Raw genomic sequence first — 115,343 nt, 5'->3', positions numbered from 1 at the left:
TTCCAGCAACATTTTTTCTTTCAATGCCAGGTAACGGTCTATGATAGCAGTAATAGTAGGGGCGGTTTCTACATAGGCCGACATGTCCAGGAAACAATCAGCTATCATCCGCTCCACAACTGCTACATATATGGATTCCTTGTCAGAAAAATAATAATACAAAGAGCCTTTGGATATTTCCAGGTCCCTCGCTATCTCCTCCATGGTAGTTTTAGACAAGCCAAACCGCTTGAAGCGCTTCAATGCCGCTTCCAGAATCATGATACGTTTCTGGTCCTGTTCTGCCATAAGGTGTAGGTTGGTCGCAAATTCAAAATTGACTGTCTGACTATTTTGTTTTGCGGGTCAAATGTACAACCAAAAGTTATTTCACCAAATTTTTTTGTTAAGAAATTGTTACGTACTCTTAGCGCATGATATCAAAATGCACAGAAATGCCGGATAAACATGTTTCGTTAACAAAAACGTTGGCAATACTTTAAACAAATCAAAAAGGGAACTCCCTAAAAATTGAAAATTTAAAATTACCGGGAATGGATATACGTAGCCGGCCGTTTAGGAATGCGACAGTTTATGTACCAGGTCGCGTTGTCTCCGTTCTGTAATTTCCAGTATCACGCCGCTTTTCAGCACTACTTTACTGGACGAGGCTTCTAAATGACTCACATTGGCCAACTGTATCATCTGGCTATTATTGACCTGGTAAAAACGTAGGGTGGCAAACAGGTCGGCATAGTAACGGAAAGACTGGATAGCCGTGATATTTGTTCCATTGTTCAGGTAAAACAGGCAGTTGTCGCCCTGTGCTTCCAGGTATTCGATAGCCGGAAACTGTATAGTATAGGCCTCTCCGTTAGTGGCGGGAATCAATAACTTCCAGGCCACTGGTTTACTGTTGTTAAAATTCTCCAGCAATACGCGGTACCGGTCTTTCGGATCGCCGGCATTAATACGGGCGCTCGTCAGCGCCACCGCCTGCAACAAGCTTTCTTTGTCAATAGGCTTCAGGATCAGCTCTACATCGCTGAAACGGATCACGTGGAGGAACTTCTTTTCAAACGCCGTCACAAATACGGCTTCGAACGGGATGTCCGGCAGGGTACCTGAAAGTACGTCAAACCCCGTTCCATCAGGCATCTCCAGGTCAAGGAATACCAGGTTGGGGCGATGCTTTTTGATTTTTTCGATGCCATCGGCACAGTCAGACGCTGTGTCGGCAATGGTAATCCCGGGGCAATATTTCTCCAGCATCAATGCAATAATGTCCCGGCTGTTCCTCTCATCATCTATAATAATAGCCTTTATCATATAAGTAACATTAACGGATACACTGAATTATAACTGAGGGATCAGTATTTTAACTGTCGTGCCGCTATCTGAATCATCATCAGATGATCTATCAATAATTTCTATATGGATTTCGGTGTTATACATTTTATTCAGCAGTTCCGCTCTGTTCTGGCTGATTTCCATACCCGACGACTGGTGGTGTTTGGGCAGCATACGCAGGGATTTGGAACGCGCAATGCCGATACCATTGTCGGCAATAATACATTCCAGCATATCCGAAGCTACCTGGTTAAAATAGATAGATAGCTGCCCGGTTGGCTGCTTGGGATTTGTCATACCATGTTTTACGGCATTTTCCACATAAGGCTGCAACAGCATGGCAGGGATTTCCAATTCCGCCGTGGCGATCACCGGATCTACCACAATTTCGTATTCCATCCTGTTCTCAAAACGCATTTTCTCCAATCCCAGGTAGGTATTGAGATAAGTAATTTCATCGGCCAGGGATATGAAGTTACGCCGGGAGAAATCGAGTGTTTTGCGGATCAGGTAAGAAAAATCCGACAGGTATTTCTGCGCATACTCATAATCACGCTGCATGACAAACAGCTGTATGGAGTTGAGGCAGTTAAAAATGAAGTGTGGATTTATCTGCGCGCGGATGGCTTTTAACTCAATCTCCGTCAGCTTTTTGTCGTATTCTGTTTCCAGTTGTATCTTTCGTTGTTCTTCCAGTTCCTGTTTTTTACGCAATATTTCCGTAGTCTGTTCTTTTACCAGTTCCTCCAGTTGCTCATTGAGCTTATGTTGCAGCTCTTTGTTTTTATTTAACTGCTTGATCAGCAGCTCCTGGGTACGCGTGCGTTCCAGGTGCACCAGCTTGTTCCGGTAACTGAGGCCTGCCAGGAAAAACATGGCCTGTAGCAGAACGCCGCCAATCAACAGCATCGTAGGAGCCGCGAGTTCTCCCAGGGCGCTGAGTAATCCCAATGGCCGTACATGCATAAGAAAAGAGCCAAAACAGGCCAGGTACAGGCAAACGGAGCCATAGAGGAAGAACCTAACCAGCGGATGGTGCCGGGAACGTCTGGCCAACGCTACAAACACCGCCAGCAAAGGAATCAGCGTCAAAAAGTATACGTAACTGTAAATGATCGTGGGTAAATGATATTGTTCCTCCAGGATACAATACATACAGAAAATGATCAATCCTCCTACAATAGCGGCCACCCAGGTAAATACCCGTTCCATAAATGGATACCGCTCCGTAAGGTTCAGGAAGGCGTTTCCAAACAGCAAGTACATCAGGTAAAAGCAAAATAATAAACCGGGGATATCCCAATAGTATTTCAGCATGGGCCAGCGGTGGAAGAAAGAGAGCTGATATGGTTTGCTTTCCAGACGCAGGGCAAAAAAGAGGATAAGCCCCAAAACATAGGCGGCAAAGTAGATATATGATTTATCGGGGAGTTGTATATAATTAATAATAGAGATACTGAAGAATACCATCAGCATACCCAATAGTACCTGTATCACAACGGCCTCTTTGCGGTAGATATCCAGCTGCTGGTCGCGGAAGATGGCATAGCCTTCCGTGCTGAAAAGGAATGGCATCAAGGCATTTTCGTTATAGGATTTATTGATGATGTGCAGGTAAAAGGTACGTACTTCCCCGGGAGGGACCTGCACATTAAAGGCATAATGGTGCCACCGCTCTACACCGCCATTGTCCAGCATTAACCCGGTTTGCATCAATAGCTGGGGGGAACTGCCCGGGGCCTGGCTATACCAGTACATGAAGTCATGCCACCCGGAAAAAAGCCGGTAGGACAGGGGCTTATTGTATTGATTTTTTACGGTCAGTTTCAGCCAGCAGTTGTTTACCTGTCCGTTGTTTTTGGGATAATTATGAAATACGGCTTCATCATGGTGAAAGGTAAGCCGGCTGACTTGTGCAATGGTCAGTTGTTGCTGCTCGTCGGAAATAATATTGATATAAGGCCTCAGATCCATACTTGCCGGAGCAAATGTGGCATCAGTGATCAATGTATCTATGGGCGTACGATCGACGTTGGCAAAGGATTCTGCAGTGTAAGAGTACAACAGCAGCATTAAAATAATGCGCTTCACAAAGTGTCTTATATATAGTTAGTTATAGCAATTTATCAATGGCGCTGGCTAATGCTTCATCTTTGGCGGTGATAACATCCCCTGCATCATGTGTGCTCAGATATATTTCCACTTTGTTATAAACGTTATGCCAGTTCGGGTGATGGTCCATTTTTTCAGCTACCATCGCCACTTTGGTCATAAATGCAAACGCATCCCGAAAATCTTTGAATTCAAATGCCCGGTAAAGCTGTTTGTTTCTTTCTTCCCACATAAATCAGGGGTTTAAAAGGTAAAACAAGGGGTCTTTCTTCGAATCTGGTTAAATATTATCAGGTGTTATTGTGTAGTGCCCGTCTTAAAAAATAAGGTTCATCTTGTTTTTGATCTCCTTGATGTCCAGTAAAGATACTAATTGTACGAGCGGAACAATGCGTAATTCTTCCAATAATTTTTTTACATCATGGGGTTGGTAATAATCGCCCTTGATCATCCAGAGAAAATGGATCTGTTTGAGCTCCGGCAGGAGGAATTCTGCCTGGCAGTGATTGTTGTAAAAGTAGTGTGCTACCGAGTTGGTGGGTTCAAGGAACTCAAGTACAGGAAAATGAAAAGACCTGCTTCTCTTGGAGAGCGTGATCTCCAGGTTATTGTTTACCCGGAAATTAGTGTGTAACTGGCGGTTAATATGCCAGCACAACTGGTAATCTCTCGCAGAAGATGCAATCCCGATCAAGTGGGTATTTTCAAAGAAATCCTCCACTAATTGCTCCTGGTCCAGCTTTAACTTGAGTATTGTCATATAGAAAAGTAACGGTACATCCGGTCAGGGTATTGAAAAAATCTACTTTTTCTTTTTGCGGCTTTTTCCCCAAGGATTAGCAGGATCCCAAAAAATGGTTTTAAAATCCTGCACTTTATCCGCTTTTACCACTACGCCCTCCTGTTCGAGCAACTCCTGCATCAGTGTGGGAGTGGCAAAGTGGCTTCTGCCGCTGAGTTCTCCTTTACTGTTGACGACCCGGTGAGCGGGAACGGCCGGTTTGGCGCTGCCGGCTGCATTCATCGCCCAGCCAACCATACGGCCGGTCAACTTCAACCCCGAGGCATCCGCAATGGCGCCATAGGAGGTGACCCGGCCGCGTGGGATGGTGCGGGCTATTTTAAATACTGTTTTAAAGAAAGAATCCGATTCACCGGTTTTTTTCTCCTTTTTTTCCTTCTTCCCGTCTACAGGCAAGGAGGGCAGCTCTTTTGGGTTCAGGTACTTTTTCATAATCAAAAGGACAGTGTTTGCAGCCATTACCACAACAATACCCACGGTCTAAATGGAACTTTTCAGTAAATACCATATAGCCCTCGGCGTTATAATAGAAGTCAATCTTCTCCACCAACGGTTGCTTCATCTGACGGCAGTTTTATGCTTTGCCAGTTCAGCGGAGCAGCAGGCAATTGGAATTTCAGATAACGGATGGTTCTGCCATCTGCCAGGTGCATGCCTTCATAATAGGTCTGTATTTTCAATAATGGCGGCACTTCCGGCAGAGCATATACATCAGCAATATCTTCTATCAGGGTACATCCCGCCGCGCTGATCACTTCTTGTGTGAAAGCATACAGCTGGGGGGAGTCTGTTTTCAGGTTAATGGTAGCACCTGGCGCCAGCAGTGGCTGAAACAGCTGCAGGAACTTAGGGTGCGTTAACCTTTTCTTTGATTTGGATTGACGGAGGAAGGGATCCGGAAAGGTAATCCAGATGTCCTTAATTTCTCCCGGCGCAAAATAGTTGTTGAGTTTGTCGATCTGGGTGCGTAAGAAGGCGGCATTGGGAAGCGGCTCTTCCAGGGCTGTTTTGGCGCCCCTCCAGATACGGTTGCCTTTCAGGTCTACTCCAATAAAGTTCTGATCCGGAAACAGCCGGGCCATGCCCAGGGTATAGTCTCCTTTGCCACAGGCCAGTTCTAATGTAACAGGGTGGTTGTTTTTAAAGAATTCATTCCATTTTCCCTGCATACCTTCCGGGTAAATCAATACGTTGGGGAAGGTTTCAATTTCAGCAAATCGTTGTAATTTTTTTTGTCCCATTTGCGGCAAAAATAAGAAAAACCAGAAAGCTGAAGGCGGAAAGCAAAAAGCTATTGACGCGATTGCAAGAAGATATTAAATAATATCAATTCGCTTTGATCAATCATCTCAATAGCTTTTTGCTTTCCGCCTTCAGCTTTTTGCTCAAAAAAAAAGCCCGTAAGCATAATTACTTACGAGCTCTTTAAACCAATTAAGCTGTAGGAGGAGGAGTCGAACCTCCACGGGGCAGTTAGCCATAGCACAAATAAGATTAGTGGTCAACCCAATTATACTACGTTTATCCTGTGATCCCCACCCCCGAGACAAGAGGGCATGTCTGCCAATTTCATCATCCCACAGTATGTTTTTATCATTACCTGCTATTGCTTGGCGTTAGCCGTTTGTGTAATGATTATGATGCAAATCTAAAGAGAAGGGTAGTTTCTTGCAAATTTTTTAAGAGAAATTTTGGAATTTTCGATATTTTTTAAATATTTGCATATAACTTTAATACATTCAAAAACAAATTGTAAAAATGAGCCACAATTTGAATATTGACAAACTCGATTTGCAGATTATCAGCGAGATGATGTCTAATGCTGAGATCTCTTACGCCGACCTGGGGAAGAAATTGTTCGTTTCCGGCGGGACTATCCACGTGAGAATGAAGAAATTACAAGAACTGGGTGTAGTTAAAGGTACTAAATTACATGTAGATTTAAAAATGATTGGCTACGATGTAATTGCTTTTATCGGTATTTATTTGGAAAAAAGCTCCATGTACGACACGGTAGCCAAAGAATTAAGGAAAATCCCCGAAATGGTACGTCTTAATTATACGACAGGTAGTTACAGCATGTTTGCTGAAATTATCTGTAAAGACATTACCCAGCTTCGCCGTATCCTCCATGACGAATTACAGAAAATAAAAGGTATCGAAAGAACTGAAACCCTGATTTCCCTGGAAGAAAGCTTTTACAGAACAATCAACGTAGTGGAATAGTGGAGGGCCAGCATGGAACCTTTCACGTTTAATCGTTAAATTCCATTATGGTTACACCAGAAATCGCCGAGAAAATCCGACAGCTGGAGGAAAAGTATGCCGCTATGGGCCAGAACCTGTCGGCTTACCTGGATGGCTTACTGTACGCGGACTACCTTACCTATTGGGATTATATTCAGCTGGATGTGTTGCTCAACCTGCAACACCCGCGCACGCCAATTCCTGATGAAAGAATTTTCATCATTTATCACCAGATCACGGAATTGTATTTTAAATTATCGTTGCAGGCCATCGAACAGGTAGCGCTGGCACCCGCTCTGTCGGCTGAAATATTTATTACCCAACTCAAACGGATTAACAACTATTTCCATAGCCTTATCAGCTCATTTGAAATAATGGTAGATGGGATGGATAAGGAACAGTTCCTGCAATTCCGCATGGCACTACTCCCTGCCAGCGGCTTTCAGAGCGGCCAGTTCCGGATGATAGAAATAGGCTCTACCCGGTTAATCAACCTGGTATATGAACCTATGCGTCCTCCATTAAAGGAAGCGCCCCTGAAAGAGGTGCTGGAGCATATTTATTGGCGTAGCGGTGCCACGGAACTGGCTTCCGGTAAGAAAACACTTACCCTGCGGCAGTTTGAGCTGAAATATATGGATGATTTTCTCCAGATGGCTACCCAATACGAGCACTGTCACCTGGAAGCCCGCTACCAGCAGCTTTCTTCCGCCGATCAGGCCACCGTGGCGCCCTTATTAAAGGAATATGATCTGAATGTCAATGTACGCTGGCCTCTGGTACATTATAAATCAGCCGTAAGATATCTCCACAAAACCCCGGAAGACATTGCTGCTACAGGTGGTACCAACTGGCAACAATACCTGCCGCCGAAAAATAAACGCATCGTCTTTTTCCCCGAACTATGGACGGAAGCGGACCTCGATAACTGGGGAAAGCTAGCCATGGGCCACCACTGATAACATTTTAAATATTTTGGGTCGTAAACCGCCTGATATAATAGGCCAGTAAGGGTACGTCTGCCTTTTCCAGCGGATGCGCCGTGTCGGGCAATACTGTGAATTGGGCCAGTGGTAAGGCTTTATATACTTCAATGGTTTCCTGGAAGGATACCATATTATCGCGGTCGCCCATCATCAGCATGCAGGGAGTCACGATCTGCGCATAATCATGGGGCTTCAGTAATGCCTGGTGTCCCAGTTCTTCTATCAGCTGGGCCGTACGGGATACCACCGTTTTCCAGTTGCCTGCCGTATGCCGTTCGGCCAGCAGCTTGGCAAAAGCAGGCACCTTTTCTTCAATTACTGCCGGGTCCAGCTGTTTTACTTCCTTTCCGGCAGTAGCTTCATTCCAGTTATACTTGGTGGCAAGTGTAATAACACGGCCAATTTTTTCGGGATAATGCCTGGCCAGGTACATGGCTACATACCCGCCCATGCTATATCCGAAAACATGTACAAAGTCGAGGTCCTTGTTTTCCAGGTAGGATAATACTTCTGCGGCAAATACCTGTATACTGAATCCCTGCTCGGAAAAGGGCACATCACCATGGCCGCTGAAGTTGAGCTGATGTACCTCGTAATGTTCGGATAACCCGGCAGCTAATGGCTGAAATTGAGAGGTAGCGCCCAATGCGCCGTGTAAAAAAAGTATGGGGAGCTTATTTGTTTGCATTGACTAAAACTAGCAAACATTTTTTAAGAAGCAAAAAGCGGCTGGCTTTCACTGGTATCATCTGGCCAGGTAAGCGCCATCAATGGGATAGTAGCCGCCGGTGACAAAGGACGACTGAGGACTGCTCAGCCATAATACCATTTCCGCTACCTCTTCCGGCTGGCCTAACCTGCCTATTGGATGTAACCCTACGAGGGCCTGCATTTGCTCCTGGCTCAGGTGTTTGGTTAATAAGGGCGTTTCTATAAAGCCAGGCCCTACAGCGTTGACCCGGATGCCTTTGGCTGAATATTCTACCGCTGCTGCCTGTGTAAGCCCTACCACTCCATGTTTGGCGGCTACATATGCACAGGAACCCGCAAAGCCAACGGCGCCCAGGATGGAGGCCATATTGACAATTACGCCACCTCCGGCTTTTTCCATGGCGGGCAACTGGTAACGCATGCCGTAAAAAACGCCATTGAGATTGATGTTGATAACTTTTTGCCATTCTTCCAGTGGATACTCACCCGTGGGAGCTGCCGCGCCGCCAATGCCGGCATTGTTGCAGGCAATGTCCAGCTGTTTAAACTCCGACAGGGTTTGGGCTACCAGTTGCTCACAGTCGCCGGGATTACTACTATCTGATTTTACGAAGATAGCTTTGCCACCCGCCTGCTGAATGGCTTTGGCAACTGCTTCTCCGCCCTTTTCATCGATGTCGCTGATCACTACGCTCGCCCCATTCCTGGCATAAAGTTCCGCCACACATTTACCAATCCCCGAACCGGCGCCTGTTACCAGTGCTACCTTGTTTTTCAGTACTTCCATAACAAACATTTTTGCTCTTATAAACAATACCGGCCGATGAAATGTTCCTCATATTTTTTTATTATGTTTGCATAGATGTTGCCGATTAATTTTCTTCACTTAAGATGTCCCATCATCAAATCATGTTTTTTTAAATACTAGTAATGGAATACAATACCACGCGTAATTACCTGATAATGAAGGAGTATGGCAGGAATATCCAGAAAATGGTGGAATACCTGGGAACCATAGAAGACGACGAGGAGCGTCAGCGTAATGCTATGGCCGTGATAGAGCTTATGGGTACGCTGAACCCGCATTTACGGAATGTGGAGGACTTCAGGCATAAATTATGGGACCATATCTTTAATATATCCGGTTTCACCCTGAAAGTAGAATCACCTTACCCGATTCCTACTATCGAAAAGTTGAGAGCTAGGCCAGATAGACTGCCTTACCCAAAAAAATATCCCAGGAACCGTCACTTCGGAAAAAACCTGGAAATGATCATAGATAAAGCCGTACATGAGGAAAACCCTGAAATGAAAGAAGGATTTACCCAGTGTATCGGTAATTATATGAAACTGGCTTACACTAACTGGCACAAGGAAAGTGTACATGATGATGCTATTAAGGCCGAATTGCTGGCCATCACAAATGGTCAGCTGGAATACCACCCGGGTCATACCAGCGGTGCTGCGGCTGCTCCTGCTAACTTCCCTGGTGGCAGCGGAAATGTAGCCGGTGGCGGTGAACAGTTCCGTTCCAGCAACAAACGTAAAAATTTCCAGCAGAATAAATTCAAAAGCAGCAACAGCGGCGGAAATAAGAGCGGAGGAAATAATAATAAGCACAATAACAAATACAACAAAAACAGGAACAAGTGAGTAGTGCTTTTGAAGTAAGAGGCGGCAACCGCTTAAAGGGAGAAATTATACCCCAGGGTGCCAAAAACGAAGCTTTACAAATCATCAGTGCCGTGATGCTAACCCCCGAAAAGGTTACTATCACTAATATTCCCGATATAGTAGATGTAAATCTGCTGATAGAGTTGCTAGGAGATGCAGGTGTAAAAATAAACCGTATAAGTCGCGATACCTGCGAGTTTCAGGCCGATAAGGTAGATCTGAAATACCTGGAGAGTCCCGAATTTAAAAAGAAATCCGGTCGTCTCCGTGGTTCTGTAATGATTGCAGGACCGTTGCTGGCGAGGTTTGGACGTGCTTTCATTCCCAAACCCGGTGGCGATAAAATAGGCCGTCGCCGGCTCGATACCCATATTATTGGTTTTGAAAAGCTGGGAGCCCGGTTTGTATATGATGCCGACGACAACTACTTCCGCCTGGAAACAGCAGGAGGATTGAAAGGCACTTATATGCTCCTCGATGAACCCAGCGTAACAGGTACCGCTAACATTGTAATGGCGGCTGTAATGGCGGAAGGAACTACCACTATTTATAACGCGGCCTGTGAGCCTTATCTGCAGCAGCTTTGCAAAATGCTGAACCGCATGGGCGCCCGTATCAGCGGAGTTGGATCCAATTTGCTCACCATTGAAGGGGTAACACAACTGGGTGGCTGTGAACACAGTATGCTGCCGGATATGATAGAAATCGGCTCCTTTATAGGGTTGGCGGCGATGACGCAGAGCGAAATCACCATCAAAAACGCCGGTATCGAACACCTGGGCATCATCCCGGAAAAATTCCGGCAACTCGGTATCCAGATGGAGGTTCGTGGCAATGATATCTACATTCCTTCACAGGATTCCTACGAAATACAAACTTTCCTGGATGGATCTATACTCACTATTTCCGACCATCCATGGCCCGGCTTTACACCCGATCTGCTCAGTATTGTACTGGTAGTAGCTACACAGGCAAAGGGTAGTGTGATGATCCACCAGAAGATGTTCGAAAGTCGCCTGTTCTTTGTCGACAAGCTAATAGACATGGGTGCACAGATTGTGTTGTGTGATCCTCACCGGGCAGTAGTGATTGGCCTGGGCCGTCAGCACCCGCTACGCGGTATTACCATGTCGTCTCCCGACATTCGTGCAGGGGTATCTTTGCTTATTGCCGCCCTCAGCGCAGAAGGAAAGAGTACTATTCAGAATATAGACCAGATAGACCGCGGTTACCAGTATATTGATGAGAGATTGAGAAAACTGGGCGCGGATATTAAACGAGTATAAAAGCAGCACGCTATTTAAGCCATCATAGTAGCAGCAGCTATTTACAAAACCCAAATACCAGCAAAACTTTTTACTGGTTTTTGGGTTTTGCATTTGGCATAGTCAGCTACAACTACTTTATCATTACTAATGGAAAAAAAAATCATCATCGTTACCGCTCCCTCTGGTGCCGGTAAAACCACCATCGTTAAAAAGTTACTGGCTAACCTGCCAATACTGGCTTTTTCTATTTCGGCCAGTACCCGCACGCCAAGGGCCAATGAAATAAACGGAAAGGATTACTATTTTATGTCTGCAGATGAATTTCATCAGCATATAGACAACCACGCTTTTGCGGAATACGAAATGGTATACGCCGGTAAATATTATGGCACCCTCAAAAGTGAGCTGGAACGTATCTGGAGTAATGAGCAGATCCCCATGGTGGATATTGATGTGAAAGGCGCCTTATCAATTAAGGAGAAGTACCATGAGAATGCGTTGACCATTTTCATACAACCGCCATCGTTAGAGGCACTACGGGTGCGGCTCAGCGAGCGTGGTACCGAAACGCAGGCTTCCCTGGAGGAGCGTTTGGCCAAAGCGCGCTATGAGTTGTCCTTCTCCCATGAATTTGACCAGATTGTGGTGAATGATGAACTGGAAAAAGCATATGAAGAGGTAAAAAAGCTGGTGACAGATTTTTTAAATATAAAATAGCGGTTTGATCGTTGGTTTTCCTAATTCCTTATTTTTGTTAGGATGGACGGATACACAATTATTATTTTAGTTTTTCTCGTACTGCTGGCGGGTTTTTTTTCTGGTATAGAAGCCGCCTTCGCCAATGTGAATAAATTGAGCATTGAGCTGAAAAAGAAGCAGGGACGGGCTACTGGTAAGATATTGGCCAGTCTGAATGAAAACCCCAGTCGTTTCCTGGCAACCAGCCTGGTGGGATTTACCATTACCGTAGTGATCTATGGCATTATGGTGGCGGGCGTCTTTCAGCCTGCCTGGGATTCCTTCATGGGCAAATCTGAAGCTGCCGGCCTGCAGCCATTCGTTATTTTCATTGAGGTAATACTAGCCAGCCTGATCATGCTTTTCCTGGGTTTTTTTATTCCCAGGGCTATATTCAGGTCCAGGCCGGAAGCATTACTCAGCTTTTTTGCATTGCCCATTTCATTGATTGCGAAACCGCTCTATGTAATAGGTAATGTACTCGTGTCCATATCTGAGTGGATGCTGAAATACCTGTTTAACGTAAGATTGCTGGAAAACGGGGAATCCTTTACCCGTGTAGATGTAGAGCATTTTGTCAGGCAGTCGCAACAGCACTTTGGTGAAAACAACCAGGACCTGAATACGGAGCTGTTCGAAAATGCATTATCCCTGGCACATGTAAAAATCCGTGGCTGCCTTATTCCCCGCAAGGAGATTGAAGCCATGGAAATTCATCGTCCTATTGGTGATGCCCGGAAAAAATTTATGGATACCAAGCTCTCAAAGATTATCATCTATGAAGGCTCTATCGATAATATCCTCGGTTATATTCACCAGTTAGATATGTTCAAGAATCCAAAGGACATCAATTCCATTATTCATCCTATACTGGCCGTGCCCGAAACAATGAGCGCTATCGACCTGTTGAGTAAATTCAATAAGGAGCGTAGAAGCATTGCGTGGGTAGTGGATGAATTTGGCGGAACAGCAGGGATTGTTACGATTGAAGATGTATTGGAAGAAATATTCGGCGATATAAAGGACGAACACGATGAGGAAGAGTTTGTAGAGAAGCAGATTGCTGAGAAAGAATATATTTTTTCAGGCAGATTGGAGCTCGATTACTTGAATGAAAGGTATGGTTTGGATTTCCCGGAAGACGAAAGTGAAACGCTATCAGGGTATATTATCAACCATCACGAAACCATTCCGAAGATTAAAGAACGCATCATTATCGATGACTATGAGTTTGATATTCTGAATGTTACAGATACCCGGATCGAAATGGTGAAGATGAAAATGTTAGTGTAGGGGTTACCGTGAATCAGGCTGACTTATCAGATATTAATATGATATAATTATTTATTTAATACTAATATTAACGAGTCAATAACAAATTAGCTAAAACGTTTTTAAAAAAAGTAGTAGGAATTTAACACGGATTGTATACATTTGCTCCAGATGATGTAACACAATGATTTGATTTTTGTTAAAAGGTTGTAAAAAAAGTGTTCCAACATTGATAATAAAATAATTCTTGTTATTTTTGTATTACAAAATAAAACGCAACCAGAGATTCTTACTTATACTGAACGCTTGCCATCAATTGGGTAAGTAGTTTAACTGGAAGCTAAAGACATTCTCGAATTCAACTTTTTTGGGGTTAACAAACAATGGATGAAAGGCCGGCTCTTGATTCTTCTCGGGCTGGCTCTTTTTTTTTACCTGCTTTTCCCTCTGTTTTCCCTTTGCCTTCTTCCCTTTATTTTTTCTCTCACATTTTACCCGATCAATTACTTAAAGCAGCATTAAAATGCCAGCGCTACTCTAATTTGTAGTATCCAACCGCTATATTTGTGATCCTTAATAGCAAACAGTTTTCAATATCGTTCGATCATATAAAGTATGTTAAAGAAATTTTTCTCAAGTAATGAGGACAAGGCAGAGATGTCTTTTTTCGACCACCTGGAAGATTTAAGGTGGCACCTCGTCAGATCGGCTTTGGCACTCGTGGCATTCAGCATATTTGGCTTCGTTTATACCCAGGAAATTATTGACAACGTTATTTTCGGGCCTACCAACGCTGACTTCCCTTCCTATATCGCCTTGTGCAAGCTGGGACACTGGGTAGGACTGGGCAATCAGCTCTGTATTACGCCCGTAAAGGTGACATTCCTGAACTATAAAATGGTAGGACAGATTATGTTGCAGTTCAGAATGGCGTTTATTATCGGTTTTGTTTGCGCCTTTCCATACATCTTCTGGGAATTCTGGCGTTTCGTAAAACCAGCGTTAAAAGAAAGGGAATTGAGGGGCGCCAGGGGAGTGATCTTCTGGGTATCATTCCAGTTCTTCCTGGGTATCGCTTTTGCCTATTTTCTGATGGCGCCGTTTACCATTAACTTCCTGGCTTCCTATACCGTAACAACAAAAGCTGTTAACCAGTTTTTTATAGATGATTACATGGACCTGATGACGCAGATTGTGTTGGGTATGGGATTACTGTTTGAATTGCCGGTGCTGGTGTTTTTCCTCACTAAAATTGGCATTCTTACCCCGGACTTTCTGCGGGCTTACAGACGCCATGCTATTGTGGTAATCCTGATCCTGGCAGCCATTATCACCCCGCCCGACCTGGTAGATCAGCTGATCGTATTTGCGCCTTTATACTGTCTGTATGAAATCAGTATCTTTATATCCAAAAAGGCGATGAGAGATCGTGAGGATAAACTGGCTAAAACAGAGGTGGAAGAGTGGTCTTAATTATCTATAACTGTAAACAAAGTAACTGAAATGGAAAATACTATATTTAATCTTGCTCTGCCTGTGGCAATTGGCTCAGATCACGCAGGGTTTGAGTATAAAGAAGAGATAATTTCTTTCCTTGAATCCAAAGGTCTGCAGGTAAAAGATTATGGTACCTATTCTAAAGATTCTGTGGATTACCCCGACTATGCACACCCGGTAGCTACTGCGGTGGAAAGAGAACAGGCGGCATTTGGTATCCTGGTTTGCGGCAGTGCCAATGGTGTAGCTATCACTGCCAACAAGCATCAGGGCATCAGGGCAGCTATATGCTGGGGAGAAGAACTCGCGAGGCTCGCACGCTCTCATAACAATGCCAATGTGCTGTGTATACCCGCCCGTTTTGTAGATATTCCGGTAGCTACACAAATGGTGGAAGTATTTATGGGTACCTCTTTCGAAGGTGGCCGCCACCAGGACAGGGTACGCAAAATGGCCTGCCTGTAATGGTTTAACACCATATATCATTTTTTACTGTAACGAATACACGAAAATGTAGTAATATTAAAGAGCCGGCTTCCAACCGGCTCTTTTTATTTAGTATCCAGGTGATTGTTCAATAAAATCGTGCCTCATGAGGGTTGCAGCTACTGTTATTTGCTTATTCCTTTTCGCTACTGTGCGGGCGCAGGTAGAAACCACTCCTGCTCCGGTAGAGAATCCCATCGCAGAAAAATATGGTCAAACCATTACTGCGGAAAAGCTCAGTAAGCAGCTGCATATTATTGCAGGTCCAGGCATGGAAGGGCGGGAAACCACCACAGCGGGGCAGGAAAGAGCAGCAGCGTATATAGCTGGTCAATTTGCTGCTGCAGGGCTTAAACCAGGCGCTAATGGCCAGTGGCAGCAGTACTATCCTTTATATTCCGATAGCCTGGTAAATAGCAGTATTACCGTCCGGAATAACACCTTTTTATATGGGCAGGACTTTCTTTCCGATCTCCGCGCCGGGGAGAACCAGGATATTAACATCTCCCAGATAATATATGCGGATCAGGGAATTGTGACGGGTGAATACAATGACTATCATAACCTGGATGTAAGAGGGCAGGTAGTGATGATCCGGGAAATGGTAAAACGCGGCGCGTACCGGGATAAAGGCAACCTGGACGAACGTGTTGCAGCGGCTAAAGCCAGGGGAGCGGTAGCAATACTGGTGATTTCTCCGTCTGCCGGCCGTTACCGGTCATTGAATCAACAGAAGATCCGCATGACAGGGCTTTATGCTCAGAAAGATACGACCGCTCATCCCAATGTGTATTTCATAACGCCCACGCTTGCTGCTGCCATTATTGGCGTAGATAGTAACGATCGCCTGTTGGAGGAGATAGATAAGGGCCTTAAGGTGCCTTCCCTGATCAAAACATCGGTACGTATTGTATTTGATAAAGCCGCCACTATCTTCCAGCCATCCAATGTACTGGCTTACCTGGAGGGTACCGATAAAAAAGAGGAGCTGGTTTTCGTGACAGCGCATTACGATCACCTGGGCAAACAGGGCGACGAGATCTTTTACGGCGCCGACGACGACGGCTCCGGCACCTGCGCAGTACTGGAGATAGCCGCCGCCTTCGCCCGGGCTAAGCAAGCCGGTCACGGCCCGCGCAGAAGTATGGTGTTTATGACTGTTTCCGGCGAAGAAAAAGGTCTCCTCGGATCGCAGTACTACACCGAACATCCCATCTACCCGTTGCAGCAAACAGTTACCGATCTGAATATCGACATGATAGGGCGCATAGATCCGGCACATGAAAAAGATACCAATTACCTGTATATTATTGGCGATAATAAGCTCAGTTCGGCCTTACGCCCTATTAATGAACGGGCTAACAATACCTACACCCATTTAAAACTGGATTATAAATACAATGATCCTAATGATCCTGAGGGCTTCTATTACCGGTCGGATCACTATATGTTTGCACAACACCGTATTCCCATCATTTTTTACTTCAATGGTACGCATGCCGATTACCATGCGCCTACCGATACGGTAGACAAAATCAACTATGACCTGCTCGCCAAACGGGCACAGTTGGTTTTTTATACCGCCTGGGATATTGCTAACCGCGAACACCGGTTGGTAGTAGACCGTCATGAAAGATAGCTTTATTATAGCTGAGCTCCCTATATGCTGGCTGCTGTATTGACTTACAGGGCAAGGAAAAACGTTTTTGTTTTTTTTAACAAAATTTTTTAAATTGTGTGTAGAGCAATCATTATTTAATGCATTGGTCTTTTTTGATTTGCATAAAAGGAATGTTGGGATTTGCAAGTGAGCATATCAGACCATTTTTTTTGAGAGTCGGGCCCCCATCGAATTTTTTAAACTGTTGTTGTTCAATTCGGTATTTATAGAATCAAGCGGATACTATTGCTGGTAGGGTGTTGTTATGCGATGTTCTGCTATCTGTAACCAATAAACTTACCAGTATGAGGACATGTGCCGCCTTTATTTCAGAACACTACTACTCCATAAGGCAGCCATGTGTAATGATGAGACACCGATGTTGTTGCAAAAACACTTAAATACATGCATTACTAAAACTTTGTTATTATTTCCTGGTTGTTCAACATCTTGAAACGGAAAGTGCTTATTGCGCACAATTGATAAACCCTGCCATTTAACAGCTACTATCGTGAAACCTTAAACCGTGAATGCATGCCTGACTTTTATAACACTTATTGGTGGATTTTTTTGTTAAGAGGGATTTTTGCTTTGATATTGGGGATACTGGCAATAGGTTGGCCTGGTGCCACTTTTGCTACATTGATTGTCTTTTTCGGTGCATATCTTTTCATCGGTGGATTATTTGCAATAGTGGGAGCGATCGCGGCGCGCAAGACAAATGAAAATTGGAGCATATTCTTATTTTCGGGATTGCTGGGTGTAATATTAGGCTTCCTCACTTTTTATAATCCGTTTGCGACGGGAGCAGCACTTATCTACCTGGTGGCATTTGGAGCCATGGTGGCCGGTTTGTTTGAGTTAATTATTGCTATTAGGCTGAGGAAGGTGATTACAGGAGAAGGATGGTATATAACAGGAGGTTTGCTGACAATTTTTTTTGGACTGCTGTTGGTGGCAAACCCAGTAGCTGCCGCTGTAACGCTTACCTGGGTGTTTGGTATTTATGCGGTGATTACAGGAATAATGCTGATTTTATTGTCGTTCCGGCTTCGTAGTAGCAGGCGTTGAACAATACAGAAATAGAAGATCTAATACTCTGTTTACGATTTAAAATACCCCATATGCAAACTTATTTTTTAACTAAAACTATTCCTCATGATCACCGCCACACCTGATTAAGGCACCTGTTTTGCTGTTTCAGGGTGTTGATACCGCCCTGTGAATAAAGCGCCACAGGTGCCGGTAGCAAACCGGAGGGAGCCCGATGTTTACCAGGCTGCCTTATGTTGTCTCCCCCGCCGTTTAACGGCTGTTACTGTAGTAATTGTGAATCACTTAAAGTTAACCGTTATGTCATCCACCGAATTCAATAGTTTATTACTTGGAAATGCCGATTTTCTGCGGCCCTACGCAGTTACCTTGACAAAAGATTCGGAATCTGCCAAGGACCTTTACCAGGAAACACTGTTCCGCGCGTTATCTAATCGCGACAAATATCTGGCTGGCACTAACATACGCGCCTGGCTCTACACCATTATGCGGAACATTTTTATAAATAACTACCGCCGCGGTAACCGGCAATACCGGTTGCTTGATAATGCGGTAGGCGATTACCTGTTGAGCCACCAGCCCTCCGCTATCGGAAATTTCGCAGAGTCCGATCTACGGGTGAAAGATGTACAGATGGCGGTGTATAACTTGCCTGTAATCTTCAAACAGCCTTTCCTGCTGTACTTCGAAGGTTACAAGTATTATGAAATTGCTGCGATCCTCAATGAACCCCTCGGAACAGTAAAAAGCCGGATTCATTTTGCCCGTAAAATGCTGAAAACGCGTATTACCAGGCATTAATGGCCGTAAGCGGCAGGATGAATAAACCCATTCAGGCTTTTGGATAACAGAAGTCTGCCAACCCTCAACAATACCATGATTAGCACTGCTAATGGGGCTATGAACAATCCTAGTAAGCCTAAACAATTCTTATGTTGTACCCATGTCTGAATTCCCTTCAGGTAAGCGCCGTATCTGTTGCACGCCGGTTTGCAGATTTCTGTTACCTGTTTTCAATACGCTCCAGGCAATAAGCACAATTCTTTGTTAAATAATCGGTTCCCGGGGAGAATAATATACAAACTACCGGTTTTAAACCGTTACTTAGCGAACAAATCAATCATCTGCAGCTTTCCTACTATTACTGTACGCCGGCTCAACAATGCTTATTATGCCAAGAGTTACTTTCAACAACAAGAATGCTTTATTTTTCCCGGCGCTAAAATCTGCCGTGGAAGAGCATTTCAAATCTAACAACATTGCAAAAACAGGAAACTGGAAGCTATATCTTAAAACGGCCATTCTCATTCCCGTGGCAATTGCCCTGTATTTAATCGTCTTGTTCGTTCCCATGTCTGGCCTGCTTGCGCTGACTTTCTGCGCCATCCTGGGCTTTGTACTCGCCAGTATTGGGTTTAATGTTATGCACGACGCTTGTCATGGCAGCTATTCTACCAATAGCTGGGTGAACGATACTTTTGGTCTTACCCTCAATGCCCTGGGGGGCAACGCCTTCATCTGGAAACAGAAACACAATATTATTCATCATACTTACACGAATGTAGATGGCCTGGACGACGATATCGCGAAAAGCCCGCTGATGCGGCAATGCAGCTCCCAGAAATGGGTGCCCATGCATCGTATTCAACACTTGTATGTGGTATTGATATATGCTATTTCGTCCTTCGCGTGGGTATTTATTATGGATTTTGTGAAATACCTGGGGCGTAAAGTCTACAAAACACCCCTGCAACCCATGAAAATAACTGATCATATGACGTTCTGGCTGAGTAAAGTTTTGTATGTGGGCTTTTATATTGTATTGCCTATCGTGCTCCTGGGCTGGAAAGCCTGGGCGGCCGGATTTGCAGTTATGCATGCAGTAATGGGTTTTACGCTCGCGATTGTATTCCAATTGGCGCATGTAGTGGAAGAAACTGAATTTGAAGCGGTAGGAGATGATGCTAAAGTTATTGAAAACGAATGGGCTATTCACCAGATAAAGACCACTTCCAATTTTGCCCCGGATCATAAAATGATTTCCTGGTTTTTAGGGGGGCTGAACTACCAGGTAGAGCATCACCTTTTTCCTCGGATCAGCCATGTACATTACCCGGCGCTCAGTAAAATTGTAGCGGCCAAATGTGCAGAACACAATTTGCCCTATAATTGTATCCCTACTATGCAAGGGGCAGTAGTGTCTCATTTCCGTTTTATGAAAGCATTAGGTGCAAAGCCATAGATATTGACCAGTAACGGTCACCAGGAAACAGCGAAGAACAAATAACCAATTGTTCTTCGCTGTTTTTGTGAAAAGTTAACATCGATACGTGAAAACCCCATTTATCAGTTTATTCCTTAGCTCCTTTTTCGTACTTTTACACCCTTCTGAAATACGTATCTTTCTACATATATAAAATATAAACAGCAGTCGTGATGAAGGCAAACTATTTAGACGAGCTTAACGAACAACAGCGGGAAGCAGTAATACATATCAACGGCCCTTTGATGATTGTAGCAGGCGCCGGTTCGGGAAAAACCAAGGTGCTTACCACCCGGATTGCACACCTGATGCGGAATGGAGTGGATGCGTTTAATATTTTGTCACTCACCTTTACCAATAAGGCTGCCCGCGAAATGAAAGAGCGTGTGGAAAAGATTTTAGGTGGCAGCGAAGCCCGTAATCTTTACATCGGTACCTTTCACTCGGTATTTGCCCGCCTCCTGCGTGGAGAGGCCCACCGGCTTGGTTATCCCAGCGATTTTACCATTTATGATACAGACGACGCCAAAAGCGTAATCAAAACAATTATCAACGAGCTAAATCTCGATGATAAACACTATAAGCCCAGCTTCGTTTATAACCGTATTTCCGCTGCCAAAAACAGCCTGATGGCACCGGAAGAATACCTGATGGATAACCTGGTGCAAACCGAAGATATGCGCGCCAACCGGCCCCTGATCGGTAAAATTTATGATATGTACGCCAAACGTACTTTCAAGAATGGTGCGATGGACTTTGACGACCTGTTGTTTAAAATGTATGTACTGCTCAAATCCTTCCCGGAAGTACTGCATAAATACCAGCACAAGTTTAAATATATCATGATTGACGAGTACCAGGATACCAACCCTGCACAGTATGAAATCATCAAATTACTGGGTGCTGTCAATGAAAATATTTGTGTGGTGGGAGATGATGCTCAAAGTATCTACTCCTTCCGCGGTGCTACTATTCAGAATATCCTCCAGTTCGAAAAAGACTATGACGATGTGAAAGTGGTAAAACTGGAACAGAATTACCGTAGTACCAAGTCCATCCTGAATGTGGCCAATGAAGTGATTGCCCACAATAAAGGACAGATCGAGAAAAATCTCTGGACAGATAACACGGAAGGCGATACCATTAAGCTGGTACGCACCATGACAGATAACGAGGAAGGTAAATTTGTGGCAGATACTATTGCAGAACAAAAGTTGCGGAATCATTACGACAACCGCGATTTTGTAATCCTGTACCGTACCAATGCCCAGAGCCGTTCCTTCGAGGAAAGCTTGCGCCGTAAAGCCATCCCATACCGCATTTTCGGTGGCTTGTCTTTCTACCAGCGTAAAGAAATCAAGGATTTCGTGGCCTATCTCCGTATTACGATGAATACCCGTGATGAGGAAAGTTTAAAGCGGATAATTAATTACCCGGTACGTGGAATAGGTAAAACAACGATCGAAAAAACCATCGTGCTGAGTAATGAGCATAACATTACTATGTGGGAAGTGCTGGAAAGAGCCCGTGAATTTGGGTTCAAAGGCGGTACAGTAGAGGCAATTGAGGCTTTTGTGGTAATGATTAAGAGCTTCCAGGCATTGCTGACCACGCATAATGCCTACGACGTGGCGGTGACCGTGGGCAAATCGACCAACCTGGTAAAAGAACTTTTTAACGATAAAACTACGGAGGGGCTTGCCCGTTATGAAAACGTGCAGGAACTCCTGAACTCTATCAAGGAATTTACCGAAACCCCTGATGAGGAAGGCGAACTGCTGGATAAGAGCATGGGCTCCTACCTGCAGCAAATTACCCTGCTGACCGATGCGGACCAGGGTAATGATGAAGACAGCGATGTGGTGAAACTGATGACCATTCACGCCGCCAAAGGGCTGGAGTTCCCGGTAGTATTTACTGTAGGACTGGAAGAAACCCTGTTTCCCAGTGGAATGTCTATCAATACCCGGGAGGAACTGGAAGAAGAAAGGCGTTTGTTTTATGTAGCCATCACCCGTGCCAAGGCGCGTTTGTGGCTTACTTATGCCAACAGCCGTTACCGCTTCGGTAACCTGGTACAGAATGAGCCGAGCCGCTTCCTGGAAGAGATGCCGGAGAAATTTATAGACCGCAGTTATGCCGGTGGAGGCAGTGTACGTAATGCTTTTGGCGGTGGTAACACTTCCGGTTGGAGCAATAGCGGCAATATGTTTGATCGCATGCAACGGAAAACGCCTGGCCAGCAACAGCAGCAGCCGGTACAGAAGCCAGCGCCCAAGCCTACTTTTTCCGGAGCTACCACCCATGTGCCTTCCGCCGATTTTGCCCCGGATGATCCGGCTGGTATGGTGCCCGGTATGCAGGTAGAGCACCAGAAGTTTGGCTTTGGTACCATCACTGCTATGGAAGGCGCGCCGAACAACAGGATTGCTACGATCCTGTTCCCTAAAGGAGGTGGCGAAAAGAAAATTATGCTGAATTATGCCAAGCTGAGAATTGTGAAATAATGGCGTAAGGCGGGTTAATTACATTTAAAGCTAACAGCTACATGCTATCAGCCATATTAAAACTCCGGCAGTTTTGTGCTTACCAGGAGAGAAGTCACCAGGAAACCAGGTATAAATGCCTGGAACTGGGGCTAAGAGGAGAGGAGGTAGAAGAAGCTATCGCGGAGCTGGTAGCCGAAAACTTCCTCAACGAAGAGCGGTTTGCCAGGGCCTATGCAGGCGGAAAGTTTCGCATCAAGCAGTGGGGCCGGAAGAAAATCCAGATGGAGCTAAAGCAGAAGCAGGTATCGGCTTATTGCATTAAGAAAGGAATGGAGGAGATAGATCCAGATGATTATGCCGCCGTACTGTTAAAACTCGCGGATAAGAAATACCAGTCGCTCCGCAATGAAACAGCCATGAAACGCCGGTATAAAACTATGCAATACCTGTTGCAAAGAGGTTTCGAATCGGAATTAATCCAGGATGCACTTGAACAAATCGCAAAGAACGACGCTTAATAGGGCAATAATTTGAAAAGTTTCTAACCAGCCACGACTTAATTTTGTGATCACAATAACCGATAATGTCAGATCTGAAAGTAACACTTATACAGTCGCAATTGCACTGGGAAGATAAGGAAGCCAACTTGCGCATGTTTGATGAAAAAATCGACAGCATTACCGAAAGAACGGAAGTGGTTTTTTTACCGGAAATGTTTAGCACCGGGTTCAGCATGAAGTCCGCGCAGCTTGCTGAAACGATGGACGGAACAGCTGTTCAGTGGATGAAACGAAAGGCGGCTGAGAAGAATATTATCATTACTGGTAGTTTAATTATCGAAGAACACGGTGAATACCTGAACCGCCTGATCTGGATGTTGCCCAACGGTACCTACGGTACTTATGATAAACGCCACCTGTTTGGATATGCCGGTGAAAATGAACATTATACCCCTGGCAACAAACGCCTGATTGCACAGGTAAAGGGGTGGAAAATTAACCTGAATATCTGTTATGATATGCGTTTCCCGGTATGGGCCCGCAATACGATACAGGCCGATACCAATGAAGCTGCTTACGACCTGCTGGTATATGTAGCTAACTGGCCGGAAAGGCGTAAAACAGCCTGGACCACCCTACTGCAAGCAAGAGCTATTGAAAATCAATGCTTTGCTATTGGTGTGAATCGGGTAGGTAATGATGGAAACAATATCTATCACAGTGGTGAAACCAGCCTGATAGATCCAATGGGAGAAATTATTTACCGCAAATCGCACGACGAAGATGTATTTACGTATACCCTTCAACGTGAGCGGCTGGATGAAGTGAGGAAAAATATCCCCTTCCTGAAAGACGCAGACGCATTCACGATTTTACCGAAAGGATAACCCGGCCTCGGCTAAAATGAAATATATGTTATTACAGGCAGTCCATCACATCGCTATTATTTGTGCTGATTACAACCGTAGTAAAGTCTTTTATACCGATGTGCTGGGCCTGCAGGTAATCCGGGAAGTATACCGGGAAGAACGGGACTCCTGGAAGCTGGATTTGGCACTGGGTAACCAGTACATTATCGAATTATTTTCCTTCCCCGACCCTCCTCCGCGGGTAAGCCGCCCGGAGGCCTGTGGCCTGCGACACCTGGCCTTTGCCGTGGCGGATATCGCTGCTGCCGTACAACAACTACAACAAAAAGGGGTGACTACAGAACCCGTTCGCATTGACCCGCATACCCAACAACGTTTTACATTTTTTACAGACCCTGATGGGCTGCCTTTAGAGTTATATGAAGTTGTTTCACACCTGTAAATGATATTGTATGTCTGTTACCTTTGTCAACGCCAGGATCTTTACTGGCGAAGAAATACTGGATAATCACGTACTAACCACCCACCAGGGAAAGATAACGGCCATAGTGCCTGCATCGGAATACCGGGCCAGCGGCCATGAAACCGACTTGCAGGGAGCCTTGCTGGCGCCGGCTTTCATTGACTTACAGATATATGGTGGAAATGGAGAGGTGTTTTCCATGTACCCGTCCGTCGCTTCGCTCGCTGGTACCGTGGCTTATAGCCGCGCTGGTGGCGCTGCATGGATTATGCCAACGGTAGCAACTATTGGCCCTGAAATCATGCTGGAAGCTATGAGAGCGGTAAGGGCCTATTGGCAGCAGGAAGGAGCGGGTGTGCTGGGGCTGCACCTGGAAGGACCATTTATTAACCCGGCCAAGAAAGGCGCCCACCTGGAACAGTATATTCATTCGCCTACCCAGGAAGACATTAACTGGATCCTGGATAACGGCCGGGATGTAGTGAAGATCATTACCCTGGCGCCGGAATGCTGTGATCCGGAGCTGGTAAGACAACTTGAAGCAGCGGGTATCGTGGTATTTGCAGGGCATAGCAATGCTACTTACAACCAGGCCTATACTGCTTTCGATAATGGTATCCATCATGCTACCCACCTTTTTAATGCCATGTCACCACTGGAAAGCCGGGCTCCAGGCATTGTAGGTGCTATTTACGATCATCCCCAGGTATGCGCCAGTATCGTGGCTGATGGCATACATGTTGATTTTGCATCTATCCGTATCAGCAAAAAGATGATGAAGGAACGCTTGTTCCTGATTACCGATGCGGTAGAGGAAAACAGGGCTGGCGGCTACATATATATCCGGGAGAAGGATCGTTTTGTAAGTGCTACCGGAGTGCTGTCAGGTTCATGTCTGACAATGACCCAGGCCGTGCGCAACTGTGTAGAGAAAGTAGGCATTCCGCTTGAAGAAGCCCTGAGAATGGGATCGCTGTACCCGGCAAGGGCAATTGGCCGGGAACAGGCGCTTGGACGCCTTGCTGTGGGCTATGATGCGGCCCTGGTAGCCATCCACTCCAACTGGAGTACAACAGTATACTGTTAATAGCCCTATCTTCGCAGGATTAATCATACTGTATATCCACATGAGTGCACTATCTCAGTTTTTTAAAAAAGACCAGTATAAAAATCTGTTCCTGCTTTCCTGGCTGATCTTAGGCTTGTTACAGGCCTGCTTCTCGGAGCTGTGGGATGATGAGGCATACTATTGGGTGTATTCGCGTCACCTGGATTGGGGGTATTTTGATCACCCGCCTATGATTGCGCTACTGATCAAGATAGGCTATGGCATCTTTCATAATGAGCTGGGGGTGAGGTTGCTGATCGTAATTGTGAATACACTCACGTTGTGGATTACCGCCAGGCTCATTGCTTCAAAGGATAATAAGCTGTTTTACCTGCTGATAGGCGCCATGGGCGCCATGCAGATTGGTGGGATACTGGCGGTGCCGGATGTACCGTTAATCTTTTTTGCGGCTGTTTACTTCTGGGTATACCGTAATTTTGTGAATGAACAAACCTGGAAGAATACCCTGTTACTGGGTGTTTCCATGGCGTTGATGTTTTATAGTAAATACCATGGTGTATTACTGGTGTTTTTTACCTTCTTGTCGAATATCAACCTTATCAAAGTTTTCAAGTTCTATGTAGCAGTGATCATTACAACGATCCTGTTTTTTCCGCATATCTACTGGCAGTATACCCATGGTTTCCCGTCACTGCAATATCACCTGGTAGAACGGAATGCCTCTTCCTATGACATCAGTTATACGCTCGATTACCTGGGAGGGCAACTGTTGTTGTTCGGGCCTTTGCTGGGATGGCTGATCCTGTATTATGCTTTCCGGAGTCCTATTCAGAACTCATTTGAGCGGGCGCTGAAGTTCTGTGTGATTGGTGTACTGGCGTTTTTTCTGCTCAGCACATTCAAGGGAAGGGTAGAGGCCAACTGGACGGTGATGCTGTTTACACCAACGGTGATCCTGGCCCACCAGGCGATTGTAAGAAAAGGTTGGTCGCAGAAATGGTTGTTATATACTTTGCCGGTTACGCTGTTGCTGGTATTGGTTACCCGGGTGTACATGATCTGGGACTTTATGCCGGGTGTAGAAATCAGGCCGGAGATTCATCATAACAAGGAGTGGACTTCGCAGGTGGCGGCCCGCGCACAGGGGCGCCCGGTAGTTTTTTTGAACAGCTACCAACTGCCCTCTAAGTATATGTTTTATACGGGGCAGTTGTCTTACAGCCTCAATAGCCGTTATTCCCGTCGTAGCCAGTATAATTTCTGGGATACGGAAATACAGCTGTGGGGAAAGCCTGCTATGATAGTATTTGACCCCGGATCAGGGATTCCTGTTACAGATAGTGTACGTACCATTTATGGTGTGTGGGACTATGATATAGTGCCTGCTTATTATTCCTATTCGCTGATACAGTTAAAGCCGGCATTGAAGCAGATCAAAGCTAAGCGGGGAGAGCATATTAACGTGATGTTGCAGCCTAATAATGATTATCATCAGCCCATCCGGCTGGATCGCACCAACGAGCCGGTGTTAGGATATGGTTTTACCACTAAAGATGAAGATTTACCACCGGTTAAATCGCCTATGACGCTGGAAAGGGCGGTGTTGCGCCGCCTGATAAACCTGGAGGTGGTGATGCCGGATAAGCCGGGACATTACCAACTGAAGTTTTCTGTGTTTGCAGGAGATCTGCCTCCTACTCATAATAGTCCCGTGATACCGGTAACAGTAGAGCAATAAACAGATAAGGCGCACCGTCGGTGCGCCTTATCTGTTTATTGTGCTGATGTAAACTTACTGTTTAAAAGCATTCCAGCCCTGGGATACCAATTTAAATTTGTTACCGCCTTTGGTGTGGATATGTGCTCCTTCTGAGATATCGGCCATATAGCCTATTACGCTGATTTGCTCATTGAGTACAATTTTATCGTAGTCCTGTTGTTTCATGGTGAACAACAGCTCATAGTCTTCTCCACCACTCAATGCACAGGCAGTGGGATCGAGGCCAAATTTCATGGCTATCTCCTTGCTTTCCTGGGCAATGGGAATTTTTTCTTCATAGAGCACTACACCCAGGTTGCTTTGTTTGGCAATGTGGAGTATTTCGGAGCTGAGCCCGTCGCTTACATCCATCATGGCAGTAGGTATAATTTCTTCCTGCTGAAGGAACTCAATGATATCTTTACGGGCTTCCGGTTTCAGCTGCCGGCCTATGATATACGTCTGGCCTTCGAGGTCGGGCTTTACATCGGGGCTTTCGAGGTAAATCTTTTTCTCTCTTTCAAGGAGGGTGAGGCCCAGGTAGGCGGCGCCAAGGTCGCCGGTTACACAGAGCAGGTCGCCTTTTTGGGCAGTAGATCTTTTTACAAACTGGTCGGGTGTTACTTCTCCGATAGCCGTTACGCTGATGATAAATCCTTTCTGAGAGTTGCTGGTGTCGCCACCTACCAGGTCTACGCCATATTTTTCGCAGGCGGCATATACGCCTTCATAGAATTCGTTGAGCGCTTCCAGGGAAAAACGGTTAGAGAAGGCAATGCTGATGGTAATCTGGGTAGGGATGGCATTCATGGCGTAAATGTCCGACAGGTTTACCACTACCGATTTATAGCCCAGGTGTTTCAGCGGGGTATACATGAGGTCGAAGTGAATGCCTTCTACCAGCATGTCGGTGCTGATCACGGTTTGTTTACCGAAATGGTCAATTACGGCGGCATCATCGCCTACACCCAATACGGTGCTGGCATTTTGTATTTCTATGTTCCTGGTGAGGTAGTCTATTAAGCCAAACTCGCCCAGGTCTTGTATTTCAGTTCTTTCCTGTTCCATTATTTTCCGTTAACAAGATCTTGTAATGCACTATGGATAAGGCCATTGGTGGCCAGTAATTCTTTTTGATAGGGAGAGTACCGGTTGCCGGAGTAGTCGGTTACCTTTCCGCCTGCTTCTTCCACGATGAGAAAGCCGGCAGCAGCGTCCCAGGCTTGCAGGTGATGTTCATAAAACCCGTCAAACCTACCACAAGCTACCCAACAGAGGTCTATGGCTGCGGAACCCAAACGGCGTACCGGGATGCCTTGTTTGATGATGCGTTCAAAAACCACCGCAGGATTGTTGGTACCTTCCTCCCACTTATAGGGAAAACCGGTTACCAGGCACGATTTTGCCACCTCGGTTTTGGTGGAAACATGAATAGGTTTATTGTTCAGGGTTGCGCCTTTGCCTTTTTCCGCCACAAACAATTCGTTCATGAAAGGGTTATACACCGCGCCCAGTATCATTTCCCCATCCTGTTCCACGCCTATCGATACGCAACAAATGGGTATACCATTGGCATAATTGACAGTTCCGTCGATAGGATCAATGATCCATTTAGTGGACGAGCTGGTCTTTATCTCCCCAACTTCTTCACTCAAGATAAAATGATCTGGATAATTTTCCCTGATAGTAGCGATGATGGCTGTTTCAGATTTTTTATCCACCTCTGTTACGAGGTCGTTCACCGTACTTTTACTGCTCACCTCGAAAGGACCGTCGAAATATTGTTGCAGTATTTTTCCGCTGGCTTCAGTAGCTTTGAGTAAAGTAGTTTTTAACATGCCGCAAAGGTAATTACGAATTGCGAATTATGAATTGCGAATTATAGCCTACATCTTCGTTATATTTTGTATGTATAGACAACTTATTAATAACACATAAACTGTAATTCTAAATTATCAGACCCGTAATATTCAATATTCCACTTATTTTTGTAGTTCATTTTAAAGAGAGGGAAAGTTAATGGCCATCATAGGTAATCTTATTTCCAGGTCACTACGCATCAGGAAGAAGTTCACGTTTAAATTAGGAACACCTCGCCAATACCAGTTGCAGGTGCTGCATCGTTTGCTGGAGAAGGCTAAGGAGACAGAGTTTGGTCGCCACTACCAGTTTCAGGATATTCTGGACAGTCCCAATTTCATAGGGCAATACCGTGAAAAGATACCTGTGCATAACTATTCCAAAATGCATAAGGAATGGTGGTATCGCTGCCTGGAAGGTGAAGCCAACGTAAGCTGGCCCGAGAAAATTAAATATTTCGCCCTGAGTTCAGGTACTTCTGAATCGGCGAGCAAGCATATACCGGTTACCAAGGCCATGCTGAAAACCGTGAAGAAAGTAGGGGTAAAGCAGCTGTATTCCATGGCTAACTTCAATATACCGCCCCGGTCCTTCGAAAAAGGGATCCTGATGCTGGGCGGTACTACTTCGCTATTTGAGAAGGGCGACTATTATGAAGGGGATATGAGTGGCATCCAGGCTAAGAATATCCCGAAGTGGTTTCGCCGTTTCTATAAACCCGGAGGTAAAATATCACGTAAACCCAACTGGGAACAGCGGATTAAACTGATTGTACGCAAGGCCAGGGAGTGGGATGTAGGTACTGTTTGCGGCGTACCAGCCTGGGTACAAATCGTATTGGAGGAAATTATTAAATACCATGGCGTAAAGAATATCCACGAAATATGGCCCAACCTGGCTGTATATATTCATGGAGGGGTATCTTTCGAACCTTACCGCGATAGTTTCCAAAAACTGCTCGGAAAGCCTATTGCGTTTATTGAAACGTATATGGCGTCGGAAGGATCTTTCGGATTCCAGGCCCGTCCCGGTACCCGGGGTATTAAGCTGGTGCTGAACGCCGGTATCTTCTTCGAATTCATTCCTTTTAATGAAGAAAATTTTGATGGGGAAGGAGAGGTGAAGCCCAATCCCAAGTCATACATGGTCAACGAGGTAGTGGAAGATGTGGAGTATGCGGTGATGCTGTCGACCTGTGCCGGCGCCTGGCGCTACCTGATTGGAGACGTGGTGAAGTTTACTTCCGTGAAAGAACATGAAATTGTGATTGTAGGCCGTACCAAACAGTTCCTCAGCCTTTGTGGGGAGCACATGAGTATCGACAACATGAACAAGGCGATAGACAATGTTCAGAAGAAAATGGGTATCAACATCAGGGAGTTTACTGTAGCCGGTTTCCCTTATGAGAACCTGTTTGCGCATCGCTGGTATATTGGTACGGATACCCCGGGAGTAGATGCCGAAAAAGTACGGGAAATCATTGATCAAACCCTCAGCGAGGTGAATGATGATTATGCCGTAGAACGTTCTGCCGCCCTGAAAGAAGTATTTGTAGAAATACTGCCGAATGATGTATTCATAGATTACCTCCGTTGTAAGGGTAAAGAAGGCGCCATGAATAAGTTTCCACGCGTAATGAAAGGTGAGAAACTGAAAGACTGGGAGAATTTCCTGGTAGGCAAAACCGTTAAGAACTAAGTAGCACCTGTGATTCGGAAATTATAAGCATGATAGCATCAATTGTAGCGGGACTGGGACTGGGATTATTTCTTTCTTTATCGGTGGGCCCGGTAATTTTCGCGATTATAAAGTACAGTATTAATAATGGCTTTAAGGCAGGTATCAGCTTTGCGCTGGGCGTGTCTTTCAGCGATATCATGTTTGTATTGACCGGCAACCTCGCCGCCTCTTTTATTACCGGACTGGAAGAATATAAAAGAACGATAGGTACCTGTGGCGGTTTTTTATTGATAGGCATGGGCATCTACGGGTTGTTGTTCAAAAAGGTGAAGATCAGCACAGGCGATGAAAAGCCGGAGATGTTCCGGACCCACGACTATCTTAAGATATGGCTCGCAGGGTTTCTGATGAACACGCTGAACCCGGGAGTGATCATTTTCTGGCTGGGTGTGTGTGTGGCCAACAGCGCCACCAGCGTAGGACACCGGCTCGTGATGTACGCCGTATGTTTAAGCCTGGTGTTATCGGCCGATATCCTTAAAGTATTTGTTTCTGATAAAATCCGTCATAAGCTTACCCTCACCAACGTAGAATGGCTGAATCGCATTGCCGGCGTAAGTATGATCATCTTTGGGGTGGTGTTGCTTTACGAAGTGCTGTTTAATGTAGGGAACTTAGGGCATTAAATTTTTTTAAAAACGAGAAAGCCTTCTGTATTACACGGAAGGCTTTCTCGTTTTTATAAGGTAAGGCTATTATGCTTTAATCGTCCAGGTTTCATTACCAGCCAGCAGCTTATCCAGGTCACCAGGGCCTTTCTTGGCTACGGCGTCGGTCAACTGGAACTGCATGATGTCTTCGTAAGTAGGACGGAAAGCCTGGTAGAAAACACCAAACGGCCTCGGTAAGTGTCCTTCTATACGGGTATCATCGAACATGCGGGTGAGCAGTTGCGCCTTATAGAAATCATTTTCATCGTGTATCCACAGATCGCTTTCAGAGAAATCGGCTCCCAGCTCCACCACTACCGGTTTCAGACCATCCAGGCGGATGCCCTTGTTTTTGGTGGCGCCAAATACCAGCGGTTTACCTTGTTCTACAAAGATAGTTTCATCGGCTTTGGTGCTCTTTTCGGTGAAGGCTTCAAAGGCGCCATCGTTAAAGATGTTACAGTTTTGGTAGATTTCCAGGAAGGAAGCGCCTTTATGCGCATGGCTGCGTTTCAGCATTTCCTGTAAGTGCTTGGGATCACGGTCCATACTGCGGGCAATAAAAGTGGCATCCGCACCCAGGGCCAGGGCCAGGGGATTGAACGGATGATCGATACTACCCATGGGGGTAGATTTGGTCACTTTATTTTCTTCAGAAGTAGGAGAATACTGTCCTTTTGTTAAACCATAAATCTGGTTGTTGAACAGCATTACGTTTACATCAAAGTTGCGACGCAGCAGGTGAATGGTATGGTTACCGCCAATAGACAGGCCATCGCCATCACCGGTTACAATCCATACGCTCAGTTCAGGGCGGGTAGCTTTCAAACCGGAAGCAACGGCGGTAGCACGACCATGGATCGAGTGCATACCATAAGTATTCATATAGTACGGAAAACGCGAGGAACATCCGATACCGGAAACAATCACAATATTTTCGCGGGGAACCCCCAGCGTAGGCATAATCGTTTGTACCTGTTTAAGTATAGAGTAGTCGCCGCAGCCAGGGCACCAGCGTACTTCCTGGTCCGTTGCAAAGTCTTTTGCCGTGAGGGCTGCCTGCGGAGCTATAGTTGCTGTTGACATTAGTTTGATTTATATATTAGATAGTCTGTAAAGTTACGATAGATACCTGTAAATTAAGGTCACTGGGCCTGTAATTCCTCCCAATATTCTGCCGCCCGGCGGGTATGAGGAATCACGATAGTGCCCCCTACAATGTTGGCTACCGCAAAGATTTCATACATCTCGTCTGTGGTAACGCCTTGCTCATGCGCTTTTCCCAGGTGGTATTTGATACAATCATCACAACGGAGCACCATAGATGCTACCAGTCCCAGCATCTCCTTTGTTTTGGTACTCAGTGCCCCTTCTGCATAGGTATTGGTGTCCAGGTTAAAAAGACGGTTGATCACTTTATTCTGTTTGCCCAATATTACCTCATTCATTTTAGCGCGGTAGTCGTTAAACTCCTGAATCGCATTCGCCATATAACTGCTGTTTATGATATTATCAAGATCTTTTCACACAATAAAGCTATGAAAGGATTTACAAATATAGATTAATCTACTGACTGAGTAGACTATTTCAGCTATAACCTGTATTTATGGATCATAACCAAAAGTTATGCTGAGATATTTCTCCCTTAAATTAGTCCATAGATATTATAGACTATTCGTATATTCAGTCAATAAACCCTTTTTATCAACAAGCGCCATATTGCTTATGACCAATCATTATATCTGCCTGCTGGCCCTGGTCCTCTGCTGGCCCGGGATTACCCAGGCCCAGGAACAAAGCCAATCGCAGCAACGCCGCCTGGAAGATCGTTTCGATAAACAATTGAGCAGCACTCACATAGGTGAAACAATTCAATCGCTGTCCTCCCAGCCACACCATATTAGCTCCGCCAGGGGGAAAGCCGTAGCAGAAGACATCCTGCAACGCTTTAAAAGCTATGGCTGGGACGCCGAAATAGTTACTTACCAGGTACTGTTTCCCACGCCCAAAGAGCGGGTACTGGAACTGAAAAGTCCTGCTACGTATAAAGCCTTACTAAAAGAACCGGCCCTGAAGGAAGATGCTACCTCCGGGCAGGCGGGGCAGTTACCTACCTACAACGCCTGGAGCGCCGATGGCGACGTAGAAGCCCCGCTGGTATTTGTGAATTATGGACTTCCGGACGATTATGAATACCTGGAACGCACCGGTATCAGCGTAAAAGGTAAAATAGTGATCGCTAAATATGGCCGCTCCTGGCGGGGCAGCAAACCCAAGGTAGCCCAGGAACATGGAGCTATTGGCTGTATCATTTACTCCGATCCCAAAGATGATGGGTATTACGCAGGAGATGTTTATCCCCAAGGCGCATTTAAAAATGAATATGGCGTACAGAGAGGCGCTGTGATGGATATTGTTATCTATCCCGGGGACCCGTTGACACCCAATATTGGCGCTACCGCCAACGCACAGCGGTTGGACCGGCTCCAGGCCCCTAATCTGCTTAAAATACCAGTATTACCGATCAGTTATCATGATGCCACGCCGCTGCTCAAATCCCTGGAAGGGCCTGTGGCGCCGGAAGAATGGCGGGGAGCTTTACCCTTTACCTACCATATTGGCAATGGAAAAGCCATCGTGCACCTGAAGCTGCAATTCGACTGGCAAATACGTCCTTGCCATAATGTAATCGCCAAGCTGAAAGGCAGTGAATTGCCCGACCAATGGGTGATCCGCGGCAATCACCACGATGCCTGGGTCAACGGCGCCGCTGACCCTATCAGCGGGTTGGCCGCCTTGCTGGAAGAAGCCAAGGCAATAGGAGCGCTGCACCGTGAGGGATATACACCCCGGCGCACACTGGTATATTGTGCCTGGGATGGCGAAGAACCAGGACTGCTGGGCTCTACCGAATGGGTGGAAGACCATGCGGCCGAATTGCAGGAAAAAGCAGTGCTATACCTCAATACCGACAACAATGGAAGGGGCTTTTTCAACGCCAGCGGCTCTCATGCACTGGAAACGCTGGTCAACGACGTGGCCCGCGATATCACCGACCCACAAACCAGTGTGAGCATTCTGGCCCGCAAACAGGCGTCAGATGCACTGAAAGCGCCTACTGCCAAACTGAAAAAAGAACGGCTGGCTAAAAAGAACCTGGCCATCGGCGCTATGGGATCGGGCTCTGACTATTCCTCCTTCCTGCAGCACCTGGGCATTCCTTCCTTGGATTATGGCTTTGGGGGAGAAGATGCCGGCGGCGAATACCATTCCATCTACGATTCCTACGACGACTACCGCCGGTTTAAAGATCCCGGCTTTCAATATGGCGTCGCCCTCTCGGAAGCTGCCGGCCATACTGTTTTGCGTGTAGCCGACGCCGTTAACCTGCCTTTCGATTTCCGGCGGTTGTATGAAACAGTGAACGGATATGTGAATGAGCTTACAGAACTGGCAACCGGTATGCGCGAAGCCACTTCCATTGAAAACCAGTTGATCGAAGAGCAGAAATACCAGCTGGTAACAGATACAGCCAAACATCTATTGCCGCCATCGCCCAAAGCAGAAGTGCCATACCTCGATTTTTCGGCCCTGCAAAATGCGCTCGTAGCACTGGATACCACCACGCAGGCGTTGTCTTCCCGGAAAAATCATACGGGCGCCACCTACGACAAAGCGCTATACCAGGCGGAACAACAGCTATTATACGGCAAGGGATTGCCTGCCCGTAGCTGGTATAAACATACTTTGTATGCTCCCGGCTTTTATACGGGTTATGGTGTAAAAACAATTCCAGGTGTAAGAGAAGCAATTGAACAGCGCCGGTGGACAGAAGCCCAGGAACAAATTGCTGTGGTAGCAGCGGCCATCAACCGGTTGACTGTACACTTAAACGGATTATAGCTTTTTATGCAGCGGTGGCCTTACCGGCTAACCGCTGCTTCTTTCAGGTAATCCTTTACACCTTCCACAATTTTGGTAACAATGAATTGCTGGAATGCAGGTTGTAATATCTTTTCCTCATCGCCGGGGTTGCTGAGAAATAACGTTTCAATCAGCGCATCGGGGAACTCTGTAGGATTGTTGAGGATGAAATTAAAGTTGTCGTTATTTCCAAAATCATTTAGTCCCGTTTGCAGCAAACGATCATGGATAGCCGCATTCAGCGGCTCGCAGAAAGGTTGTTTGTAATACGTAGCCGTACCATATACATCTACGGGGTTTACGGAAGAGTTGAAGTGAATGCTCAATAACAAGTCAGGATTAGCCCGGCGGAAAAAAGACAACCGGTCTTCATTGGCCACAAACTTTTCAGTAGTACGCGACATGATCACTGTGGCGCCTTCTCTTTCCAGCAGGTTTTTGAGCTGCAAGGCTATTACCAGGGTCATTTGCTTTTCTACGGTGCCGGTTAGCCCGGTGGCGCCGGGATTGCCGCCGCCATGGCCAGGATCTAACCCAATGACCAGGTTTTTCAACGACAGGTTAGCCGGTACACGTTTAACCTTTACCGTTATACGGTTATTTTCATAGTATACCTGGTATCCCCAGGGGGCATGTTGCAGGGAAATAACCATGCGGCATACATCGTGGGAAGGTTGGCCCCAGGCAACGGAAGTAATTTCTTTCGTGTTCTGCAACAATGTGCTTAATCCTTTTTCAGCATAAGCGCCATGTATGTCTACAATAATTTTTTTGGAAGACACCAGCTGGGTGGAAGTATACGGTAGCTTGTCAGACAAGGCCACGGAAACATAGTCGTATTTGTCGTCTCCCCATATTTTGGGATCGTCTGCAATGCTCACGGACAGCTGTTCCTGGGGGATTTCAGTATCTATCAGGGGTTCGGGTATAAAGGCTGTTTGTTTGGAAGACAGCCTTACTTTGTAATAATCGTCTTGCCTGCCTACAATATGCAACAATACATCTTTGTCGAGGTAGCCAATTTTATCCGGCCCCAGGCGGTCGCCATGCGGACTGGAAGTGAGGTAAGTCATATTATCGATGGTACGGCCGGTGAAGGGGAGCTCATTGTGCATAACGTGGTAGTGGTTGGGACTGGCCAATACGGCTGTTTCTCCATTACGTTTGCGCAGGCGTACCATTATTTTCCCATTCAACAGCGAGTCGCCGGGTTGTATGATATAGGTGCCCGTGTAGTAGCCCGGCACTCCTCCGGTTTGCGAGGCGGGCATTTCCCGGAGTGGGCTGTCATTGAACCAGCTGGCTGTTTCACCGGGGTACCCTTTCATTTTTATCCGCAGGGTATCACCTTCCATTAGTTCCAGGTTGCCGGAAGGAGATATATCTATATAGTCTATACGAAAAATGTTGGTAGCAACGGGCGCTGGTGGCGGGTTGTAATAGAATACTACATTTTTAGTATATGTTTCACCGTTAGGGGCAGTAGTAGTAATGGAAAAACTATTGCGCCCGGTAGCTAATTCATATTTAGTGGCAAAGGTGCCGGTGGAATACACATGTACAGAGTCGCTGTTGATGGTGACGGTACAACCCATGCAGGTCCTGCCGGCGATGAATTGTTTGGCCGTGGTCACATTATTCTGATCCCTTGAAGGCTGGCTAAGACGCAGGGACACCTGGCTGCTGGCTAAGAAGGGGATACAAAGTGCAATAAAAATGGGAGAAAAAAACTTCAACGATAGCATAATAACCTGTCATCAATATCTATGAAAGAGTGTAAAGATAAGCAGGAGAGGGGAATAGGAGAAAAGCTTTTAGCTGCCAGGGTTACTAACAGCTAAAAGCCTGATATGATATTAAAAGCTATATTTATTGTCTGCAATCAGTTTATCCGCAATTCTTCTGCGGGCATCTTTTGCGTTAAATGGTTCTGCTTTGGTAAAGCGTTTGAGGCCTAACAGCATCATACGTTGTTCGTCGCCTTCAGCGAAGGCGTTGATAGCATCCTTACCGGATTTGTTGATACGATCGGCTGCATCGTAAATGAAGGTCCGTACAATGTCGGCCTGGAAAGAAGCGGCGGCTTCGCCTTTGCTGGTGGTAAGTTTGATTAAGCGGAGCAATGCACTTTCGGCTACAAAAGTTTCGATGGCCATATCGGCAATATCCATGAGGATTTCCTGTTCATTTTCCAGCTTCATCATGAGTTTCTGCGCAGCGGCGCCGGCAGCCATGAGGATGGCTTTCTTGAAATTGGCGATCATCTTCTTTTCCTTGCTGAAGGCGGTTTCATCGTCGCTGCCAAAGTCAGGAATACTCATCAGTTCCTTCATCACATTCATGGCCGGTGTCATCAGGTCCAGCTTACCTTTCATGGCGCGTTTCAGGGTCATGTCGAGCGTAAGCAGCCGGTTAATTTCATTGGTACCTTCAAAGATGCGGTTGATGCGGGAATCGCGGTAAGCTTTTGAGATGATATATTCATCGCTGAAGCCGTTGCCACCGTGAATCTGTACGCCTTCATCCACTACAAAGTCCAGCACTTCGGAACCGTTTACCTTGAGAATGGCACATTCTACGGCGTATTCTTCGGCGGCACCCAGCAGTGCTTCGTTAAAAGGTTTGCCGGCAGCCAGCAGTTCTTTTTCTTTCTCATCTATCAGTTGAGCGGTGCGGAACAGGGCTGATTCGGAGGTCCAGGTACGTATAGCCATTTCCGCTAGTTTGTGCTTGATAGCGCCGAAGTTGGCGATCGGTTGTTTAAACTGGGTGCGGGTATTGGCGTATTGTACGGAGGTATTGATACATTTTTTTGCGGCCCCCAGCGCAGCGGCACAGAGTTTCAGGCGGCCGATGTTGAGGATGTTGAAGGCAATCAGGTGACCTTTACCGATTACACCCAGCACATTTTCTGCGGGTACTTTGGCATCCTGGAAATAAATTTGCCGGGTAGAAGAACCCTTGATCCCCATTTTATGTTCTTCGGCGCCCAGGGTAAATCCGGGAGTGCCTTTTTCAACAATAAATGCCGTGAATTTGTCGCCGTCAATTTTAGCAAATACGGTGAACACGTCTGCAAAACCGGAGTTGGTGATCCAGCTTTTCTGTCCATTCAGCACATAGTATTTTCCATCTTCTGTGAGCTTGGCGGTAGTTTTAGCGCCAAGGGCATCAGAGCCGGAATCTGGCTCCGTAAGGGCATAAGCGCCTTTCATTTCACCGGTAGCCAGTTTAGGAATATATTTTTCTTTTTGTTCGTTGGTACCAAAATAAAGGATGGGTAAGGAACCAATACCCGTATGCGCAGCCATGGCAACAGAAAAAGAGTGCCCTGCGCCCAATCCTTCGTTGATAATCGTAGCGGTTACAAAATCTTTACCCAGTCCTCCATATTCTTCGGGGAAGGAAGCTCCCAGCAAGCCTTGTTCACCCGCTTTTTCCAGCAGCGATTGCATTAAACCTTCTTCCTGTTTATCCAGGCGTTCTACAATCGGGGTTACCTCCTTGCTGATGAACTGGTCTGCCATGTCTTTGATCATCAGCTGTTCTTCTGAAAAGTCTTCCGGGGTGAAAACATCCTCCGGAGCGCTTTCCTTTACCAGGAATTCTGCGCCTTTCAGCGCAGTCTTATTTTCAACTGTTGCGTCCATGTTACTGAATTTTTGGTAGTTCTGTAATTTACTGAAAAAAGCATAAAGCTGCGTAGGTTTGATCCGGTTTAGCTAAACATGCTGATGCTATTGATTTTTCACTGAATTTAAATCAATTCACCTACTGAAACCGGCATTGGTTTATTTTTAACAAAAAATAAACTGGTAGAAAGTCATTCAGTGGCTAACTTTCTCCTTTGCGCTTTATTCACTATCATTGTCCCCCTTTTATGTCTGACTTTTATCTCTCATATTTGAAAAGCCAGTTTCACGGTACCTGTGAAGGTACGGGGGAAGCACTATTGATTTGCCTGCATGGCTTTGGGGAAAGCGCCGCACACTTTCAGCCGCTCACAGCTACGCTGGGAGAGCGGTTTACTATCGTAGCGCTGGACATGCCACTGCACGGCAGTACGGAGTGGCGCGAAGAAAGAGCTTTTGAAAAGGAAGACCTGGTAACCATTGTGCGCATGGTATTGCAACAACAGGGGAAAGACAGGTTTTCCCTGATGGGATATAGCATGGGAGGCAGGTTATCACTTTGCCTGGTAGAAAGATTGGCGCCTAAAATAGATTACCTGGTATTGGCTGCTGCAGACGGTTTGCGGAATAATCCCTGGCATATGTTTGTTACACAAACCGGTATAGGCAACCGGATATTCAAATATAATACCTATCATCCCCGTTTATTCTTTACGCTGCTGCATACCTGGCGTAAACTGGGTTTGCTGAATCAGAGTGTATATAAGTTTGCACTGCACAGGATGAATGAACAATCGAAAAGAGCATTGGTGTATAATGTATGGACCAACTTACGGCATATGATGCCGGACAAAAAGAAGTGTAAACAATTATTATCTCAATATAACGTTTTAACGCTGTTGGTCTTCGGAAAATACGATCGTGTTATTCCTCCTGTATTGGGTACCCGCTTTGCGGATGGTTCATTTCCCTCTAAAATATTGATATTAGACAAAGGGCATCAGCTGATATCCGCGCAGCTGGGCCTTATCATCAATAAAAATCTTTAACCTGGATGCAGTTTTTTGTAATTATATTGATTGTGCTGTCGCTTGGCTATGGTGTACTAATGCTGTGGTATAGCCTGGGTTGGAAACGGTTGAAGAAGTTTTCCACAGTAGGGCAAACTGCCGGCCATACTGCCGTAACGGTTATTATTCCCGCCCGGAATGAAGCGGCTAACCTACCGGCTTTACTGGAAGCGCTCCGGCGCCAAACCTATCCAGCCGCTTTACTGGAGGTGATCATCATCGATGATTTTTCTACAGATAATACTGCTGATATCATCCGCAACTTCCCGGCAGAAAATATTCACCTGCTGGAACTAAGGCAATACCTGGATGAGGAGCAACGATTGAATTCCTACAAGAAGAAAGCTATTGAAATCGCCATATCCAAAGCCAGCGGGGATCTTATTGTTACCACAGACGCTGATTGTGTGATGGGACCGCGCTGGATTGACACCATGGTACAATTTTATGAACATCATCTCCCTAAATTTATAGCCGCACCGGTTAGCTTCTACAAAGAGCATAATTTCTTTAAGCGCCTGCAATCGCTCGATTTTATGACCATGCAGGGCATTACCGGAGCTGCCGCGCAACTGGCCTCGGGCACTATGTGTAACGGCGCTAACCTGGCCTACGAGAAGAAAGCGTTTCATGAAGTGGGCGGCTTCGCCGGGATCGACAACATCGCCTCCGGTGATGATATGTTGCTGATGTACAAGATATACAGTGCCTATCCGGATAGCGTAAAATACCTGAAAAGTGAAGATGCCATTGTGCGCACCCTCGCCGTAGATACGCTGAAAGACTTTATGAATCAGCGTATCCGCTGGTCGTCCAAGGCCGATAAATACGAAGACAAACGACTTACCTGGGTATTGCTGCTGGTATACCTGTTTAACCTGGGCCTGTTAATTATGGGAGTAATGGTCTTGTTTTTCCCGGTATGGTGGCCCTGGTTCCTGATAGTGTTATTGTTTAAAATAACGCTGGAGCTGTATTTCCTGTTGCCCGTGGCAAAGTTTTTCAACAAAACGGAATTGTTACTATGGTTTATTCCCGGTCAGGTGTTCCATATTCCTTATATTGTTGTTGCCGGCTGGCTGGGTAAGTTTGGTAGTTATCAGTGGAAAGGCCGTACGGTTAACTAAATACATCGCCTTTTATCAAGTATGCAATCTTCCTGGAAACGATTATACCGCAATAAGGGTGCAGTGGCCGGTTTACTGGTAATAGCCCTGTCGGTGCTCATTAGCGTGCTCGCTTATGCGCTGGCGCCCGATAATACACCGGATGCCAATAGGATGATCCTGGAAATAGAGGGGCAACACCCGGGATTCCGGATTACCATGCTGGCTGTGAAGAAAGAACGGCCGGTGGTTACGGTATCTTTATGGGAACGGCTCTTACACGGACAGGAACCGGATATGACCTGGATCCCGCTGCGTTCCTGGCAGTTTAAAGACAGCGCCATTGTGATACAACGTTATGTAGATGAATCTACCGGAAGAGAAGAGGTATATCCTCTTACTACTGTACTATACGGTAAACCAGTTGCTACGGTGTCATTGGCGGAGTTGCAGGAGGAAGTCCGGAAGATGCGGATTTTTAATGCTACTTATTGGTTGGGGACCGATAAGTTTGGCCGGGACATTTTAAGCCGGCTGTTGGTAGGTACCCGGGTGAGCCTGGGGGTAGGATGTATTGCTGTGGTTATTTCCCTGAGTATAGGCGTGTTATTAGGCGCTGTAGCTGGTTATTTCAAGGGCCGCACCGATGATGTGGTGATGTGGCTGGTAAATGTAGTATGGTCGATGCCTACATTGCTGCTGGTATTTGCGCTTACCCTGGCGTTGGGCAAGGGTTTCTGGCAGGTATTTATTGCCGTGGGGCTAACGATGTGGGTGGGCGTGGCCCGTATTATCCGCGGACAAGTGCTGGCCATCCGGGAGCTGGAGTATGTAGAAGCCGCCAGGGCGCTGGGATATGGCCACGTCCGGATTATTGTAAAACACATATTACCCAATATCCTGGGACCGGTGATGGTGGTAGCTGCGGGCAACTTTGCTACGGCTATCGTGGTAGAGGCGGGACTTAGCTTCCTGGGCGTGGGAGTACAGCCCCCGCAGCCTTCCTGGGGATTGATGATCAAGGAAAACTATAACTTTATCATTACACATAACCCGTTGCTGGCCCTGGCGCCAGGCATTGCGATTATGTTACTGGTATTGGCTTTCAACCTGTTGGGGAATGGTTTGCGCGATGCCATGGATGTACGAAGTAAAATTTGATTTGCATATAAAAAAAAGCTAATTTCAGGCTCCCATATATACTTGAAATATGCTATTGAAAAACTGTTTCCCTGTATTATTAGCTTTTGTTGTGCTGACTTTCGTCTCCTGTAAAAAGAAAAAGAGCGATAATCCTGCTCCTAATGTACAGGAGGAAACACTGGCATTTACCCTTCCCGACATACAACTGGGCAAGTATAATATAGCAATGGACAGCAGTTACGCGCTGAAAGTAAATGTTACCTCCAAAATGCCGGATGCCGGCGTAAAGGTGATGTTGAGCGTGGTTACGGAAACCGGTGCCATTCCTTTAGCCCAGGATCCTGTGCCGGACACTAAAGCACCGCAGTTTACTATCAACCTGCGCCATCTGAAGCCATTGAAAACATACGAGGTAACGGTGTGGTTATCTTCCCTGGGCAACACAGCCAATGTTACCACCCACCAGGTATTTTATATCACAAATAAGTCGGATCAATAGCGGGAATCCCGAAATCCTGCTTCCCGAATCTAAAATTGTGTAGGTTTGCATGCTCGCAGACAAAGGATTCGTTTATGCAAATTGCTGTTAATGCCGCTTGTTTAAGGCAGGACATGCCTGCCGATACCGGGAGAGTGGCTGCTGATATTATACTGGCGATGTGCCGGCAACAGCCGGGGCATCAATTCACTTTCTATTTTGATGGGGAGATGCCACAAGGGTTATCGCTGCCGGCCAATGCCACCACGGTGATATTGCCCCGTAAAGGCAATAAGTCCTGGCATTATTACTGGTGGCTGGAATGGCAGCTGGTGAAGGCGATGAAATCTTCCCGGCCGGATTTTTACCTGGGATTAGACGGAACTGTGCCGCTGCGTAGTAAAATCCCTGCCGGCCTGCTGGTAAGGGACTTGTCGTTTCTTAAAGAAGCGGGTTTACAGCCGGAAGTACAGCAGCGGTCGCTCAAAAACAATATGCGCCAATACCTGGCCAAAGCGCGGTGTGTTAGCGTGGTATCGGCCACTACGAAGGAAGAAGTAGTGCGATATGCCCCGGGCGTGATGGATAGACTGGTGACCCTGGATATAGGCCTGAGTGATGCCTACCGGCCGCTGGAATGGGAGCAACGGGAGGCGGTAAAAAAGGAATTTGCCGGAGGGGCAGAGTATTTCCTGGTAACAGGGAGCGTGCATCCCCGAAATAATATAATGCCGGTGCTGAAAGCATTTTCTGCCTTGAAGAAACGGCAGCGGAGCAATATAAAATTGGTACTGGCAGGGAGTATTACACCGGCAGGTGCGGATATTGCCGCTTCCCTGCAGAGCTATAAATTTCGCCAGGACGTGGTTTGCATAGAAGCAGCCGATGAGGCTATGCTGGCCCGGTTAACAGGGGCGGCTTATGCGCTCGTATATCCGTCGAGGTTTGAGGGACTGGCTTTGCCCATTTATGCGGCACAGCGCTGCGAGGTGCCGGTGATTGCCCTGGATAGCACAGCGGCCCGGGAAGCGGGTGGGGATACGGTATTGTATGCCGATCCGGCCAGCCTGGACGATTTGTCGGAAAAAATGAGCCTCCTGTACAAAGATGAGCAGCTGAGGAGCCGGTTGCTCTCAAAAACACCACCAGTGAAGCTTTCTGCCAGCTGGGAGCAGGCGGCTTTGCAGTGGTGGAATGCCCTGACCAGATAGGAGTTTCTCAAAATGAGGAAGGATGGCTATTTTTGCGCTTTAATTGATAAACATGAGTACAATATCTACTATAAAGATCCAGGTAGGACTGGACGATCAGAAGGTGCCGGAGTCAATAGCCTGGAGTGCTACCGACAATAAGGATGATAGATTAATGAAGGCCAAGGGGATGATCGTGTCCTTCTGGGACCCGGCAGAAAGAGCTGCCCTGCGTATAGACTTGTGGACGAAAGATATGATGGTAGATGAAATGGCTGATTTCTTCTTTCAGACAATGATGACCATGGCAGATACCTATGCAAGGGCTACGCCTTATAAAGATCAGGCCGACGAAATGCGTGCTTTTGCAAAGGATTTCTTTAAGAAATTCCAGGAAAAGCAGGCTGCTGAAGGACAATAATCCATTAAACCTAACCATATGTCATTAGAATTAGATATCAACGCAGGCATTAAGGCTGCGATGCTGGGTAAAAAAGAAGCAGAATTGCGCGCGCTGCGTGCTATTAAAGCGGCCATCCTGGTGGCTAAAACTGCAGAAGGAGCCAGTGCTGAACTGACAGAAGCCGATGAAAGCAAGTTGCTGCAGAAGCTGGCCAAGCAGAGAAAGGATTCCCTCGAAATTTTCCGTGCCCAGAACCGTGAAGACCTGGCTGTAAAAGAGCAGGAAGAGCTGGACGTGATTGAGCGTTTCCTTCCTAAACAGATGAGCGAGGCCGAATTACGTACGGCCATTACTGATATTATTACCTCCACTGGCGCCAGTTCCCCGGCTGATATGGGAAAAGTAATGGGCGTTGCTACCAAACAACTGGCCGGTAAAGCCGATGGAAAGGCTATTTCCGCGCTGGTAAAGGAACTGCTGAGCAAGTAGTAAGGCCGGATTTATAAATATTGGAATTTTTCGCCGGGAGAATTTTTCTCCCGTCAAAAAATTCCAACATTTGTAAATACCCATATTTCTAACATGTCTATAGATATTATTTTTGCTATTATCATGGTGTTTGCCATTTACCGGGGCTACACGCGTGGGTTAATCGTAGCGGTGTTTTCGCTGGTAGCCGTGATGCTGGGATTGGCAGCAGCCCTCAAATTATCGGCGGTAACTGCATTGTATGTACAGCAGCATTGGGATATGCATTCCCGTTGGATACCAGTCATTTGCTTCATCGGTTTGTTCCTGGGGGTAATACTACTGATCCGGCTGGGAGCCGGCATATTGCAGAAGCTGGTGGAAATGGTGATGCTGGGTTGGTTGAATAAATTGGGGGGAATACTATTGTATAGCGTTATATTTATAATAATTTATAGTGTAGTGCTGTGGATGGCCAACCAGGTATATTGGCTAAGCCCCGAAACGAAGCTACAGTCGGTAGTATATCCTTATATTGAGAACGTCGGCCCGTGGGTGTTAGATCACATCGGAGAGGTGATACCGGTTTTTAAGAATATGTTCTCTCAGCTGCAGGCATTTTTCGAGCAGGCAGCGCAGCATATTCAACATGGTTAACTTGTTCCGGGAGTTTTTAGATTAATAAAAAGAATTATTTTAGCGTAAAATTGACTTTCAAGATTTGGCAATGGATTACGAAATCAAAACACAGGGTAAGTTTAATTTTATAGAAGAAGGAGAGGGAGAGCCACTGGTATTATTGCATGGACTTTTTGGTGCTTTGAGCAATTTCTCGCACATGATCGAATATTTCCGGCAGTATAACAAGGTTGTGATTCCGATGTTACCCCTGTATGATTTGAACATCCTGGAAACATCGGTAGGAGGATTAGCCAAATATGTGCACAAGTTTATTGAAGCCAGGGGATACAAAAATGTGCATCTGCTGGGCAATTCACTGGGAGGCCACGTAGCATTGGTGTACCTGCTCAAACATCCTGAAGCACCTGTGAAATCGCTGATCCTGACCGGCAGCTCCGGCTTGTTCGAAAATGGAATGGGCGAAACCTATCCTAAACGCGGGGACTATGAATATATCCGCAAGAAAGCAGAACTTACTTTTTACGATCCGAAAGTCGCTACCAAAGAGCTGGTAGACGAAATGTTCGAAATTGTAAATAACCGCCTGAAAGTGATTAAAATCATCACGCTGGCGAAATCAGCTATCCGTCACAACCTGGGCGATGAACTGCAGGATATTAAGCAACCAACTTTACTGATCTGGGGTATGAATGATACCGTTACACCCCCTATGGTCGGCGAAGAGTTTAAAAAATTGATACCTAATTCTGAACTGCAGTTTATCGACAAATGTGGACATGCACCTATGATGGAAGTCCCTGATGAATTCAACAAAATTTTGCACGCTTTCCTGGAGAAACTGAAGTACCAGCCTGTCAGTTAAACCGGCGCTTTCCTGGCCGCTTCCGACTGTACTGAAATGTGCAGCGTTTTCGCGTACATGTAATTTCTTTTTCTGTTGGCATATTCTTTACTATTATTGTGTAAGAATACACTAACATGATTGCCAGAGAACTCATATCGTCAGTACCTGCTCTGCATCCTTCTGATACAGGAGCAAAGGCGCTGCGTCTGATGAATGAATATCATCTGACGCAACTACCTATGGTAGTGGATAGCAAATACCTGGCCCTGGTGGAGGAAGATGATATCATGGATATCGAAGACCTGGATGTACCCCTGGAATCAATGGAGTACGGTGGCTCCCGTCCGGCTGTCATGGAATATGCTCATCTGTTTGAGGCGCTGAAACTATTCTACGACTTTAAATTATCTGCGCTCCCGGTAGTTACCAAGGAAAGCGAATACCTGGGCATCATCACCAAAGATAACCTGGTTACCGCTTTCGCTGCCTTTAATGCAGTAAAAGAGCCCGGAGGTATCGTTGCCTTTGAAGTGGAGCCCCGCGATTTTGCGCTGAGCGAAATTGCCCGGATCGCCGAATCAAATGACGTAACCCTCCTGAGCGTAAATACCCTTAGCAACCCTGCCACCGGTAAAATGGAAGTGATGCTGAAAACTAACCGGCAGGAATTACAGGGACTGTTGGCTACTTTCGAGCGCTTCAATTATGTGATCAAATACGTTTTTGCGGAAGAGCCGGAAGAAGAACTCCTTAAAAAGAATTACGATCTCCTGATGAACTATATCGGGATGTAGGAGAGCTAAAAGCATAAAGCTAAAAGCACAAAGCTATTGTGTAGAATGATCACAGCGAATTTTAAATATTCGCTAAATTCTTCTACACAATAGCTTTTTGCTTTCCACTTTATCCTTTCGGCTTTTTATTATATTTGACTATTGTCAACGCTTTTAAAAATTTTTACAGGACCTACATGCTGAGATGCTGTTACCGCCTGCTGGCCATGATCTGCCTGTTGGGATTCGTGTTACCCGGAACTGCTGAAGGACAATCTGTACCTGCAAAGGATAGCAGCTACCTGGTAGTGCGTAACATTGTTGTACTGGGAAATAAGAAAACCCGTACCTCCGTTATCGTGCGGGAAATCAGCACGGTGCCCGGAGATACCATCTATTTCCGGGATCTGGGGGAAGTCCTCGAAAGAACACGCAAACAACTACTCAACACCTCCCTTTTCCTCAACGCTACCGCCAATGTGAAAAACTGGGAGGGTAACAATGCCGACCTGGTCTTCGAAGTGTGGGAACGATGGTACACTTTTGCTTTTCCCATTTTTAAGCTGGCCGACCGCAACTTTAACCAGTGGTGGGTGGAAAAAAATCATAGCCTGAGCCGGGTAAACATTGGTCTCAGTGGAACCCAGGGAAATCTTACCGGCCGTAACGACGAGTTAAACGCATCCCTGCAGTTCGGCTATACCCAACGATTTGCCCTCCAGTATAATCTTCCTTACATTGATAAACACTTCCATCATGGGCTTGGTATAATCGCCATCTATAAACGTAACCGCGAGGTAAATGATAGCACCAAAGGCAATAAACAACAGTTTTTCCGCAAGGAAGATTTCCTTCGCCAGATTTACCAGGTGGGGCTCAGTTACAGCTATCGTAAGGCCATTAATACCAGGCACCAGGTGTTTGTGAATTATAATTATGAGAAAGTAGCCGACTCTGTAGCAATCATCAATCCTAATTACCTGGGAAAAGGCCGTACCAGCATAAATTTCCTGGATATCACTTACCGGATGACCTACATCAAAGCGGATAGCTGGGTATACCCCCTTAAAGGAATGAGTGTCCTGGCTGAAGTGGGAAAAAGAGGCATAGGTCCCTGGAATGATATTGACGATATTCATTTCCGGCTAAACGTAGCCAGGTATTGGGAGTTACGCCCTAAAACCTTTGCAGCCCTTGGCTTCCGCGGGATGGCGAAATTTTCAAACGAACAACCATATATCAATCAGCAGGCGTTGGGATATAACGATGACTACCTGAGAGGATTGGAATATTATGTGGTAGATGGTACCAGCTTCGCTATCCTGAAATCAACACTCCGGCAGGAACTATTATCGGTGAAGATAAAACTACCCATCGTACCTAAGAAATTCAGCCAGGTACCCATACGTATTTTTGCCAAAGCGTACGGGGATGCAGGTTATTCTTACAATAAATTTCCAGGCACCAGCTTCCTCAATAATCGTATGCTATATACCGGCGGGCTGGGCATCGACATCGTTTCTTTCTATGATACCTGCCTGCGGATCGAGTATAGCTTTAACCAGTTAGGGCAAAAAGGACTATTTTTACACACAAGCATAGACATGTAGTGCCCAATTGCCCTGATAGCGTTGGTCTGTCAAAAGGCAGGTAACGGGCCGCTGAAAGCTTAATAAATTATGCAGGTAGCACTTTATAGCAGGGGATTTATTACTGAAGACATCGCAAACATCCGCTTATTGCTGGAGGAATTGGAGCGGGCAGAGATTGAAGCAATGATTTATGAGCCGTTTTTCCGGGTATTACAGCAACATGTGCCTTTTGAAACAACCCCGGTACTGTTTTCCTGTGCAGAAGACTTACCAGGAAAAATCGACTTCTTAATGAGTCTGGGTGGCGACGGTACGCTGCTGGACACGGTATGTTATGTGAGGGATACCAATATCCCGGTAATCGGTATTAATTTTGGCCGCCTGGGATTCCTGGCGAGCATCGGTAAAAACGAAATCCATGCACTGGTGCAGGCGCTCCTGAATCGTACCTATGTAGTAGACCAACGTTCGCTGTTGCACCTTGACGCCAATATTCCCTTATTTGGAGAAGTGCCTTATGCCCTGAACGAATTTACAATCCATAAAAAAGATACCTCCGCCATGGTAAAGATCCATACCTACCTCAATGGCGAGTTTCTCAATACTTACTGGGCAGATGGATTGATTGTATCCACTCCAACTGGTTCTACCGGTTATTCGCTGAGCTGCGGTGGCCCCATTGTATTCCCGGATGCTGGTAATTTTGTGATCACGCCAGTGGCACCTCACAACCTCAATGTGCGGCCTATTATCGTGCCCAACGACAATATCATTTCTTTTGAAGTGGAAGGGCGCAGTGACCAGTTTCTTTGTACCCTCGATAGCCGGATGGAAACTATAGACAGTACAGTACAACTGGCGATAAAAAAAGAGCAGTTTAAACTGAGTCTGCTGCGGCTGGATGACAGCAACTTCCTACATACCTTACGTAACAAGCTATTATGGGGTATTGATGCCCGTAATACGATTAAAATATAGAAATATAAATTATATTGCTACATTTACAAATACGTTGTCTGCTGATTGTAATGCAAATTATGCCCCATGAGGACAAGGAGCGTCTCACCAGTTAGCATAATCGTCAGCTATACATTAAATAAATCCGGCATTTTAGCGTTTAAGTAGGACTGATTTATGCTGAAATCTTTTTTATATCCTAAATATCTCCTCTTTTCCCTGCTGGTAGCGGCTGGCAGTTTGTTTGCGGGACGAGCCGCCGCGCAAAATGAGTTACAATACGTAGGGGAACTGGGTTTATCGATCGGAGGGGCCCAATACTTTGGGGACCTGAATACCCGGGGGGCATTAAATAGCATTAAGCCTGCCATCGGGGTTTATTACCGGAAATATATGAACGATTACGTGGGGGTGAGAGCCCATGCCCGTTTTATGCAGCTGGGTTATTCGGATGTGCACAATAAGAACGAATTCCAAAAACTGCGTAACCTCAGTTTCAATACCAATTTATGGGAACTATCGCTGCAGGGAGATTTCAATTTCTTCCGGTTTGAACCCGGTAGTTTATATGAACGTTTTTCTCCATATTTGACCGGGGGCGCCAGTCTTTTTTATTTCAATCCTTACACTTACCTGAACGGGACTAAATATTATTTACAGCCGTTGCGTACGGAGGGACAGGGAAGCGCCCTGTATCCTGAGCGCAAGCCATACAGCCTCGTTTCCTATGCCTGGTTAATTGGGGGCGGTTTTAAGTATAATCTCTCCAAAAAAGTAAATGTGGGGCTGGAAGCGCTGTACCGGTATACCCAAACTGATTACCTGGATGATGTAAGCACCACTTATGCAGGCCCCGGGGCATTTCCAACGCTGCCTAACGGACAACCCTCAGTGGCGGCTCAGTTGCAGGACAGATCCGGCGTTTATGGCGCCCCGATTGGGGTAACAGGCCGCCAGCGGGGTAATAGCCGGGATAAGGACCAGTTTTTGACCATTGAGCTGACCATTAGTATCCTTTTTACCTCTTATCACTGTAAATTTTAATTTACCGGAAAATACTTTCTACAGGCAGCCATTACATCCCTGCCAACTACCCGGAAAGTTCGTTGAATTTGCTAAAATCCCCACTGGTATTGATTTCGCTGTTAAAACTACGTTAAAAGACCTTCTTAGGCTTTGCTAAAAAAGTCATTACTCTATTTTTGTATCTTTGCACCCTTTTAGAATCTGTTATAATCTGTAATAATCTGTTATAATACGCCTGACACAAATGAGTTTGAAGGATAAATTGGACTTGCAACGGTTACCACGCCATATTGCCATTATTATGGATGGAAATGGCCGTTGGGCAAAGGAGCGTGGGCAAGACAGGCTGTACGGGCACCACGAGGGGGTAGAAAGCGTGCGCAACATAGTGGAAACCTGTGCAGAACTTGGAATCGGCTATCTTACGCTGTATGCTTTTTCTACCGAAAACTGGGACCGCCCGGTTTACGAGGTGACTGGTATCATGGAATTGCTCGTAAACACCATCCGGCAGGAGGTGAATACGCTGTCTAAAAATAATATCCGTCTGAGTGTAATTGGCGATATGAACATGCTGCCTCCCCAGGCGCAGCAGGAAATGGAAGAGGCCATCGCCCTTACCAGCCAAAATACTGGCCTCAATCTCATTATGGCTCTTAGCTACAGTGCAAGATGGGAAATCGTGAATGCAGCCAGGAAAATAGCCCTGGATGTGAAAAATGGAGCCCTGGACCCTGCAGCTGTGACGCCTGAGGTATGGGAAAAATATCTCTGTACCACCGGCCTGCCAGACCCTGAATTAATGATTCGTACCAGTGGAGAATGCAGGATCAGTAACTTCTTACTATATCAACTGGCCTATGCGGAGCTGTACTTTACAGACACCCGCTGGCCGGATTTCCGCAATGAACATCTTTACCAGGCCATCTTAAATTACCAAACCAGAGAACGGCGCTTTGGCAAAACAAGCGAACAAATTCAGCAGAATGAAGAAATTATTTCCTAAGGGCCTACTGGCTATAGCATTATGTTGCAGTGCAGGCATACGTGTATCCGCTCAGCAGAAAGATACGGTGCCCCCAACGCAGCCCCCTGCTAATCCGCCGGCAGTTGCTCCCATTAATATGGGTAATCCGCAACAGTACGAAATTGCCGAAATCACCGTTGTAGGTACCCAATACCTGGACAAATCATTACTGCTGTCGCTTTCGGGCCTCAGTGTAGGCGATAAGGTAACCTATCCGGGTGGCGATCAATTTACCAAGGCCATTCAAAGCCTCTGGTCACAACGTTTATTCGCAGATGTGACCATCTACGTAACTAAAATTGAAGACAATAAAATCTGGCTGGAAATCGGGTTAACAGAAATGCCCCGTATGTCCTCCTTCTCCTTCAAAGGAATTAAAAAAGCAGAAGCCGACGATATTACCACCAAAGCTGGTATCCGTAAAGGAACAGTAATTACCCAGGCCCTGAAACAAAATGTAATCGGCGTAGTACATAAATTCTATGCTGATAAAGGGTTTGGTAACGCTACCGTTAGAATAGAAGAAAGAGCAGATAGCTCCACTGTCAACTCCCGCCACGTGGTGTTCAACGTTACCAAAGGGAGTAAGGTACGTACCGAAAATATCAATATCGTAGGTAACTATAACGTAGCCGACAGTAAGATCAAGAAAAGAATGAAAGGTACAAAAGAGCGCTCCCGCTTTACCCTTCATCCGGATATTGAACATGTATATGTGGACTCACTTGCCCAGGACGACGATTTCTGGCAAACCTATGGCTTCCTCCAGCCTACAAGGGCCCTGGAAAAGCTGGATCCCTATTTCCGCTTTAAACTCTTCAGCTCCGCCAAGTTTAATGAAAATAAATACCTGGAAGATAAAGGTAAGGTAGTAAGTCTCTATAACTCTAAAGGTTATCGCGATGCGGTAATCGTAAGAGATACCGTGTATAAAACCCGTTCCCAGAATCTGAATATCGATATGCAGATCTCTGAGGGTAAAAAATATTATTTCGGAGATATCACCTGGAAAGGTAATACCCGTTATTCCGACTCTGTATTAACGCGCCTTCTGGGTATTAAGAAGGGAGATGTGTATAACCTGGAGTTGCTGGAAAAAAGAATCGGTAAACAGATGTCACAGGAAGGCGGCGATATCAGCGGCTACTACATGGACTATGGTTACCTGTTTTTCCAGATCGACCCCGTAGAAATCGGTATCCGTGGCGATACCATCGACTACGAAATCCGTTTGCGTGAAGGTCCGCAGGCCACGATCAAGGAAGTACGCATCGCTGGTAATGAAAAAACCAACGAACACGTTATCCGTCGTGAGTTGCGCACCATTCCCGGTGAAAAATTCAGCCGTACAGACCTGATCCGTTCTAACCGTGAAATTGCCAACCTCGGCTTCTTCAACCCGGAAAAGATCGGTATGAACCCGGTACCAAATGTTCAGGATGGCACAGTGGATATTGACTATACAGTAGAAGAAAAAGCCAACGACCAGCTGGAATTATCGGCCGGTTGGGGTGGATATATCGGTTTAACCGGTACGCTCGGGGTTACGTTTAACAACTTCTCCCTGCGCAATATCTTCCGGAAAGAAACCTGGGATCCGTTACCAAGTGGAGATGGCCAGAAATTATCTGTGCGTGTATCTTCCAATGGTAAGGCCTACCGTTCTTATAACTTCTCTTTCACAGAGCCATGGCTGGGTGGTAAGAAAAGAAACCAGTTTTCTGTGAGCTTCTATAGCAGCTACCAGAATCCATATGCATACAGTAACTATTACAAGCTGCCGGGAGATACCAGCACGTCTGTAGATGGTCACTTTAAGGTATTGGGTGCTTCCGTATCCCTGGGTAAACAATTGAAATGGCCGGATGATTATTTCACCCTGATTTACTCGCTGAACTATCAACAGTACAAACTGAAAAACTATAACTACTTTGGTATTGCCGGATTTGAGAACGGTACTTCCAACAACATTAACGTGAAGCTCACGCTGGCGCGTTCTTCTGTGGATCAGCAGATATTCCCGCGCAGTGGTTCCAACTTTATGTTGTCTGCCCAGTATACGCCACCTTACTCCCTGTTTAATCCTGATAAAGACTACAGCAAGGAACCGGCGTCCAAGCAGTTTAACTTCATTGAGTACCAGAAGTATCGTTTCAATGCAGAATGGTATGTGCCATTGAGCCGCCCTATGGGTAGCGATAATAAAACGTTTGTATTGAAAGTAGCCGCTAAATTTGGTTATATTGGACGTTATAATAACCGTACTACGCTGTCGCCTTTTGGCCGGTTTGAGTTGGGAGGTGATGGTTTGAGTAACTTCGCTATTTACGATCGTGATATCATTTCCCAGAGAGGGTATCCGGTGTATTATACTTCCGATCCGAGCGTGAATCCTGAAAATGGACAGCCAGCGAACTATTCCGGGTTTACCGTATTTAACAAATTCGTAATGGAGCTGCGTTATCCGTTCAGCCTGAACCCAAGTTCTACCATCTTTGGATTGGCATTCCTGGAGGCAGCCAATGGTTATAAGGACCTGAATGAGTACAATCCGTTCAGACTGCGTCGGTCTGCCGGTATCGGTATGCGTTTCTACCTGCCTATGTTTGGATTGCTTGGATTTGACTATGGTATTGGGTTCGACCGTCTTACACCGGGAGGTGGCCTGAAAGATGCGGCTAAGTTTACCTTTATGCTCGGTTTCGAACCAGAATAATGTGAAAATAAATTATATATTGCAAGTTTAACCGTTGTTTTGGTTTTGCAAAAAATCCATTGTAGCATGAAAAAAATATTTATTACAGCCGCTATAATATTGGCTTTGGGCGGTGCAGCAAGTGCACAGCGCTATTGTGTGATAGATACAAAATATATACTGGAGAGTATTCCTGAGTATAAGGACTCCCAGAAGAAGCTGGATGCCGTTGCTGATCAATGGCAGAAGGAGATTGATGCCAAGTTCCAGGAAGTGGATAAGATGTATAAGTCTTACCAGGCGGAGCAGGTGATGCTGACAGAAGAATTGAAGCGTAAAAGAGAAGACGAGATTGTAGCCAGAGAAAAAGAGGCAAAGGATTTGCAGAAGAAGCGTTTCGGTTACGAGGGCGATCTTTTCAAGAAGCGGGAGGAATTGGTAAAACCTATTCAGGACAGGATTTATAACGCCGTACAGAAGCTGTCTGCCAGCAGGATGTACGACTTTGTGCTGGATAAGGCGAGTGGAGCTACTGTTATATTCTATGATCCCAAGATTGATAAGAGTGAAGAGATCTTAAAATCTCTTGGAGTGAAGAAGTAAGGCGTATACCTATTTTTTAACTATAAGTATTTAAATTTTTTTAAACACAGACAACATCATGAAGAAGTACGTAATTATTGCTTTTGTGGCGGTTACCGGTTTGTTCAGCGTGAATGCAATGGCACAATCCAAAGTAGCGCATATCAATGCACAGGCACTGGTGGCCAGCATGCCGGAAGCTAAAAAGGCAGAAACTGATTTGCAGACTTATGCTCAGAGCCTGGAAGCTGATGGTAAAGCGCTGGTAGACGAGTATACTAAGAAAATGAAGGATTTTGATGACAAGGCGGCTACAATGACCGACAACATAAAAGAAATCAAAGGTCGTGAAATCCAGGATGCACAGAAACGTATCCAGGACTACCGTGAAGCTGCTGAACAGAAAGTACAGGCTAAACAGTCTGAACTCCTGAAACCTATTTACGATAAAGCCCGTAAAGCGATCGAAGATGTGGCAAAGGAAAAGGGTTATGGTTATGTAATCGACAGCTCTTCTGGTATGTTGCTGGTTTCTCCGTCAGCAGACGATATCCTGGCTCCTGTAAAGGCTAAACTGGGTATTAAATAGTTTAATTTTTTAATATTAAAGGTGGAATGTGGTGAAAACTGCATTCCACCTTTACATTTAAGAATTCGTATTTTAATTTTACTTTTCAAATATTTTCTGCTACCTTTGCCTTCCGTTTTAAAAAACAATCCTTTAATCCGGGACTTTTAGTAGTACAGGTAAAAACAAAAAAAAGAAATGAAACGTACTTTTCAACCGCATAACAGACGCAGAAAGAGCGTTCACGGCTTCAGAAAGAGAATGGAAACTGCTAATGGCCGTAAGGTATTGGCTTCCCGTAGAGCAAAAGGTCGTAAGAAGCTGACTGTTTCCGACGAGCGTAAGCTGAAATAATTATAGTAGCTTAAATACTATTTGCCATAAAAACTTATTCTTTTAGCAAGGAAGAAAGGTTAAAAAGCAGAAAACTTATTGAAACGCTTTTTCGTGAAGGAAAAGCGTTTTCTGTTTTTCCGTACCGCGTGGTATACATGCCCCTTACGGAGCCATGTAAATACCCCGTGCAGGTAGGTTTTAGTGCCACTACCCGCAGATTTCCCCATGCGGTAGACCGTAACCGCATCAAACGCCTGGGCCGTGAAGCCTGGCGTCTTCAGAAACAGGCGTTATACGACCATCTCCGGTCACACTCGCAGCAGCTCGCTGTTTTCCTCATCTATACCGACAAAAAAATAGCCGATTTTTCCACCCTGCAAGACAAAATTTCAGTAATTTTAAAGAAGTTGCAAAACAGCATTTAGCCTTTAGCGGTTAGCTTTCCGGCTGATTGCAACCTGTTAGTCAGATACTTTTTTAATGGCTGCAAGCTGACCGCAAAAAGTTGATTATGAATCGTGTAGTTCGCTGGTTGAGTTATCCTTTTATTCTCCTGATAAAAATCTATCAATGGTTTATCTCGCCCCTGTTGGGCAGTAAATGCCGCTATACGCCCACCTGCTCGCAGTATGGGTTGGAAGCATTTAAAAAATATGGACCTTTCAAAGGCGGCTATCTCACCATAAAGCGTATCTTGTCCTGCCATCCCTGGGGTGGCCATGGATATGATCCGGTGCCCTGAGTAAGGCTGCCGGCCGCCAACTTTATCACTCATCTTATATACTCTGTTGCATGCGTGCATTTTTTAATAGGAAGAAGAAGCTGACAGCCGCACTGTTGTTGATTATCATCGCAGCCGGCGTTTTTGCTTTTAATGAAAATGATAAATACTTCCAGATCGCCAAAAACCTGGACATCTTCGCTGCTTTTTACCGGGAACTGAATACCTACTATGTAGATGACCTGCCCCCCGAAAAGATAATGCATAAAGGCATTGAAGCCATGTTGGAAGAAACAGACCCTTTCACGGATTTTGTTTCGGAAGAAAACCTGGATGACCTCAAATTTATGGCCACAGGCAAGTATGGCGGCGTAGGCGCTTCTATCAATACCAACGGTGACTGGACCACCATTACCGATGTGTATGAAGGCAGTCCAATGGACAAAGCAGGCGTAAAACCAGGTGATATCATTGTGAGCATGGATGGCAAATCCGTGAAGAACGTAGCGCAGGAAGAGATCAGCCGTCAACTGAAAGGAGCAGCCGGTACTTCGCTCGATATGGTATTCCGCAATCCTTTGACTGGCGTGGAAACACCCAGGAAAATAGTACGGGAAGAAATCAATGTGAAACCCGTTAGTTACGCCGGGATCGTGAAAAACGATATTGGCTATATCAAGATGACGCAGTTTACCGAAAACAGCGGCGCCATGGTACGTAAGTCAGTAGAACAATTAAAACAATCCCACCCGGGCCTGAAAGGAATTATCCTGGATCTTCGCAGTAATCCAGGTGGACTACTGGATGAAGCGGTGATAGTAGCCAATATTTTCGTGGATAAAAACAGGCTGATTGTAAGTACCCGGGGCAAGGTAAAGAACTGGGACCGGAGCTATGAAACCACCGAGCAGCCGGTTGATATACATATCCCATTGACCGTACTCACCAATCATTCTTCCGCTTCCGCATCTGAAATAGTAGCTGGCAGCATGCAGGACCTGGACCGTGGTGTGGTAATAGGACAACGCTCTTATGGTAAAGGCCTGGTACAAACTACCCGTCAGCTTCCCTATAACACCAAATTGAAAGTAACTACCGCGCGGTATTATACTCCCAGCGGACGTTGTATACAGGCTATTGACTACTCCCACCGGAATGACGATGGCAGCGTGGATTACGTACCTGATTCCCTGCGTAAATCATTTGCCACCGCCGGAGGCCGCGCTGTAAAAGATGGTGGAGGTATTGAGCCAGATGCCAAAGTGGATCCTACCTATATCAGCCAGGTAGCGATTACATTGCTCCGCAAACAATTTATCTTCGATTATGCTACTACGTATTATTACAGTCACCCGAAAATAGCGACGCCCGCTACATTTTCACTGAGTGAGGCTGAATTTGCCGATTTTGAACGTTACCTGGAAAATAAGGATTACAGCTACAAAACCCGTAGTGAGGAAGCTTTGGATTCTTTCAAAAGCACCGCCAGGAAAGAAAAGTATTATGATGCCATTGCTGATGAGCTGGAAACGCTCGAAGCAAAAATGAAGCACGATAAAAAGCAGGACCTCTTGAAGAATAAAACAGAAATAAAACGTTTGCTGGAAGAGGAAATTGTAAATCGTTATTACCTGCAGAAAGGCCGTATTGCCAGGTCACTGGAGTGGGATAATGAAGTTAATACCGCAGCAGACATCCTGCATAACCAGGCTAAATATAAGCAGTTGCTGACCATCGCAAGATAATGGATGGTATACACCTTTGAAAAGTGCTGTTGTAATATCTTTTTAGGCGAAATAGATACCTGTTATCATATATTGAGGCTGGCCATTGACCAGCCTTTTTTGTTGACGTTTGCTGCCAGTAGCGGCCCTGGATGATTATTTATCTCCCATCATTTAATTACCAGGCTGTTCTCCTTAAATTATGAATTCCGGTTTATTGTTTTTATTTTGAGAATCTCAGTGAATAATAAACCGTTATCATTTTTCAACCTAAAAGGGTAATCATGCCAGTAAATTCCAATGAAGCTTCCCGTCGGAGCTTTATCAGCAAAGTTGCAAAAGGTGTAGTAGGAGCCTCCCTGCTGCCTAATATTCTGACCGCTGCGGACAAGAAAAGAAATATTGAGTCACTTTCCCGCCTGAAGGAAAAATATAGCGCCAATGATCAGATCCAGGTAGCATTGATCGGTGCGGGGGGAATGGGTACTGCGGATGCAAATACCGCCATTACCGTTCCTGGTGTAAAGCTCGTAGCTGCCTGCGACCTGTATGATGGCCGTTTGGCGGATGCTAAGAAGAAATGGGGAAATGACATTTATACTACCCGCAGCTACCAGGAAATACTGGAGCGTAAAGATATTGATGCCGTTATCATTGCGGTGCCGGACTTTTGGCATAAGGATATCTCTGTAGCCGCCATGAATAAAGGGAAGTCGGTATACTGCGAGAAACCAATGGTACATGATATCAGCGAGGCGCCTGCCGTAGTGGAAGCGCAGCAACGCAATGGAAAAGTAGTTTACCAGGTAGGCAGCCAGGGGATGAGCTCCCTGGGAAATGAAAAGGCCCGCCAGCTACTGAAAGATGGCGCCATTGGTAAACTTAACTATGCAGAGGGTTTCTGGGCACGTATGTCGCCTACCGGCGCCTGGCAATATCCTATTCCGGCAGATGCTTCCACCAAAACAGTAGATTGGGAGGCTTATCTCAAGAACGCACCCAAGCGTGCTTTTGATCCGCTGCGCTTTTTCCGCTGGCGCAATTACCGCGACTATGGTACCGGCGTTTCCGGCGATTTATTCGTACACCTGTTCTCGAGCCTGCACCTGGTAACAGGGTCACTCGGTCCCAATAAAATAATGGCTACCGGTGGCTTACGCTATTGGAAAGACGGCAGGGAAGTACCGGATGTTATGCTGGGCATGTTCGATTACCCGGAAACAGAAATACACCCGGCCTTTAACCTGTCGCTCCGTGTAAATTTTGTGGATGGTACCGGCGGAACCAATTACCTGCGTATGGTGGGTAGCGAAGGATCTATGACGGTAGAATGGGATAAAGTAACCTTATACCGGAATAGCGTACACGTAGATGAAAACGACCCGTTAGCGGCTGCCAATGCGGCTGCATCTAATACCGGAAAATCGTATGCCTATCACCGTGCCGATATATTGCCACAGGAGAAAATGGAATACGAGGCAGAGAAAGGCTATAAAGGAGCCCACTTTGACCACTTCTATAACTTGTTCAATGCCATGCGTACCGGTGGTAAAGTAGCGGAAGATCCTACTTTTGGCTTCCGTGCAGCAGCCCCGGCATTGCTGTGTAATGAAAGCTACTTCGACAATAAGATCATTCATTGGGATCCTAAAAATCTGAAATTGGTAAATAAGTAATCCCAATAGTTATAAATGAAAAGGCCCCGCGTTGCAACGCGGGGCCTTTTCATTTATAACTATTGGCTTAATGCCTATTTAGCTGCTGCTTCATAGCGTTTGCTGATAGCGTTCCAATCAATTACATTCCAGAATGCTTTCAGGTATTCCGGACGGCGGTTTTGGTACTTCAGGTAGTAAGCGTGTTCCCATACGTCTACACCGAGGATAGGAGTACCTTTTACTTCAGCTACATCCATCAGCGGGTTGTCCTGGTTAGGAGTGGAAGTAACTTCCAGTTTACCATCTTTTATCAGCAGCCAGGCCCAACCTGAACCGAAGCGGGTAGCGCCGGCGGTGTTGAATTTTTCCTGGAAGGCTTCGAAAGAACCAAAGGTGCTGTTGATAGCATCAGCCAGTTTACCGGTTGGAGCGCCGCCCGCGTTTGGAGCGAGGCTGGTCCAGAAGAAACTGTGATTCCAGTGACCACCACCATTGTTTCTTACTGCCGGGCTGATTTTACCAGCGTTGGCAACCAGTTCTTCTAATGATTTGTTCTCGTTTTCTGTACCTGCAATTGCCTTGTTCAGATTATCTACATAAGCCTGGTGGTGCTTACCGTGGTGAATTTCCATTGTCAGTTTATCGAAATTCGGCTCTAACGCATCAGTTGCGTAGGGTAAGCTCGGAAGTGTGAATGCCATAACTCAAAGTTTTATGGGTTTAAAAATATGATTTCTTGATAGTCGCCAAATTTACTGCCAATCCGTTAAAATTTAGACATTTAATTATTTACTTATTTAGATATTTAGGTTAAGTAATCGCGTCTGGTTGTAAAACCGGGCAACTAAGGCGCGGAATCCCGGAGTGAGCCGGAAAAGCGGCCTTGATCATATTGAAAATTATTTTAAATTTACAGATAGTCGGTTTAACAGGACGCGACAAAGGCATCTTAGCGTGCCCGGTAGTTGTTTACCTATTGTTTGTTTAAAACGTATAGTATGCAGACAGGCTCGGATACAGGGCAAAGTTTTTCCCTCAATGTTTTACAAAAGGAAAATGAGCAATTAAAAAATCGTATACATTGGCTGGAAAGTATTCTACATCATGTGCCCGCCATGATTTACAGTTACGATAACAATAACAAATCCGTTACCTGGTGTAACGATAGACTGGCGGAAACAGTGGGCTTCACGCCGGCTGAAATGACCGGGATGGGCATGGAGTTTTTCAGGCATATCATGCACCCCGACGATTTTAAACTGGCGGCGGTAGCCCAACAATCTTTCCTCAATAACAAAGAGCAGTTTGGAGGGCTGGCACGTATACGGAAAAAAGGAGAGATAGATTACCGCTGGCTATTGGGATTGGAGGTGCCTTTTACCCATGATAAAAATGGCAGGGTGGTAGAAATCATCTGTGCTTTCCTCGATCTGACCAATGCCATTGATACCAATGTACAACTGTCGGAAGCGCTCAATGCCATCATGCGTCGCCAACATGAAAGCCTGTTTAATAAACTTACTTCCAGGGAGAAAGATGTATTGGCCATGGCTGTGAAAGGTCTGAATAACAAGGAAATTGCCCATTCGTTGAACCTTAGCCGTTATACCGTTGAAACACATCGTAAGAATATCCGCCTGAAACTGAAAGTCCGTAACACTTCTGAATTGATTACCATCGCCCGAAAGATTGGATTTGAATAAGCGGCTAAAAAAGTATTAGTGCTGTTTGTTACTAAGGTGACAGCTTACCCCTTGTTAACTTCTATGCCCCGCAAAAAAGAGCATTATAATCGCTAAACTGTATTCAATTGGTAATCAGTGATCAAAATGAGAAGAAAGTTGCTAAAAATTTGCTAAAAAAAATCACGTTTTTCGAAAAATACCCAAGATTGGGTATTTGCTCGTCTTTTAAACTCTACTAATTTAGTGCATTGAATTTAAATATTACATGTGTTATTTAAACATCCAATATGATTACTAGCTGAAATACCCCTATGACTATGATAACCGAGGAAAGAGCCTTTAATATTTTACAACTGGAGGATACCGCTACTGCGGAGGAAATTGTGGCCCGCTACGAAGTATTGAAAGATCAATACAGGAGAATAAAAGATGAAACAGAAGATTTGAGAACACGATTGGCCTATCAGTTAAAACAAATAGAATTGGACGACGTATTTATATATTTCAGAAGAAGACAAAGAATATAGAAAGAGAGCACCAACTAAGCTTTTTGTAATATTCATTCGTTGTGTTTTTAAGCTCAGTGGCTCATCCATTGTTTTTCTTCTTTCTTTATGCTACAACATAAATCTATCTGTGTATGTGATGGGAAAACTATGCCGGTCCTCCCCATTGACTTTATTTTGTTATATTTAGGTGCTTAAACCCTACCTAAACAATCGCTCTATGAATGTTATCTGGATTATTCTGTTGGTATTGGCTGCTGTAGTCATACTTTCCAGCTTTGTTACCGTTCAACAGGGAAACATCGCCATCACCACTATTTTCGGGAAGTACAACCGGGTGCTTTTTCCCGGATTGAACTTTAAGATACCCATCATTGAAAAAGTCTTCAAGAAAATATCTGTTCAGAACCGGTCGGTAGAACTGGAATTCCAGGCCATCACCATTGACCAGGCCAACGTTTATTTTAAGGCCATGCTCCTGTATGCAGTATGGAACCAGGAAGAAGAAACGCTTAAAAATGTAGCGTTTAAATTCATGGATGAAAGAAGTTTCATGCAGGCGCTGGTACGCACGATTGAAGGCTCTATCCGTGGATTTGTAGCTACTAAAAGACAGGCAGAAGTGCTGGGATTACGCAAGGATATTACGGAACACGTAAAAGAACAGATCGATAAAACCCTGGAGGAATGGGGTTTTCACCTGTTAGATCTGCAAATGAATGATATCACTTTTGATGAGGTGATTATGAAATCTATGGCCCAGGTGGTAGCCTCCAATAACCTGAAAGCTGCGGCAGAAAACGAAGGACAGGCATTACTGATTACTAAGACAAAGGCTGCTGAAGCAGATGGTAATGCTATCAAGATTGCGGCTGAAGCAGAACGCCAGGCGGCCCAGCTGCGTGGTATGGGCGTGGCCCTGTTCCGGGAAGAGGTGGCTAAAGGTATGACGATGGCCGCCAAAGAGATGCAGCAGGCCAACCTGGATACCTCCGTTATCTTATTCTCCATGTGGACAGAAGCCATTAAGCATTTTGCAGAAAATTCAAAAGGCAACGTTATCTTCCTGGATGGCTCTTCCGAAGGGATGGACCATACCATGAAACAGATGATGGGACTGAATAAAATAACAGAGGCGGCAAAAAAATAATTTATCTCCTTTGTTCAAAGAACGTTTTCATCAACTGTAAACTTTCTTCACGGCACGGACCGGCTTCCAGTTTTGTTTTAGGATGAAACGGGGACCGGTCGCCGGTAGCCCGGCGATAGCTGTTCTTATCATCTGCTGCTGCATATACAATCCTGCCAATCTTACTCCAGTAAAGTGCGCCCGCACACATCAGGCAAGGTTCTACTGTTACGTATAACGTAGCATCCATTAAATACTTACTTCCCAGTGTATTGAACGCCGCAGTCAAGGCTATCATTTCGGCATGGGCAGTGCAATCATTCAACCGCTCTACATGATTATATCCACGGCCAATAATGCGGTTGTTCATCACTACCACGGCTCCAATGGGAACTTCCCCGTCTTCAAAGGCCTTCCGGGCTTCCTGCAGGGCCTGTCGCATAAAATGTTCATCGGTCATATCACTTGCTCATTAGCTGTCAATAGCAACGCCTGTTATTGCCGGCAGGCGTTGCAGGTATGATTATTTGTTGATCAAAACGAGAAACTCGTCTTCTGTTAGTATCTTAATAGTATTGATTTTTTTGGCTTTTTCCAGTTTGCTGCCCGCTTCTTCGCCTACTACCAGGTAATTGAGTTTGCTGCTTACGCCACTCACTATTTTACCACCTTCCTGCTCTACCAGTTCCTCGGCTTCACTGCGTTTCAGCTTATGAAGGGTACCGGTAAATAAAAACGTTTGCCCGTTGAGGTTACCAGATACCACTGTCGATTTTTTGGTATTTTCCATGTTAATCCCCAGCGAAGCCAGTTGATGTAACATGGCGATATTATCAGCATTGGCAAAAAATGAACGGATAGATCCGGCTACTTTAGGTCCTATATCTTCCAGCGCCAGTATTTGTTCCTCCGTCCAATGCTGGAGGTCCATAATATTGGTGACTGCATTGGCCAGTGTTTTGGCGGTGGTTTCGCCTACATAACGTATACCCAGTCCAAATATCAACCGGTGCAGCGGCTGACTTTTAGATTGTTCTATAGCGGATTGCAGATTGGTGAGAGATTTTTTGCCAAATCCTTCCATGGCGCCAATCTTCTCAAAGTCGAGTTCATAGATACCGGGAATATCATGCATCAGGCCGGCTGCAAAGAATTTGCGCACATTGCTTTCTCCAAAGCTCTTGATATCCATGGCGTCTTTACTCACAAAATGTATCATTCTCTCTACCACCTGTGCTTCACAGTTGATATTGGTACAACGCCATACACTTTCTTCTGCCGGTTTTACCAGCTTATCGCCGCATACCGGGCAATGGGTGGGGAATACAATTTCCCGCTCACTGCCATCCCTCAGATCAGCTACTGATTTTACAATATAAGGGATTACATCGCCGGCTCTTTCTACCAGCACCGTGTCGCCCAGTTTCAGGTCTTTTTCTTTGATCACTTCTTCATTAAAAAGAGAGATAGATCCTACTGTAACGCCGCCAATAGGTACCGGGTCAATTTTGGCCACAGGGGTAATGGAACCGGTCCTGCCCACCTGGAATTCCACGCTACGCAACTTACTGGTGGCTTGTCGGGCCTTAAACTTATAAGCAATGGCCCAGCGGGGATGGTGGGTAGTCATACCTAGCTTATCCTGTAGATCATAGTCATTGACTTTGATCACCATACCATCAATTTCGTAGGGGAGATTATCACGCTCGGTTTCAAAGAAAAGGCAATAATCAATCACGGCCTGTATCCCTTTTACCACTTTCTTTTCTTTGGCGGGGCTGCGGAAGCCCAGTGTTGACAATAGCTCCAGCGTACCGCTGTGTGTTTGCAGCGCGGCGGGTTCCGATTGCCCTGGGTTCATAGTGTGGTAGCTCATATGATATAGAAATGCTTCCAGTCCGCGTTTGGCCACTTCATTAGGATCCACCATACGCAGGGAGCCGGAAGCGGCATTGCGCGGATTAGCCAGTGGTGGCAGGTTTTCGGCAATGCGTTTATCATTGAAGGCTTTAAAGGTATTTTTATTGATCAACACTTCCCCGCGGATCTCAATCTGGTGAATCCCATATTTTGAGAAGCTGGCCGATAGCGGGATAGAGCGGATCTGTTTTATGTTGGTGGTGATATCTTCACCGGCTACGCCATCGCCACGGGTGGCGCCGCGGGAGAGGCGGTCGTCTTCATATATCAGGGAGATACTGGCGCCGTCGAATTTGGGTTCTATACAATATTCAATTTCGGGGAGGCCTGCGCTTTCCCGTGCTTTACGGTCCCAGTCGAGCAGGTCGTCTGCATTGTAGGAGTTTTCCAGGCTGAGCATAGGTACCAGGTGGGGCACCGTCACAAATTCCTTGGTAAGACCCCGGGCTACCCGTTGAGTGGGGGAGTCGGCGCTGATCAGATGTGGATTTTCCTGTTCCAGTTTCTTCAACCAGGCAAATAGCTGGTCATACTCGTAGTCACTGACAACGGGTTCGCTTTGCACATAATAACGCCAGTCGTTGTAAGCGATCACGCGGCGTAAAGCTTCCAGGGTATTGTCAACGGAATCGAGCAGCCGTTGTTGCTGCAAGTGGCTTAGCAGGTCTTTGGCCAGCTGCGCCAGGGTTATTTCTATCTCCTTTGTGTACATAATGTATGATACTGAAACGTAAATTTAAACTTATCTTTCAGGATAGGGATAGCTGTTCAAAAAATTCGACCCATTTTGTTTTAAATGTGCTTTTTTTTTCTTTCATTTGATTATAATTCCGCACGTTATTTAAAATAACCAATAGCTGTAATTCCACGTTCATTATGATGTCTATGTACACCAAGAACATCAACACGCACCTTGTTGAAATTAAGGATTATTTCAAGGTAGCTATTTCGGTAGATTGTGTCATTTTCGGGTTTAATGATGATGAGCTGAAAGTATTACTGATAGAATCTGACCTCAAAGAATTCAAAGGTAAATGGTCATTGCTGGGAGATATCGTCCGGCCCGATGAGGAGCTGGATGAAGCAGCCTATCGCGTGCTAAAAGAACGTACAGGACTGGATGATGTGTACATGGAACAGGTACAAACCTTTGGCGCTATTCAGCGCCATCCGGCCGGCCGGGTCATTACTGTGGCCTATTACTCCCTGGTCAACATTGAACATGTGGAACTGAAGCTGCATAACAATGAACTGCACTGGCACAGCGTAAAAGACCTGCATGAAATGGCGTTCGATCATAAACAGATCCTGGATACCTGCCATGAACGGCTCAAACAACAGGTGCTGGTACAACCTATTGGCTTTAACTTATTACCCCGTAAGTTTTCCCTCCGCGAACTACAAAACCTCTACGAGGCTATCCTGGATATGGAACTCGACCGGCGTAATTTCCGGAAGAAGTTCCTGTCGATGGATTTACTGATGGATCTGAACGAAGAAGAGGAAGATGTGCCTCATCGTCCTGCTAAACTGTACAAGTTTAATTTCGACAAGTACGACCAGCGCAAGAAGCGCTACCTGGGCATCGGCTTCTAACCTGTTTCTGGTACTTTTTTAGCACGGGGTTGTTAAATAATTTTTATTTATGGTAAAATTTGTATTGCTGAAATCCTTTTCCAGAAAGGATTTAGAAAGGTATATGCCTGCATGAAAATTGCATTGTTAATTTTCTATCGGCCGTGAAAAAAAAGTTTGTTTTTAACAAAATTTTAAGTAAGATTGTGTAAGATGTACACATCCTATAAAACGACTTTACATCAGTTATCACCAGGATCTAAGACGAGTCCGCTCTAAATTTTTTTTGTTGTTTTTGCCGTATGTAGAAAAATTCCATTTAATAAGTTTGAAAGATTACAAAATCATTTGATCAATAGTTTGATTTTATAGTTCCACGTTATGAAACATAAGACTGCTAAGCATTAATGCCTTGTGTCTTAACTTTACACTTTCCCTTGTACAGGCTTTGTACAGGGGAAAGTTGTTTTAGGAAAATACTAACTCATTTTGGTATCAGTTAAAAATTTTGCAACAAGATGAGGCAGGCATTCAATCAATTCTAATTCTGATAAAACCCGCGCCATACCGGCAGTTCAGCCGGTTTTTCCGTAACTTGCATGTCTCACGCAAAGCACTTATGCTCCCTTGCTCCTTTGCGTAACAAAAACCGGTTATTGATATGTCTTATACACCACAAAATAAGGTGCGCATTGTAACGGCGGCCGCTTTATTCGACGGCCATGATGCCGCTATTAACATTATGCGGCGCATTATGCAGGCAAAGGGCGCCGAGGTAATTCACCTCGGACATAACCGCTCTGCTGCGGAAATCGTTGACTGTGCCATACAGGAAGATGCACAGGGCATAGCCGTGACTTCCTATCAAGGCGGTCATGTGGAGTTTTTTAAATATATGTATGACCTGCTCCAGCAAAAAGGCTGCGGACATATAAAAATATTTGGAGGTGGCGGTGGTACTATTCTCCCCGTGGAAATAGAAGAGTTGCATGCCTATGGTATTGCACGCCTCTACTCACCCGATGATGGCCGGCAAATGGGTCTTGAAGGCATGATCGAAGACCTGATCCAGCAATGTGATATAGCCATTAAACCTTTGCCCGCCGGCAGCAATGTAGAAGACATCCCGCAGCTCCGGAAAGATAAGAACCCGAAAATTATTGCCCGCGCTATCAGCCTGGCAGAAAACGATATCCCGGTAGCATTACTCAGCGGACAAAAAGCCCGCGCGGCGGTAACCGTAGATGAAGCAGCTGGCGCACGGATTACATCTACCTCAGGAGAACCCGAAAAATCGCCGGTACTGGGTATTACCGGCACCGGTGGTGCGGGTAAAAGCAGCGTGACCGATGAACTGGTACGCCGCTTCCTGAATCATACTACCGATAAAACTGTTGCGGTTATTTCAGTAGATCCTTCTAAAAAGAAAACGGGTGGCGCCCTGCTGGGCGACCGTATCCGGATGAACTCCATCCATCACCCGCGTGCCTATATGCGCTCCCTCGCTACCCGCGAAAGCGATAAAGCCATCAGCGAACATATACAGGAAGCCATCGACATCTGTAAACTGGCCGCCTACGACTTTATCATCCTCGAAACATCGGGTATCGGCCAGAGCGATACCGCTATCACTGACTACTGCGATGTATCCCTGTATGTAATGACACCGGAATATGGCGCCGCTTCCCAGCTGGAGAAAATCAATATGCTCGACTATGCTGATGTGATCGCCATCAATAAATTTGATAAAGCCGGCGCACTCGATGCCCTGCACGATGTACGTAAGCAATATAAACGCAATCATAACCTCTGGAACGCGAAGGAAGAAGAACTGCCAGTGGTAGGCTCTATTGCCTCCCAGTTCAACGATGCCGGTATTAACCTGCTCTATGAAAAAGTAATGGAGAAGGTAACGGAAAAAGCCGGTATCAGCTTCGGTCCTATGCTACATGAAAGCATTAAATCTACTGCCACTAAATCGCAGATCATACCGCCGGCCCGCGTGCGCTACCTCGCCGAAATTGCCGAAGCCATTGGGGACTATGGCAGCTGGGTAAACGAACAATGCAAACTGGCTACCCAATTGTACCAGGTAACCGGTGTGGCTGCCCTGCAACCTTCGCAGGCCGCTGCCCTGGCTGATATCAAAGTGCACCTGGAAAAGGCCCTGCACCCGGAATGTAAAAAACTGCTAGAAGAATGGCCTGCCCTGGTGAAAAAATACACCGCCGATTTTTATGAATTCCAGGTAAGGGATAAAGTGATCAAACTTCCCCTGTATTCCAAAAGCCTGAGCCATAGCCGGATTCCCAAGGTAAGTCTGCCCAAATACAACGACTGGGGCGATATTCTTCGCTGGCAGCTCACAGAAAATCTGCCGGGAGAATTCCCCTACGCCGCCGGCGTATTCCCGCTGAAAAGGGAAGGAGAAGATCCTACCCGTATGTTTGCCGGGGAAGGTGGTCCGGAAAGGACGAATAAACGTTTCCACTACGTATCACTCGACCAGCCGGCAAAGCGCCTGTCTACCGCGTTCGACAGCGTTACACTGTACGGGGAAGATCCTGCGGTAAGACCCGATATCTATGGTAAAGTGGGGAACTCCGGCGTAAGCATCGCCACGGTGGATGATGCTAAAAAACTATACAGTGGTTTTGATCTCTGTGATCCCAAAACTTCGGTATCCATGACCATCAATGGCCCCGCGCCTATACTGCTGGCATTTTTCATGAATGCCGCCATTGATCAGCAATGCGAGAAATATATCAAGGAACAGGGACTGACTGAAAAAGTGAAATCCCTGATAACCCAAAAGTTCAAAGACCATCCACTGCCACATTACAACGGCGATCTGCCTGCCGGCAATGATGGCCTGGGCCTGCAGCTGTTGGGTATTTCGGGAGAAGAAGTGCTGGATAGGGAAGTATATGAGAAAATTAAAGCCCATGCCCTCAGTACGGTACGTGGTACCGTACAGGCAGATATCCTGAAAGAAGACCAGGCACAGAATACCTGCATCTTCTCTACCGAATTTGCTTTGAAGCTGATGGGCGACGTGCAGGAATATTTCATTACCCAGAAAGTACGTAACTTCTACTCTGTAAGTATTTCAGGTTACCATATTGCAGAAGCAGGTGCCAATCCCATTACCCAGCTTGCATTTACGCTGGCCAATGGATTTACCTATGTAGAATACTACCTGAGCAGGGGCATGAATATCGATGACTTTGCGCCTAACCTGTCGTTTTTCTTCAGCAACGGTATGGACCCTGAATATGCGGTGATAGGCCGTGTAGCCCGCCGTATCTGGGCCAAAGCCATTAAGTATAAATACAAAGGCAACGACCGTTCCCAGAAACTGAAATATCATATCCAGACTTCCGGTCGCAGTTTACACGCACAAGAAATCGATTTTAACGATATCCGTACTACGCTGCAGGCATTGTACGCTATCTACGATAACTGTAATTCGCTGCATACCAACGCGTACGATGAAGCCATTACTACTCCTACAGAAGAGAGCGTGAGAAGGGCAATGGCTATTCAGCTGATCATCAACCGGGAACTGGGTACTGCTAAAAATGAAAACCCCGTGCAAGGTTCTTTCTTCATTGAAGAACTGACCGAACTGGTGGAAGAAGCTGTGCTGGCGGAGTTTAACCGTATTACCGAACGTGGCGGCGTTTTAGGCGCCATGGAAAGAATGTATCAACGGAATAAAATACAGGAAGAAAGCCTGTACTACGAGTCGTTGAAGCATACCGGCGAATTCCCCATAGTGGGGGTAAATACTTTCCTGAATAAAAATGGCTCGCCCACCATTATCCCGGCAGAAGTAATCCGCTCTACTACCGAAGAAAAAGAGTTCCAGATCCACACCCTGGAGGCCTTCCAGCGCAGGCATGAACATAAGAGTGAAGCAGCCCTGAAGCATCTGCAACAAGTAGCTGTAAACAATGGAAATCTCTTTGCCGAACTAATGGAAACAGTGAAGCACTGTTCCCTCGGCCAGATTACCCATGCCCTATATGAAGTAGGAGGGCAGTACAGAAGGAACATGTAAGAAAACATATAAAGCATAAAGCGACTAAGGCGAATAACTTCAGTGATTTTTCCCAATCATTGAAGTTATTCGCCTTAGTCGCTTTATATTTTCAGCTTTTTGCCCTATATTATCTTAGTATTACGTTTGGGCAAGACAGGACGACGACCCGGCTGTTCATTTTATTTTTACCGCTTCACTTATTGAAATCGCTATGAAAAAATTATGTTGGGGCGCGCTGTTGCTGGCCGCCTTGCAGGTAAACGGGCAATCAACTGACACCGTAGCAAAGCGCGTGTTGCTGCCTAATGGCTGGTCTTTAACCCCCGTGGGGCATTCGCTGCCATTAGGCGATCTTCCCTTGAATATGGTGGTATCGCCTTCCGGGAAATATGTAGCCGTTACCAATAATGGACAAAGCAAGCAAACCATCCAGCTGCTCGATGCGAAAAAAGAACAGCAACTGGATGAAGTTATCATTCCTAAAGCCTGGTTAGGACTGGCTTTCAGTAAAGATGAGCAGAAGCTGTATGCATCCGGCGCCAATGATAATGTGATCTGGCAATATTCCATCAATAATAATCATTTGCAGGTAACAGACAGTATCCGGTTGGGTTTGAGCTGGCCAAAGGAAAAAATATGTCCTACCGGCATGGTGGCCGATTACTCACGTAAACGGCTATACGTAGTTACAAAAGAAAATAATGGTTTGTATATTATCGACCTGCAAACGAATAAGGTAAATACCCGTATTCCCTTGTCCGCTGAAGCTTATACGGTAGTCCTGTCTAAAGATAAAAGTAGCCTGTATATTTCCCTGTGGGGCAAAGATGAAGTGGCCGTATTTGATCTGGAAGCACAGAAATTACAGCACCCCATTGCTGTAGGTAGTCATCCTAATGAAATGATATTGTCAGACAATGGGAAATATCTGTATGTGGCTAATGCCAATGATAATGCTGTATCGGTGATCCGCACAGCAGATCAGAAAGTGATAGAAACGCTGCAAACAGCACTGTACCCTGATGCGCCTACCGGCTCTACTACAAATGGCCTGGCTTTATCTGCCAACAATCAACAATTATATATTGCTAATGCCGACAACAACTGTCTTGCTGTGTTTGATGTATCCAATCCCGGTAAAAGCCGTTCCAAAGGTTTTATTCCCGTGGGTTGGTATCCCACCTGCGTGCGGATGATAGGACGCAAGCTATGGGTAGCCAATGGAAAGGGATTTACTTCTATGGCCAACCCCGATGGTCCTAATCCTGTCAGCAAAAAAGATGAAAGCGGCTCCCACCAGGGGAATACCCGGAAAGACAGGCCTGTACAGTATATTGGCGGACTGTTTAAAGGTACCCTGTCAGTTTTTAATACACCGGATGATGCCCTGCTAGCCCGCTGGTCGCGGTTGGTGTATGAAAATACTCCCTACAACAAAGAAAAAGAGCGTATTGCTGCGGGAGAAACTGGCAACCCTATTCCCAGGGAAGCAGGACAAAGTTCTCCCATCAAATATGTTTTCTACATTATTAAAGAAAACCGTACTTACGACCAGGTTCTGGGTGATATAGCAGCAGGAAACGGCGACAGCAGCCTGTGTATTTTCCCCGACCGGATTACCCCTAACCAGCATAGCCTGGTAAAGAATTTTGTGTTGCTGGATAATTTTTATGTAGATGCAGAAGTAAGCGCCGATGGCCATAACTGGAGCACAGCCGCTTATGCTACCGACTATGTGGAAAAAACCTGGCCCACCAGCTATGGTGGCCGTGGTGGTACGTATGACTACGAAGGCAGCCGGAAAATAGCTTATCCTAAAAAAGGATTTATCTGGGACTACTGTCACCGCGCGGGTATCAGCTACCGTACTTATGGAGAATTTGCAGGGAAAGGTAAGGCATCGTTAAAATCATTGGAAAATAACTTCTGTACTGATTATCCTTCTTTCGACCTGGGTATCCAGGATGTGGCCCGTCAGCAGATATGGCAACATGATTTTGATTCCCTGTTGGCTATCGATGCGCTGCCTCGTTTTAACAGTATCCGCCTGGGCAATGACCATACCAGCGGCATGAGGAAAGGGGCTTATTCTCCTTATGCTGCTGTGGCAGACAACGATCAGGCGGTGGGGCAGCTGGTGGATTACATCTCCCATAGTAAGATATGGAAGGAAAGCGCCATTTTTATCCTGGAAGATGATGCCCAAAATGGTCCTGATCATATCGATGCACATCGCTCCACAGCCTATGTTATCAGCCCCTATATAAAAAGAAAGTCAGTAAACCATAATATGTACTCAACTTCCGGTATGTTACGCACTATGGAGCTGATCCTGGGTTTACCTCCTATGAGCCAGTACGATGCGGCGGCCACTCCTATGTGGGAACTGTTTACCGCCACCCCTGATCTGGCGCCTTATACAGTATTGCCAGCCCAGGTAGATATCCATGAAAGAAATATGGCCTGGAATGAAAGCGCCCGCCGTTCTGCTAATTTTGACCTGGCGCATGAAGACCGGGTGCCGGACCTGGAATTGAATGAAGTGGTGTGGAAGGCCGTCCATGGCGAACATGCGGTGATGCCAGCCCCCCGGAGAAGTGCTTTTGTGAAGTTACAGGCTGCGGAAGAAGAGGACGATTGATAAATCGATTAAGCAAATCCGGGAAACTTTTCTATTTTAGGGCTTCCTAAATTCAAAAAAACGTTATGGTTGCAAGGAGAGATTTTCTTAAAAACAGTGCACTTGTAGCAGGCGCTGTTGGGCTGGGACTGCCCAAAACAGTATTTGGATGGGCGGGGTATACTTCCCAGCGCCCTCCACTGGCAAAGCGGAAATTCACCAGTGAAGCCGTGGAAAAGACCATCGTGAAGGTGAAATCTCAGATTGCAGATACGAAATTGGGATGGTTATTTGAAAACTGCTTCCCTAATACGCTCGATACCACGGTGAGCTTTAAAATGGACAATGGTAAGCCAGATACCTTCGTGATTACCGGTGATATCAATGCCATGTGGCTGCGCGATTCTTCCGCCCAGGTTTGGCCTTACCTGCCATTGGTGAAGGAAGACGCCAAGCTGAAAGACATGGTGGTGGGCGTGATTAACCGTCAGACTAAATGCATCCTGATTGATCCATATGCCAATGCTTTCAATGAAGGGCCTACCGGCAGCGAATGGGAGAAAGACCTTACGCAGATGAAGCCAGAGCTGCATGAGCGTAAATGGGAGATCGACTCCCTCTGTTACCCGGTACGGTTGTCTTATAATTACTGGAAGATCAGTGGCGACAATACTCCATTCGATGCTAAATACAAGCAGGCAGCCCAGCTGATCGTGAAAACGTTCAAGGAGCAACAGCGTAAAGAAGGAAAAGGTCCTTACAAATTCCAGCGGGTATCGGCCGTACAATCAGATACGGTGGCCAACGGCGGATGGGGGAACCCCATTTCCCCAGTGGGGCTAATCGTATCTATTTTCCGCCCATCGGACGATGCTACGGTATTTCCATTCCTGATCCCGTCCAATATGTTTGCCGTAGTATCCCTGCGTCAACTGGCCGAAATCAGTGAAACTATTTATAAAGACAACACCTTTGCGGCAGAGTGTACGGCGCTTGCAGATGAAGTTGACCGCGCCATCAAGGCCCATGCTATTGTGGAGCACCCTAAACTGGGCATGATGTACGGCTTTGAAGTAGATGGCTTCGGCAACCGTTTGTTCCTCGATGATACCAATGTTCCCAGCCTGTTGTCGATCCCTTACCTGGGTTATACCGGTGTAGATGATCCGCTATACCAGGCTTCCCGTCACTTTGTATGGAGTAATTTCCAGCCCTGGTTTTACCGCGGTAAATACGGTGATGGTGTAGGTAGTCCCCATACCGGCATTGACTATATCTGGCCAATGAGCATTATCATGAGAGCGCTGACCAGCCATGATAAAGAAGAAATAGCCGGCTGCATTAAAACCCTGCGTAATACGGACGGCGACACTGGTTTTATTCATGAATCTTATCAAAAGGACGATCCAACTAAATTTACCCGTCCATGGTTTGCCTGGGTAAATACTTTATTTGGTGAACTGATATTGAAAGTGAGCCAGGAATACCCTGATTTGCTGAAAAGACAATATGCTTAAATAATCCAGGTCAACTGAAACCAGGGATTTTGTGGTTTATGTTCAATAAATTGTGAACGTAAACTTCAAAATCCCTGTTTTTTATTAGTAATACTATGTCAAAAACCGTAGCAGCAATATACCAGCAGAGAATTGTACAATTCCAGGAAGCCATCAGGAAGGAAAAGCGATTAACATCTACCCTGGCCTGGTGCAGGCTGGCAGCCTTCCTTATAGCGCTGTCGGGCGTGGTATTGTTTTTCAGGAATGGCTGGGAAGGCGCCTGGCTGGTGTTGTCTGCCATCGGATTAGTTGCTTTTGTTTTTTTCCTGGTACGTTATTCAAAGTCGCAGCAACGACTACAGTTATACAATACTTTATTGGATCTCAATCAGAAAGAGAAAGAGCTGGTTACCACCGGGCAATCGGGGTTCGACAACGGTAATGAGTTCGTGAATGACCAGCATGATTTCAGCAGTGACCTGGACGTATTCGGTCCTTCTTCTATTTATCAGCATATTAACCGTACGGGAACGCTGTCGGGCAAACAGGAGCTGGCAGTGGCGTTACGGCAACCGTTACAGGATACTGTAGCAATAACTGATACGCAGGAAGCATTGAAGGTATTGGCGCCGGAATTGGAATTCCGGCAACTGCTCACCGCTAACGCGTTGCTGGCTAAAGAAGAAGAAAGCGATCGCCGGGAAATTTACGCCTGGCTGGAGATGCCCATCCAGTTTCTGAATAACCGGTTGGTGAAAGTGGCCATCTGGGCAAGCCCGTTGCTGGTAGCGGGTGCAATCGTGGTGAATATCCTGACGGGTCACTTTTACCCGTTGCTGATATTGATCATGATTAACTGGTTATTACTGGGGGCCAGTCAGAAGAAAATTATGTCGCAATATGTGTTGATGGCTCATAAAGAAAGAATACTGGATAAGTTCTCCGTTTTACTGCAACTGGTCAGGAAAGGTTCCTTTGGCGCATCGCGGTTACTGTTACAACAGCAGGAAACAGCCCAGGAGGCCGATGTGGCCTTGCGGCAGTTATCACGTGTAAGCGGGGCCTTTGATCAGCGTTTGAACCTGCTGGTCGGAATAGTATTGAATTCTGTGATGCTGTATGACTTTCACTGTATCCTTCGCCTGGAACGCTGGAAATTGAAACATCGCCTGCATATCACTAAATGGTTTGATGTAGTTACCCGGCTGGAAGTGTGGAATAGCCTGGCCACTTATGCCTATAACCATCCGGAATTTACCTGGCCTGCGCCTCAACCTGAGGGGCGTGTAATGGAGGCTGTTGCCCTGGGCCATCCGCTGATACCGGCTTCCGACTGTGTCAAAAATGACGGGGCCGTTGGGGAGAAAGATAGCTTTCTGATTATCACCGGTTCCAATATGTCGGGTAAGAGCACCTTTTTACGCAGTGTGGGCACCAACCTGCTGCTGGCTATGTGCGGCGCGCCGGTATGTGCAGAGCAGATGCGGTTTACCCCCATGCGTTTAATGACATCTATGCGGATCAAGGATTCCATTGCCAGTCATACTTCCTATTTCCAGGCGGAGTTGCTGCGCCTGCAGCATATTATTCTCCAACTGAAGGCCGGAGAACGGGTATTTATCCTGCTTGACGAAATTCTGAAGGGGACCAACTCAGAAGACAAGCTGTCTGGCTCCCGCAGCCTGATTGAGCATTTTCTCCGGTTTAACTGCCTGGGAATGATTGCCACACATGACCTGGAGCTGGGCCACCTGGAAGATAGTTACCCTGGCCAGATCCGGAACTATTGCTTCGAAAGTACCATCCAGGACGATCACCTGTATTTCGACTACCGTATCCAGGAAGGGATTGCCCGTAACAAGAATGCTACTTTCCTGATGAAGCAGATGGACATTATTTAAGCGGTCTCATAAAACAAATTATTTGAATAACTAAATATTTTAGTAGTTTTACTAAAATATTTAGTTATGACTTTGCCATTCCAGGAAGGGGAATCTGCACCTCAGTATTACAAAGGCCGGGGTGCGCAGATAAACCCTAAGAACAGGTTCCTGGCAGATGAATATGCCCAGGAACACGCCGAAGGTATTGACGAGTGGTGGCAGGCAGATGTACCAACCCAGGTATTTGAAGAGCATGCGAAAACGCTGGTCAATAAAGTGGATAGTCCGGATGTGGGGATGTGGTTTTCCATGAATCCCTACCAGGGCTGCGAACATGGTTGTATTTACTGTTATGCACGTAATACGCATCAGTACTGGGGACTGAGCGCTGGTCTTGACTTTGAGCGGAAAATCATTGTAAAGCATAATGCGCCGGAACTGCTGCGGAAATTCCTGGATAATAAGAACTGGGTGCCTAAGCCGATTTCATTATCGGGCAATACCGATTGTTATCAACCCGTAGAGCGTAAGATGTGGCTTACCCGGCAACTGCTGGAGGTAGCGCTGGAATACAAACAGCCGGTGGGAATCATCACCAAAAACTCGCTGGTGCTGCGCGACCGTTACCTGTTGCAGCAGCTGGCACAAGATAACCTGGTTTGCGTATATGTGTCTATCACCACGCTTGACGAGGATCTGCGCCAGAAAATGGAGCCCCGTACCACTACGGCAGCACAGCGCTTAAAGATCGTAAAGGAGTTGAGTGATGTTGGTATACCCGTTGGCGTTATGACTGCGCCTATCATTCCAGGATTAAACGACCATGAAATTCCCCGGCTCCTGGAGGCGTCTGCGGCCAATGGTGCTAAGTATGCCGGATATACGGTGGTAAGGCTCAACGATGCGGTGAAGATCATTTTCAATGACTGGCTCTATAAAAACTTCCCGGACCGGGCCGACAAGGTATGGCATCACATAGAAGGTATGCACGGAGGAACGGTGAATGATAGCGAATTTGGCAGGAGGATGAGGGGAACAGGCAATATTGCTGATTTGATTAAGCAGCAATTTAAAATTCATACAAAGAAAAACGGGATGAACCAGGAACGCTTCGAATTCAATACAGACGCGTTTCGGCGGCCGAATGCCCAGCTAAGTTTGTTCTGACTTTCTCCCAAAGAAAGTGGCAGTTTGAACTAATTGTTAAGTCCACGAAAAAAGTAGGGTATTTTTTTGTGTAATAAAAAAAATAAAAATTATCTTTGTTGAAAGAACAAAAAATAACTGTGCAACTTATATCAACATACGAGTTTTCAGCGATGGCCTGCAAGCAAAAGCAGGTCAAGGCCAGATTGCGGGCGTGTTGCACCGATTGTTAACGATAGAAGAAGTTATCAAACGATATAAACAAAAGTCCCGCACTAAATAAAAGTGTGGGACTTTTTGCTTTAGAAGCAGTAATGAAATGACGACATTGAAAGAATTTCAAGCGATAACTGTAATGCAAGAAAAATGCGCCTCATGGCGTAAACGGGATGGCTTTGCCTTAAAAAAGCCATACGGACAAGGTATGCGATAGTGTGAGATAACGCTCATCATTATTAGCCCGGTCCGTAAATGCGGCCGGGTTTTTTTGTGGTTAATCCGGCATGAAAATGGAACAAATATTTTTTAAATGATGTTATGCGCTAGCCCATTCTATTAGCGATAAGTAAAGTGCATAATCCCAAAAACGTTAGATGATGAGAAACAGAAACGTTATCCAGGTTGTAAGAGAGGCCTTACTCACCAATTTCAGGGAGTTAGATCAATGGTTTGAAAAAGACCAGGCATTACTGCACTTCAAACCAGACCGTGATCAATGGAATGTCCGGGAAGTATTGGAACACATTGCGTTGACCAATTATTTCCTCCTGCTGATCATTAACAAGAGCACCCGCCGTGCGCTGGAACGTAAGAAAACCGGCCATACGGTGATATTGCCAGCCGATTACCAGGATAAATTTGACCAAATAGATGTGATCGGCAGTAAATCCTTTGGCTGGGTAAGACCAGAACATATGGAACCTACCGGGTTTAAAGATATAGCAGAAATAAAAGCCCTCCTGAAACAGCAATATGCACAGTGCATGTATAACCTGTCTTTGCTGAAAAACGGAGAAGGGGTACTTGTATTTACCAACATGTCTGTTAACCAACTCGGTAAACTGGATATTTATCAATACATCTACTTTCTCACCAAGCATATTGAACGGCATATCCGTCAAATGCAGCGTCTCCAGAAGGAGTACGAAGAGAATGCAGTATTAATATAATTTAGGTCGACCACCAACTTCCGTTTTTGTTAATCCTGTAGTTATTAAGGCCGGGCATTCATGCCCCGGCCTTTTTAGTGCTAAAATACTGCACGTGAATAGTTTGGAATGCTATATAAGAATGACTTCTTTTGTCGTATATGCGTTGGCGATAGTAGTTGAGAGGCTGCCTGAATCGAAAGAAAACAAGAAAACTTTATAGAAGAGAGATGGGTGTTGATATTTAATACCACAGCGGGTTTCAGGTTGTTTTATTAATAATGGAAATGCCAGGGAATAAGGATAGCATAAAAATATTTTTTGAAATATTTTGTTAAAAATTTGCAATATCAAAATATATCCTGTTATCTTTGCATCGTTAAAAATTAATAATAGAACAAACTTATAAACATGAAACGCTTTAATCTAAATATCGGCAGCTCCATCCCTTGCTTAGCGCAAGAGGATCGCGGGTTCCGGGCGTTTTATGGTTACAGGTAGCTTAATAATATTTGTAAGTATAACAGAAGCCCGGGTCCATGGATCCGGGCTTTTTTGTTATCACTGTACACTGATAATGAATTTACCAGCAAATACAAAAAGGATTCAAATCCGCTGCAGCAAATGGTTTCAGGATAGCATGCCAGCATGGGATGCTAAACGGACAAGTTATGCCTTGACGTAGTATATACGTTAACGTTAGTGACCCGGTCCGTGAAAACAGGCCGGGTTTTTTGTTTTGCCAGGCAAGAGATTATTTGAGGAGGTACATCATAAACAGGCAGGTGGAGTAATCCTGCTCCGCCTCACTCCTTTAAAAGATATTTTTTTTCGTCTCTGTTTGCCATTTAACCCCCATCACCAGGCTATCATAAGGATAACCTGTATTTCCCCACCTGATAAATTGGATTTACCCAGGACCCGTAGCGGTCCTGGTAAACCTTTATCAAACGGGAATTAAACAAAAGAAGATCATAACATGAAGCATATAGTTAAGCAGATAGATATCACCGATGGAGATCATTTCGATGCGAAAGGAGTATATACCTTTCATTTTAATGCTATCCCGGATATCAACAACATTTATGAAATAGATGGAGATAAAGCAGCAGCTTTGTTTACCAAAACATACGAAGCCAGTATCCTTTATACCCATCGCTATACCGATTACGACAACAAGAAGAAAAAGTACAAACATAATCGAACGGTGATGGTGCTAAACAATCATTGTGTGGTGTCTTTCTGGATGTCGATTTGCGAAATATTGCACGACGGAACAGTGCCGGATTTTATATCGGAAGTAACGGAGATGGTTACCCGGTTTAAGGAAAAGCAACGCCGGGAGCCGCATGAAATTAACCTGATTACCAGCGGCCGAAGAGGATTAGAGCTAAAAAGCCTCGAAATAAAACGTACCCGGCTGCATATCGGGATGTTGTATGATGATGACTTTAAAGACGTGGACAAAATCATACAGCAACGACTGAAGAAAGATAAGGATAAAGGTATTGTGCTATTACACGGGCTGCCGGGAACAGGTAAAACCACCTACCTGCGTTACCTGATTGGAAAGATCAAGAAGCGGGTACTATTTGTTTCCCCCGATCTGGCCAGCAATATTATGAACCCTGAATTCATGGAGCTGCTGATCGACAATCCGAATTGTGTAGTGATAATTGAAGATGCGGAAAATGTGATCATGGACCGCAAGTTTACCGGGAATTCATCTGTTTCCAACCTGCTCAATTTATCTGACGGGTTACTGGCGGATTGCCTGAATATACAACTGGTCTGCTCTTTCAACAGTGACTTATCATCCATCGATAGTGCTTTGCTGCGTAAAGGCCGGCTCATCGCCAAGTATGAGTTTAAACGCCTGCCGGTAGTAAAAGCGCAGCAACTTTCCCGGCATATGGGATTTGATAACATTATCGATAAGCCCATGACAGTCGCCGAGATTGCTAATCAACATGAGCCATCTTTTGAAACTAAGCAACATGTGATTGGTTTCAGGAGAACATCGCTCGGAGAAATTGCATAACATATTCATCACCCCAAATAAAAAATGACAGTTATGAGAAAAGAATTTATGTCCATACACTACCGCATAGTAAACATCCTCCGCCATAGCGCGGAGGTATTGATCAGGCGAAGTCACTATTGTTTATGGACAATCAAATACACGCTGACATTGACGCATACATCGCATCATCACGGATAAGAACCGCCAGGCGAAGGCTGCGTGATGCGAAAACACAATATGATAAAATACTACTTTCTTTAAACAGGAAGGAATCCGAATTAATGAGAGCATGGAATCAGCGGGGATATGTACCGCTGGATCCGCCGGTAATGAAAGGCTATAAACGTTTTTTTGTTTTGAGGGACGATGTGGAAAGAAGCCGTATGGCCGATTTTTACAGGCAGTTATTGCAAAAAATTAATACTTTCGAATACAGCCACCGGCGCGATTTTAAAGTAAAGAAGCGATCGCATGGCAGGAAGAAGCTTGTGGAGAAGCCACAAGCGTTATTGCACCCGTGCGCAGCGCACTTTAAACGTTTGCAATTTTCAGATAAAGAAGCGGCTTGTTTTGAAGAACGGTTTATCTTTATCGGGAGATGTAAGGAACCCGTAAAGCGCTATGTGTTTAAAGAGCCCTGGAGATTTATACTGAGAGTAAGGCCCAATATGATCACGCAAACAAGGATGATTATACCGGAACTGCTTTCCCAAATGGATCAACTGGACAACTACATAAAACGTCGTCAGTTACAACATAGAATTTTTAAATTAACCCGAAGTAGAAGTTCCGGCAAAAGGCATTGGATTTTTACGGATAAAAAAAAGTATCAACATCCGCATCGTACCCTGCAGCAAATATTACAGGACGAATGGTTTGACAAAAATTAACCTCATATGGCACACACTAAAATTGGAGGCAAAACATTACTGGAGATAGGTTACCCGCAAACGCCTGTGTTTCGTACCGCTATGCGGGTGATGGAAGCAGATTTCAGTCACCTGAGCCAGGAAGAAGCAATTGAACTGTTAAAGAAGATATTGGCCGACCCGGCTGCATATGTGGATGATCCGGTATTGGGAACTATTGCTGAGCAGCTGTTGCAACCAGTGGCGCCGCCGGAAATTGAATTGAGGGCTACGCCTGTTCCATACACTGTTTACGGAAAGGATTATATTGAAGAAGGAGCTATCCGGCAGATTAATAATGCGGTTCGTTTGCCCGTTGCCGTAGCCGGATCGCTGATGCCGGATGCGCACCAGGGATATGGGCTGCCGATTGGTGGTGTGCTCGCTGCAGAGAATGCTGTCATTCCTTATGGCGTTGGCGTGGACATCGGTTGCCGGATGTGCTTAAGTATTCTGGATTTGCCCGAGCATTCGCTATATACCAATGAAGCGGCGTATGTGAAGGAGCTGACCAGTCATACTAAATTTGGCGCTGGCGCCGAATGGAAAAAGCGGGAAGCTGATCCGGTACTGGAAAGAAGCGAGTTTAAGGACATCCGGTTTGTACGTAACCTGTTGGATAAAGCGGCAGGACAATTGGGTACTTCCGGCTCAGGTAACCATTTTGTAGAGTGGGGAATTGTGACGATTACAGATATTAATAACGAATGGAACCTGGCGCCGGGTAATTATGTAGGCTTGTTGTCGCATTCCGGTTCCCGTGGAATGGGGGCACAGATAGCCGGACACTATACCCAATTGGCCAAAGAGTTATGTCCATTGCCTAAAGAGGTACAGCACCTGGCTTACCTGGACCTGGATACGGAAGCCGGGCAGGAGTATTGGCTGGCGATGAACCTGGCGGGCGACTATGCGTCGGCCTGTCACCACCTGATACATAAACGGCTGATTAAGGCCACCGGGGCTACTTTGCTGGCAAGGATAGAGAACCATCATAATTTTGCCTGGAAGGAAATGTACCAGGGAAAGGAAGTGATTGTGCACCGTAAGGGGGCTACGCCTGCTGGTAAGGGTGTGTTGGGTATTATCCCTGGCTCTATGACCGCTCCTGGATTTATTGTGAGAGGAAAAGGGGAAGAGCGTAGTTTGCAATCGGCTTCTCATGGAGCTGGCCGGCAAATGTCGCGTACCAAGGCCCTGGCATCTATTACGCCGCAGGAGCTGAATGCCGTGTTACAGGAACATGGTGTAACATTGATCGGCGGTGGACTGGATGAAGCGCCGGGTGCGTACAAAAATATCAGTACGGTGATGGCATCACAAACAGACCTGGTAGAAGTGATTGGCCGGTTTATTCCAAAAGTGGTCAGGATGGCCGATGGAGGACCTCCGGAAGATTAATAAAAGAGAGATGCAATGAAACGAAGGCGGAAGACGACGAAAGTTGTTTTTCGCCTTTTGTATTTTATTAGTCTACTTGTTTAGTAGGATAATTGAATTTTATTACTTATTATTGCAATAGATAATTTACCACCACCACTTATTTATCTAATATCCTTGCATGGGCTGGCACTATGTAGGAAGACCTGTGTCGCGCTTTTATTCCGGATTTTAAAAATTACAACGTGCATTTAAACTACCTGGCATTGGCTGTTCCTTTTTTTCTGACGTTTATTGGGTTGGAATACCTGGTAGCGGGTAAACAGGGGAAGAAGTATTTTAAGTTTAACGATTCTGTTACCAACCTGAGTGTGGGTATAGCGGAGCGGCTACTGGATACCTTTACGGTGGGGCTTTTTTATTTTGTATACGACTGGTTATACCGTCATTTCGCCATTTTTGATATTAAGAGCAGTGTATTGTTGTGGGTGGCCTTGTTGATCTGTACCGATTTTGTGTGGTATTGGTATCATCGGTTGGCACACGAGGTAACGGTATTCTGGTGTGCGCATGTGGTGCATCACCAGAGTGAGGAGTTTAACTATACGGTATCCGCCAGGATTACCGTATTCCAGGCATTTATACGTACGGGTTTCTGGGCAATACTGCCCGTTATTGGTTTTCCGCCGGCGATGATCACCAGTATGTTGCTGGTGCATGGTTTATACCCGTTTTTTATTCATACCCGTACAATCGGGAAACTGGGGATACTGGAATATATATTGGTAACGCCTTCACATCACCGGGTTCATCATGCCAGTAATCCACAATACCTGGATAAGAATTATGGCGATGTATTTATTATCTGGGATAAGTTGTTCGGGACTTTTGTAAAAGAGGAAGAAGAGCCGGTGTATGGGCTTACCAAGCCTTTGGAGAGTAACAGTTTCCTGTGGCAGCATTTTCATTTTATCCTGGAAATGTTGTATTCGGTACGCAGGGCCAGTGGCTGGCGCAATAAGCTACGTATTATATTTGGTAAGCCCGACTACGTGGATCCGGAAGCGAGAAGGGTTTTGGAAGAAACGTTTCTTTTAAGGAATCCACAGGCAGAAGCGCCCAGGCTGATCCGGTACGTATTGTGGCAGATTATCGCCACACTGTTGGTATTGTTTTCCTTCCTGTTACTGGAATACTATGTGCCGGTTTTTATCCAGGTATGTGTTACACTCTTGATATTATTGACCCTGATCAATTGTGGTGCTATTATGGAACAAAAGAAATGGGTGTTTTACCTGGAGTATGCCCGGTACCTGGTATTATGCCTGGCGGGTTATTATATATGGCCGCATGCAGGGTTCCTCTGTGCAGCGGCTATTGTTATGATCATGGCTTTTTATTTCCAGTCGCATTTAAGGGAGCATTACCTGCGGTTGGTCTATGGTTATCCCAGGTCATAAGAAAATGGGCCGGCCTGAAGTGCCTTCGGGCTGGCTTGAAAAATTGGTATAGTGTACCGTTATTGCCTGGGGACTTGAGATTTCAATATTTTCCGGGCAAAATGTATCCTGCTTTTGATGGTGCCCAGTGGTTCATGAAGAATATTAGCGATCTCAAAATATTTATATCCCTCATAATATAGCATAAACGGCTTTTTGAAGATACAGGGTAGGTGATATACTGCCACATGGATATCTTTCATCTGTAAGTTAGAGGCCGCTTTGTTGCTCACAGCATTCTGCTGGTAATTAATAAAGAACTCGCTGGCGTTTGGCTCGGCGATCATCCTGTGTTTCAATCTTTTACGATAATGATTAATAAAGATATTCCGCATAATGGTGAATAGCCAGGCGCGGATATTGGTGCCTTCCAGGTATTTTTCCTGGTTAGACAGGGCTCTGAAAAGGGTTTCCTGGTAAAGATCTTTTGCCTGTTCGGCATCTTTAGTGAGGGTAAAAGCAAAGGGTTTCAGGAAATCTGCATTTCCGATAAGCAAGGTGTTAAATTCAACAGACGACATAATGTTTAAGTTTTGCCTTAACTAATTTAAACAAAGGGGGTACTGTATTCAGATGGTGCCAGGTGGAGGCTAATACATGACTTTTCTCGTAAAAAATTGATTGTCAAGCAATTGATCTTAGGCCAATAGTTAGATCGATAAAAAAGGTGGTAGTTTAAGGGTGATATAGATTTTTCAAACAGGTAACCCAGATCGGCTCTGATTAGATTAACGTAAAAGACGGAGAAAAGGATTTAGGTAATGGGAAAAATCATATTATAACGTGATATATATTATGCTTAAAATTAATAAGCAAGAAGAATTTGGACAAATATTTGTAGATAAGCTGCTCTGTTACGTCAAATATGTTACTTACAGCTAACGATGGCATTACCTTAAAGTGGCAGGAAATCTGACGGAGCTAACATTTATATGTTATTTTTAATAGATTTGCAACTCATTTTGGTATTTGATGCCTGATTGATACGTTAATTTGTCCAAAAAAGATTCTTAGAGAAGTTTATATATCCTATTAATACATGTTTAGAAAAATATTGCTTGTCCAGCTTTTCCTCTTTATAGGCTATTGTGTAAATGCCCAGGTTTCGTCAGCGTCGAAAGAGCAGGTTGGGCGAATGAAGGCAGATAATCTTTCTGACGACCAGGTACGGCAGTTAGTGTCTGAAATGAAGAAAAAAAATGTGCCACTTTCGCAATTAGATAATTATGCCACACAGAAGGGAGTACCTGCGTCAGAAGTTCCAAAATTGAAGGAGCGCATACAATCACTTGGTCTTGATAAAGAATTAAGTAGCGCTGAAATAGTGAAAGAAGCTGAAACCCGGACATATAGCGAAGCCCACTCAGAAACAACGGCCAGCCCTGAAAAGGAAAAAAAGACCAGGGTTTTTGGATCAGAATTATTTAACAATAAAAATCTCACTTTCGAGCCGAACCTAAGATTACCGACTCCGGTCAATTATCATCTTGGAACAGGAGACGAAGTCATTATTGATGTATATGGATATTCTGAAGTACAGCATAAACTAAAGGTTAGCCCGGATGGTTATATTAATATCCCTAATTTGGGGCTTATATATGTTAACGGGTTATCTATTGAGGATGCCCGTAACCGAATTACCAAACAATTGTCTACCATTTATAGCGGGATAAAATCTGGGAACACATTTGTCCAGATCACCTTGGGAAATATTCGCAGTATCCGTGTTTTGCTTATTGGAGAGATTGTGAACCCAGGTTCCTACACCCTTCCATCTTTAGCCACTGTGGCCAACGCATTGTATGTTTCAGGTGGACCAAGCGAAAATGGGTCCTTTCGTAATATTCAGGTGATTCGAAACGGTCAAGTTATTTCAACATTTGATTTGTATGATTTTTTAGTGAATGGGGACCTTTCTAACAGCATCGTATTACAAGACCAGGATATCGTAAAGGTAAATCCTTATGGTACAAGGGTAGAGCTTTATGGTGAAGTGAAACGCCCTGCTATTTATGAAGCCAAACCAAATGAAACACTACAACAAGTCATTAGTTACGCAGGTGGTTATACAGATAATGCTTTTAGGGAAACTATCAACGCTTTCCGTATAAATAATAAAGAAAGGGAGGTAGTGACGGTTACAGCTAGCCAGGTGCCTAACTTTCAGTTGAAATCGGGTGACCAGTTTTTTATCTCGGGTGTACTTAACCGCTTTAGCAATCGGGTTATAATTGCCGGGCAGGTATTTCATGCTGGAACATTCGCATTAGAACCCAACATGACATTGTCTGATCTGATTAAGAAGGCGGATGGTGTTACAGAAAACGCATCATTAACAAGAGGAATTATTCGTCGGTTGCAAAAGGATTACTCTCCTTCATTTGTGAGTTTTAATGTTCAGGATGTTATAGATGGTAAAGAGCAAGTTTTTCTTCGGAAAGAAGACAGTGTTGTTATATATGGGAAGACAGAATTACGGGAAGCCTATCATGTAAAAATTCTGGGAGAGGTAAACAATCCAGGCGTATATGCCTATGGTGACAGCATGAGACTTGAAGACCTGATATTACTTGCAGGAGGCCTGAGAGATGCTGCATCGTTAAGTAACATAGAGGTGTCGCGTATTATCAGGGAGCCAGGTTATAATTCCAAAGACAGTCTTAAATCAATCATTCAGAAATTTAATCTCAACAGTGAAGATAATGCAACCCACCTGTTTTCGCTACAGCCGTTTGATGAGGTGATGATCCGAAGGGCCCCGTTATATTCTTCGCTTTCAAATGTAGTTATCGAAGGAGAGGTGGTATATCCTGGTACTTACACCATTAACTCCAAAAAAGAACATATATCGGATCTGGTGAAAAGAGGTGGAGGGTTGAGACCTGACGCCTTCCCGGAAGGAGCTGTATTATTGCGTAGAACTTTTGTTACTGGCTCTGATAGCAGTTTGCTGGCTAATAAACTTGAAACTTTTTTTAATAAGCTTCAGGATAGCAGCAGTATTGAGCATGTAAAAACATCTATCGAAAGGAAACAACAATTATTAGGTATCAGCCTGGATAAAATTATGCGTTCTCCTGGTTCCAAATATGATCTTTATCTGGAAGAAGGGGATGTTATTAGTGTTCCCAAGAAGTTGCAGACAGTACAAATGTTTGGTGAAATTTATTTTCCTAAAAAGATCCGGTACGATGGAAAGTACACCTTCCGTGATTATATAAACGGTTCCGGTGGCTTCACTGCGCAGGCGCTGAGAAGAAGAAGCTATATAGTTTATGCGAATGGAGAAGTTAAGAACACATCTAAAATACTCTTCTTCAATAGATACCCTAAGGTTAAGCCCGGTGCGGAAATTTATGTTCCTTCCAGGCGGGAACACAAAGGGTTATCAGGTAATGAAGCCATTGGCCTCGCCAGTGGGCTTGCATCTGTTGCGCTTGTAATAGTTACCATACTAAATGCAGTAAAGTAATTTCTTAATATCTACTACGAAAGGATTATACATGGAGCAGTCCGAAAGAAAAGTTGATGCTATTCAGCAGGAAGATGAAGTAACACTGAAGAGCATCATATTGAAAATACATGAATGGATTAAATATTTATTCAGCAAGTGGATAGTCATTCTTCTTGCTGGGATTATTTGCGCCGGGTTGGGATTCTTTTATGCTTACAGAACAAAAGTAAATTACCTGGCTAAGCTTACTTTCGTATTAGAGGATAGCAAACAAGGTGGTATTGGCAGTTATTCTAATTTGGCAAGCCAATTTGGAATTGACCTGGGAGGAAGCGGCGCCGGTGGCGTTTTCGCAGGAGACAATATCATGGGTTTTATGATGTCCCGGCTTATGGTGGAAAAAACGTTACTCTATCCGATAAACGTGGATGGTAAAGTAATAAGCCTGGCAGATTTTTATCTGAGTTTCAATCGCATCAAGGATAAATGGGTAAGGGATACATTAATGAAGAATTTTAGCCTGCCCCCCACCAACGATCGAACTACGTTTACGTTACAACAGGATAGTGTGCTGAATACTATCTATGAAATGATATTAAAAGGTAATCTGAAAATTGAAAAACCTGATAAGAAACTAAGCTTCATTGCAGTTCAATGCATTTCGCCAAATGAAACCTTTTCAAAGAAATTCACGGAAATTCTAGTTAAAGAGGCGACTCAGTTTTATATTAATACCAAAACTAAGCGGTCGAAATCAAATGTAGATAAATTGCAGGACAAAGCAGATTCCCTGGAATTACTATTAAATAAGAAAACATATAGTGCGGCAAGAACACAAGATATCAACATGAATCCTGCCAGAAGAGTTGCCACTGTAAATTTAGAGCTTGATACCAGGGATAGAATGGTACTTCAGACGATGTATGCGGAAGTATTAAAAAATCTTGAAATCAGTAAAATGTCAATGGCAGAAGAAATGCCGGTTATTCAGATCATCGATTCTCCTATTCTGCCACTGGAGAAAGTTAAATTTGGAAAATTAAAAGGTTTGATACTGGGAGGACTGCTTGGGGGAATTCTTAGCTCTTTATATTTTCTCTTAAAGAAAATGTATACAGATATTATGAAGGGGTAAATCGATCCGTAATTCATGATAAGCCAGTGTATAATCAAAGATTGAAACAGATAATTAATATAATATATAGAATAGATATACATGACACACTTACCTAGAATAGCTATTATTGGGTTGGGATATGTAGGATTACCGCTTGCCGTTGAGTTTGGGAAACAATATCATGTGTTGGGATTTGATATAAACACAGACAGAATAAGCGAATTATCAAAAGGAGAGGACCATACGAAAGAAGCACATATCGATGACCTCGCAGCAGTAATTGCTTCCGGACGGACGCCTGGTAACATAGGACTTAGCTTCTCGTCTACAGTCGATGACCTTAAGAGCTGTAAAATCTATATTGTAACTGTACCAACTCCAATAGATCAATTTAAAGCTCCAGACCTTACTCCACTCCTGAAAGCATCAGAGATGCTAGGAAAAGTATTGAAGAAAGGTGATATAGTAATCTATGAATCTACTGTATATCCTGGATGTACAGAAGAAGAATGTGTTCCGGTGCTTGAGAAAATTTCAGGATTGAAATTCAATACGGATTTCTTTTGTGGTTACTCTCCGGAACGTATTAATCCTGGAGACAAAGTCAATACATTGACAAAAATAAAGAAGGTAACTTCTGGTTCTACTCCGGAAATCGCTGACATAGTGGATGAGTTATATAAAAGCATTATCACAGCTGGTACGCATAAAGCCCCCAGTTTGAAAGTAGCTGAAGCTTCCAAAGCAATAGAAAATGCACAAAGGGATGTAAATATCAGTTTTGTCAATGAACTTGCGCTTATTTTTGACAGAATTGGTATTGATACGACAGACGTAATCGAAGCAGCGGGCACAAAATGGAATTTCCTAAAATACAAACCAGGGTTAGTTGGAGGGCATTGCATTGGAGTAGACCCATATTACCTGGCTCATAAAGCGGAGGCAATGGGTTACTATCCTCAAGTTATCTTGTCTGGCAGGAGGGTGAATGATAATATGGGTATGTTCGTTGCCAATAAAGTGGTGAAATTGATGATCAAAAAGGGGCATAAAGTTGATGGCGCAAAAGCGTTGATCCTGGGCATTACTTTTAAGGAAAATTGCCCTGATATTCGTAATTCACGCGTAATTGATATTTATAATGAATTACGCCAATTTGGAATTATAACAGATGTTTACGATGTATATGCTGATGCAGAAGAAGTAAGAGAAGAGTATGGTATTAACCTGATAAACCGTATTGATGGCCAGTATGATGCGATCATACTGGCAGTTGCTCACAATGAATTTGTAGACCTTGATTATAGTGCGCTTAAAAACGGAAGTAATACCATCCTTTTCGACACTAAATCAGTATTGGATCGTAGCCTTGTTGATGCCAGGTTATAAACACTAAATTTATATGGAAAAAATTCAGATGGTTGATCTGAAAGGTCAATATACAAAAATAAAATTGTCTATCGATAGTGCCATTGCAGATTGCATTGACAATACAGCCTTTATTAACGGGCCGCAAGTAAAAGTATTTGCAGAAAATCTAGCGGCTTACCTGAATGTGCACTATGTTATCCCTTGTGCTAATGGTACAGATGCTTTGCAGATTGCTATGATGGCGATTGGACTGGAACGAGGAGATGAGGTCATTGTGCCTGCATTTACCTATGTAGCAACAGCAGAAGTGATTGGTTTATTGGGACTCGTGCCTGTAATGGTAGATGTAGATTCTCAATCTTTTAATATCACTGCAGATATTATCAGAGCAGCGATTTCTCCTAAAACTAAAGCAATTGTACCTGTACACCTTTTTGGTCAATGTGCTGATATGGCTGCTATTATGGAGGTCGCAAAGGAGCATCACTTATACGTAATAGAAGATACGGCACAAGCACTAGGAGCAGATTATACCTTCCCTGATAACACTACCACCAAAGCAGGTACCATTGGAGATATTGGCTGTACATCCTTTTTCCCTTCCAAGAACCTCGGTTGTTATGGCGATGGCGGAGCTTTATTTACCAATAGTGAAGAACTGGCCAATAAGATCAGAATGATTGCAAATCACGGACAAGTGAAGAAGTATGTGCATAAGTACATAGGAATTAACTCCCGGTTGGATACAATTCAGGCGGCTATTCTTAATGTTAAACTTGGGCATCTCGATAGTTATAAGGTGGCGAGACAGGCTGCGGCCGCATACTACGATAAACAACTCGGGAACCTGCAGGGACTTACCATCCCCGCACGCAGTAAAAATTCTTCCCACGTTTTTCATCAATATACACTGATTGTGAATAATTATAAACGTGATGAATTAAAACATTACCTGGAGAACAAAGGGATTCCGGCTATGATTTACTACCCAATACCACTGAATGAACAGGAAGCATTTTCCCAAATAGGAAGAGTTGTAGGAACATTATCTGTTACCAGACAGTTATGTGGTGATGTATTATCTTTACCTATCCATACAGAAATGTTGCAAGAACAACTTGACTATATTGTCGATAGTATTAGATCCTTTTTTAAATAAATGACTATGGGTGTGTTTGTACATTCAACGGCCATCGTTGATGATGGTTGCACCATTGGAGAGGGGACAAAAGTATGGCACTTTTCGCATATAATGCCTGGGTGTACATTAGGACAAAATTGTAACATTGGCCAGAATGTGGTGATATCCCCCGAAGTGGTTTTAGGAAACAATGTGAAGGTCCAGAATAACGTATCTATCTACACCGGTGTTACTTGCGGTGATGATGTATTCATTGGCCCATCCTGTGTTTTTACTAATGTGACTAATCCTCGCAGCGCAGTTAACAGGAGAGGACAATACTCAAAAACCCATGTAGGCAACGGCGCTTCAATAGGGGCTAATGCGACTGTCGTATGTGGTCATGATATAGGAGAGTTTGCTTTTATCGGTGCAGGTACGGTCATTACAAAAAATGTTCCGCCATATGCCTTGGTGGTAGGTAATCCGGGAAAACAGATAGGATGGATGAGTGAGTATGGGCACCGGCTTCAATTTAATGAAGAAGATAAAGCAGTATGTCCGGAGAGCGGGCAGGTATACACACTGGAGAATAACATTGTAAAAAGAATTCAATAATGGCTAACCCTTCTCAAAAAATAAAGTTTGCAGTTATAGGTTGCGGGCATATCGGAAAACGTCATGCTGAAATGATTGCAAGGAATCCTGAAGCTGAACTGGTAGGACTCATAGATATTAAACCTCAAGAGCAATTGAAGTTAGAAGGATACAATGTTCCTTTTTTCTCCTCATTGGAGGAATTTTTGGCCGCTGAAATGGAGGTGGACGTTGTTAACATTGCTACTCCCAATGGGTTTCATGCTACACATGCGCTCAAGAGCCTGGAGCAACGGAAGCATGTGGTGATTGAAAAACCTATGGCTTTAAATAAACTTGATGCAGAAAGAGTAATCTATAAAGCATTACATGTACATAAGCATGTTTTTGCTGTAATGCAGAATCGCTATTCTCCGCCATCAGTATGGATAAAAGAAATGATTGAATCTGGCAGATTAGGCCAGATATACATGGTGCAATTGAATTGTTATTGGAATAGAGACGATCGTTATTATAAACCTAATAGTTGGCATGGTAAGAAGGATTTGGATGGAGGTACTTTGTATACACAGTTCTCCCACTTCATAGATATTATGTATTGGTTGTTTGGCGATATTGAAAAGATTACCTCAAGGCTGAATTCGTTTAATCATAGCCATCTTACAGACTTTGAAGATAGTGGTTTTGTGAATTTTAATTTTGTAAACGGAGGTATGGGATGTATTAATTTTTCTACGTCGGTTTGGAACTCCAACCTAGAAAGCAGTATGACTATCATAGCAGAGAATGGGAGTGTGAAAATTGGGGGGCAGTATATGGATAAGGTAGAAATCTGTAATGTAAAAGACTATACCATGCCGGAATTAGCGCCGACCAATCCAGGTAACGATTATGGCGCTTACAAAGGATCCGCTCAAAATCACCACTATGTAATTGATAACGTGATTGATGTGTTGAAAGGAAGGGCAGCCATTACAACAAACGCACTGGAAGGGTTGAAAATTGTTGAGATAATCGAACGAATTTACCAGGAGAAGAAATAGAGCGTAATCTCTAATCTCCCCAAAAAAAAAAGTGTGTCTTCAATCAAAAGAAATTTTTTATTTAACTCATTGCTTTCTGTTAGCAGAGTTATTTTCCCACTTATAAGTTTTCCATATTCATCTAGGGTATTGGGGCCAGATAGTATTGGCGCAGTTAGCTTTGTAGATAGTTATACACAATATTTTTGCATTCTGGCTGCTTTAGGAATTCCAATATACGGAGTTCGGCAGGTTGCAAGGTTTAGAGATAATCCCCTCCAATTGCAATACCTGACATCTGAGTTAATAGTAATTAACTTTATATCGACTTTTTTTTGGTGTATTGCATATTATCTGATTGCTTGGTGGTCTGGGAAGTTGTTTGAGCTTCCCGGACTACACGTTTTGGGTTCCATTTTTTTGTTACTTTATACTTTCCCAGTAGAATGGTTTTTTCAGGGCACTGAAAACTTTGGTTATATCACTATCAGGAGTCTTCTACTTAATGTACTATCATTGGGATTGTTATTTGTTTTTGTAAAAACAGAGAATGACGTGCTGTGGTATTATGGGATAACCGTTGCTGTTTTTGCCGTGAATGGAGCTATTAATCTCGTCAAGCTCCTTCAGTCGGTAAAGTTGACAATGAAGAATCTTCAATTCAAAAAGCACTTCCGGCCATTATTCTTTCTCTTTTCGTCTCAAATTGCAATTAACATCTATGTATTGTTGGATAAAGTTATTTTGGGATATTTAGTAGAAAATAAATATGTTGGATACTATGGAACAGCATTTAAGTTAACCAAGCTGCTACTAACATTTATAGGTGCATTGGCGATAGTTATGGTACCACAAATGTCGAAAGCATTTGACTCCAATGATATGACAAAAGCTAAAGGATTATTTAGAAATTCCTGTGAATTTGTTATTACCATTGGTATTCCAATTGTATTTGGACTATTCTGTCTTTCTGATGATTTGATTAATTTAATTTCCGGAGCGCAATTTGCGCCCGCCGCTGATTCTATGAGAATACTTGCACCTATAATATTATTTATAGGGTTAAATAATATTTTTGGAATGCAAGTACTTATTCCTAAAGGAAGAGAAAGATTATTATTTATTTCAGTCACTATTGGGATGTTTGTAAGTGTAGGGTTGAACTTTACATTGATACCTATTTTCATGCACAATGGTGCTGCTTTGGCTACTTTGACGACGGAGTTTGCAGTTGCTGTTGTTACAGGTTATTATGCTCTACGGGAATTGGGCGAAAAGATGGATTGGATTTTGATTCTTAAAACGATTCTGGCTTGTATTCCATTTTATCTTATTTATAAGTTGATGTATGCCGCTCCAGGTTGGGTAAGAATTATAGGTACTACAGGGATAGCGGGAGCTTACTATGCGGCAGTGCAGGTCTGGATTCTAGAAAATAGACTTTGGAAAGATCAATATTCCAAAATCATAAATTTAATAAGAAGATGAAACAATATGATTTCGTAATTGTTGGTGCTGGATTGTTTGGTGCTGTTTTTGCCTGTGAAATGAAGAAGATTGGGAAGAAGTGTTTGGTTATAGATAAGAGAAAACATAAGGGAGGAAATGTATACTGTGAAGAGATCGATGATATTAATGTGCATAAGTACGGCGCGCATATTTTCCATACCAACGATAAGAAAATTTGGGATTATGTAAATTCATTTGTTCAATTCAACAGATATACGAATTCCCCCCTGGCAAATTATAAAGGGAAGCTATATAATTTGCCATTCAATATGAATACCTTTTACCAGTTATGGGGGGTTAAGACTCCTGAAGAGGCAAAAAGAAAAATTCGCGAGCAAGTAGCGGCATCTTTTGAAAATGAGCCTAAGAATCTTGAACAGCAGGCCTTATCGCTGGTAGGTGAGGACATCTACAACATTCTGATTAAAGGTTACACTGAAAAGCAATGGGGAAGGAAGGCAGAGGATCTACCTGCATTTATAATTAAAAGATTGCCGGTCAGGTTTACTTTTGATAATAATTATTTTGACGATAAATATCAAGGTATTCCAATAGGAGGGTATAATAAGTTAATAGATGGATTGCTGCAGGGGATAGAGGTGCGGCTAGAGGTCGATTACTTTGAAGACAGACCCCATTGGGCTAGTATTGCAGAACGGATAGTTTTTACAGGGAAAATTGATCAATTTTTTGAGTATAAATTTGGCATCTTGGAATATCGCAGCTTACATTTTGAAACAGAACGCCTGGAAGTTGAAAATTATCAAGGAAACGCAGTCGTCAACTACACGGAAGCGGAAGTGCCATATACACGAATTATTGAGCATAAACATTTTGAATTTGGCCGACAGCCTAATACAGTTATTACAAAAGAGTATCCATGCGAATGGACTCCTGGGATTGAGCCATATTATCCTATCAATGACGAAAAGAATAGTAACATGTTTAAACAATATCAACAACTCGCCGACAAGGAAGCTAATATAATATTTGGGGGGAGGTTAGCGGAGTATAGATACTATGACATGCATCAAGTCATTGGATCAGCATTAAAGAAGGTAGAGACGATAAAAGCAATCATTCTTTAATATTTGATGTTTAAGACAAGCCAATAATGAAGTTAAATAAAAAGGTACTTATCTGGAATGATTACGAGCTTTCGCCGCGAAGCGGTGGCCCGGCAACTTATCTATGGCATCTGAAAGAGTTTGTTAACAAAAATGGAATTCAAGGTATTACTTTCCTGGATTATTATAAAACGGCTGAGTATGCCGCCACCCGGCCAGCTAATGTCGCTGGAAAGACTGTTTCATTTGTTAAGAAGTTAGTTAGTAGTAAGTTGAAGGCGAATTATAATTTGCTTAAAACTGTCAGAGCCAAGAGTCCTAAGGTGTCTGAACTTGGTGTAAATATTCATGATTATGATATTATTCATTTTCATTCATGCTTATCATTAAAAAAGAATATAGAGAATCTTAAGAACGTTAAAGCACAAATACTACTCACTTCTCACTCTCCCAAGGTAATGCATAAGGAGATTATTGAAGATTGGTGTAAAATGCAGATAAAGAATGTTTTGCCATTTGTGTATAGTTATTGCGAGAAAGTGGATATGGATGCTTTTGATCGTGCAGATTGGATTGTATTCCCATGTAGTGAAGCCCAGGAGCCCTATTATAATACATGGAATAGGTATGGTAAAATGGTCGCCGACAAAAAACTGCTGTTCTTACCAACAGGCATTACTCCTGCGAAGGAAAATGAATCACGAGCAGAGGTGAGGAAAAAATATGGAATTCCGGAATCCGCCGTTGTTTTTTGTTATGCCGGAAGGCATAATAGCATTAAGGGATACGATTTACTGAAAGAAGCTGCTGAAATTATATTGAGAAAGCAGGAAAATGTATACTTCTTGATTGCGGGTGCTCCGGGGGATGTTGAACCAGTTTTGCATGAACGGTGGATTGAAGTAGGCTGGACCAATGACCCTTATTCTATCATCAATGCAGCGGATTGTTTTGTTTTGCCTAATAGGGAAACATATTTCGATCTAATATTGTTAGAGGTGTTATCGCTTGGGCAAAGTGTGATTCTTAGTGAGACTGGTGGGAATAAATATTTTAAGAAATTCAATTCTTCAGAATTGCATTTTTTTGAAGGAGGAAGCGTTTCATCTTTGATTGAACAATTGAACAGATTTAGGAATTCGATGAATATTAATCCATTAAAAAGGACAGATAACCTGAAACTTTTTAATTCATATTTTACGCAAAGTGCATTTGGACAAAGATACTTAGATCTATATAATCAAATTCGGTAATGGCATCAACTTTGTTTTTCTTCACAGAAATGTATCCCTATGGTAAGGGAGAGGCGTTCATTGAGAATGAAATAAGACATCTCTGTAAAAAATTTGCAAAAGTGATAATTATTCCGGCACAGGAGATTTCGGAACTTGATATCCAGCGGGAAATTCCAGCAAATGCTTTTGTTTGCTATCTATCTAACGTTTCCAGGTTGAAGCTATTGCAATTATTACCACAAAATATTTTGATTGTAATTGAAGCTTTTTGGAAAGAATTTTTCTCAACCCGCAAAGACTTTGGCAAGAAATTAATCAATTTAAAGAGATACATAAGTAGTATTCTATGGGCTATTAAAATCAATGCCAATCTCGAACAAAAGTTTAAGGGTGTTGATGCGCGGTATTATTCATATTGGTTGAATAATGGCGCAATTGCTCTTTCCCTTAGAAAAATCAAGAATGCAGACATCGAATTTATTGCAAGAGTACATGGATATGACCTTTACCATGAACAATCTGAATCCGGCATAGTAATTTTTCAGCAATTAAATTGTTACGAGGCTAAGTATGTATTGCCAGTGTCAGAAAACGGGCGGAAATATCTTTCCGATATTAAGCCAGAATTCGCCTCAAAATTTATCAGCAGTTATTTAGGGGTACCGGACAGAGGTACTAGTATTTCCAGCAATTCAATTTCGGAATTTGTTATTGTGTCATGCTCTTTCATGCATCCGATTAAACGTATTCATCTGATTGTGGAATCATTGATGCTTTTGACATTGAATGTTAAATGGATACATCTGGGCGGCGGCCCGGAAATGCTACGAATAAAAGAACTTTGTAAACACCTGCCCGGAAATATCTCTGCTAATCTCACTGATGATTTGACTAACTCTGAGATTATTGAGTTTTACCAGCGTAACCATGTCGATCTTTTTATTCATCTTAGTGAAACAGAAGGTATTCCCGTTGCCATTATGGAGGCAATTAGTTTTGGTATTCCTGTACTGGCTACTGATGTTGGTGGCGTTGGCGAAATAGTAAACGCACAAACGGGATGCCTGGTAAGAGAAGATATCTCACCCACGGAAGTGGCAAGTGAGATAATGAAATTTATTTCATCAAGCAAGAATACACCGGAATTCAGGTCCGGTGTCAGAAAATATTGGTATCATAATTTTAATGCAGATATTAATTATGATAAGTTTATTGATAAATATCTTTTATAAAAGGGCGGTTCAAAAGAGGATTTTATCAGATTTTATTGGAAGTGTTAAGATAACTATGTAAACAGTATTCTATTCATAACAGTAAGTTATATCACTATTGATTGTAAGTATCCTTATTCTGATGACAGTTCAAACGTAGAGAAAGAACGTCAGCCGTCAAACTACATTCTTCCCACCTTTCAAGAATTGACTTCTTCTCTGATATGCTTTTCTTTCGTTGAACTGATCTTTCCATTTTTCATTGGTAACATTAGGTAATAGAATAGAGGAGAATATGTGCGTGGCCGATGCGATACGCAGTATTTAAATCTAGGCAGTAGTTTGCCATCTAATCACGATCGTGATTTTTTTCTTTTCTTATTGAAGGAACAAATGTATTTTTGTCACAAATCAAGTCTTGGGAATCCCAGCGAGGCTGTATAAATTGGAAAACCTTTAATTCTCTTTCTTCCGTTGTTTTCACAATGAAAGGGGAAATTATCAGCCGATATTGAACTAGGTTATCACAACAATAGGTAAAAATAACTATTTAATAGTCATAAAAGACTCTGATTGTCAATGAAATAGCTGTCATATTTTTCTTTCTTTAGAAAGGAAGTTATTGATATGGGGATTTATAAGTCTAAATAAAGCGATCATATTCTTTTACCATAGATACAATAAAATTTAAAGTGTGAGAATAAGAGGGTTATTATTTTATATATTTATTTTTTGCCTATTTACGTGCCTGAATAACAAAAGCTATGCTCAGATCGTTTCTCACGATGCTGAGTTTGGGTTGACAACTTCTGGGCAGCCTGTTCAATTGACAGTTGGAGGATATCTAGATGGGAATAATTGCAAGCAATTGATAACCTATTGGCCTCACAATGTTTGTAAATACTATTTGAGTGCCTTTGAGCCTGCTCAAAATATTACACTTACGAACCAGGACACTGTGCGGGCATCCTCCCTAAGTATAGTTTTTAATGACACCGGGAACTGGTATACCTTGGAAAAAACAGCAAATGAGGTTTTTAAAGGAGCCGTCACCGCAAAGGATAAAGCGATGGCCGTATATAACTTTGTTAGCAGTAAACATATGTATTTTTATACTCCTGATTTCAATAACAAAGATGAGAACCAGTCGGTATCAAAATTTCTGTCGGTATACGGTTATGGACATTGTGGAAATATAGCGAATGCTGTCACTTTTCTGACAGGCTTTAATACAGGACTTCCTCAATATTACTGGGTGGTAGATGGTGGAGAGCATGGGGTTGCTGATGTGATGATCAATGATACGACGATGATGATTGATGCAGATGAGCAAGGGTATTATCTGAAATGGAATAATAGATCACTGGCAAGCTTTAGGGAAGTAACAAATGACATGTATTTGTACTATAGGACTAAACATTTTGGCGCCTTATACCCATATTATCCGGATGTATTTGCTTCATTTGCCAGTTTATTTATGATGGGTAATAATTACCCTGAGCCATATCTGGATGCCGGTTCTCCTGGGCCAGACATGTATTTTTCACTCAGGCCGGGGGAGTCTATCAGCTATTTATGGAACTTGCCGGTAGATTCTGTTTTATATCATCAAATTGTTTTACCCAATTACGGAGAGTATCCCTCAACAGATGATGTGAAGAATGTAATAGGTAATGGAGAGTTTTCATTACAGACAGATTTTATTAGTCAGCCATTTTATAGCGTTGTAGACGCTGCCGAAAACATAACGGTTAACACTACAAACCCAGCCCTTCCTACCGTGTATTCGAACAAAGTGGGAGGAAGTTCTTTCGTTGTCAGTGGAAGTTCCCCTTACGTGATTGTGGATGGAAAGGTTAAATGTAGTTTTTATAATAAGTCGGTCAGCGATAAAATAAAAATCTACTATTCTTCAGACTCACTTAACTGGTCCCCGATATGGGAGTCAGCATTGGTGGGGAATTATACTGATTCTATAGAGTTGTCCGATCAAATCGCCGCTCTGACAGATAAGGGAGTATATAAGTACTACCTGAAATTCGAGTTCTCGCCAGCCTTGAGCCCGGAAGATTGTGGAATCGACTCTTTAGTACTTACCTCAAGATTTCAGATTAGCGAGTTCTTTATGCCCCACCTGGTAAGAGGAAACAATAAAATAGTAGTGCAAAGTGAAACTAGCAATCAATATAATCTGAAATTGCACATAGACTGGAATGAGAACTTTTATGACAGGCCCCCAGCTCCGCCTGCTGCTCCAGTTTATCCAGCCAATGGAGCAGATATAGATTCCACTTATTTTACTTTCCAATGGGCAAAAAGTATCGATCCGGACGACTATATTTTTGACTACCAATTTCAGTTGAGTGACCAGCCAGACATGAAGAACCCATTAACGCCAATGTTTGATAGGTATATGTCTTCAATAAATGTGGGGCTGGCTTCTTTCAAGCCCGAGTTGCAAGGGTTCCTGAATAATAATACCAGGTACTATTGGCGTGTACGGGCGATGGACAGCAGAGGAGTATTAAGTGATTGGAGTAATGTATGGTCATTTGTAGCCCATGGAGCCAATGCGCCACTCAACCTGCATTTTGAATCCCCAGCGAATTCCCCGGACTCTTTTCGGTTGGCATGGAGCGAAAATCTCGCGGGTTTAAAGCCTGCCAACTATAAGGTCTATGCAAGTGAAGTGGCTTCAGGGTTTATGCCGGATGACGATGTTAACCTTTTCACGCAGACTACCGTTACTAACTCACCAATGTCTGATGACCCAAACAAGTCCTTTTACAGAGTTATAGCAGTGGGTAGTAGTGGCAACGAAAGTGCATCAAGCCGGTATGTAACCCTACCAACAGTTGTATCGGTAAATTTTCACGATGTACTGGCAACATCCGGGCTGTCAGATACTTCTGTTTACGATTTCAACAAAACATTTTTCCTGTACGATACCTCGCTTTTAGTACTATCGGGTAATAGTTTTACCTGTAAACATATTGGTACAGGAATCATTAGCCATTGTACTGTTAATGATGGGGACACAGTGTATCTCAAACAAACTCTTGTTAAGATTGCTCCCGATGAGCCCAAAATTACCCTAAGCGCTAATAATATCGTTGATGGGGTAAATTACAGTTTCAATATAACATCAGATGGGGGGGCAGATGTTACAGAATTAGGCCTGTGCTGGACGGATGATACCATCCCAATGCTTGACTCAACGGGCAATAATAAGATGGAGGTGAGCCCAAGTAATTTGGAAAGTGCATTTGAATTGCCAGACATTGACTCGCCTTATTATTTATATGCTTATGCCATTAATAGCGCGGGGGTAGGGTTTAGCGAAACATTGCCTGTGGTTGTTACTGAGTACAGAAAAAATCTCAGACTGAGCAATTTGCTGGATACCTCCAGCTTAAATCAAAGTAATACCATATTAGTATATGATAGTAGTTTTATTGCCGTTAAAAGAAATACGGTTATTCCTCTAAGATCGGGACTTACCAGCATCAGCTTGTGTACTGTAAACGATACTGATACCATTTATTTACAACAATGCCTTATCCGGATTATGCCACTTGTGCAAACCACATTATTGGTACATCCCGAAGGCAATGATAAGATTGGCTACAGACTCGATATTCAAACGAGTAGAATGCCAAGGATACTAAAACAAGGATTAGTTTGGAGTAACGATACCATTCCAACCCTGATTGGCAATGCCGGAAATATCATTCTTCTGGATACAAATAATCTGTCTGGAATATTTGATCAAAGTATGCTCGATTCAGCCAAGTATATTTATGGATTTGCCGTGGTAAGGGGTGATACCGTTTTTAGCAGGCCGGTAAGGGTTTCAATAAATAACTATGCCGATCTGGTACAAAATGATTCTCTAATGCTTGATTCCTCTTTTATACTGAAGTTGGGCTTCTTTACATACGATTCTTCTTATGTAAAAGTTGAAACAGATAATAATATAAAGTTTACCAAAAAGGGGAATACCGTCCTGGGATATGCGGTGAAAAATGGTGCAGATACCATTTATTGGAAACAGGCAATTGTTAAGATCCTGCCGGTCTTACCCACAGTATCGTTGAAGGCAACGGATTTGAAGGCCGGCAATATTGAGTACACCGTCAGTTTGATATCTGACGGAGGAGACCCTGTCACAGATATTGGAATTAGTTGGGGCTATTCCCCAGATTTTATCCCTGAAAACTCTTCTAATAACCAATCTATTGGAATTAATAATCCTTTCGGGATTTTCAGTTTGCCATTTTCCGACTCAACATATTATATAAAAGCCTATGCTATCAATAGTGTAGGCTGGGCGTACAGCAATACAGTTTCATTCGAAGCCAACACTAACATATCGGTGTATCCAAATCCAACTAATGGAGTGGTTAAGGTGAGTGTCGATGAGAAGTATAGGGATTTTATTTTGGAAGTGTATTCTTCTAATGGTCAATTAATTAAGAAAATAAATAGTGCCAGCAATTATACCATATTAGATCTTTCGAAATATAGTAAGGGCATATATTTCTTTAATATCAGGACAAAAAATGGCATGATAAGGAAAAGAGTAGTAGTACAATAAGTAACTACGATTTATTATATATCTTTGGGGGATGCAATTTATTTTTAGCATAATAACCCTTTCACAAAAATATGTGTGGTATAGCAGGTATTGTAGACACTAACCCAGGTAGTATATCGCTCGACAGGTTAAAAAAAATGACGGATATAATTGACCACAGAGGTCCTGACGGTGAGGGGTTGTGGATTTCTCCTTCAAATCAGGTGGCACTGGGGCACCGGCGCTTATCAATCATTGACCTGTCAGATTCTGGTAAGCAGCCCATGCACTATCTTTCCAGGTATACAGTTATCTTTAATGGCGAGATTTATAATTACATCGAAATAAAGGAGTCGCTTATAAAAAGAGGCTATAAGTTTCATTCATCCTCTGATACGGAAGTATTGTTAGCCCTCTATGATGCGGAGAAAGAAAACTGTCTTAATCTCCTTGATGGCATGTTTTCATTTGCTATATGGGACCAGAAGGAAAATGCTCTATTTTTTGCTCGTGATCGTTTTGGTGAGAAGCCATTTCACTATGCATATAAAAAGGGCGCCTATTTTGTATTTGGTTCTGAAATGAAAGAACTCTGGGCATATGGTATTGAAAAAGTCGTTAATTATGGGATGCTTTACAGATATCTTACTAATAATGAACTACTTAATCAACAAAATCTGGCAGAAACCTTTTATGAGGGAATATTCAGGTTAGAGGCTGCTCACTATGGCAGATTACATCTGCCTGACCTTGATCTTAAGATTACCCGATACTGGAATTTAGATATTAGGCAACCCGATACCACTATTTCGGCGGCATCTGCGCAGGCTAGATTTAGGGAACTTTTTACTACCTCGGTTAAACGCAGACTACGTTCGGATGTCCCAGTAGGATCGAGTTTATCTGGGGGATTGGATAGTTCACTAGTGGTATGCGTTATTGATGAATTGAATAAGGGGCAAGAAATCAGGCAGAATACTTTTTCTGCGCGTTTTCCGGGATTTAAGAAAGATGAAGGTAATTTTATGCAAATGGTCATCGATAAGACCAATGTATCACCTCATTTTACGTTCCCCAATGAAAATGACCTGATAAAGAACTTGCAGCAACTTATTTGGCACCAGGAAGAACCTTTCGGTTCGGCCAGCATTTTTGTGCAGTACGAAGTAATGAAATTGGCCAAGGAGAATAATGTTACTGTCTTACTGGATGGACAGGGCGCTGATGAAATATTGGCGGGGTATCATATCTATTATTATGCATATTTCCGGGAACTCAGGAAGAAAAGCAAACAGGCGTATAACCAGCAACTGGGCTACTATCAGCAGCTGCAGGAAAATGGTCCGATGAATGCTGTGCAATATAAGCCCGGATTAAAGTCATGGATGCGAGAAGTACTGCCTGATGGCATCATTCGTAAGATGAAAGAGCAGCAATTGAAACAAGCTAATAAAAAAGCGCAGTTTCTTAATAAGGATTTTTTTGATGCTAATTTTAAAAGCAACGCCTATAGTCAACAAGTGGTTTTTGATAGTCTGAACCATGCATTGTATGAAAGCACTATGGGAAGTGGTTTACAAGAGTTGTTACGGTATGCCGACAGAAATTCCATGGCTCACTCCAGGGAAGTAAGATTGCCTTTCCTTTCTCATGAGTTGGTTGAGTTTCTGTTTACATTACCTGCCCAGTTTAAGATAAATAATGGATGGACAAAGTTCATTATGCGGGAGACATTTAATGACTTGTTGCCAACAGAGATCACCTGGAGAAAGGACAAAATCGGATATGAACCGCCACAAAATAACTGGATGGAGAATAAACAGCTGCAGGAAATGATACGTAGTTATGAAGAAAAGCTTGTTCAGGAAAGGATTCTTGATGCTAATTGTATTTCAGCAAAGGGTGGTCATTTCGCAAATCGAAACTGGCAAATTTTAATGTCTGGTTCTCTTTTATAAAACATAATACTGATATTTTACTTTGAATATGAAAAAAATCATTTCGATTATAGGAGCTCGCCCCCAGTTTATTAAACATGCCCCTGTTCAACTTGAGTTACAAAAGCATTTTATAGCTAAAACAATTCACACCGGGCAGCACTATGACGCTGCTATGAGTGATATCTTCTTCAAAGAACTAAAGATGGCGCCGCCGGATTATCACTTTTCCCTGAGCCAAACACAACAAGGTGCTCAAACAGCTGAAATGATGATTGAGATTGAGAAGGTAATGTTATCAGAGAAGCCGGATGCGGTTGTTGTTTATGGAGATACTAACTCTACTATTGCAGGTTCGTTGGTAGCAGCTAAATTGCATATACCAATTATCCATATTGAAGCCGGTTTAAGAAGCTTCAATAAGGAAATGCCCGAAGAAGTAAATCGCATTTTGACAGATCATATCGCATCAGTATTATTATGCCCCTCCCAATTGGCGGTAGACAATCTGGCAAAAGAGAATATAAGAGACAATGTATTTTTATGCGGAGATGTCATGAAGGATATGTTGCTATTGGCAGCATCATTTGTAGGAAATAAAATGGGGGATAGGCCTTATTATTTTGCTACTATTCACCGCCCGTATAATACCGATCATAAAGAGAGAATGTCTGCCATTCTGGATGCATTCCAATTGATGGATGCGCCGGTGGTATTTGCTATACATCCCCGTACAACGAAACGCCTGGAGCATTATAATATTGATCTTAATAAGTATGATAATATAATTATGGTGCCTCCTGTAGGTTATTTCGATTCTCTCTCTTATCAGCAATATGCAAAGGGGGTAATTACAGATTCTGGTGGTATGCAGAAAGAAGCCTATTGGTTGAAGCGCAAATGTGTAACAATCAGAAAGGAAACGGAGTGGACAGAAACTGCAGAAATGGGGCATAATATTTTATTGTTTGATAAAATGGAAGAGCTCCCTGCAATATTTACCAGGGAACCTTTAGCCGATTTCGATGAAGAACTTTATGGCAATGGGAAATCCGCTGCAGACATAGTATTGAAGATAAGCCAGTTCCTAAATTAATTTAACAGCCGCATCTAGATGAAGATAGCCTACCTTACTGATATTGATCTTAGCTCACACTCAGGAGTACGTATCAAGCATATTATGCAATGTAGCAACTGGGAGAAGTTAGGACATGAAGTGAAGATATATTCTATTCCAAATACCGCTACTGTTAATGCACAACAGATCGATATTCCTATTTCCTTTGAAGTATTCGATAATAAGATTTCCACTTATTTCAAAGGGGGAATAGCCGCTTATGTACGTAAGATTTTTGCAACATCCAGGATTATAAAATCGTTAAAGGAATTTAACCCCGATATCCTGTATGTAAGGAGCATGGTTTATTATCCAGGTTTAAACAGGATTGTACGCAGTTTTATTTCCGTTATAGAATACAATACTTTGATGGAAAAAGAACTGGAAGTAGCTGGGAATAAGAGAATCCGGTTTATGCATGGTCTTGGCTACAAGGCGCTCAATACCTCTGCTAAAGCATTTGTTGGTGTAACGGAGGAAATCGCCCTCGCGTATGGAGATCGCTATCGTCGCCCGGCAGTGGCCATAGGTAACGGTTTTGATTTGTCTAGTTACCCGCTCAACGAAATGCCTGTAAATATGCCGTCCCCCGACAGAGCTCAGATTGTGTTTGTTGGTTCCCCGAATATGCCATGGCATGGTATTGACAAATTTTACCAGTTGTCTACGCTTGTAGATGCCGACTTTCACCTGGTAGGCGCTACCTATGAGCCTGATGAAACCAGCGCTGCCAGAAAGAACTTTATTCAGCATGCCTTTATGAACAAAAAGGAACTGGGAGAGCTTTACAGCAAAATGGATATCGCGATCGGTTCTCTTGCGTTACATAGAAACAATCTTAAAGAAGCAACACCGTTAAAAGTGAGAGAGTATTGCACATATGGGCTACCAATAATCATTGCTTATAAGGATACGGATTTATCCGGCAAGGAGTTTGTGCTGGAAATAGACAATTCCGAAGATACAATTGAAAAAAATCTGCTGGTCATAAAAGCATTTATAAGCAAATGGAGAGGCAAAAGGATTGCCAGAGAAGAAATAGAACAATTAATAGATTATAGATATAAGGAAGAAAAACGATTGAGTTTCTTACAGGCTATTTTAAAAGCGGAGAGAACAGCTTAAGGTTCAGAACAGTATGAAACACAGTTACAATGTACTTTTGGTTTTCCTGGTTATATTTAATTTTAAAATTCCTGTTATTCAATACTCCGCTGTCTTTGCATGTATGTTAAGCACAGTTACGTATGCCAGGCATCCGAAATACATTGCGGTGCTCAAAAAGACAGCAAGTAAGAAATACATTGCTGCCGTTCCATTGACGCTACTGGGTCTAATTCTTTTATTGCCCCTATCACCAATATTACACCAGACTTATGACTTTGCTATCCTGAAGCCATATTTTTTACAGCTTATTCTTATTTGTATTACAATATATATCTTACCGATTTTGATTATTAATGCGGAAGAGAATATTTTTTTGTATTTCCTTAAGATAATCGTTACTGTTTTCTTTATTCAATCTTTGATAGAGATATTTGCTTTCATGTTGCCGCCATTTGCTAATCTTGTACACTTTTTCCAGAAAAGTGAGATCGCTGAAATGAACATGGGAGGGCTACGGGCATTGGCATTAACAGGAAATCCCTTTTTCAGCCTGTCTGCAAGTTTCGGTCTCCTTTATATAATATTATTTAAATACTTTCAGGAGCAGGGGCACCGCATATTTTCGTTAAGTAATGTTGGTGTTTTTGCCGTATGTGTGATAGGAACTTTTTTTGCCGGACGGACAGGTTTTATTGGAATCCTGTTCGGCTTGGCGTTGCTTATTTTTTCTGCCCGAAGTATATATTTTAAACTCGGAAGCATTGTAAAAATATTTTCCATACTAACTATTGCAATTGGAATTATCATTTTGCTGCTTCCGGCAGAGATATATGACTTGGTTGTAGATAAGCTACTACCATTCGCGTTTGAATTTGTATATAGTTATATAGAAGGCGGAACGGTAACCACAACTTCGACAGATGCCCTTTCAAACATGTATTTTCCAATTAGCATTCAGACTTTTATTTTAGGAGATGGCAGATATATGGATTTTAATGGAAGTGGCTATTATATGAGTACTGATGCCGGATACATGAGACAGATTTTATTTTTTGGTGTATTCGGAATATTAGCAATGTTCATATACCAAATGGTTTATTTCGTCAAACCGGTTTTGGTAGCGTTAAATAGAAGATTATTATCCCAACGATACAATGATTTATTGTTTTTTCTCATTGTTTTTGCATATATGCTCCTGGTACACTATAAAGGAGAAGTAATCGGATTTTTGCCGGAAATCCAAATAATGCTGTTAATAATGTTTACGGGTTATCTTAGTCAGTATTATTTTTCACCAATTGCCAAGTATCCCGCGAATGAAGAATAACAAAGTATTACATATTGCAGAAGCAGCATATGGCGGTGGGGCTGAATCGGTATTCAGGGATACGATTCTGTATCTAAAAAAGTACAATGGAGGCTATACACACCTCGTTGCCTGCAAGAAGGAATCTAATGACGAGATCGTTGTCGATCTTCCATTTGAGGTAACTAATAATCATAAAGGCATTAAAGCGCTCCTGCTGAGCATTTATTCCAGAAGAAACTTCGCTATATTAAGGGATTACCTGGTTAAGGTAAAGCCAGATATCATACATCTTCAGAATTACGGGAATCTTTCTCCAGCAGTATTACATGCTATCAGCAAGTATAAACAGAAATACGGCGCAAAAGTCATTCATACAGTACATACTTATGAATATGCCTGTTCACATTATGCGGCTTATGATTATCGTAAGGATAAACGCTGCCTGGATTGTCAGCATAGTGAATTTAAGTATAAGATCTTTTACCGTGGATGTAGCCGGAAAGGGTGGATGCATTCATGGGGTAAAGGTGTTGCCGCGTTGATTGCCGATTTTTTTTATAATAAAAATCTGGTGGATGAATGGATTACACCATCACGGTTTTTATATGATGTAATGGTTGGTCGTTTTGGTAAGCCGGAGAAAGTCCATGTAGTTAGAAATCCTGTTAATAAAAAACTGTTGGAAAATCTATCTGTCAGTAATGGACCGGTTAAGGAAAACCTGATCGTTTACTTCGGGCGCGTTTCAGAAGAGAAAAATGTTAAGTTATTATTACAGTCGTTTGCATTATTGCTGAAAGACGAAGGCAATGCCGATCTTAAATTGAAGATCATTGGGGATGGGGATGATAAAGCATCGCTGGAGGCTTTCGCCGCGACAACTATTCCAGTTCAAAACATAGAATTTTGCCCATTTCTTCCGGTTTCTGCACTGAAGGCTGCTATAGAAAAGTCAAAAATAGCTGTGTTGCCCTCTAAGTGTTTTGAAACAGCGTCGTTGTTTGTAGTAGAGGCGGTGCTTGCAGGAGTGTACCCAATTGTGGCAAACCATGGTGCAATGTCTGAAATGATAGGTTATCTCGGATGTGGTACTACCTTTGAAAGCGAGAGTGAAATCGACCTGTGCCGGAAGATGCAGTATGCCCTTTGCCATGCAGGTGATTATATCAATGGATTGAAACAAGCTGCCTCTCTCATTGTTAATGATATGGCTGGACAACAGTATGCAAATAGTATTAATAATATATATATATCTGAATCATGATGCATATATTAGATTCTCATTAGATTCTTATCTGCATTCCATAAAGTTTTAACTTAGCATAAATTCAAGCATTATGTTACTAAGATTCTTCTTACTTGCATTTTTCTCTTGTACATCACCTGCAAATAATGCTGCTGATAAGTTGTCTGACGACAAAGCCCCGGTTAATGAGAATATGGTTAGCAGTCCTTCTTTGATATCTTCGGAAAAAAACAGGAAAGAAAAGGTAATAAAACAGGCAACGGATGCCGTTAATATAACTCAGTTTGGCGCTGTAGGCGATGGAGTCCGGGACAACAGAGCTGCTGTTCAAAAGTGTCTAGACTATTGTAAAACCAATGGTAAAAGCTGCTATATTCCTACCGGCAACTTCCTAATCACAGGTGACCTTTGGCTTATGGATAATAGTAAGTTGATTGGTGGTGGAAACAAAAGCAAACTTATATTTAATCAGGGTATGCTGAGAAGTGAAAAGGGTGGTTCCCGGAATTTTCGCTATACAAACAATTATAATAATGAAGTACTGACCGACAATGCCTTTACAACCACTACGGCAATAGGAAAGCCGGGGGCGTTATCGCTAACAGTTGATAATGCGGGCCAATTTAAGCCGGGACAGTTGATTTATTTATTTAATAATAAAGTCGACAGTTGGACAATTTTGGAAGACCAGGGTCAGACAAATCGTTGGAATGATGCTGAAGCTTTTGCGAGATCGGAAATATTTACCGTGAAATCTGTGAGTGGCTCAAACATCAAGTTGGATAGGCCGCTTAAATTTACGTATAATAAAGGTGCAAAAGTATCTCATCAGATAGGCGCTGTGAATATTGAAATAGGAAATATCAGTATTGAAAACCAACTATTGACCCAAAACGAAACGCAGTACGCTATATTACTGGAACAACCTAATCAGGCTAATATTCATGACCTAACAATACAAAGCTCATGTGGTGGAATCAACCTCACCGGGCATCCTTACAAGTGTATTATTAAAGATTGTAACATTAACACCACTAAAGAAGGTAGGGGGATTCTCGTAGAGAATTTTGGTAGCCAAAATTCCATCATTCATAACAACCTCAATTATAATACTGGTGGAGACGCAGCTTTAATTGTGCTGATGGGCTCAGGTGAAAATAAGATAGTTAATAACACTGTCACTGGTCATGGACAAGCACAGAAAAATGAATGTGGCATCGCGGTCCACGCACAATGCTATAATAATCAGGTATACGGTAATACCGTGAATGGTACCGCAGAAGGACTGGGAGCATATTATGGGGCATTCTCCAATGACATTCATGATAATACAGCCAATAATGTCAGTACAGGATTTATTAGCTTTTATGCACGAAATAACCAGGTTACCAACAACGTATTTAATATTGTTTCTAACAGGAAAGGAAACAAGGTGGGCATACTGTTATTTGGTACCAATGGTACCACTGTAAAGGGAAACAATGTGACCGGCGATCTTTTGTATGGTGTACAGATCCAGGGAGGAAAAGGCATTACAATGGTACAAAACCAGATTAAAAATAACAGTGCCCAGGCTTATGCTTTCGGTATTAAGGTAATCAATGTCGGTAACGATGTCAATATTTCAAGCAATACAATATCATCCTGCAAAACAGGTATCGATGCAGAAACGCCACAAGGGGCCGCTGCTCAACAGTCTGATATTCCAAGTATGTTGATACAAACGAATTCGATTTCTACCAGTGAAACAGGAATTCGTTTACAGAATTACGCTAATGTGGTGTTAAAGGATAATGATCTGAATCAGTTTTCTAATGGTATTACGCTAAGTAACAGCCCGTATAATGTGATTACAAATAATAAAATGAATACGGGAAAGGCAGCCGGTATTAACCTGGTAGGCGAAACATCGAGTTTTTCTTATATAGAGAACAATGTTATTTCCAATGCAGCCCAGAAGGTTGCTGGCTGGAAGTCGCCCGATGGAAACAAAACCCTTGCCCAGCCTAAAAATGGCTTTATGCTTAAAGATCCTAATACTGGAGCGATGTTTAAATTTAATGCTCAGCAAAAAAGCTTTCAAAGACAATAGTATTTTTAATTAGTCAGAAGAATGGAGTTACCACTAGTTAGTGTTATTTTACCTTGTTATAATGCTGAGAACTATATAGCAAATGCTGTAGATTCAATAATAAATCAGACCTACAGGGAGCTCGAGATCATTATCATAGATGATTGTTCTACTGATGGGTCATCTGAGATACTCCGCGAGCTGGCCGCAAAGGATAATAGGATAAAACTGCTTAGAAATGATATTAACCTGAAGCTAGTAGCTACACTGAACAGGGGAATCAGCGTAGCAATAGGTCAATATATTGTGAGAATGGATGCTGACGATATTTCCTACCCGGATAGAATAGAGAAGCAGGTCGCTTTTATGGAGAGACACCCAAATATTGGTATCTCTGGAACAGCCATCATGCAGTTTGAAGATGGGAAGGAGGATATTTTAATGACTCTTCCGACCGATGATGCCATTTTAAAAGCGAAAATTTTTACATCAACCATCTTTTTTCATCCGACCGTAATTATCCGCAGCGATGTGCTTAGGAGTAATCATCTTGCATATAACAGCAATTATCACCAGGCGGAAGATTGGGGATTGTGGATAGAGATGATTGATAAGGTAAGCGTCGGTAACATAAAAGAACCGCTACTCCGGTATAGAATTGTTCCGAACAGTGAAACAAGGATAGCTGAAGCCGATAGTTTAAAGAGAAGTAAAACCTTTTATATGTTGTTAAAGAGAAAGTTTGAAATAGATCGTTTCTCTTTATCCGATGACGAGGTGAAATTATACACCTACTTTGTTTCCCGGCAGTTTGCCTTGTTATTGCCTAAAGATGGTGTCGCGAAAATTGTTCGTATTTTCGATAAAATTCTTAACCAGGCAAAAGACTTAAATTTTAGTCCGGTCACCATTAAATATATGAAACTGTATTTTAGTCTTCGATTAATGGTAACATTGATCTATGGCCCAAAGAATACCTTATTTAGAGATATAGCAGCTATATTAAAACATAAATATCTGCTCACAGGGCTTCAGGCATTTCTTTGGAGAAAGAAATTAGTATAATGAAAAAGCCCTGTTTATATAATTTTATCTGATGATACAACCTCTGATTTCGATTATAACGCCGGCCTATAATGTAGAAAAATATATAGGTAAAACAATAGAATCTGTACTTAATCAATCCTATGTCAATTGGGAGATGATTATAATAGATGATCATTCGAAAGATGGAACTTGGAAAATAGCAAGTGAGTATGCCTCCAACGACGAAAGGATAAAAGTTATTAGAACTGTAGAGAATGGCGGCGCTGGTGTAGCGCGTAATACGGGTATTAAACAGGCGTCGGGCGATTATATTGCATTTTTGGATAGTGACGATCTTTGGGCACCCACAAAGCTGGAGGTCCAAATAACCCGGATGCTGGCGATAGGCGCTCTTTTTTCGTTTACTGCGTACCATGTGATTACAGCAGATGACAAACATGTTAAAACAATTCATGTTCCATCAAAAGTTAGCTATACAGACTTGTTGTCTGGTTGTGATGTCGGCTGTCTTACTGCCGTTTATAATGCAAAAGAGTTAGGCAAATTATTTTTCTTAGATCATTTGCGTAATCCGGATTCGACTGTTCCCCCGGAAATATTGAGAAAATGGGGAAAAGAGGATTATGTACTCTGGTTGCAGATAGCTAAGAAAAATAATAATACTGATCTCTTTATTGGCATTGATGAGCCTCTGGCTTATTACAGGAAGCATGGAGGTGGGATTTCATCCAATAAAACAAAAGCGGCAAAGTATCAATGGATGGTATATCGTAATGTAGAGCGCTTAAATTTGCTGAAATCTTCAATTTATTTCATTAACTATACAATTAATGGTCTGGTGAAGCATTACTGGCACTAAAATGTATAAAGCAGTAGTGAAGATGGGAAATTAGGGGACGTTAATCACTTGGCGATAAATGTTTACATTTGTATTTCATTTAATGTATTTATAATGAAGATTGCGCTTATTACCGGCATAACGGGACAGGACGGGGCTTACCTGGCTCAGCTATTGTTAAAGAAGGGTTATAAAGTACATGGTATAAAAAGAAGAAGTTCGCTATTTAATACTGACAGGATTGATCATCTCTATCAGGATCCGCATGAGAAAAATGTGCATTTCAAGCTTCATTATGGTGACCTGACAGACAGTACGAATCTTATCCGTATTGTACAGGAAGTACAGCCGGATGAGATATACAACCTGGGAGCAATGAGTCATGTTCAGGTAAGTTTTGAAGCGCCTGAGTATACAGCCGACGCAGACGGCATTGGTACGTTACGAATTCTGGAGGCTGTGAGGCTATTAGGCCTGATCCAAAAAACAAAAATATATCAGGCTTCTACGTCCGAATTGTACGGTTTAGTACAGGAAGTACCTCAGTCCGAGAAAACGCCATTCTATCCAAGATCTCCATACGCCGTTGCCAAAATGTATGCCTACTGGATTACTGTCAACTATAGGGAGGCATATAACATGTTTGCCTGTAATGGTATTTTATTTAATCATGAGAGCCCCTTACGTGGCGAGACTTTTGTAACCAGAAAGATTACCCGTGCAGTTGCAAAATTATCATTGGGCATGCAGGACAAGCTTTATATGGGAAACCTGAATGCGAAGCGCGACTGGGGGCACGCAAAAGATTATGTGGAGGCAATGTGGCTGATTCTGCAACAAGAGAAGCCGGAGGATTATGTGATTGCAACGGGAATTACTACAACCGTGAGGGATTTTATTACGCTGGCATTTGCAGAGGTTGGTATTGAAATAGAATTTAAAGGAGAAGGTGTAGATGAAAAAGGATATGTTAAGCGTATCGCACAGGCATCGCCTTTAAGTATTGGACAGGAAATTGTAGCTATTGATCCCAGATATTTCCGTCCTACTGAAGTTGAGCTGTTGATCGGGAACCCCACAAAGGCTAATACCCAACTGGGATGGAAACCCAAATATGATTTACCGGCGCTTGTAAAGGAAATGGTGGCTGCAGATGTGGAACTATTTAAGCGGGAAAAGCTGTTAAAGGATGCCGGGTATAAAGTGTTAAATCAATTCGAATAGGCATGAACGTTAATGATAAAATATATGTAGCCGGGCACAGGGGGATGGTAGGATCAGCCATTGTGAGACGCCTGCAGAAAGAGGGTTTTAATAATATCATTACAAGAACATCTAAAGAACTTGACTTGCGCAACCAGACGGCTGTG

At 43.8% G+C, this 115,343-nt stretch carries 98 protein-coding genes (2 of these 98 only partly in view); 78 read left to right on the top strand and 20 right to left on the bottom strand.

What is annotated here, in order from left to right:
* The 8 genes from FHW36_RS01705 to trmB all read right to left on the bottom strand — a co-directional run.
* Window positions 1-288: the start of a TetR/AcrR family transcriptional regulator gene (locus FHW36_RS01705; protein WP_145661286.1), read on the bottom strand. 348 nt of this gene lie to the left of the window's left edge; the window shows 288 of its 636 coding nt (coding positions 1-288); it begins with the start codon at window positions 286-288; the stop codon falls past the left edge of the window.
* A 267-nt stretch (window positions 289-555) separates the two neighbouring features.
* On the bottom strand, window positions 556-1,308 hold the full coding sequence (locus tag FHW36_RS01700; protein WP_145661284.1) for a LytR/AlgR family response regulator transcription factor: 753 nt from the start codon (window positions 1,306-1,308) through the stop codon (window positions 556-558).
* Between the two features lie 27 nt (window positions 1,309-1,335).
* Complete coding sequence (locus FHW36_RS01695; protein WP_145661282.1) at window positions 1,336-3,420, bottom strand: histidine kinase; 2,085 nt, start codon at window positions 3,418-3,420, stop codon at window positions 1,336-1,338.
* 22 nt (window positions 3,421-3,442) lie between these two features.
* On the bottom strand, window positions 3,443-3,673 hold the full coding sequence (locus tag FHW36_RS01690) for a 4a-hydroxytetrahydrobiopterin dehydratase (RefSeq protein WP_145661279.1): 231 nt from the start codon (window positions 3,671-3,673) through the stop codon (window positions 3,443-3,445).
* Between the two features lie 84 nt (window positions 3,674-3,757).
* The gene (locus tag FHW36_RS01685) at window positions 3,758-4,201 is read right to left on the bottom strand and encodes an IPExxxVDY family protein (protein WP_145661276.1); all 444 of its coding nucleotides are present in this window, start codon (window positions 4,199-4,201) and stop codon (window positions 3,758-3,760) included.
* Window positions 4,202-4,243: 42 nt separating this feature from the next.
* Window positions 4,244-4,675, bottom strand: a complete 432-nt coding sequence (locus FHW36_RS01680) for an MGMT family protein (RefSeq protein ID WP_145661269.1) — start codon at window positions 4,673-4,675, stop codon at window positions 4,244-4,246.
* Complete coding sequence (locus tag FHW36_RS01675; RefSeq protein WP_145661266.1) at window positions 4,593-4,805, bottom strand: DUF5522 domain-containing protein; 213 nt, start codon at window positions 4,803-4,805, stop codon at window positions 4,593-4,595. The genes FHW36_RS01680 and FHW36_RS01675 overlap by 83 nt, the downstream gene beginning before the upstream one ends.
* Window positions 4,777-5,484: a tRNA (guanosine(46)-N7)-methyltransferase TrmB gene (gene trmB / locus FHW36_RS01670; RefSeq protein ID WP_145661263.1), complete on the bottom strand. Its 708-nt coding sequence runs from the start codon at window positions 5,482-5,484 to the stop codon at window positions 4,777-4,779. Before trmB ends, FHW36_RS01675 begins: the two co-directional genes overlap by 29 nt.
* Before the next feature lie 517 nt (window positions 5,485-6,001).
* Here trmB and FHW36_RS01665 point away from each other — a divergent pair.
* Both FHW36_RS01665 and FHW36_RS01660 read left to right on the top strand, forming a co-directional pair.
* On the top strand, window positions 6,002-6,469 hold the full coding sequence (locus tag FHW36_RS01665) for an Lrp/AsnC ligand binding domain-containing protein (protein ID WP_079471223.1): 468 nt from the start codon (window positions 6,002-6,004) through the stop codon (window positions 6,467-6,469).
* 47 nt (window positions 6,470-6,516) lie between these two features.
* The gene (locus tag FHW36_RS01660; RefSeq protein ID WP_145661260.1) at window positions 6,517-7,449 is read left to right on the top strand and encodes a tryptophan 2,3-dioxygenase family protein; all 933 of its coding nucleotides are present in this window, start codon (window positions 6,517-6,519) and stop codon (window positions 7,447-7,449) included.
* Window positions 7,450-7,456: 7 nt separating this feature from the next.
* Here FHW36_RS01660 and FHW36_RS01655 read toward each other — a convergent pair whose 3' ends face one another.
* Window positions 7,457-8,164, bottom strand: coding sequence for an alpha/beta fold hydrolase (locus tag FHW36_RS01655; protein WP_145661255.1), 708 nt, complete (start codon window positions 8,162-8,164; stop codon window positions 7,457-7,459).
* A 57-nt stretch (window positions 8,165-8,221) separates the two neighbouring features.
* Window positions 8,222-8,974: an SDR family NAD(P)-dependent oxidoreductase gene (locus FHW36_RS01650; RefSeq protein ID WP_145661252.1), complete on the bottom strand. Its 753-nt coding sequence runs from the start codon at window positions 8,972-8,974 to the stop codon at window positions 8,222-8,224.
* Window positions 8,975-9,117: 143 nt separating this feature from the next.
* On the opposite strand from FHW36_RS01650, the gene FHW36_RS01645 reads away from it, so the two are divergent.
* The 16 genes from FHW36_RS01645 to FHW36_RS01570 all read left to right on the top strand — a co-directional run bounded on the left by FHW36_RS01645 (window position 9,118) and on the right by FHW36_RS01570 (window position 27,226).
* Window positions 9,118-9,840 (top strand): DUF4290 domain-containing protein, encoded by a 723-nt coding sequence (locus FHW36_RS01645; RefSeq protein ID WP_145661247.1) that lies wholly within the window; start codon window positions 9,118-9,120, stop codon window positions 9,838-9,840.
* The gene (gene murA / locus FHW36_RS01640) at window positions 9,837-11,147 is read left to right on the top strand and encodes a UDP-N-acetylglucosamine 1-carboxyvinyltransferase (RefSeq protein WP_145661245.1); all 1,311 of its coding nucleotides are present in this window, start codon (window positions 9,837-9,839) and stop codon (window positions 11,145-11,147) included. The genes FHW36_RS01645 and murA overlap by 4 nt, the downstream gene beginning before the upstream one ends.
* 129 nt (window positions 11,148-11,276) lie before the next feature.
* Window positions 11,277-11,846, top strand: a complete 570-nt coding sequence (gene gmk / locus FHW36_RS01635) for a guanylate kinase (RefSeq protein ID WP_145661242.1) — start codon at window positions 11,277-11,279, stop codon at window positions 11,844-11,846.
* A 42-nt stretch (window positions 11,847-11,888) separates the two neighbouring features.
* Window positions 11,889-13,160: a hemolysin family protein gene (locus tag FHW36_RS01630; protein WP_145661240.1), complete on the top strand. Its 1,272-nt coding sequence runs from the start codon at window positions 11,889-11,891 to the stop codon at window positions 13,158-13,160.
* Between the two features lie 594 nt (window positions 13,161-13,754).
* Entirely contained in the window at window positions 13,755-14,612 is an 858-nt protein-coding gene (gene tatC, locus FHW36_RS01625) for a twin-arginine translocase subunit TatC (protein WP_145661237.1), read from the top strand.
* 30 nt (window positions 14,613-14,642) lie between these two features.
* Window positions 14,643-15,101 (top strand): ribose 5-phosphate isomerase B, encoded by a 459-nt coding sequence (rpiB, locus tag FHW36_RS01620; RefSeq protein ID WP_145661234.1) that lies wholly within the window; start codon window positions 14,643-14,645, stop codon window positions 15,099-15,101.
* A gap of 127 nt (window positions 15,102-15,228) precedes the next feature.
* On the top strand, window positions 15,229-16,761 hold the full coding sequence (locus FHW36_RS01615; protein ID WP_145661231.1) for a M28 family peptidase: 1,533 nt from the start codon (window positions 15,229-15,231) through the stop codon (window positions 16,759-16,761).
* A 555-nt stretch (window positions 16,762-17,316) separates the two neighbouring features.
* On the top strand, window positions 17,317-17,853 hold the full coding sequence (locus FHW36_RS01610) for an HdeD family acid-resistance protein (RefSeq protein WP_145661228.1): 537 nt from the start codon (window positions 17,317-17,319) through the stop codon (window positions 17,851-17,853).
* A gap of 282 nt (window positions 17,854-18,135) precedes the next feature.
* Window positions 18,136-18,636 (top strand): RNA polymerase sigma factor, encoded by a 501-nt coding sequence (locus tag FHW36_RS01605; protein WP_145661225.1) that lies wholly within the window; start codon window positions 18,136-18,138, stop codon window positions 18,634-18,636.
* A 370-nt stretch (window positions 18,637-19,006) separates the two neighbouring features.
* Window positions 19,007-20,077: a fatty acid desaturase family protein gene (locus FHW36_RS01600; RefSeq protein WP_145661223.1), complete on the top strand. Its 1,071-nt coding sequence runs from the start codon at window positions 19,007-19,009 to the stop codon at window positions 20,075-20,077.
* A gap of 194 nt (window positions 20,078-20,271) precedes the next feature.
* Window positions 20,272-22,605 carry an ATP-dependent helicase gene (locus FHW36_RS01595; RefSeq protein ID WP_145661220.1) on the top strand — a complete coding sequence of 778 codons (2,334 nt, stop codon included), beginning with the start codon at window positions 20,272-20,274 and terminating at the stop codon, window positions 22,603-22,605.
* A gap of 41 nt (window positions 22,606-22,646) precedes the next feature.
* Window positions 22,647-23,105 (top strand): regulatory protein RecX, encoded by a 459-nt coding sequence (locus tag FHW36_RS01590; protein WP_145661217.1) that lies wholly within the window; start codon window positions 22,647-22,649, stop codon window positions 23,103-23,105.
* A gap of 65 nt (window positions 23,106-23,170) precedes the next feature.
* Window positions 23,171-23,974 (top strand): amidohydrolase, encoded by an 804-nt coding sequence (locus FHW36_RS01585; protein WP_145661214.1) that lies wholly within the window; start codon window positions 23,171-23,173, stop codon window positions 23,972-23,974.
* Window positions 23,975-23,999: 25 nt separating this feature from the next.
* On the top strand, window positions 24,000-24,398 hold the full coding sequence (gene gloA2, locus FHW36_RS01580) for an SMU1112c/YaeR family gloxylase I-like metalloprotein (protein ID WP_145661212.1): 399 nt from the start codon (window positions 24,000-24,002) through the stop codon (window positions 24,396-24,398).
* 10 nt (window positions 24,399-24,408) lie between these two features.
* On the top strand, window positions 24,409-25,506 hold the full coding sequence (nagA, locus tag FHW36_RS01575; RefSeq protein ID WP_145661209.1) for an N-acetylglucosamine-6-phosphate deacetylase: 1,098 nt from the start codon (window positions 24,409-24,411) through the stop codon (window positions 25,504-25,506).
* Window positions 25,507-25,546: 40 nt separating this feature from the next.
* Complete coding sequence (locus FHW36_RS01570) at window positions 25,547-27,226, top strand: ArnT family glycosyltransferase (RefSeq protein ID WP_145661206.1); 1,680 nt, start codon at window positions 25,547-25,549, stop codon at window positions 27,224-27,226.
* Window positions 27,227-27,280: 54 nt separating this feature from the next.
* Here the strand turns inward: FHW36_RS01570 and thiL are convergent, their stop codons facing one another.
* A complete protein-coding gene (gene thiL, locus FHW36_RS01565; RefSeq protein ID WP_145661203.1) occupies window positions 27,281-28,315 on the bottom strand; it encodes a thiamine-phosphate kinase in 1,035 nt (344 codons plus the stop codon).
* Window positions 28,315-29,085 carry an inositol monophosphatase family protein gene (locus FHW36_RS01560; RefSeq protein ID WP_145661200.1) on the bottom strand — a complete coding sequence of 257 codons (771 nt, stop codon included), beginning with the start codon at window positions 29,083-29,085 and terminating at the stop codon, window positions 28,315-28,317. The genes thiL and FHW36_RS01560 overlap by 1 nt, the downstream gene beginning before the upstream one ends.
* 181 nt (window positions 29,086-29,266) lie before the next feature.
* Here FHW36_RS01560 and FHW36_RS01555 point away from each other — a divergent pair, with 181 nt between their 5' ends.
* Both FHW36_RS01555 and FHW36_RS01550 read left to right on the top strand, forming a co-directional pair.
* Window positions 29,267-30,805 (top strand): GH3 family domain-containing protein, encoded by a 1,539-nt coding sequence (locus FHW36_RS01555; RefSeq protein WP_145661198.1) that lies wholly within the window; start codon window positions 29,267-29,269, stop codon window positions 30,803-30,805.
* 29 nt (window positions 30,806-30,834) lie between these two features.
* Window positions 30,835-31,473 carry a LysE family translocator gene (locus tag FHW36_RS01550; RefSeq protein WP_145661194.1) on the top strand — a complete coding sequence of 213 codons (639 nt, stop codon included), beginning with the start codon at window positions 30,835-30,837 and terminating at the stop codon, window positions 31,471-31,473.
* Window positions 31,474-31,542: 69 nt separating this feature from the next.
* Here the strand turns inward: FHW36_RS01550 and FHW36_RS01545 are convergent, their stop codons facing one another.
* Window positions 31,543-32,583 carry a 2-oxoacid:ferredoxin oxidoreductase subunit beta gene (locus FHW36_RS01545; protein WP_145661191.1) on the bottom strand — a complete coding sequence of 347 codons (1,041 nt, stop codon included), beginning with the start codon at window positions 32,581-32,583 and terminating at the stop codon, window positions 31,543-31,545.
* 59 nt (window positions 32,584-32,642) lie between these two features.
* Complete coding sequence (locus tag FHW36_RS01540) at window positions 32,643-32,987, bottom strand: carboxymuconolactone decarboxylase family protein (protein WP_145661188.1); 345 nt, start codon at window positions 32,985-32,987, stop codon at window positions 32,643-32,645.
* Window positions 32,988-33,222: 235 nt separating this feature from the next.
* Here FHW36_RS01540 and FHW36_RS01535 point away from each other — a divergent pair, with 235 nt between their 5' ends.
* Complete coding sequence (locus FHW36_RS01535; RefSeq protein WP_145661185.1) at window positions 33,223-35,400, top strand: transferrin receptor-like dimerization domain-containing protein; 2,178 nt, start codon at window positions 33,223-33,225, stop codon at window positions 35,398-35,400.
* Between the two features lie 20 nt (window positions 35,401-35,420).
* Here the strand turns inward: FHW36_RS01535 and FHW36_RS01530 are convergent, their stop codons facing one another.
* Both FHW36_RS01530 and FHW36_RS01525 read right to left on the bottom strand, forming a co-directional pair.
* Entirely contained in the window at window positions 35,421-37,166 is a 1,746-nt protein-coding gene (locus tag FHW36_RS01530; protein WP_145661182.1) for an N-acetylmuramoyl-L-alanine amidase, read from the bottom strand.
* A gap of 111 nt (window positions 37,167-37,277) precedes the next feature.
* On the bottom strand, window positions 37,278-39,071 hold the full coding sequence (locus FHW36_RS01525) for an acyl-CoA dehydrogenase family protein (protein ID WP_145661179.1): 1,794 nt from the start codon (window positions 39,069-39,071) through the stop codon (window positions 37,278-37,280).
* 254 nt (window positions 39,072-39,325) lie between these two features.
* On the opposite strand from FHW36_RS01525, the gene FHW36_RS01520 reads away from it, so the two are divergent.
* From FHW36_RS01520 to FHW36_RS01415, 22 genes are all read left to right on the top strand, one after another.
* Window positions 39,326-40,102, top strand: a complete 777-nt coding sequence (locus FHW36_RS01520) for an alpha/beta fold hydrolase (protein ID WP_186452268.1) — start codon at window positions 39,326-39,328, stop codon at window positions 40,100-40,102.
* A 5-nt stretch (window positions 40,103-40,107) separates the two neighbouring features.
* Window positions 40,108-41,250: a glycosyltransferase gene (locus tag FHW36_RS01515; protein WP_145661173.1), complete on the top strand. Its 1,143-nt coding sequence runs from the start codon at window positions 40,108-40,110 to the stop codon at window positions 41,248-41,250.
* 21 nt (window positions 41,251-41,271) lie between these two features.
* Window positions 41,272-42,390, top strand: coding sequence for an ABC transporter permease (locus tag FHW36_RS01510; RefSeq protein ID WP_145661171.1), 1,119 nt, complete (start codon window positions 41,272-41,274; stop codon window positions 42,388-42,390).
* A gap of 49 nt (window positions 42,391-42,439) precedes the next feature.
* Window positions 42,440-42,871, top strand: coding sequence for a hypothetical protein (locus FHW36_RS01505; RefSeq protein WP_186452267.1), 432 nt, complete (start codon window positions 42,440-42,442; stop codon window positions 42,869-42,871).
* Between the two features lie 74 nt (window positions 42,872-42,945).
* Entirely contained in the window at window positions 42,946-44,061 is a 1,116-nt protein-coding gene (locus FHW36_RS01500) for a glycosyltransferase (protein ID WP_145661165.1), read from the top strand.
* 52 nt (window positions 44,062-44,113) lie between these two features.
* Window positions 44,114-44,461: a gliding motility protein GldC gene (gene gldC, locus FHW36_RS01495; protein WP_145661161.1), complete on the top strand. Its 348-nt coding sequence runs from the start codon at window positions 44,114-44,116 to the stop codon at window positions 44,459-44,461.
* 18 nt (window positions 44,462-44,479) lie between these two features.
* The gene (locus tag FHW36_RS01490) at window positions 44,480-44,932 is read left to right on the top strand and encodes a GatB/YqeY domain-containing protein (protein ID WP_145661158.1); all 453 of its coding nucleotides are present in this window, start codon (window positions 44,480-44,482) and stop codon (window positions 44,930-44,932) included.
* Window positions 44,933-45,025: 93 nt separating this feature from the next.
* On the top strand, window positions 45,026-45,568 hold the full coding sequence (locus tag FHW36_RS01485) for a CvpA family protein (protein ID WP_145661155.1): 543 nt from the start codon (window positions 45,026-45,028) through the stop codon (window positions 45,566-45,568).
* Window positions 45,569-45,638: 70 nt separating this feature from the next.
* Window positions 45,639-46,415 (top strand): alpha/beta fold hydrolase, encoded by a 777-nt coding sequence (locus tag FHW36_RS01480; RefSeq protein ID WP_145661152.1) that lies wholly within the window; start codon window positions 45,639-45,641, stop codon window positions 46,413-46,415.
* A 116-nt stretch (window positions 46,416-46,531) separates the two neighbouring features.
* Entirely contained in the window at window positions 46,532-47,191 is a 660-nt protein-coding gene (locus FHW36_RS01475) for a CBS domain-containing protein (RefSeq protein WP_145661149.1), read from the top strand.
* Window positions 47,192-47,367: 176 nt separating this feature from the next.
* A complete protein-coding gene (locus tag FHW36_RS01470) occupies window positions 47,368-48,780 on the top strand; it encodes a POTRA domain-containing protein (protein ID WP_145661145.1) in 1,413 nt (470 codons plus the stop codon).
* A 69-nt stretch (window positions 48,781-48,849) separates the two neighbouring features.
* Entirely contained in the window at window positions 48,850-49,740 is an 891-nt protein-coding gene (locus FHW36_RS01465; RefSeq protein WP_145661142.1) for an NAD kinase, read from the top strand.
* Between the two features lie 156 nt (window positions 49,741-49,896).
* Complete coding sequence (porG, locus tag FHW36_RS01460) at window positions 49,897-50,763, top strand: type IX secretion system protein PorG (RefSeq protein WP_145661139.1); 867 nt, start codon at window positions 49,897-49,899, stop codon at window positions 50,761-50,763.
* Between the two features lie 226 nt (window positions 50,764-50,989).
* The gene (locus FHW36_RS01455) at window positions 50,990-51,751 is read left to right on the top strand and encodes an isoprenyl transferase (RefSeq protein WP_145661137.1); all 762 of its coding nucleotides are present in this window, start codon (window positions 50,990-50,992) and stop codon (window positions 51,749-51,751) included.
* Complete coding sequence (locus FHW36_RS01450; RefSeq protein WP_145661134.1) at window positions 51,732-54,488, top strand: BamA/OMP85 family outer membrane protein; 2,757 nt, start codon at window positions 51,732-51,734, stop codon at window positions 54,486-54,488. The genes FHW36_RS01455 and FHW36_RS01450 overlap by 20 nt, the downstream gene beginning before the upstream one ends.
* Before the next feature lie 66 nt (window positions 54,489-54,554).
* Complete coding sequence (locus FHW36_RS01445; protein ID WP_145661131.1) at window positions 54,555-55,070, top strand: OmpH family outer membrane protein; 516 nt, start codon at window positions 54,555-54,557, stop codon at window positions 55,068-55,070.
* Window positions 55,071-55,128: 58 nt separating this feature from the next.
* Window positions 55,129-55,638 carry an OmpH family outer membrane protein gene (locus FHW36_RS01440; RefSeq protein WP_145661128.1) on the top strand — a complete coding sequence of 170 codons (510 nt, stop codon included), beginning with the start codon at window positions 55,129-55,131 and terminating at the stop codon, window positions 55,636-55,638.
* A 177-nt stretch (window positions 55,639-55,815) separates the two neighbouring features.
* Complete coding sequence (rpmH, locus tag FHW36_RS01435) at window positions 55,816-55,971, top strand: 50S ribosomal protein L34 (RefSeq protein ID WP_012788729.1); 156 nt, start codon at window positions 55,816-55,818, stop codon at window positions 55,969-55,971.
* Window positions 55,972-55,985: 14 nt separating this feature from the next.
* A complete protein-coding gene (locus FHW36_RS01430) occupies window positions 55,986-56,378 on the top strand; it encodes a ribonuclease P protein component (protein ID WP_145661125.1) in 393 nt (130 codons plus the stop codon).
* Window positions 56,379-56,464: 86 nt separating this feature from the next.
* Window positions 56,465-56,695 carry a membrane protein insertion efficiency factor YidD gene (gene yidD / locus FHW36_RS01425; RefSeq protein ID WP_145661122.1) on the top strand — a complete coding sequence of 77 codons (231 nt, stop codon included), beginning with the start codon at window positions 56,465-56,467 and terminating at the stop codon, window positions 56,693-56,695.
* Between the two features lie 50 nt (window positions 56,696-56,745).
* Window positions 56,746-58,419 (top strand): S41 family peptidase, encoded by a 1,674-nt coding sequence (locus FHW36_RS01420; protein ID WP_145661119.1) that lies wholly within the window; start codon window positions 56,746-56,748, stop codon window positions 58,417-58,419.
* Between the two features lie 263 nt (window positions 58,420-58,682).
* On the top strand, window positions 58,683-60,074 hold the full coding sequence (locus FHW36_RS01415) for a Gfo/Idh/MocA family protein (protein ID WP_145661116.1): 1,392 nt from the start codon (window positions 58,683-58,685) through the stop codon (window positions 60,072-60,074).
* Between the two features lie 74 nt (window positions 60,075-60,148).
* Here FHW36_RS01415 and FHW36_RS01410 read toward each other — a convergent pair whose 3' ends face one another.
* The gene (locus tag FHW36_RS01410) at window positions 60,149-60,757 is read right to left on the bottom strand and encodes a superoxide dismutase (protein ID WP_145661114.1); all 609 of its coding nucleotides are present in this window, start codon (window positions 60,755-60,757) and stop codon (window positions 60,149-60,151) included.
* Window positions 60,758-61,054: 297 nt separating this feature from the next.
* Between FHW36_RS01410 and FHW36_RS01405 the strand changes: the two genes are divergently transcribed.
* The 3 genes from FHW36_RS01405 to FHW36_RS01395 all read left to right on the top strand — a co-directional run bounded on the left by FHW36_RS01405 (window position 61,055) and on the right by FHW36_RS01395 (window position 63,397).
* Entirely contained in the window at window positions 61,055-61,759 is a 705-nt protein-coding gene (locus tag FHW36_RS01405; protein ID WP_145661111.1) for a LuxR C-terminal-related transcriptional regulator, read from the top strand.
* A 293-nt stretch (window positions 61,760-62,052) separates the two neighbouring features.
* The gene (locus FHW36_RS01400; protein ID WP_145661108.1) at window positions 62,053-62,268 is read left to right on the top strand and encodes a hypothetical protein; all 216 of its coding nucleotides are present in this window, start codon (window positions 62,053-62,055) and stop codon (window positions 62,266-62,268) included.
* Between the two features lie 199 nt (window positions 62,269-62,467).
* Window positions 62,468-63,397 (top strand): SPFH domain-containing protein, encoded by a 930-nt coding sequence (locus FHW36_RS01395; protein WP_145661104.1) that lies wholly within the window; start codon window positions 62,468-62,470, stop codon window positions 63,395-63,397.
* Window position 63,398: 1 nt separating this feature from the next.
* Here FHW36_RS01395 and FHW36_RS01390 read toward each other — a convergent pair whose 3' ends face one another.
* The gene (locus FHW36_RS01390) at window positions 63,399-63,836 is read right to left on the bottom strand and encodes a nucleoside deaminase (protein WP_145661101.1); all 438 of its coding nucleotides are present in this window, start codon (window positions 63,834-63,836) and stop codon (window positions 63,399-63,401) included.
* A 63-nt stretch (window positions 63,837-63,899) separates the two neighbouring features.
* The gene (ligA, locus tag FHW36_RS01385) at window positions 63,900-66,008 is read right to left on the bottom strand and encodes an NAD-dependent DNA ligase LigA (RefSeq protein WP_145661099.1); all 2,109 of its coding nucleotides are present in this window, start codon (window positions 66,006-66,008) and stop codon (window positions 63,900-63,902) included.
* Window positions 66,009-66,172: 164 nt separating this feature from the next.
* Between ligA and FHW36_RS01380 the strand changes: the two genes are divergently transcribed.
* The 11 genes from FHW36_RS01380 to FHW36_RS01330 all read left to right on the top strand — a co-directional run bounded on the left by FHW36_RS01380 (window position 66,173) and on the right by FHW36_RS01330 (window position 84,983).
* Window positions 66,173-66,892, top strand: coding sequence for an NUDIX hydrolase (locus tag FHW36_RS01380; protein WP_145661097.1), 720 nt, complete (start codon window positions 66,173-66,175; stop codon window positions 66,890-66,892).
* 640 nt (window positions 66,893-67,532) lie between these two features.
* A complete protein-coding gene (locus tag FHW36_RS01375) occupies window positions 67,533-70,934 on the top strand; it encodes a methylmalonyl-CoA mutase family protein (protein ID WP_145661094.1) in 3,402 nt (1,133 codons plus the stop codon).
* 193 nt (window positions 70,935-71,127) lie between these two features.
* On the top strand, window positions 71,128-73,557 hold the full coding sequence (locus tag FHW36_RS01370; RefSeq protein WP_145661091.1) for a beta-propeller fold lactonase family protein: 2,430 nt from the start codon (window positions 71,128-71,130) through the stop codon (window positions 73,555-73,557).
* 65 nt (window positions 73,558-73,622) lie between these two features.
* Window positions 73,623-75,053: a glycoside hydrolase family 125 protein gene (locus FHW36_RS01365; RefSeq protein ID WP_145661089.1), complete on the top strand. Its 1,431-nt coding sequence runs from the start codon at window positions 73,623-73,625 to the stop codon at window positions 75,051-75,053.
* 95 nt (window positions 75,054-75,148) lie between these two features.
* Window positions 75,149-76,936: a MutS-related protein gene (locus FHW36_RS01360; RefSeq protein ID WP_145661086.1), complete on the top strand. Its 1,788-nt coding sequence runs from the start codon at window positions 75,149-75,151 to the stop codon at window positions 76,934-76,936.
* Window positions 76,937-77,002: 66 nt separating this feature from the next.
* Complete coding sequence (locus tag FHW36_RS01355; RefSeq protein WP_145661083.1) at window positions 77,003-78,085, top strand: PA0069 family radical SAM protein; 1,083 nt, start codon at window positions 77,003-77,005, stop codon at window positions 78,083-78,085.
* 575 nt (window positions 78,086-78,660) lie between these two features.
* A complete protein-coding gene (locus FHW36_RS01350; protein ID WP_145661081.1) occupies window positions 78,661-79,233 on the top strand; it encodes a DinB family protein in 573 nt (190 codons plus the stop codon).
* Between the two features lie 958 nt (window positions 79,234-80,191).
* On the top strand, window positions 80,192-81,253 hold the full coding sequence (locus FHW36_RS01345; RefSeq protein WP_145661078.1) for an AAA family ATPase: 1,062 nt from the start codon (window positions 80,192-80,194) through the stop codon (window positions 81,251-81,253).
* 263 nt (window positions 81,254-81,516) lie between these two features.
* On the top strand, window positions 81,517-82,125 hold the full coding sequence (locus tag FHW36_RS01340; protein WP_145661075.1) for a hypothetical protein: 609 nt from the start codon (window positions 81,517-81,519) through the stop codon (window positions 82,123-82,125).
* Window positions 82,126-82,131: 6 nt separating this feature from the next.
* Window positions 82,132-83,544 (top strand): RtcB family protein, encoded by a 1,413-nt coding sequence (locus FHW36_RS01335; RefSeq protein ID WP_145661071.1) that lies wholly within the window; start codon window positions 82,132-82,134, stop codon window positions 83,542-83,544.
* Window positions 83,545-83,768: 224 nt separating this feature from the next.
* On the top strand, window positions 83,769-84,983 hold the full coding sequence (locus FHW36_RS01330) for a sterol desaturase family protein (RefSeq protein WP_145661068.1): 1,215 nt from the start codon (window positions 83,769-83,771) through the stop codon (window positions 84,981-84,983).
* Window positions 84,984-85,042: 59 nt separating this feature from the next.
* Here FHW36_RS01330 and FHW36_RS01325 read toward each other — a convergent pair whose 3' ends face one another.
* Window positions 85,043-85,543 carry an RNA polymerase sigma factor gene (locus FHW36_RS01325; RefSeq protein ID WP_145661065.1) on the bottom strand — a complete coding sequence of 167 codons (501 nt, stop codon included), beginning with the start codon at window positions 85,541-85,543 and terminating at the stop codon, window positions 85,043-85,045.
* Window positions 85,544-86,061: 518 nt separating this feature from the next.
* Between FHW36_RS01325 and FHW36_RS01320 the strand changes: the two genes are divergently transcribed.
* The 21 genes from FHW36_RS01320 to fcl all read left to right on the top strand — a co-directional run.
* The gene (locus FHW36_RS01320) at window positions 86,062-88,494 is read left to right on the top strand and encodes an SLBB domain-containing protein (protein ID WP_145661062.1); all 2,433 of its coding nucleotides are present in this window, start codon (window positions 86,062-86,064) and stop codon (window positions 88,492-88,494) included.
* 31 nt (window positions 88,495-88,525) lie between these two features.
* Entirely contained in the window at window positions 88,526-89,611 is a 1,086-nt protein-coding gene (locus FHW36_RS01315; RefSeq protein ID WP_145661059.1) for a GNVR domain-containing protein, read from the top strand.
* Window positions 89,612-89,692: 81 nt separating this feature from the next.
* Window positions 89,693-90,982, top strand: a complete 1,290-nt coding sequence (locus tag FHW36_RS01310; protein WP_145661055.1) for a nucleotide sugar dehydrogenase — start codon at window positions 89,693-89,695, stop codon at window positions 90,980-90,982.
* Between the two features lie 13 nt (window positions 90,983-90,995).
* Window positions 90,996-92,123, top strand: coding sequence for a DegT/DnrJ/EryC1/StrS family aminotransferase (locus tag FHW36_RS01305; protein WP_145661052.1), 1,128 nt, complete (start codon window positions 90,996-90,998; stop codon window positions 92,121-92,123).
* A gap of 6 nt (window positions 92,124-92,129) precedes the next feature.
* Complete coding sequence (locus FHW36_RS01300; protein WP_145661049.1) at window positions 92,130-92,702, top strand: acyltransferase; 573 nt, start codon at window positions 92,130-92,132, stop codon at window positions 92,700-92,702.
* Window positions 92,702-93,724 (top strand): Gfo/Idh/MocA family protein, encoded by a 1,023-nt coding sequence (locus FHW36_RS01295; RefSeq protein WP_145661047.1) that lies wholly within the window; start codon window positions 92,702-92,704, stop codon window positions 93,722-93,724. The genes FHW36_RS01300 and FHW36_RS01295 overlap by 1 nt, the downstream gene beginning before the upstream one ends.
* Before the next feature lie 33 nt (window positions 93,725-93,757).
* Complete coding sequence (locus FHW36_RS01290; RefSeq protein ID WP_145661044.1) at window positions 93,758-95,191, top strand: flippase; 1,434 nt, start codon at window positions 93,758-93,760, stop codon at window positions 95,189-95,191.
* Entirely contained in the window at window positions 95,188-96,300 is a 1,113-nt protein-coding gene (gene glf, locus FHW36_RS01285) for a UDP-galactopyranose mutase (RefSeq protein WP_145661041.1), read from the top strand. Before FHW36_RS01290 ends, glf begins: the two co-directional genes overlap by 4 nt.
* A 26-nt stretch (window positions 96,301-96,326) precedes the next feature.
* On the top strand, window positions 96,327-97,532 hold the full coding sequence (locus FHW36_RS01280; RefSeq protein ID WP_145661038.1) for a glycosyltransferase family 4 protein: 1,206 nt from the start codon (window positions 96,327-96,329) through the stop codon (window positions 97,530-97,532).
* Window positions 97,532-98,746: a glycosyltransferase gene (locus FHW36_RS01275; RefSeq protein WP_145661035.1), complete on the top strand. Its 1,215-nt coding sequence runs from the start codon at window positions 97,532-97,534 to the stop codon at window positions 98,744-98,746. Before FHW36_RS01280 ends, FHW36_RS01275 begins: the two co-directional genes overlap by 1 nt.
* 673 nt (window positions 98,747-99,419) lie before the next feature.
* The gene (locus tag FHW36_RS01270) at window positions 99,420-103,322 is read left to right on the top strand and encodes a T9SS type A sorting domain-containing protein (RefSeq protein ID WP_145661032.1); all 3,903 of its coding nucleotides are present in this window, start codon (window positions 99,420-99,422) and stop codon (window positions 103,320-103,322) included.
* 71 nt (window positions 103,323-103,393) lie between these two features.
* Window positions 103,394-105,259: an asparagine synthase (glutamine-hydrolyzing) gene (gene asnB, locus FHW36_RS01265; protein WP_145661029.1), complete on the top strand. Its 1,866-nt coding sequence runs from the start codon at window positions 103,394-103,396 to the stop codon at window positions 105,257-105,259.
* Window positions 105,260-105,287: 28 nt separating this feature from the next.
* The gene (gene wecB, locus FHW36_RS01260) at window positions 105,288-106,334 is read left to right on the top strand and encodes a non-hydrolyzing UDP-N-acetylglucosamine 2-epimerase (protein WP_145661026.1); all 1,047 of its coding nucleotides are present in this window, start codon (window positions 105,288-105,290) and stop codon (window positions 106,332-106,334) included.
* Window positions 106,335-106,352: 18 nt separating this feature from the next.
* Window positions 106,353-107,480 carry a glycosyltransferase family protein gene (locus FHW36_RS01255; protein WP_145661023.1) on the top strand — a complete coding sequence of 376 codons (1,128 nt, stop codon included), beginning with the start codon at window positions 106,353-106,355 and terminating at the stop codon, window positions 107,478-107,480.
* A 13-nt stretch (window positions 107,481-107,493) separates the two neighbouring features.
* Complete coding sequence (locus FHW36_RS01250; protein WP_145661020.1) at window positions 107,494-108,789, top strand: hypothetical protein; 1,296 nt, start codon at window positions 107,494-107,496, stop codon at window positions 108,787-108,789.
* Entirely contained in the window at window positions 108,779-110,035 is a 1,257-nt protein-coding gene (locus FHW36_RS01245; protein WP_145661017.1) for a glycosyltransferase family 4 protein, read from the top strand. Before FHW36_RS01250 ends, FHW36_RS01245 begins: the two co-directional genes overlap by 11 nt.
* Window positions 110,036-110,108: 73 nt before the next feature.
* Window positions 110,109-112,109, top strand: coding sequence for a right-handed parallel beta-helix repeat-containing protein (locus FHW36_RS01240; protein ID WP_145661014.1), 2,001 nt, complete (start codon window positions 110,109-110,111; stop codon window positions 112,107-112,109).
* Window positions 112,110-112,130: 21 nt separating this feature from the next.
* Window positions 112,131-113,153 (top strand): glycosyltransferase family 2 protein, encoded by a 1,023-nt coding sequence (locus tag FHW36_RS01235; protein ID WP_145661011.1) that lies wholly within the window; start codon window positions 112,131-112,133, stop codon window positions 113,151-113,153.
* A 31-nt stretch (window positions 113,154-113,184) separates the two neighbouring features.
* Window positions 113,185-113,994: a glycosyltransferase family 2 protein gene (locus FHW36_RS01230; RefSeq protein ID WP_145661008.1), complete on the top strand. Its 810-nt coding sequence runs from the start codon at window positions 113,185-113,187 to the stop codon at window positions 113,992-113,994.
* Window positions 113,995-114,087: 93 nt separating this feature from the next.
* A complete protein-coding gene (gene gmd, locus FHW36_RS01225; RefSeq protein WP_145661005.1) occupies window positions 114,088-115,197 on the top strand; it encodes a GDP-mannose 4,6-dehydratase in 1,110 nt (369 codons plus the stop codon).
* Between the two features lie 2 nt (window positions 115,198-115,199).
* Window positions 115,200-115,343, top strand: partial view of a GDP-L-fucose synthase gene (gene fcl / locus FHW36_RS01220; protein ID WP_145661002.1) — the beginning only. The gene runs 792 nt beyond the window's last position; 144 of the gene's 936 nt are visible here — the first part of the coding sequence; it begins with the start codon at window positions 115,200-115,202; its stop codon lies beyond the right edge, outside the window.

The organism is Chitinophaga polysaccharea (assembly GCF_007829335.1).
Taxonomy (GTDB): domain Bacteria; phylum Bacteroidota; class Bacteroidia; order Chitinophagales; family Chitinophagaceae; genus Chitinophaga; species Chitinophaga polysaccharea_B.
The sequence above is the reverse complement of the archived record's forward strand: the minus strand, read 5'-3'. Positions and strand labels throughout refer to the sequence as shown.

Bases quoted from the DNA above. Each gene is read 5' to 3' on its own strand.
- FHW36_RS01700 (WP_145661284.1), bottom strand. From the start codon at position 1,308: ATGATAAAGGCTATTATTATAGATGATGAGAGGAACAGCCGGGACATT.
- FHW36_RS01690 (WP_145661279.1), bottom strand. From the start codon at position 3,673: ATGTGGGAAGAAAGAAACAAACAGCTTTACCGGGCATTTGAATTCAAA.
- FHW36_RS01685 (WP_145661276.1), bottom strand. From the start codon at position 4,201: ATGACAATACTCAAGTTAAAGCTGGACCAGGAGCAATTAGTGGAGGAT.
- FHW36_RS01680 (WP_145661269.1), bottom strand. From the start codon at position 4,675: ATGAAAAAGTACCTGAACCCAAAAGAGCTGCCCTCCTTGCCTGTAGAC.
- FHW36_RS01675 (WP_145661266.1), bottom strand. From the start codon at position 4,805: ATGAAGCAACCGTTGGTGGAGAAGATTGACTTCTATTATAACGCCGAG.
- trmB (WP_145661263.1), bottom strand. From the start codon at position 5,484: ATGGGACAAAAAAAATTACAACGATTTGCTGAAATTGAAACCTTCCCC.
- FHW36_RS01665 (WP_079471223.1), top strand. From the start codon at position 6,002: ATGAGCCACAATTTGAATATTGACAAACTCGATTTGCAGATTATCAGC.
- FHW36_RS01660 (WP_145661260.1), top strand. From the start codon at position 6,517: ATGGTTACACCAGAAATCGCCGAGAAAATCCGACAGCTGGAGGAAAAG.
- FHW36_RS01655 (WP_145661255.1), bottom strand. From the start codon at position 8,164: ATGCAAACAAATAAGCTCCCCATACTTTTTTTACACGGCGCATTGGGC.
- FHW36_RS01650 (WP_145661252.1), bottom strand. From the start codon at position 8,974: ATGGAAGTACTGAAAAACAAGGTAGCACTGGTAACAGGCGCCGGTTCG.
- FHW36_RS01645 (WP_145661247.1), top strand. From the start codon at position 9,118: ATGGAATACAATACCACGCGTAATTACCTGATAATGAAGGAGTATGGC.
- gmk (WP_145661242.1), top strand. From the start codon at position 11,277: ATGGAAAAAAAAATCATCATCGTTACCGCTCCCTCTGGTGCCGGTAAA.
- FHW36_RS01630 (WP_145661240.1), top strand. From the start codon at position 11,889: ATGGACGGATACACAATTATTATTTTAGTTTTTCTCGTACTGCTGGCG.
- tatC (WP_145661237.1), top strand. From the start codon at position 13,755: ATGTTAAAGAAATTTTTCTCAAGTAATGAGGACAAGGCAGAGATGTCT.
- rpiB (WP_145661234.1), top strand. From the start codon at position 14,643: ATGGAAAATACTATATTTAATCTTGCTCTGCCTGTGGCAATTGGCTCA.
- FHW36_RS01615 (WP_145661231.1), top strand. From the start codon at position 15,229: ATGAGGGTTGCAGCTACTGTTATTTGCTTATTCCTTTTCGCTACTGTG.
- FHW36_RS01610 (WP_145661228.1), top strand. From the start codon at position 17,317: ATGCCTGACTTTTATAACACTTATTGGTGGATTTTTTTGTTAAGAGGG.
- FHW36_RS01605 (WP_145661225.1), top strand. From the start codon at position 18,136: ATGTCATCCACCGAATTCAATAGTTTATTACTTGGAAATGCCGATTTT.
- FHW36_RS01600 (WP_145661223.1), top strand. From the start codon at position 19,007: ATGCCAAGAGTTACTTTCAACAACAAGAATGCTTTATTTTTCCCGGCG.
- FHW36_RS01595 (WP_145661220.1), top strand. From the start codon at position 20,272: ATGAAGGCAAACTATTTAGACGAGCTTAACGAACAACAGCGGGAAGCA.
- FHW36_RS01590 (WP_145661217.1), top strand. From the start codon at position 22,647: ATGCTATCAGCCATATTAAAACTCCGGCAGTTTTGTGCTTACCAGGAG.
- FHW36_RS01585 (WP_145661214.1), top strand. From the start codon at position 23,171: ATGTCAGATCTGAAAGTAACACTTATACAGTCGCAATTGCACTGGGAA.
- gloA2 (WP_145661212.1), top strand. From the start codon at position 24,000: ATGTTATTACAGGCAGTCCATCACATCGCTATTATTTGTGCTGATTAC.
- nagA (WP_145661209.1), top strand. From the start codon at position 24,409: ATGTCTGTTACCTTTGTCAACGCCAGGATCTTTACTGGCGAAGAAATA.
- FHW36_RS01570 (WP_145661206.1), top strand. From the start codon at position 25,547: ATGAGTGCACTATCTCAGTTTTTTAAAAAAGACCAGTATAAAAATCTG.
- thiL (WP_145661203.1), bottom strand. From the start codon at position 28,315: ATGGAACAGGAAAGAACTGAAATACAAGACCTGGGCGAGTTTGGCTTA.
- FHW36_RS01560 (WP_145661200.1), bottom strand. From the start codon at position 29,085: ATGTTAAAAACTACTTTACTCAAAGCTACTGAAGCCAGCGGAAAAATA.
- FHW36_RS01555 (WP_145661198.1), top strand. From the start codon at position 29,267: ATGGCCATCATAGGTAATCTTATTTCCAGGTCACTACGCATCAGGAAG.
- FHW36_RS01550 (WP_145661194.1), top strand. From the start codon at position 30,835: ATGATAGCATCAATTGTAGCGGGACTGGGACTGGGATTATTTCTTTCT.
- FHW36_RS01545 (WP_145661191.1), bottom strand. From the start codon at position 32,583: ATGTCAACAGCAACTATAGCTCCGCAGGCAGCCCTCACGGCAAAAGAC.
- FHW36_RS01540 (WP_145661188.1), bottom strand. From the start codon at position 32,987: ATGGCGAATGCGATTCAGGAGTTTAACGACTACCGCGCTAAAATGAAT.
- FHW36_RS01535 (WP_145661185.1), top strand. From the start codon at position 33,223: ATGACCAATCATTATATCTGCCTGCTGGCCCTGGTCCTCTGCTGGCCC.
- FHW36_RS01530 (WP_145661182.1), bottom strand. From the start codon at position 37,166: ATGCTATCGTTGAAGTTTTTTTCTCCCATTTTTATTGCACTTTGTATC.
- FHW36_RS01525 (WP_145661179.1), bottom strand. From the start codon at position 39,071: ATGGACGCAACAGTTGAAAATAAGACTGCGCTGAAAGGCGCAGAATTC.
- FHW36_RS01515 (WP_145661173.1), top strand. From the start codon at position 40,108: ATGCAGTTTTTTGTAATTATATTGATTGTGCTGTCGCTTGGCTATGGT.
- FHW36_RS01510 (WP_145661171.1), top strand. From the start codon at position 41,272: ATGCAATCTTCCTGGAAACGATTATACCGCAATAAGGGTGCAGTGGCC.
- FHW36_RS01505 (WP_186452267.1), top strand. From the start codon at position 42,440: ATGCTATTGAAAAACTGTTTCCCTGTATTATTAGCTTTTGTTGTGCTG.
- FHW36_RS01500 (WP_145661165.1), top strand. From the start codon at position 42,946: ATGCAAATTGCTGTTAATGCCGCTTGTTTAAGGCAGGACATGCCTGCC.
- gldC (WP_145661161.1), top strand. From the start codon at position 44,114: ATGAGTACAATATCTACTATAAAGATCCAGGTAGGACTGGACGATCAG.
- FHW36_RS01490 (WP_145661158.1), top strand. From the start codon at position 44,480: ATGTCATTAGAATTAGATATCAACGCAGGCATTAAGGCTGCGATGCTG.
- FHW36_RS01485 (WP_145661155.1), top strand. From the start codon at position 45,026: ATGTCTATAGATATTATTTTTGCTATTATCATGGTGTTTGCCATTTAC.
- FHW36_RS01480 (WP_145661152.1), top strand. From the start codon at position 45,639: ATGGATTACGAAATCAAAACACAGGGTAAGTTTAATTTTATAGAAGAA.
- FHW36_RS01475 (WP_145661149.1), top strand. From the start codon at position 46,532: ATGATTGCCAGAGAACTCATATCGTCAGTACCTGCTCTGCATCCTTCT.
- FHW36_RS01470 (WP_145661145.1), top strand. From the start codon at position 47,368: ATGCTGAGATGCTGTTACCGCCTGCTGGCCATGATCTGCCTGTTGGGA.
- FHW36_RS01465 (WP_145661142.1), top strand. From the start codon at position 48,850: ATGCAGGTAGCACTTTATAGCAGGGGATTTATTACTGAAGACATCGCA.
- porG (WP_145661139.1), top strand. From the start codon at position 49,897: ATGCTGAAATCTTTTTTATATCCTAAATATCTCCTCTTTTCCCTGCTG.
- FHW36_RS01455 (WP_145661137.1), top strand. From the start codon at position 50,990: ATGAGTTTGAAGGATAAATTGGACTTGCAACGGTTACCACGCCATATT.
- FHW36_RS01450 (WP_145661134.1), top strand. From the start codon at position 51,732: ATGAAGAAATTATTTCCTAAGGGCCTACTGGCTATAGCATTATGTTGC.
- FHW36_RS01445 (WP_145661131.1), top strand. From the start codon at position 54,555: ATGAAAAAAATATTTATTACAGCCGCTATAATATTGGCTTTGGGCGGT.
- FHW36_RS01440 (WP_145661128.1), top strand. From the start codon at position 55,129: ATGAAGAAGTACGTAATTATTGCTTTTGTGGCGGTTACCGGTTTGTTC.
- rpmH (WP_012788729.1), top strand. From the start codon at position 55,816: ATGAAACGTACTTTTCAACCGCATAACAGACGCAGAAAGAGCGTTCAC.
- yidD (WP_145661122.1), top strand. From the start codon at position 56,465: ATGAATCGTGTAGTTCGCTGGTTGAGTTATCCTTTTATTCTCCTGATA.
- FHW36_RS01420 (WP_145661119.1), top strand. From the start codon at position 56,746: ATGCGTGCATTTTTTAATAGGAAGAAGAAGCTGACAGCCGCACTGTTG.
- FHW36_RS01415 (WP_145661116.1), top strand. From the start codon at position 58,683: ATGCCAGTAAATTCCAATGAAGCTTCCCGTCGGAGCTTTATCAGCAAA.
- FHW36_RS01410 (WP_145661114.1), bottom strand. From the start codon at position 60,757: ATGGCATTCACACTTCCGAGCTTACCCTACGCAACTGATGCGTTAGAG.
- FHW36_RS01405 (WP_145661111.1), top strand. From the start codon at position 61,055: ATGCAGACAGGCTCGGATACAGGGCAAAGTTTTTCCCTCAATGTTTTA.
- FHW36_RS01400 (WP_145661108.1), top strand. From the start codon at position 62,053: ATGACTATGATAACCGAGGAAAGAGCCTTTAATATTTTACAACTGGAG.
- FHW36_RS01395 (WP_145661104.1), top strand. From the start codon at position 62,468: ATGAATGTTATCTGGATTATTCTGTTGGTATTGGCTGCTGTAGTCATA.
- FHW36_RS01390 (WP_145661101.1), bottom strand. From the start codon at position 63,836: ATGACCGATGAACATTTTATGCGACAGGCCCTGCAGGAAGCCCGGAAG.
- ligA (WP_145661099.1), bottom strand. From the start codon at position 66,008: ATGTACACAAAGGAGATAGAAATAACCCTGGCGCAGCTGGCCAAAGAC.
- FHW36_RS01380 (WP_145661097.1), top strand. From the start codon at position 66,173: ATGATGTCTATGTACACCAAGAACATCAACACGCACCTTGTTGAAATT.
- FHW36_RS01375 (WP_145661094.1), top strand. From the start codon at position 67,533: ATGTCTTATACACCACAAAATAAGGTGCGCATTGTAACGGCGGCCGCT.
- FHW36_RS01370 (WP_145661091.1), top strand. From the start codon at position 71,128: ATGAAAAAATTATGTTGGGGCGCGCTGTTGCTGGCCGCCTTGCAGGTA.
- FHW36_RS01365 (WP_145661089.1), top strand. From the start codon at position 73,623: ATGGTTGCAAGGAGAGATTTTCTTAAAAACAGTGCACTTGTAGCAGGC.
- FHW36_RS01360 (WP_145661086.1), top strand. From the start codon at position 75,149: ATGTCAAAAACCGTAGCAGCAATATACCAGCAGAGAATTGTACAATTC.
- FHW36_RS01355 (WP_145661083.1), top strand. From the start codon at position 77,003: ATGACTTTGCCATTCCAGGAAGGGGAATCTGCACCTCAGTATTACAAA.
- FHW36_RS01350 (WP_145661081.1), top strand. From the start codon at position 78,661: ATGAGAAACAGAAACGTTATCCAGGTTGTAAGAGAGGCCTTACTCACC.
- FHW36_RS01345 (WP_145661078.1), top strand. From the start codon at position 80,192: ATGAAGCATATAGTTAAGCAGATAGATATCACCGATGGAGATCATTTC.
- FHW36_RS01340 (WP_145661075.1), top strand. From the start codon at position 81,517: ATGAGAGCATGGAATCAGCGGGGATATGTACCGCTGGATCCGCCGGTA.
- FHW36_RS01335 (WP_145661071.1), top strand. From the start codon at position 82,132: ATGGCACACACTAAAATTGGAGGCAAAACATTACTGGAGATAGGTTAC.
- FHW36_RS01325 (WP_145661065.1), bottom strand. From the start codon at position 85,543: ATGTCGTCTGTTGAATTTAACACCTTGCTTATCGGAAATGCAGATTTC.
- FHW36_RS01320 (WP_145661062.1), top strand. From the start codon at position 86,062: ATGTTTAGAAAAATATTGCTTGTCCAGCTTTTCCTCTTTATAGGCTAT.
- FHW36_RS01315 (WP_145661059.1), top strand. From the start codon at position 88,526: ATGGAGCAGTCCGAAAGAAAAGTTGATGCTATTCAGCAGGAAGATGAA.
- FHW36_RS01310 (WP_145661055.1), top strand. From the start codon at position 89,693: ATGACACACTTACCTAGAATAGCTATTATTGGGTTGGGATATGTAGGA.
- FHW36_RS01305 (WP_145661052.1), top strand. From the start codon at position 90,996: ATGGAAAAAATTCAGATGGTTGATCTGAAAGGTCAATATACAAAAATA.
- FHW36_RS01300 (WP_145661049.1), top strand. From the start codon at position 92,130: ATGGGTGTGTTTGTACATTCAACGGCCATCGTTGATGATGGTTGCACC.
- FHW36_RS01295 (WP_145661047.1), top strand. From the start codon at position 92,702: ATGGCTAACCCTTCTCAAAAAATAAAGTTTGCAGTTATAGGTTGCGGG.
- glf (WP_145661041.1), top strand. From the start codon at position 95,188: ATGAAACAATATGATTTCGTAATTGTTGGTGCTGGATTGTTTGGTGCT.
- FHW36_RS01280 (WP_145661038.1), top strand. From the start codon at position 96,327: ATGAAGTTAAATAAAAAGGTACTTATCTGGAATGATTACGAGCTTTCG.
- FHW36_RS01275 (WP_145661035.1), top strand. From the start codon at position 97,532: ATGGCATCAACTTTGTTTTTCTTCACAGAAATGTATCCCTATGGTAAG.
- asnB (WP_145661029.1), top strand. From the start codon at position 103,394: ATGTGTGGTATAGCAGGTATTGTAGACACTAACCCAGGTAGTATATCG.
- wecB (WP_145661026.1), top strand. From the start codon at position 105,288: ATGAAAAAAATCATTTCGATTATAGGAGCTCGCCCCCAGTTTATTAAA.
- FHW36_RS01255 (WP_145661023.1), top strand. From the start codon at position 106,353: ATGAAGATAGCCTACCTTACTGATATTGATCTTAGCTCACACTCAGGA.
- FHW36_RS01250 (WP_145661020.1), top strand. From the start codon at position 107,494: ATGAAACACAGTTACAATGTACTTTTGGTTTTCCTGGTTATATTTAAT.
- FHW36_RS01245 (WP_145661017.1), top strand. From the start codon at position 108,779: ATGAAGAATAACAAAGTATTACATATTGCAGAAGCAGCATATGGCGGT.
- FHW36_RS01240 (WP_145661014.1), top strand. From the start codon at position 110,109: ATGTTACTAAGATTCTTCTTACTTGCATTTTTCTCTTGTACATCACCT.
- FHW36_RS01235 (WP_145661011.1), top strand. From the start codon at position 112,131: ATGGAGTTACCACTAGTTAGTGTTATTTTACCTTGTTATAATGCTGAG.
- FHW36_RS01230 (WP_145661008.1), top strand. From the start codon at position 113,185: ATGATACAACCTCTGATTTCGATTATAACGCCGGCCTATAATGTAGAA.
- gmd (WP_145661005.1), top strand. From the start codon at position 114,088: ATGAAGATTGCGCTTATTACCGGCATAACGGGACAGGACGGGGCTTAC.